Origin of the sequence: Pseudofrancisella aestuarii, from assembly GCF_003574475.2 — a bacterium.
GTDB classification, from domain to species: domain Bacteria; phylum Pseudomonadota; class Gammaproteobacteria; order Francisellales; family Francisellaceae; genus Francisella; species Francisella aestuarii.
Map to the genome: position 1 here is coordinate 576,715 of NZ_QLIS02000001.1, position 115,343 is coordinate 692,057.

The window sequence follows — 115,343 nt, forward strand, 5'->3', positions numbered from 1 at the left end:
TTCCTATATAGATCTCATCACCCGCAAAAGATGAACTTGATTGATATGGAGAATTACCAAACCCTAATGGAGTAAGAGGAAGAACCTGCCATATCTTAACTTTCATTTCTTTTAAGATATCTACAAACTCATAAGCCCTTTTTCCTAAATCACCTATTCCAAAGTCACTAGGTAAACTAGATATTGCTAGTAAAACTCCAGCTTTTCTCATAAATTTAATTAACCTTCCAAATATCTCTATTATATTCAGCTATAGTCCTATCAGAACTGAAAAATCCAGATTTAGCTATATTAACTAGACTCATCCTCAGCCAATGCTCACGATCTTCATAATCTGCAAACATTTTGTCTTTTACCTTAATATATTCAACTAGATCTATTAATGTCATAAACCAATCTTTGTTTAGGATTTCATTAAATAATCTTTCTAGCTTAGTTTTATTACCAATTGCCAATAATGTTGGAGAAACTATAAAATCTACTACACTCTTAATAATCGGATTATTATAGTAATCTCTAGATTTATATCCACTAGTTTTATATAAATTAATGATAGTGTCACTATCTTTACCAAAGGTGTAAATATTGGCGCTTCCTACTAATTCAGCAATCTCAACATTTGCCCCATCCATAGTACCTAGAGTAATTGCTCCATTAAGCATAAACTTCATATTACCTGTACCACTAGCCTCTTTAGATGCTAAAGATATCTGCTCTGAGATGTCTGTAGCTGGGATCAGTTTCTCTGCAACACTAACATTATAGTTCTCAACGAATAATACTCTAATATATTGATTAACTTCTTTGTCATTATTGATTAATTCTTGTAAACATAGAATAAGATGAATTACATCTTTAGCAATAGTATATGCAGGAGCAGCTTTACCGCCAAAAATGAAATTTATTGGTCTTTTAGGTTTTGGATAAATACCAGACTTAATCTCTAAATACTTATGAATAATATATAATGCGTTCATTTGTTGGCGCTTATATTCATGGATACGTTTGATTTGAGTGTCAAAAATTCCATTCTCTAAAAGATCTATACCTGAGTAATAACTAGCGAATTCTATAAACTGCTCTTTTTTAGTCTTTTTAATCTCATCTAACTTTGCTAATACTGCTTTATCATTATGATAAGCTAACAACTTATCTAATTTTGTTGAATCTTTTATAAAATCTTTTCCAATTAGACTTTCTAGATATGTTCTTAATTCTGGATTTGATTGTAATAACCAGCGTCTAAATGTAATTCCATTTGTCTTATTATTAAACTTACTTGGATAAATATCATTAAAGTTTTTTAACTCTGTATTTTTAAGAATATTTGTATGAAGAGCTGCTACTCCATTAACACTAAAACTATAGTGAATACAAATATGAGCCATATGAACACAGTTATTATCATCAATAATTGCTAACTCTGGAGCAGCATATTTGGCTTTAACTTTTTCATCCAGATATTTAATAATATCTATCAATTTTGGAGAAAGAACTTTCTCTAGATAATGTAATGGCCATTTCTCTAAAGCCTCTGCAAGTATAGTATGGTTAGTATAAGCTGTTGTTTTACTAACCAAATCAATTGCTTTATCTATATTTATACCTTTCTCTACTAGCTGACGAACCAATTCTGGGATTACTAGTGTTGGGTGAGTATCATTAATTTGTATAACAGCATGCTCTGGTAAATTCTCTAGTTTATACCCTTTTTTAGTTATATCTGAAAAAATCAATTTAACAGCATTGCTAACCATAAAATACTGTTGGAAAATTCTTAACAAATGTCCAGCTTCATCACTATCATCAGGATATAAGAAAAGTGTCAAGTTTTTAGCAATTTGAGTCTTATCAAAAGTAATTCCATTATGAACTATACGTGGATCAACAGTCTCAATATCAAATAAACATAATTTATTTACAAAACCATTATCAAACCCCACTATATCAATTTCACATAACTGAGATTGAACACTGAAGTTATTGAAATTAATTTTATAGCCAGTTTCTTTTTTATTTAACCAACCTAATTTTTCTATCCAAGGATTTGGTTCTTCATTTTGGCAATGATCTTTAAACTTCTGTCTAAATAAACCATTATGATAATTTAAGCTGATGCCAGTTGCAGGAATAGATAAAGAAGCTATAGAGTCTAAAAAGCATGCTGCTAACCTACCCAGCCCACCATTACCAAGAGATGGCTCTGGCTCAAACTCTTCTACTTGTACTATATTTTTACCATTATTTTGTAATATTTGGCAAACCTCATTGTAAACACCTAAATTAATTAGATTACTTATAAGCATTTTACCAATTAAAAACTCACTAGAAATATAATAAACCTTCTTTTTAAAGTCTTGCTCTGGTAGTTTATTTGTCTGATTTTTAACATAAGAAAGTAATGCATAATATAAGTCTTGATCATTAGCTTTACTAACTTCACAATTTAGTATTTTTTCGATAGATAATTTAATCTGATTTATTTTGTCCATAATAATTAAAACCTTTTATAAGAAATTTATTTTTAATAAGACTATTAAATTTATTTTTTAGAATATAATGTCACTAAAATATTTTCCATACAAGAAATATAGATTTTTATTTTTCTTTGCTAATTAATTGTTCATAGATATCAAAGATTTTTTCAGCTGCAGAATCCCAACCAACTTGTTGTTGCATTGCGATCTTTCTGACTTTTTTCCACTCTGCTTTTCTATCGTATAATGCAAAAGATCTACGTACTGCAAGTATAAAGTCTTCTATACTAAATTTGTCAAATACAAATCCAGTTGCTTCATCAGCTGCTAAATTTTCTAATGACGAGTCAGCTACTGTATCAGCTAATCCACCAACTTTATGAACTAATGGTAATGTACCATATATCAATCCATATAGTTGTGTAAGTCCACAAGGCTCAAATCTTGAAGGTACCAATATCACATCAGAACCTGCTATAATACGGTGTGCTTGTTCTTCATCATAGCCAATTTGAACTGCAACTGATTCAGGATACATTTTTGCAGCAGATTTAAATGCTTCTTCTAATGCAGTATCGCCACTTCCAAGTAGGACTATCTGCCCACCTCTATTTAATATTTCAGCTAAGCCTGTAATTACAAGATTCAACCCTTTCTGTTCTGTCAAACGACTTACTACACCAAATAAAGGTGCATCATTCTGAACTTTTAAGCCTGTCATCTGTTGAAGAGCAGTCTTACATTTTAGTTTTCCTGCTGCAATTGTAGTGCTAGAGTAATTCGCATCTATATAAGGATCTTTTATTGGATTCCATACTTTTGGATCTACTCCATTTAATATCCCATATAAATCATATTTACGATTTGATAATAAACCATCTAAACCACAACCCTGCTCTTGTCCTTGTATTTCTTTAGCATACGTTGGACTAACAGTAGTAATCTTATCAGAGAAATATAGCCCTGCCTTTAAAAAGGAAACTTGACCGTAAAACTCTATTCCATCCATACCTAAGAAATAATTTGGTAAATCTAAATCTGAAAAAACACTTAATGGGAAAACCCCCTGATATGCCAAATTATGTATAGTAAAAACAGACTTTACAGCTTTTATACCTGTAGCAATTTCAGTAGCTTTTAAATAAGCTGGGACTAAACCTGCATGCCAATCATGCCCGTGAATTATTTCAGGTTTCCATTGAGAGTCTAAGCCATCTGCAAGCCTCGCTGCTACCCAACCCAATAATGCAAACCTTAGATAATTATCAGTATATGGCTGATTTTTTGAATCTGTATAAGGATTACCTGGACGATCATATAATCTAGGAGCGTCAATTATGTATATATCAATTTTAGTATCAGGGATCTTAGCTAAATATATAGAAATTCTATCTGCTCCAAATTTTGGTGGAAGTTCTATTAATAAGCTTTTTTTCTTTACATTATTCATGAATGCTGGAAAGCCAGGAACTAAGACTCTACTATCAACTCCTAATTCAGATAAAGCTGGAGGTAATGCTGCAGCAACATCTGCCAAACCTCCAGTTTTTAATAGTGGATATAGCTCACTACAAACATGTAATACACGCATAATAACCTCTTATTTCTCAAGAGCTGTTAGCATCTGCTTAGTTACTAACACAACCCCAGTCTCTGTTCTAAAAAATCTTTTTGCGTCTTCCTTAGGATCTTCCCCAATAATAGTTCCTGCAGGAATTTCACATCCTCTATCAATAACAACTTTACTTAAGCGACAGTCCTCACCAATCTCAGTTTCTGGCATGATCACAGCTTGATCAATTACGCAGTGTGAAGCAATCCTAACATTTGAAAACATTACTGTCTCAGAAATACTTGAGCCTAAAACAATACATCCGCCGGAAGCTAATGTATTTGAGATAATCCCATCAACACCATCACTATCTGGAACAAATTTTGCTGGTGGAAGTTGCTCTTCTGCTGTCCAAATTGGCCAGTCTTTATCATAAAGGTTTAATTCTGGCATATTTGCAGCTAAATCAAGGTTTGCTGCCCAAAAAGAATCGATAGTACCAACATCTCTCCAGTATGATTTTAAACCTTCTCCACGTGGTACACATGACATACCAAATGGATGAGCTAAAGCTTCTTTCTTACTTACCGCTTTAGGAATAATATCTTTACCAAAATCATGACTTGATGAGCTATCTGCCAGATCCTCTTCGAGCATGTCATATAGATAGTCTGAGTTAAATATATATATGCCCATACTAGCTAAACAAGTACTTGAATCGCCTGGTATAGTTGGGGCATTACTTTTTGGCTTTTCTATAAAGTTTGTAATTCTACGATTTTCATCTACACCCATAATTCCAAAAGCAAATGCCTCTTCTTTAGGAATTTCTACACATCCAACTGTACACTTATAACCACTTTGTACGTGATCTCTTAACATTACAGAATAATCCATTTTATAAATATGATCCCCTGCTAAGACAATCACATATTCTGGACTATATGAACGTAAAATATCTATATTCTGATACACAGCATCTGCTGTACCACGATACCAATGCTCTTCATCCACACGTTGTTGAGCAGGTAGAAGATCTATAAACTCATTTAGCTCACCTCTTAAAAATCCCCAACCACGTTGTATATGGCGCAATAATGAGTGAGATTTATATTGAGTAACTACTCCTATTCTACGAATACCTGAGTTTAGACAGTTTGAAAGAGCAAAATCAATAATTCTGAATTTACCACCAAAATAAACTGCTGGTTTTGCTCTAGTATCTGTTAAATTATAAAGACGTGAACCACGTCCTCCTGCTAAAACTAAAGCCATCGCTTTCTTATAGAGCTGATGTGTTGAGTTATTAGGATTGTTCATTTTATTAACTCCTTAAAGGTTAGCTACAATCAAGTTACCACTGTTGGCTCACTCATTCCAGTAAGTGATTTAATTTTTGTTAAATCTTCAGCTATTTCAATTAAATCAGCTAAAGCTTTTTGTGTAGAAATATTAGCTTTTTCATGGCTAGCTTCATATTTTTCTAAATATATTCGTAAGGTTGCACCTTGAGTCCCAGTACCAGAAAGCCTAAACACAATACGTGAGCCATCTTCAAAAATAATTCTTATACCTTGATGATTTGAAATAGAGTTATCAATAAGATCTTTATAACTAAAATCATCTGCTATTTTTATCAAATTATTTTTATATCTACATCCATTAAGTTCTGGCAACTTTTCTCTTAGCTTTGTCATAATTTGATTAGCTATTACACTATCAATAGCCTCATAATCATGTCTTGAATAGAAATTACGACCAAATTTTTTCCAATGCTCTGTTACAAGTTCATCAATGTTCTTATTTGTTGCAGCAACCAAATTAAGCCAGAATAAAACAGCCCAAAGACCATCTTTTTCTCTAATATGATCAGATCCTGTTCCATAGCTTTCTTCACCGCATAAAGTAATTTTTCCAGCATCTAATAAATTTCCAAAAAACTTCCAACCTGTTGGCGTCTCAAAACATGGAATATTTAAATACTCTGCTACTCTGTCTACTGCGGTTGAGGTTGGCATGGATCTCGCCACTCCTTTAATACCTTTGTTATATCCTGGAATTAACTGAGCATTAGCTGCCATTATCGCTAAACTATCTGATGGAGCAACATCAATTTTCTTGCCAACAATCATATTTCTATCAGCATCACCATCTGACGCTGCACCAAAATCACTAGCCTCACCACTTCTCATATGTTTAACTAAATCAGCAGCATTTACAGGATTTGGATCTGGATGATGTCCACCAAAATCTTCTAATGGCTCGCCATTTACAACAGTTCCGGCTGGAGCATTTAGCATCTTCTCAAAAATGTATTTAGCATAAGGTCCTGCAACTGCACTCATCGCATCAAATCTAACAGTAAAACCATTAGCAAAAAGTTGACGAATTTTATTAAAATCAAATAACTTTTGCATTAACTCAGAATAGTCTAATACAGAGTCTATTACTTCAATTACTGTATTTTCTATTTTATAAGTTCCTAATTTATTTAGATCAACTGATTCTTTAGGAGCATCACTTATATAATACTTTTCAATCTTTTGTGTCTCTAAAAAAATCCTTTCAGTTATTTTCTCTGGAGCTGGACCACCATTTCCAGTATTGTATTTTATTCCAAAGTCTCCATCTGGACCACCTGGATTATGACTTGCTGACAATATAATCCCGCCAAAAGCATTATATTTACGGATTACACAACTTGCAGCTGGAGTTGAGAAAATCCCATTATGACCAACTATTATTTTAGAAAATTTATTAGCTGATGCCATACGAATAATAGTCTGTATCGCAACCTTATTATAATACCTACCATCACCACCTACCACTAAAGTCTGTCCTGATATATTTTCTAAAGAATTAAATATTGATTGAACAAAATTCTCTAAATATCCAGGCTGCTTAAAAGCAGTAACTTTATTTCTTAGTCCAGATGTTCCAGGTTTTTGATTAGGAAAAGGTTTAGTTGATATTGTCTGAATTGTCATACTTTAGATTTATCCTAATAATTTTAATTAAAAAATTAACAACTTAATAATCATATTATCACCATCTATTTAGATTTAGAATTATTTACTAACTTCTTATACATAAAAATAAAACTAATCAAACCTATTATCTTAACTTTAAAGCATAGGAATATAGTGGTTAGATATTAGTTAGTATACAATGTACTTAATATGTATTTATAAAACCCCTCATTATCTATATAAAAGATAAGATTTAATATTAGGAGCTTTAATGAATAATAATGATTTATCATCAAACTGTAGTTCAAATATAAGTGATTTAGACAAATATTATTTTCATGAGGGTAAACACATATACGCATATAACTTTATGGGTGCTCATAAAGCTCAAGAAAATGGGCAAAACGGTATTAAGTTTACAACTTGGGCACCAAATGCAAAAAGTATCTGTGTAATCGGTGACTTTTGTCACTGGGAAGAAAGAAATGAAAACCACATGCAACAAATTAGTCCCGCTGGACTATGGAGTGTTTTCATTCCAAACATTGGCAACGGTCAAAAATATAAATTTGTAGTAAAAAATAAATATACAAATAACTATGTATACAAAAGCGACCCTTACGCAATTTCTTCTGAATTGAGACCTAATACAGCTTCAATTATTAACACTGAAACGCAATATCAATGGCAAGATAGTCAATGGCTAGAAAAACGCACTAATACTAATTACTACGATAACCCTATGAATATTTATGAGCTACATCTAGCTTCTTGGAAAACCAAAGATGGTAATTTCTTAACTTATGATGAACTAAGTGAGATCTTACCTGAGTATGTCAAAAGAATGGAATATACTCACGTTGAGTTTATGCCCTTACATGAACATCCTCTCGATGCTTCATGGGGATATCAGCCAACTGGTTTTTACTCGATAAATAGTCGCCATGGAGATTTAGTTGGTTTAAAGCGTTTAATTGATAAACTACACAATGCAGATATTGGAGTAATTTTAGATTGGGTTCCTGGACATTTTTGTAAAGATGAACATGGTTTAATAAAGTTTGATGGTAGCTCATGTTATGAATATCAAAACGATGGTAAAGCCTCAAATAAAGGCTGGGGAACAAATAACTTTGATTTGGGTCGCAATGAAGTAAAAGTTTTCCTAATATCAAACGCAATGTATTGGATAAATGAGTTTCATATCGACGGGCTACGTGTTGATGCAGTATCAAATATACTTTACCTAAATTATGATAGAGATCATGGTGAGTGGGAACCAAATATACATGGTGGCCATGAGAATTTAGAAGGAATAGCTTTTCTTAAAGAACTTAACGGTGTCCTTAAACATACTTGTAAAGGAGTTATAACAATAGCTGAAGAATCTTCAGCATGGCCCAATATCACTACACCTGCTGAACATGGTGGTTTGGGTTTTGATTTCAAATGGAATATGGGCTGGATGAATGATACTTTACGCTATATAGCTTTAGATCCTGTTCATCGCAAATATCACCATAATCTGATTAATTTCTCCATGGCTTATCATTATTCAGAAAAGTTTATCCTCTCAATTTCTCATGATGAAGTTGTGCATGGTAAAAAATCTCTCATTAATAAAATGTGGGGAGATTTATGGAATAAATATGCAGGATTACGTCTTTATATGACTTATATGATAGGTCATCCTGGCAAAAAATTAATATTTATGGGTAGTGAGTTTGGACAATTTATCGAATGGCGAGAATATGAACAACTTCAATGGCAAATAGTCGATGAATACCCTGCTCATAAAGAAACTCAATTATTCTTTAAAAAGCTAAATCATTTTTACAAATCTGAACCAGCTTTATGGGAAGCTGATTATGATCATAGTGGCTTTAAATGGATAGATGCTGATAACTCTTCTCAAAGCATTTTATCTTTTATAAGAAATAGTAAAGATGAAAAAGATAGTTTGATTTTTATCTGCAATTTCACCCCTATGGTTTATTATGATTATCACTTAGGTGTTCCTAAAGCTGGTGCTTATAAAGAAATTTTCAACTCAGATAGCCTTGAATTTGGTGGTTCTGGACAGCTTATAAGTGAAAAAATACTTACAACTCCAGAACCTTCTCATGGCCATGCTCAACGAATAACTATAAAAATTCCCCCGATGGCATCTTTAATTTTAAAGTTAGTTGATTAGATATAATAAAAGAGATTTAGTATTTTTATGCAAACAGCAAATCAAAATATATGGATTCAAGATAGTAAGTCTGGAAATTTTAGACCAATAAATATTGCTCACGACATTAGTCTAGACTTCGAAACAAGTAGTATAAGATTTAGAATCCAAGCAACCGGATTCTTAAACGCATATGTAGTTGGTAAATTTAATGACTGGCAAAAACAAGAAGATCTAAAACTTACTTGGACTACTGATAATGATGATGGTAGTTTATGGTTAACTAAAGATGTTTTTTCAATTGAGAATCTCATCCCAGGAACTAACCAATATACATTCATACTTGTTGATCTTGAAGGAAATGAATATAAGGTTTCAATTAATGATAGAACTTTTATCCCTCTAAGTTTTAACTGGCTTATTGCTAGTGAGAAACTAGAAATAAAAGCCTCTGAGGATTTTATTACTCCTGGATTTACCTTAGACTTAGCTGCTGTAACAGAATCAGTTACTAAACGTAAAAACATAATAGATGTTGAATGGGGTATTTCACCCAAAACTCAACATATACAAATTACTGACAATAAACTTTTCACAGACTTAAATATAAGTGATTTATCTGAAGTTACTCTAACATGCTTTAGTAAAGCTAATCCAAATATCACAGCTCAAAGAAATTTTAAAATAGTAAAAGAAAATAGAGATGGTAGCTTAATTCATTTCATTAAAAAAGATCAAGAATATAATGGCGATAATTTCAGTTGGGACTTGTGGGCATTTAATGAAGATAAGACTACTCAGACCATCCCTCTTTCAAATAAAAGTGATTTTGGTTTATACGCTCTTTGCCAAAAAGAAAATGTAATCGCCAGAAAAAAACTTTGGAGCTTGTATTGGCATAACGACTGGGCTGAACAAACAAATTCTTTTGATATCTCCGAGAAAAATGATAATTACTATATTGTCTATGGCGACTCTGTTATTTATACATCATTGATTGATGTTATAAATAGAACTAATCCTAGAATAAAATACGCAGTAATGGATGAAGCCGATAAAATTGTGGCTCACTTATCTGATACTCCTTTAATTGGAACTTTCTTTGAGCTTTGGATTAATTCTCAGAAAATTGATGATGTTGATTTGATTATAAAATATAACTCTCAACAACTAATATTTACAAACCTTCCAAAGAATATTAATGGCTCTGATTTGATAGAAATTCGAGCTAACAATACATTTTTACCAACCAAAGTCTTAATGAGAAATTATTTAGATAATTTTTTCTATCCTGAAAGTGATATGGGAATAATATTTAATGACTCTACAATATCTTTAAGGCTTTGGGCTCCAACAGCAAAAAAAGTTGAAGTTCTTCTATATAATGAAGACTTACCAACTAATAAAAAACAGCCAGATTTTTCCTTTGAACTAAAGCCAGAAAATGAATATGGAACTCATCACATAGAACTTAACATTGCTGATTATGAGAACAAATATTATTTATATCGCTTATATTTTGATGATCTAGACCCAAGAGGTAAGCAGTATACTAGAGTAACTTACGCCATAGACCCATATGCTGTTGGATTAGGGGTGAATGGTGAAAAAGGTTTTCTAATTAATTTAGATAGCCCCTCACTAATGCCAGATCAATGGCAAGAGCATAAGTATTCAAGACTTGAGAAAAAAGAAGATACTATTATATATGAAACTCATTTACGTGATTTTACTATAAGTCTAGAAAGTGGAATTCCTGAAAAACTAAGAGGTAAGTTTCTAGGAGCTTCTTACTCTGGATCATATTACACTAATGAGGAATCTGGAGAAAAAGTCTCAACCGGAGTCGATAGCTTAGTAGAATTAGGAGTTACTCATATACATTTATTGCCATTCTTTGATTTTTCTTCAGTAGATGAGTCAAAAACGAATGATAAAAATAATAGAAACTGGGGCTATGATCCTAAGAACTACAATGCACCAGATGGTTGCTATTCGATAGATCCCTATAATCCATTACAAAGAATTATAGGAACTAGAAGCATGATTTCAGGATTCCATCAAAAAAATATTGGTGTAATCATGGATGTAGTTTACAACCATATGACAGATACTACTAATTTAGACAAAATTATTCCTAAATATTATTTTAGGACTGATCAGTTTGGTAGATTTACCAATGGTTCTGGTTGTGGTAATGAACTAGCAACAGAGCGCCCTATGGTTAGCAAATTTATTCAAGACTCGGTAATGCACTGGGTTAAAAACTATAAAATAGATGGTATACGTTTTGATTTAATGGAACTCATAGATTTAGACACAATCAAAAGTATAGTTACTAAAATAAAAGAATTTGACCCTCGTATAATTATCTATGGTGAGCCATGGAAAGGAGGAGACTCTCCTTTAATAAATGGAACTCATAGAGGCACACAGAAAAACCAAAACTTCTCAATCTTTAATGACTTTTTTAGGGATGCAATACGAGGAAATAATAATCCAGGAAATGGCTTTATCAATGGTGATGCCCACAACTCTTTAAACATCGGAAGAGTTATTGATGGACTAAAAGGTTCAATTCACGGACTTACTGCAAATCCACTAGAATCTATAAACTATGTAGATGCTCATGATAACTATACATTATGGGACCATATTGAAAAAAGTCAGCAAAATAGCATAAAGGATGGTTCTTACCGAAAGGGTATTTTAGAGAATATTTTTGAGAGCTCTCTTGTCAGACAAAACGCTCTTGCTTTAGGTATTATTTTAACTGCCCAAGGAGTACCATTTATACATGGTGGTGCTGAATTTCTTAGAACAAAGCAGGGAGATCATAATAGCTATAGAAGTAGTGATGAAATCAACGCCTTTCACTGGTCTGATAAGTTAACATTTAAACCCTTTTTTGATTATGTAAAAGGCTTAATAAAACTACGTAAAGAGCATCCTGCACTAAGAATAAGCGATCCAAGAATAATAGATAAATACCTAAATATAACTACTGCTCACCATGATAATAGATCTGGTGTAATTATTTCTCACTTTAAAGATTATGCAAATAGTGATAGTTGGCAAGATATCGTGATTATATACAATGCTACAACAATTGATGGTTATGAAATAAATGATTTATTACCGAAACCAGAGAGCGGTTTCTGGCATATTGTTGCTGATCATGAAAAATCTGGTACAGAGACATTAAAGAAAGTCTGTGTCGGCAGTTTACCTCCACTAAGATCTTATTCTTTAATGATTATTCATAGCTAATTTATTTTCAATAATCTTAAGTACATGAGAAGATTTATAACTTCTATTACTTATAGCTCTAGTCCAAACATCTTTATTAGAAATAATATCTAAATTATCTTTTGCTCTAGTAATCCCCGTATATAGTAATTCTCGTGAAAGCGCCCTATTTGATTCATTCGGTAAAATAATACAAACTCTTTCAAATTCTGAACCTTGAGTCTTATGTATTGTCATAGCATAGACAGTTTCAAACTTTGGTAAGGTATTTATAGTAAAACTAACATCCTTATTTTCAAAATAAGTCCTATCATTCCAAATCACACCCACGTCGCCATTAAATAAATTCTGAGAATAACTATTCTCAACTATCATTATTGGTTTACCATGATAAATATCTTTATTATTTTTGCCTAAGATTTTTGCTATCTTGTCGTTAAGGTTTACTGTACCTACATTTAACTCTTTATTTGCGACTAGTATTCTAAATTTCTTCAGATATTCTAAGGCTTCTTGTGGTGTCTTTTTTTTGTAAAGCTCTTTATAGTAAGCTTTCACAAAACTATTTAGATATTCATCAAGCCTACTTAAATTATAAAAACTTATACTTTCATCTAATTCTTGAGAAGGATCTCCAACTAGAACTTTATTTGCTAAATTATTTATAGTTTTGTTAGAACGATAGTTTTTTTCTAGCTTTGTAACATAATCAAAGTTACTCCCAGATCCAACCTCTTCATTGCATGTTTGCTGTATTAATTTTGCAACCTTATTTGAAAATATATTGTTTGATACTCCTTCAGTTAGATTACTTAGTATACTTCCCACTTCAACTGATGGTAGCTGGTTGATATCACCTATAAGAATAAGTTTTGTATCATCTCGTAAGACTCTTATAAGCTTTATGAAAATATTAATATCCAACATAGATGCCTCATCAATTACAACTACATTAAAAGGCGCTCTAAAATCATCACTATACTTTAGTCGTTTTGAGTTAGGCACAATTCCTAAAAATCTATGTATCGTACTTGCCTCCTCTGGGATTAAATCATATAAGTCTTCCTCTAAACTCAAATTCTCTTTTAACTTTAATTTTGTATTTAGAATAGATTCTGTAAGTCTCTGAGCTGCTTTACCTGTTGGAGCTAATAATGCTATCTTTTGATCTGAGCCATTTAACATCTGAAAAGCCAGAAGTAACTTAGTGACTGTTGTAGTTTTACCAGTTCCTGGACCGCCTGATATTATACTAAACTCACGAACTAAGCTATTTATAACTGCTATTTCCTGCCAGTCTTGGTAATCCTTAGACTCATTTTCTATAGGAAATAGTTTATTCAAGGTTTTGGTAAACTTATCTATATCAACATAGTCTAAATTTGCTTTTATTTTTTCTTTTAGAAAAGCTGCTATTTCATTTTCAAATTGCCTTATTCTTTTAATATATAAACAACCAAAAGCATAGTGAATTGGACTATTTTTGAAATCTAATATTTTAAGTAGATTTTCTATTTCACTTTCACTTGGAAAGCTATATCCCTCGATTCTTTCTAAGTCATCATCTTGAATTTGTTGCCATAGGATTTTATTTGCTATGCTTTTAATATCTAAACAACTATGTCCCTCTCTATAAGATGACATCAATGCAACTAGTAAATGAAATAACAAACTCTTACTATTTTGATAAGTTAACTTAAAAAAATTGGATGTCTCTTTTGCAAAGAAAAAATCTATTGGCTCAATATCTGCTAAATTATTTTTACATTCTAATAAATTTCTATACATCATTAGCTCCTGTAAAAATACTATCCATTTTTTCTAAAGTACTTCTTTCTACCTTAGTCTTATAAACACCAAAGCCATCCTTAAGGCCTCTAAGATAAAAATAATAAACTCCTCCAAAATGCTTATCAAAACTGTAGCTTGGTAGATTACTTGAAAGGTATCTGTGCAGTGCTACACTATAGATAAGGTATTGCAAATCATAGAAGCTATCCTGATTTTTCTGCCTCATTTTTTCTTGGGAATAATCCTCTAAAGAATCTCCCAAATAATTAGACTTATAATCTGCAATATAATATTTACCGTTATGTTCAAATATTAAATCTATAAAACCATGCAGCATGCCAAAAACTTTCTGATTACTAAGTTCATCATAGCCTATTGCTTTCCTTCTATACTCTCCTAAAGCTTTTATAATATTGGTTTTATAAAGCTTCTTATTTGTAACTGGAAAGTAGAATTCTGCTTCTTTCAATGTTTTAGAATCAGGGATATCTTTTAAGCAAAAGCTAGACATCTGTAAAGCACTCTTATTATCATCAAAAAGTTCGCCTTGAAAATTACTTTCTTTTTGAACTAAGGAAGATTGTTGCTCTATTTCACTAATTGGTGCAGTTAGACACTCTTCCAACCAGTTTTTTAGATTATTAAAATCTTCTGCAGCAACCACCTTATATCTATCCATTTGCTCTTGTAAAAGAACATTATCTATTTGATTAGTACTAAAATCTGTATGTTCTAAAACATTATGCAAAATATTACCAATGTCTGCTCCTTTTGTAGCTGTAAATCTAAATTCTAGCTTTTGCTGTACCTCTTGAGCTTTATCATCCTCTGACTCATCATTTTCTTTTTCTAATATTATATTTTGAGGCTTTGACTTAGATATTTTAGAAAAAGATAACATTTCCCAATTATCATTTTCTAGCTTGTGTATTTGACTAGCTTTTAACTCTTGATTTGCGACATTATCACTAGCATGTTGTATTTCTATGCTTTGAAAATTATTTATCTCTAAAAGCAAACTTTGGTTAGCTGGATTATTTGTGATTTTTTGAACCTTCTCTAGCCACTCTTCATCTTTTTTATAATTCAAGAATTGTGCTAATGGTGACTTTTCACCTTTATTATATTTCGCCATTCCAATATAACATCTATGCTCTGCACGAGTAACCGCTACATAGAGAAGACGCATTAACTCTTCTATTGTCTCTTTATCAACAGCTTGCTTTACATTATCATCTTTACCTATCTTATAAACAGTCTGTTCTAACTGACTGTCATAATATTTATTAAAACTTTTAGCATCAAACTTCTTTGTACTTACATAGCTTGCAAATGGTATAAATACAATAGGATACTCAAGCCCTTTTGATCCATGAATTGTGATTATTTTTATCAGATTATCATCACTTTCTAGCCTTAACTCTCCTTCTGAATTAATATCGCTTTTTATCTGCTGGCGATACCATTTTATAAGTTGATTGGGATGTTTATATTTATTTTCTGCTACTTTTATAAGCTCTGCTAAATGTAAAACATTTGTAATTACTCTTTCTTTATTTTCTGTTCGCTGAATAAAACTCTCATGCAAAATCTGCATAATAAAAGACATAAAACCATATTTATGCCACTTATCTCTTAGACCTTTTGCATAGTCAATTTGCCTACCCCACTCCTCTATCTTTTCTTCATCAAGATAAGCTAAAAACTTTTCAGCATTTCCGCCTAACAGGCTTGTTGATAGAGCTTTCTTTAACAAACTCTTATTCTCAAGCTCATTTATCCCTTCCATTAAAAATAGTATTTCTTGAGCTTCTTGGCTTTTATAAACATTATCTCTTTGGCTTAAGTATACTGAGCTTAGATTTTTTTGTTGTAGTGCCTGTTGTATAACCTTTGCTTGTTTACCATTCTCAACAAGTATTGCAATATCACTCTCTATTACTTTTTTAGAATTTAGTAGTCTAACAATTTCATTAGCAGTCCAAGCAGATAGTTTAGTATCAATATCATTTTTATTATCATCTTCTGTCACATCATAATAAAAATAATTTATTGGCTTAAAATTATCATCAAAAACTTTACTTTTACTATCTGCATTTGGCGATGCCTTAACAGTTTGATAATCAATACCCTCACTAAAAATATCCTTACCAACAGCACTATCAATCTCATAATCTTCTTTGTAAAAAAGCCTATTATAAGCTTTTATCATTTGGCTAGTTGAGCGCCAGTTAGTATCCATACTCCAGTGATTTTCTGCTGGACAACTAGCCTTGGCTTTTAGGTATGTAAATATATCACCACCTCTGAAGCCATAGATAGCTTGCTTAGGATCACCTATCATTAGCAACATTAGCTCTTCTTTAGATGTTGGATAAATTGTATCTAGTATTTGATATTGCTCAGCATCCGTATCCTGAAACTCATCTATAAGAGCCACAGGATATTGAGTTTGCAGGGTTTTCACTAAGTCAGATGAAGTCTGTACACTTTGACAAAGTTTTGTAATCAAATCATTAAAATCTAAAACTCCTTTCTGCTCTTTTGCTTTGATAAAGTTTTTACGAATTTGTAAACAAGCTTTTTCGATAAACTCATAACTTTTAAATTTATTTTTTAATATCTCAATCTGCTCATCTTTGTCTATAAGATCTTTATAAAAAGCATCAGTAGAATTTGGATAATTATTATTCTTTCTTCCAACAAATAGCTTATGCCATTCTTCAAAAATAAGATTAAGCTGTTCATCATCTTTAATTCTAGTTCTACCTGCAAAGCTCTTAGCTTCAGTCGAGATAGTGGTTATATCTCTTTCATTCAACCAAGCTTTTAAATGATTAAACTCTTCTTTTCTTTTTAAGATTTCTGTTTCTCTAGTTTTACCCTTCTTACTACCGGTATTTAATATAATTAAGTTTTCAATATCTTCTGAATATTTTTCTATTTTGTTTAAAACAGTTTGCTTCTGTTTATAAAAATCATTTTCATTTACAAAATCAATCTTGTAATTAGACTTAACAATATTCCCTAAACCATTCCTATCTAAAAACCTCTCTGGCGTGTGTAGTTTATTTAATTTCAGATACTCATAATTTTCTTGATTATTATTTATATTATTCCTAAAAAAATCCTCTACCACTTTTTGCAAAATATCAGATGTATCAACTTCCATTGAAACATCCATTTCTATACCACTAGTAAAAGCTTGCTCACTCAAAACCTTCTTACAGAAACCATGAATAGTAAAAATAGCAGCCTCATCAATCTCTAACAAAGCTCTTTTAAGATGTTTATAATTTTCTTCTGATAAAACTTCTTTGCCCGATTTGTGATTCTTGATTACATCTCTTAACTTGGACTCAACCCTACCAATAATCTCTTGTGTTGCATCTTTAGTAAATGTCATTACCAGTATCTGGCTCGGTAATAATCTTTCATTTAAGCTATTTCTTTTTTCTAATAAAAGTCTGACATATAATTCTGTAATATTATAAGTCTTACCAGTACCAGCACTTGCTTCAATTATGTGTCGACCTGCTAATGGTATTTCTTTTATATCAAGATTTTTCATTTAGGTTTTATCTACCTAGAATATTTATAACTCTAATTATAAACATTTCTTTTATAAATTATTATTCACATGCATAAAATCTCCCTTAATTAAATTCTACTTATGCTCATTTAAAAATCTGATATCTGGATAGGCCATCAAGTAACTTTCAATATTAAAATGTTATAATTATAAAAATTTTGAAACTTAAAAATAAAATGGCAACGGGGATAGTAGCATTACTAGATGATATAGCTTTATTAGCTGATGATACAGCTACAGCAACAAGACATGTTGCAACAGCAACGGCACCCATTCTGGGTGATGACGTAGCAGTAAATGCTGGAGCTGCAACAGGATTCTCAGCAAAGAGAGAGCTGATTGTCATTTGGGCAATAACCAAAGGAGCTTTAAGAAATAAACTGATTATACTACCCTTTGCTTTTATTCTAAGCTTTTACATTCCAATAGTTATCACCTTAACCCTTATAGCTGGTGGTATATTCCTACTTTATGAAGGCGGTGAAAAGGTTGAAGAATATTTACATATAAAACTTGGTTACAGTGAACATCATAAAGAAAATCTAAAAGCCTCTACTCCAGAAAATGTAATAGATGTCGAAAGAAAAAAAATAAAAAGTGCTATATTAACTGACTTCATCCTTTCTATTGAGATTGTTGTTATTTCTATGAACGCTGTACAAAACAAAGAACTAGTAGTACAGATTGCTTCTGTAACAATTATATCTTTTGCAGCAGTGTTTTTTGTTTATGGCTTAGTTGCTCTTATTGTTAGAATGGATGATTTAGGTCTAGCTATACAAAAGAAAGGCTATACTAAAATAGGCGAAGTATTCATTATATCTATGCCAAAGGTCATCAAGGGTTTATCTATACTTGGTACAATAGCAATGTTTTTAGTTGGTGGTGGAATCTTAACTCACAATATTCCCATAATCCATGAGTATAGCCATATCACTAATATAAACATTATCAATGATGCTATTGTTGGATTGGTTGGTTCTGCAATAGTCGTTAGTTTTGTTGAAATTTATCTGAAAATATTTAATTTTTTAACAAAACATAAGGGATAGCTTTATCTACTACAAAATTTCATGTACTACTCTTATTTAAATATGAATCTCATCATTCATTTAAAATATCTTTTCTGCTTAATTCACTAATCATCAGTTCTCACCTTAAATATTCTACTAATGAATATAAAGAACAATGCTATTGCCGTCCCACTAAAAGTCTCAATCAAGCGTAAACCTGTATTTAAAAAAGGTGAATAATTTGGTTGATACAATCCTAAAGCAACTATCACGCCAGCATTTGCACTACTCATCTTTATAGCATTCTCAAGACCTAAACTAGCTGTGATAAATACACTTATTGCTACTGCCAGAATCATAACATAATAGTAATACCCCAAAACTGATGTAAAAATAAATGCTGTCACACCACCTATAATCGAACCTATAAATATTTGATATGCTGCTGAATATGAATCTTTAATACTTGATTGTAATATTGTTGAAACCGTAATCAAACACCAAAATCCACCTATGATAGATTGCCCCTTATGTATCCATCCTGATACATAAAATCCAAGTAAAAAGCATAAACAAGCAGCTATAGCTATTTCAAAGCTTATATAAATATTTTTGTATAGTCGTACTGTACTATTTCTCATAGGCATTTAGAACCTCAAAAAAACCTTTATAAATTTCTTCACCATCAAAATCATTCATGCTAGGAAACTCACTATAAAGAAGCTTAAAATATTTATCTTGATCTAGAGCTTTATAGTTATTCTCATCTGAAATAGCATTATCCCAAGCAACCTGTTTTTGTTTATCAGATTTTTTATATTTATTACCTCTATTCTCACCATCAGCAAGTAAAGCTTCTGCTAAACTCAAATGAGCCAACATCGGTCGACTAGCTACTTCTTCAGCATATTTTAGATAATACTCTAATTTCTCTTTTGCATGTTTATTACTAACCCCTAGAAGAAATTCCTTTTGCTCATATATATCTTTCTTCTTTTCTAAGTAATAATAAACTGTTGAAACATCTCTCTTCTCAGTAGATGCAACTAATAATGCTGTTAAATAAGCCTCAAACCTATGTTTTACACCAAAATTATTAGAAGTTGTAATGAACATTATCTGATTCTCTTTAACATAACAATTTGTGCTTAGTTCACAACCTTCTAGTTTTGCTTCAAAGTACCTTTTTTCATAATCTGAGATATTAGCTGACTCAACAAGTATTTGCATATTCTGGACTTGTGTATTTAGCTCATCATCCGTCAATACAGACTCTGGTAACTTCCCGCTTAACTTCAGTTTTTGGATAATACTAGTATCTTGACCTTGGCTAATACTCTCGAAGAGTTGCTGTTTTAAACTATGCTCTTCTAAACCATCAATATCAAATGGCTCACTATCTTCTAATTCTTCAAAGTTATTCTCTAACCTTAGACCTAGCCCATAATTAGCGTAAGCTTTCAAAGGATTATCAAAAATATTCACCAATTTACTAATTGTTAAATGCTCTGGTAAATTCACATTAACTTTACCAGCATCTTCATAAAATGCTTGTGGCTGTTTTTCTATCAACCTAAGCCAAGCTTCATCATAACTTCTATACTTGTCTGAGTAACATTCTCGACTAAAAGCATGTAGTGGATATTCTTTTATATCATTTCTATCCCAACCATAGTTTTCATCTAAATAGCTAATAAACTCTTTAAGAATCAAGCTCGCTTCTTGATCGACATTTGTTTTCACACTCTTGCCAATATAACTTAGATACAAATTTTGCCTTGCTGACAATATCGACTCCAAAAATAAATATCTATCATCATCTCTCTTAGTTCTATCACCTACTCTTCTACCTAGCTTAGCCATAAGATCAAAACTAATAGCTGTATCTCTTCTTGGAAAACTGCCATTGTTTAAACCAAGCATCGCTACTACTTTAAAAGGCACATTACGCATAGGTGTCATAGAGCAAAAAGTCACCTTGCCATTTAAAAAGTGGTTATTAATTATTGGTTCAGATAACTGTGATATTAGGCAGTATCTAATTGTATATAAATCAATCTTCTCATCACTTATTATAGCTTTAGCAGTCTCTACAGTTTTAGCGATCAGATCTTTTATTTTTTTAGCAATATACTCTTCATCATTAGTAATCTCAAAAACACTAGTGAACATCTCTAATAAATAACTATGCCATTCATCAAAAGTTCGTGGCTCTTGCAACTGTTCAGAATATTCAGCTAATAGCTCTAAAAGCTCGTACAAACCACCAAGCTTGCTAATTTCACCCCCTTCTATTATTGGTACTGTTAGTAAACTATCATTTATAATTTCACCACTATCTGAAAAGCTAAAACCTAGTATCAATCTTCTCAACCCCCATGACCAAGAAAATGTTTTTCCATCATTACTATGATGTATACAAGCCTCTTTTAACCAGTAGCGGATAGTTTCTAAATCTTCATTAGATATCTTAAATTTTTGCTGAATTGCTGGTACTTCTAAATAGTCTAAAATCTTATTTACTTCAAAATTACTTTCTGGAAGCTGGAGTAAATCTATAAAGCTAGCTGCTAAGGCTTCTGAATCTAAAAGTGTTCTATCAGCAATTGAGCAAGGTAATTTCTTATCATCACCATATCTAGAAAAAACACTATCTATATATGGAGCATAATCCTCAATATTTGGACACATTACCAATATATCTCTAGGCTTTATAGACTTATCGGCTTTTATAATATCTAAAAGTCTATCATGCAAAACTTGTACTTCCCTAAGTGGACTATGGCAAGAATTTACTGAAATAGTATTATCTTTACCTTCTGAATAGTTTTCACAATTAAGCTCTAGTAAATTTCTCTGAACACTTACCAATTGACTTTGACCATGATGCTCTAGCTTTGCAAAATCCAACTGTGAATTATCAAATACACTAAATTCTTGCTTCTTTTCATTATTTAAAAGCTCATTGAAAAACTCTTTACCCTGCTGACCTAAGTTTGCTAAAAGTGGTTGAAGTTCGTAATCATCCTGATTTAACCATGTAGATATTTTTGTCTTTTTCAAATCATACCAGTACTCACTACATGGATTTATATACAAAATATGTATATCTATAAAATTAGCTAGCTGATATAAAAAGCTTAAGTTTTTTGGTGAGATTGTATTTACCCCAAAAAGATAAATATTTGAAGGTATATCATGCTTTTTTAGAGCCTTAGCGCTAAGTTTTTCAATAGCTTCTTTCTGCACATTAGATGGAGTATCTGGAATCTCTTTGACTAGGCTTTGCCATAGTTGCATCTGCCAATCTTCATCATCTTGTAAATCAGAAGTTATGGTCTGTCCTTTCTGCCATAATTCTAGCCAATCTGTACGATAAGAAATATATTTTGAGAAAACTTCAGCAATTTTAGCTGATAATTGATATTTTTTTAGATTACTTCCTAAACAATATTTTTCTAGCTTTTCAGAATCAATCTCATCTATAAGCTTATATATTCTCCAAGTCAAAATATCTTTACTATAAGATTTTTTATGCTCTTGTTTGCCTGTTAACTTATAGCAAATATCTAATATATATCCATTGACCATATCATAATTTAAGTTCATAGCTATACTTCGGCATTCTGCTAACTGCATACTTAACCAATGCTGCATACCTCGACTACCAACTATTAATTGTGTCTGGGCAAAAATATCTTTCTTTTCATAATCAAAAAGTTTTGATAAAACCTGAACTAGATACTCTAACTTATTTGATGGATAGGTATATAACGCCATATTTGAAACTTAAAATATCATCTAACTTACTATTTTAGCAAATTACACTTTTAGATTACTATCTATATCAAAACAGAAGTTGACAAATATATTTTAGAAAAGATGAATTATACTAATGAGCTTGTTATATCAGACTTAGGATATGGTAAATCTTTAATATTTTTAGTAAATTCTTTAGTATGTTTCTTATCTAAAGAATTTAAATCTATAGATACAGAATTAAGTGGATTATCATACACATTCACATAAAGAGTATTATTTGTTAAATCTTTTATTGCTGTAAATACAGTATGATCATAGTATATTTTGCCATCAAGTTCTTCTGCAGCAACCCCTTTAGGAATATCTACATTATGTAAAACATGGACAACCCTATTTAAAGTACTTTCACCCTCAATATTTTCATTATCAGAGTAGTAACCTAATACTGCAGTTCTAATAAATCTAGATGGTGGAGAATAATCACCTGGTAAACCTAACAATCCATTACCCTGTCCAAGAGCATCTATAGTTTCAAATTTAGTCCCTGGAGAAAACACGCCATTTTCATCATATAACTTCATATTCATTACTGTTTTATTTGATAAGTTAAGATAGTTTCTTACATTTATTAAGTGCCAATCATAAGTTGGTGAGTTTGTCATAATTTTTACATCTAACTCTGGATTATAGAAATGTACTTCTCCTTTTACATATTCCACAACTATTGCATTACCACTCTTATCAGATATTAAGAAATGAACTTCTGGCACCACCCCTTTTACATCTGTTGAGCTATCATTCCAAACTTTATATTTCTCCAAGCCCTTTTTAACATCATCAATATTATTATATTGACTTAAGATATATGTTGTTATCTCAAGTATTGAGGCATAATTTTTATCAGTTTTCTCAACTTTCTGATATTGAGTAAATCCACCAGGCAAGTAGTTAGCGCTAAGACTAAGACCTTCACTATTTTGACCATCTGCAATAAAAAAATTATCCTTTGACATAGATATGCCTGTACCCAATACAGAATATTTAGAAGAATAATTCTCTTTTGGTAAATCTAAATCTTTTGGCGCCGTTAAAGTATGAATTGTGCCCGCTGGTATATAGGTCAAACTCCAATCCCAATCAAGACCCCATTCTACTGTTCTTCCAGCAACTACGTCACCATCATTACCTTTCATAGTTATAGCTGTACATGCGATCGCTGAACTTACTAGCACGCTTGAAAGCAACAACCCTGCTTTTAATACTTTCTTCACTTATAAATCCTTTATAAAAATTAATAATTTATAAGATCATTTAAGCATACAATTTACTTATATAAAATTCATTTTGATAGTTTAAGAATTTATTCTGAAAATAGCGCATATAAAAACTTACAATTAATAATCCATTTTCATTTCTTATTTAGTAAATTTTTGATAGATAGTTTTTGATTAAAAAATTTTTAGAATTTAGGGGGAAGATATTTATTATAAAACTTCTATATTTATAGCTTGAGCACCTTTGTCTCCAGCTTGAGTTTTATAAGCTACATTTTGACCTTCGCTTAGCGTTCCACCAGCACTCCATAAAGCTGATACGTGTACAAATACATCTTTGCTACCATTTTCTGGAGTAATAAATCCGAAGCCTTTTGAATCATTGAAAAATTTTACTTTTCCTTTAAGTTTTTCACTCATGTTTTTCTCTCTTGTTTATTGTTATTTAGTTAATGACTAAGTAAGTAAAAGTATTATAAAAAATTAAAGATAACTAAAATAATAAGAGACAAAACTAAAACTATTCTTGATAAATTTATAATTTACGCAAAAACTCACTTGCGACTGGATTATTGTAACACAATAAATCACTATGTATACATATATTTGAATATATTTTAAAAATTAGATTTTACTAAGATTTAAGTTTTAAATATTTCACATATGAATTTATAAAAATGAAACAACACAGTATATAGGCCAATAAATTAGAAACCCCTGTTAAAGTGCTAAGATTTTTTATTGAAAGTTCTAATAAGTCTGCCTCGTTAAAATAGAATATCGCAAAAGTTGAGCAAATAGTATAAACACCTAAAACTAATAACCCTAAGAAATAACCTCTAGCAACTATAACTAGTCCTGAATATAAAGCAATCATCCAAAATAATTGATATATATCAAAATCCCAATTAACCTCATATACTGGAACAAAGTGAAGGAATAACGAATATAAGATATATAATGTAGCAAACACTACTAATGTTAATATTAACCATACGCCATCATTGCTAAATAAAACTAGTTTCTTAGGATAATCATCCAAATGCTTTTTAAACATGATATATCCAAAACATGCCATAAATATATCAGGTAAAGAGTTTAGCAGCATTAAAGTAACATAGTCATACGGCATATTTTTTAATGAGGATGCTATCAATATATATAAAATATCTATCAAAGGGTTTAATAAATATATATACCAAGCTGACAACTTAAACTTAGAAAGTTTATAAACAAAATATATTCTTATAAACAATTGAATAAAAATCAAAACATAAGATACAAAAATCATAAATAGCTCTCTCCACCTCATCAAGTCGATCGTTAAAGTATAACTAGCTGAATATTTTTTACAATTAATGCTATACACCAAAAACTAAATAACTAATTTGATATATCATCTATTTAAAGAGATAATAGCTCTAATTTTTAAAATAATGCAAATATTCCTATAATGAAAAAGTGTATAAGTTTCACATTAATAATCTTAGTATATTTATCATTTAATCCTCTTTATGCAATAAACCTAGATCTAATGAAATCAAACATCCAAAACGCTAATGCTCAGCAAGATGATGCTAATAACATAAAAGAAAATTCAACAAATAAAGAAAATATAAGTGCTGAAGGTTTATTTAATCAATATAAAAAACAAAGTTAATTTTAATATAGTAAAACTATTTCGAGAAAAGATTTAATAAAGCTGAATTACCAAACCCTTTTTCTGGTGCTACACTAGGTCTTCGAAAAGCATAAGGCATAAGATCAAAACCTGACGTATATTGTTCAGTATCTTGCTTATACTCTTCAGAATCACTAACATCCAGGTCTGTTTCTATCTGATTATTAAGAGGTAGTAGTTCATTAAGCATTGTTGGTATTACATTATCCATATCATTATTATAGTACTTTAAAGTAATACTATCTGGCATTTTCCATCTTACCAACCCTAGATGCTCATCATTAGCAGTCTTATATAATACAAACTCAGTATAGTCTATATTTGTCGTAAGCCCCCAAGACTCAGATGCTGAATATTTAAGAGATGCTTGGCATTTATTCTTTTTATCAAAAGAAGGAACAGCATATGCTTTTATATCTCGTTTTTGTAACTGATCTAAGATTGTTTCTTGAAAATTAGGAATAGTAACTTCTTTATTATTGACAACACAAATAGAATCTATCTTCTCTGGTGATTTCACTATATTTACTTTAGTAGAAGCACAACCACTAATAAAAAGTATACAAAACCCTAAGAATATAATTTTTTTCATAAAAACATAAAAATACGAATATACTTATATGATACTTAATTTTTGTAACAAAGTTAATTATCTAGCAATTACTTATTAAATATTCTATAACTATTTTTTATAGCATATTTAACTTAAAATAAACTAATAAGAATATGAAACAAATATAGAAAATGAAAAGAATTATATTTTTTATAATTTGGCTATTATTTTTTTTCAAACTAACTTATGCAATTCCTCTAGAACTTTTAAGATGTAACATTGAAAAAGCTCAAAAACAAGATGCTTTAAAAGTTCATATTGTTGATACAAAACGAAAATTAGATGCTCATGAATTATTTAACTACTATAAAAGTAAATAATTTATTTTAGGAGATCTTTGAGAAACTTATCGATGGTGCCGAAGGTGGGACTATAACTAATCTTTCCTAGCCTTTATATATCAACACTTCTATTTTTTACAAATTAGTCAGTAGTACAAAAAGTCGTACAAATCAAAACTATATTTTATCAAAATAGTTAATATTGTATTTATAATAGCATAGTTGATTAATTATAAGATTTTTATCAAGCACTCTCTTTAGGTAACCATAGATCAGCTAATTCAGATGAACTTAGTTTTGTAGTAGTTTGAACTGTTCCATCTACACTTCCTCCATCCATATCTATGTCATCTGCTCCAGAGGCTGCTAATAGCTCTGCTATCTTATTTGAGTTAGCTGATAAATCTAATGCAAATCCATCATTAGCATCTATCTCTAAACCTTGATTAGTATATTGACTAGAAAAATAATCATCTACTATTACTGAACCTAATGGATCACTATCAAAATTAATAAGCAAATCTTCTCCATCTCTACTTAAATTAACAGAATCATGGTCTATATCTGTTAGCTCTAATGTATCCATAGTTCCATCATTAGATGATACATTTAGGGTATCGTTACCATCTCCTTGAGAATATCTATGCTTCTGTTATATTTCCAACATATGAATCTGAAACCTCTTCTCTAGATGATGGCACTAAAGTTGCATCAAAAGTTCCAGATATTCCTAAAGTAATATCTAAAGGGTAACTGGATGTTGGACCATAGCTAAATATATGGGTTTCTATCCCATTTGATATTTTAATCCAAGCATGATAACCATTTGTTCAACTTGTAAGAGGATCTGTATATAAACTAAATTTATAATTGCTCATTATTTCACCCTTTTAGATATTTTTTGTTTATATTTTTTTATTATTAAATAAATCACATAATCTAATACTTCTACTAAGAAAATACTAAATATAAAACCTGATAAAGTGATAAATATAATACTATTGGTAAAAGTATAACTTTCTACATAAGATGTTTTTGTGGCTCCCAACGTATTAAGAAAAAAAATAATAAAAGAAAAAACATATACTATGAACCTACATAATACATCTTTAATTGAATTTGGTAATTTAAAAAAAACTAATAATGTTATGACATAAATAGCAAAAATTATTTTAAATATATTAAAAAAGTCTATTAATATTAAATTTCTGTTTAAGAATATTATAGAAATAGTAATAAGCCCTAATATTAAGATATATATTATTCTCATATGATTATTTTTCATTTATGTTCCTCCTGTACCACTTTTACTAATCCACCCATCTAATCACCCTTCCCATATTCAACATCATAAAATACCTTTATTAATATTACCTTTCTCTAAGACTGTTATCGATACCTCTTGTAAGTGGCTCTGTGAAGAAATCTATCACTCTTCTGGTTCCTGTCTTAACCTTTGCTACTACTGCCATTCCAGGCACTATCTTATAGTCCTCGCCATCTTTGTGTAAGGTATTATCATTTAAGGAAACTATTAGCTTATACACTAATCCCAATCTCTCATCTTCTATAGCATCTCCAGAGATCTTCTCTACAGTCCCATGTAGTACTCCATACTCAGCAAATGGGAATGTATTGACCTTAACCTCAGCCTCTTGTCCACTCTTTAGATAACCTATATCTTCATTCTTAACATACACCTCAGCTTGTAGCAACTACTAATTATTATGATATTAAACATACATGGGTTGGCTTTGATAAAAACCCTTCTGGATTTCCAGAATCTCCACAACTGTTCAAAGGAGCTACATTAGCAAACTGTAAAGATGGTACTTGTGATTTGATTTGTGTCTACTACTCAAATGTAGAAGATCATACTATTGAGGCTAGTTCAAATCATAAACCCAACCAAACTAACTTTATAATCAATGAAAATATAAATGCTTATCTAAAGAACTTCCAATGCCAATTCACTGAACATGTCGATTGTACGTTTATTGTTGAGACTGCTTAATTTTGCACGAGTGAGAATCAAACTAACAATCATCTAACATTACAAACAAACACTTCCAATAACCTGAAAATCAGCAGTAGTATTAAAAGTAGTACAAATCAAAACTATATTTTATCAAAATAGTTAATATTATATTTATAATAACATAGTTAATTAATTATAAGATTTTTATCAAGCGCTCTCTTTAAGCAACCATAGATCGGCTAATTCAGATGAACTTAGTTACATAATCTACATTAGAATATTAATTTTTATATTTTTTTGCTTATTGAATATTTTATTCTAATTAAACCCCAATAGTTATGTACAGCTATAGAGAATGATAAAGGATATTTACGAACTGTTATATTATAACACTTTATGTTTTTTATGATATTATAACCACATATCAATACTTATCATTATTTTATTGGAATACTAGCATGAAAAAATTACCAGTTACCGTACTGTCAGGCTTTCTTGGCTCAGGCAAAACCACACTACTAAGTCATATCTTAAATAATAGTAATGGTCTCAAAATAGCTATGATTGTAAATGACATGAGTGAAATCAATATTGATGCTGAACTAATAAAAAGTCACGACTCTCATGTCTCAAGAACAGAAGCAAAAATGGTTGAAATGACTAATGGGTGCATATGCTGTACTTTGCGTGAAGATTTACTAACTGAAGTTGAGAAATTAGCAAAATCAGAAAAGTATGACTACTTAATTATTGAGAGTACTGGTATTTCTGAACCACTTCCAGTAGCTACAACCTTTGAGTTTAGAGATGAAGATGGCAAAAGCCTTGCTGATGTTGCATATATTGACACGATGGTCACAGTAGTTGATACAGCTAATTTTATGAACCATTATAGCTCATCTGAATATCTGAAAGATACAAGCGAAAGTCTTGGAGAAGAAGATGACAGAGCTATTGTTGACCTGATGGTTGAACAGATAGAATTTGCAAATGTCATCATTTTAAACAAGGTAGATGAATGCTCAAAAACTGATAAAGAAACAGTTAAGTCTATTGTAAAAGGCTTAAACGTTGATGCTGAGATTATAGAAACTAACTTCTCTAAAGTTGATATCAATAAGGTTGTTAATACTAGAAAATTTAACTTAGAAGAAGCTGAAAATCATCCTTTGTGGAGTAAAGAATTATATAGTTTTAAAGAACATATCCCTGAAACAGAGGAATATGGTATTAAGTCATTTGTTTATCATTCCATAAACCCTTTTAACCCTGAAAAACTAATGAACTTTTTTAATAATGTTGAGTGGCCAGGAATTGTTAGAGCAAAAGGTTTTTTTTGGATATCAACAAGACCAGACTATGTTGGAGAAATGTCTCAAGCAGGAGCTTTAGTTAGACATCAAGGCATGGGAATGTGGTGGGCAAGTATCGATGAAGATCAATGGCCTGACACTCCAGAATTTCAACAAATGGTAAAAGACAGATGGAATGAAATAAGTGGAGACAGAAGACAAGAAATTGTTTTCATAGGCTTAAAAGATGAAATGGATGAAAAGCAGATTAGATCAGCTCTTGATGAATGTTTAATAAATGATTACTGGAATAATCCTGATAAATACTCAAACATATCAGACCCATTCCCTAATTGGTTTGTTGAAAACAATGAGGAATAAAAATGAATAATTTTGACGTAGTAGTTTTATTAATAATTTTATTTGTTACAGCTATATCTGGTATATACCCTTTTATTAAAAAAGCAGCAAATCCTATAGGCTTTAATTTTCCAATAGGAGATGCCCTAGCAAATGGTGTATTTCTAGGTGCTGGCCTAATTCATATGTTAAGCGACTCTGCAAGTGACTTTGAGGATTTAAAAGTAAGTTATCCATTCCCATTTCTAATAGCTGGGGTAACTATTCTACTTTTCTTATTATTAGAACATGTTGGAGGAACACTATCTAAAAGTAATAAAGGTAACTTATCATTTATGGCAATCATGGCAACAATTATGCTATCAATCCATAGCTTTTTTGAAGGTGCTGCCTTAGGCATATCTGAGCTAAGTGTGGCTTTTGTACTATTTATTGCAATTATTGCACATAAGTGGGCAGCTAGCTTTGCATTAGCAATAAATATTAATAAGACAAATTTGAAATTCATAGTAAGACTCATGCTTTTCTCAACATTTGTGATAATGACTCCTCTAGGAATAATATTTGGCCAAGCAGCTCATAACTATGTTTCAAATCCTTTTGTTGAACCTACATTTACAGCTATAGCAGCCGGTACATTTATTTATATGGGTACACTACATGGTTTAGACAAATCTGTATTAATCAAAGATTGTTGTAATACTAAGCAATATACATTTGTAATTATTGGCTTTGCTATCATGGCTATAGTTGCTATTTGGACTTAGGTTTTTTATATCTTCCTTACTCTAAGCTCAGAACATGTTTCAGTAGAATGAGTGATTAAACTAACAATCATCCAACTTTACAAACAAACACTTCCAATAATCTAAAAATCAGCAGTAGTATTAAAAGTCGTACAAATCAATGTGAGTTTCAGTAGAACTTTATGAGACTACATAAACTGTAACTTAACGAAAACTTTGATATATAAAGGTTTGAAGAATCGTTATGAGACCTTATGAAACCATTGTTTGGTGCCGAAGGTGGGAATCGAACCCACACTCTGTTGCCAGAACCGGATTTTGAATCCGGCGCGTCTACCAATTCCACCACTTCGGCATATTTTGAACTTTATAATAATTGATAATTAAATTTCAGTCAATTATTAAAGCTTTTATTATAGATTTTCAGGCCAATTATCTATAGATGTACCTAAAGATAATCCAAGCTCTGTTAATTTATCTTTTATCTCATTTAATGATTTTTTACCAAAATTAGGAGCTTTTAAAAGTTCTGTTTCAGTTTTTTGAACTAACTCACCAATAAATCTTATATTAACAGCTTTTAAACAGTTAGAAGATCTAGCTGTCAAGCTAAGCTCTTCAACATGCTTCAATAACATAGGATCTAAATCTTTTGTTGGATCTTCAACAAAAATACTTTGATTAATATTCTCAACGTCAACAACACCAGAAAGTTGGTTTTGTATTTTTGTAGCAGCCTGTCTAACAGCTTCTTCAGGAGAAACAACACCATTTGTTTTCACATCTAAATGCAGTCTATCTAAATCTGTTCTTCTTCCAACACGAGCATCTGTTACATCAAAGTCACAAAAGACTACAGGAGAAAAAGTTCCATCTAGAAGAAATTCTCCATCTTTAAAATTTTCTTCAGTTGCTTTATAACCTGTACCTTTTTCAACTTTAGCTACTATACTAAGCTTTTTGCTTCCAAGATAATTACAGACAAATACTTCTTTATTTAAAAGCTCAACTCCTTCAGAAGTTTCAGCTTCTCCAGAAAGAACTTCTCTCTCATCACCACTTATTGAAAAGCTAATTGTGCCACTGTCTACATCGTTTAAAGTAACAGCTAAAGCTTTCAAGTTTAATATAATATCAGCAACACACTCTTCACAAGGAATTGTATCTTCGTAAGAAGTAACTTTACCATCATTTATTTTTATAGCAGTTATGCAAGCACCTTCTGAAGCGTATAACATAGTTTGCTTAAGAGCATATCCTAATGTATAACCAAACCCCCTCTCCAAAGCTTCAAATGAAAACTTTGTTGAATTCTCTTGATAACTATCTATAACGATATTTGTAGGGTGTAATAAATTCTCTAGAACCATCATTTAACCTAATTTTATATTTTTATATTGACAAAAATAACACTATGCCGTGAATTATAGCATAATAAAACTTTTTTTTAACATAGTTAATTTGAATCAGAACTTTTTATCTTCTTAATACTATCTAACTTACTCTTTATTTTAAGCTCAAAACCGTTCACTGAAGGCTGATAAAACTCTCCATTAATATTATCCGGAAAATATTCTTGCTTAACAAAAGAGTTAGGGTAATCATGCGGATAAAGATAATTACTATCTTTATAGTTTTTTAAATGTTTTGGTACTTCTATATTACGTGATGACTTAACCATGCTTAAAGCATCACTATAAGCCTTATAGCTAGCGTTACTCTTAGGAGCCACTGCTAGATATATTGCTGCTTGAGCTAATACCAGCCTACCTTCTGGCAAGCCTAATTTTTCATATGCATTCCAAGCATCAATTGCTATTCTTATAGCTTGTGGATCAGCATTTCCAATATCTTCAGATGCAATACAAAGCATTCTCCTTGCCACTACCAAAGGATCAACCCCATTATCTAGCATCAAAGCCAACCAAAATATAGCCGCATCCGGATCTGTACCTCTTATTGACTTATGAAACGCTGAAAGTTGTTCATAGAATTCTTTTCCCTCTCTATGAAAATCACGTACTACATCGCCAATAGCTATATCAAATAACTTTTTATCAAAAACAATCTCATTTTTTTTATCGGAAAGTAAATACATTCTCTCAATAAGATTAATAATCTTGCGACAGTCACCATCACTAAAATTATAAAAAGAATTATATAAATCTTCTTGTATGCTTACTTTTTTAGAAGACAACTCATCATCTTTCTTTAAAACTTGATCTATTAACTCTCTAACCTCATCTTTCTTTAGCGGATAAAGCCTTACTATCAAAAGTCGAGAAACTAAAGCATCATTTAAATAATAAGTTGGATTTTCTGTAGTAGCTCCAATAAGGATTATTTTACCACTTTCTATGTATGGTAAAAGCAGATCTTGTTGAGACTTATTAAACCTATGAATCTCATCCAAGAATAAAACAAAACTATCTAACTTTTCATTTTCTGAAATCAGCTTTCTTACTTCTTTTACTCCAGAATCAACTGCTGACAACTCAAAAAAAGCTAGCTGTTTACTTTTTGCGATTATTCTTGCTAATGTAGTCTTACCTGTACCGGGCTTCCCACATAAAACTAAAGAAAAAATGCCATCACTATTAAGCATTTTTGTAAGAATCCCATTAGGAGATAAAAGATGTTTCTGCCCTACTATTTCATTTATTGAAGTCGGTCTAATCCGCGCTGATAAAGGTATATAGTTTTTCATGAAACCTTTTTAAATTTTTTCTTAACAATCTCATAAAGAACTCCTTCCCTAACAGCTCCTTTTGATCTTTCCATAGAAACTATTCCTAATGAATCAAAAACAGCATACAAAATTGCAACACCACCAGCTATTACATTCACCCTATCTTCTCTCAAGCCATCAAAACTAATATTTTGAACTACCTCTTTTGCTATCATCTTAGTTATAAGGTCATTTAGAAACAGCTGGTTTACAGTATCTTGTTTATTCAATGTCGAATTTATTTTTATAACAGATTGTATAGTTCCAGAAGAACCAAGAGCAACGTCCCAGCCTATAGATTTATATTTTTTAACGATCGGCTCTATAAGCTTCTTTGTTTCTTCAACTGCTTTAAAGAAATTATCGAATGTTAATTTCCCTTCACTAAAAAAGTCATTCTGCACGCCTACACAACCAACATCAAGACTTCTTGACGCCAGTATTGAATCTCCTCTACCAATCACTATCTCAGTAGATCCACCACCTATATCAACTATAAGTGTTTTATTTGTGGTTATAACATTATCTAAAGCTTGTCTAGCTCCCACATACACAAGCCTAGCTTCTTCTTTTCCAGATATTATTCTTATCTTAGTTCCTAAAGCCTTACTCAGTTTTTTCTTAAAAACTCGAATATTCCTTCTAGCTTTTCGTAAAGTATATGTACCTACAGCCTCTACATACTCAACTTGATAGTTTCTAATCTCTCTAGAAAAAGACTCTAGGCATGCTATAGCTCTAGCTTGAGTTTCATCATCTATAGTTAAGTCTTTACTTAGCCCTGCTCTTAACTGTATTTTTTCTTTTTGTTTATAAATAGTGTTTACTTCACCACTATCAGAAATTTCACAAATAAGCATATGAAAACTGTTAGAGCCAAGATCAACTGTAGCTATTCGCTTAGACATTTTTTAATTTTTAAATCACGAATATAATTTAAGTAACAATGATATTACAAAAAAGTAGCTTAAAATAGCTAAAAAATTTTATTTTAAAACATTTTTATTGTAATATGACCTTAAAGTTAGATGCTAAAAGTGTTCAGTCGACTTGCATTTGATAATGAACTGAACAATCAAACTTATATATAAAAAACTTTATTTCTAAAATTTTAAAAATATATACCAAAGAATTATAAAATAAGGAAAATTAAAATATGTCAAAATGTGTAGATATTTCTGATGATCAATTCATAAGTGAAGTTATTGAAAGCAAAACTCCTGTGTTATTAGACTTTTGGGCTCCTTGGTGTGGACCATGCAAAATGATTGCTCCAATATTAGATCAAGTTGCTGCTCATTATGGTGATAAAGTAAAAATCTGCAAACTTAACATAGATGAGAATGAAGAAACTGCTATGAAGTTTGGCGTTCGTGGAGTGCCAACTTTAATGCTTTTTAAAAATGGGGAAAATGCTGAAACAAAAGTAGGCGTTGTTCAAAAAACTCAATTAATCGCTATGATCGATAAGTATCTATAGTCTTTCATCAAATATTTTCTACTACTAGAGAACAAGCAATGAATCTTAATGAATTAAAGTACAAGTCTGTTAACGAACTTATGGAAATTGCTCAAGGTCTTGATCTTGAATCACTTAGAGCAAGAAAACAAGAATTAATATTTTCTATACTTAAGCACTATGCTGATAATGGTGAAGATATCTACGGTGAAGGTATATTAGAAGTCTTACAAGATGGCTATGGATTTCTTAGATCATCTGATAGTTCATACTTTGCTAGCCCCGATGATATTTATGTCTCACCTGCTTTTATCAGAAAATTAAACTTAAGAACTGGTGACAGCATTGTTGGTAAAATTCGCCCTCCAAGAGATAGTGAAAAATATTTCGCAGTTAAACACATTGATAGCGTTAACTTTGATTCTCCAGAACAAGCTAGAAAGAAAATTTTATTTGAAAACCTAACTCCTGAATATGCTAAAGAAAGATTAAAGATGGAAATAGGTAATGGCTCTAGTGAAGACATCACTGCACGAGTTATAGACTTAGCAGCACCTTTTGGTAAAGGTCAACGTGGACTTATTGTTGCTCCACCAAAGACTGGTAAAACTATTATGATGCAAAATATTGCAACATCAATTGCTAAAAACCATCCTGAATGTAACTTAATCATGCTACTTATCGATGAGCGTCCAGAGGAAGTTACAGAGATGCAACGTTCAGTACGTGGTGAAGTTGTAGCATCAACATTTGATGAACCCGCAGCTAGACACGTTCAGTTGGCAGAGATCGTAATTGAAAAAGCAAAAAGACTAGTTGAGCATAAACAAGATGTTGTTATTCTGCTAGACTCAATCACAAGATTAGCTCGTGCATACAATACTGTATCACCTGCTTCTGGTAGAGTACTTTCTGGTGGTGTGGAAGCAAATGCTTTACAAAAACCAAAAAGATTCTTTGGTGCGGCAAGAAATACTGCTGAAGGTGGTAGTTTAACAATCATTGCTACAGCCCTTGTTGAAACTGGCTCTAAAATGGATGAGGTTATCTTTGAGGAGTTCAAAGGTACTGGTAACATGGAACTTCATCTTGATCGTAAAATTGCTGAACGTCGTGTTTATCCTGCTATTAGCTTTGATAGATCTGGTACTCGTAGAGAAGAGTTACTTACAACTCAAGATGAATTACAAAAACTTTGGATTCTACGTAAGATTCTTGGTGGCATGGAAGATGTGCAAGCTATGGAATTCTTAACAGAAAAAATGAAATCTTCTTTAACTAATGAAGAATTTTTTGAAATCATGAAAAGAGGCGCTATCTAAAATAAAATGAAATCTTTTAAAGATCTAAGAGAATTTATTACATATCTTGAAGAGAATAATCATCTAAAGAAAATATCTCAAAAAATATCTCCCTTCTTAGAAATGACTGAAATCTCAGATCGTGTCCTAAGAAGCAAAGGTCCCGCCTTACTATTTACAAATCCTGATCATCGCTCAAACATTCCTGTATTGACAAACCTTTTTGGAACTCCTGAAAGAATTGCTATTGCTTTAGGCTTGGATAGTGTTGATGAATTAAAGGAGCTTGGGGAGCTTTTAGCATATCTAAAAGAACCTGAACCACCTAAAGGCTTTAAAGATGCTATAGATAAATTCCCTATCTTCAAACAAGTTCTCAACATGTCTCCGAAAGTAGTAAAGAATCCAGTTTGCCAAGAGGTTGTGATTGATAAAGATAATATAAATCTTCATAGTCTCCCAATTCAAGTTTGCTGGCCTAAGGATGTTGCTCCGCTAATAACATGGGGACTAGTTATAACTAACAGCTTAAGAAAGGAAAGACTAAACCTAGGTATATACAGACTTCAACTTTTAGGTAAAAATAAACTTATCATGAGATGGTTACATCATCGTGGCGGAGCCCTAGATTATCAAGCATGGTGTAAAAATCATGGAGATAAGCCCTTTCCTGTAGCTGTAGCTATTGGTGCTGACCCAGCAACTACTTTAGCTGCGGTAACACCTATTCCAGATACTTTATCTGAATATGCTTTTGCGGGACTATTAAAAAAACAAAAGGCAGAAGTTGCAAATGCTCTTACTAGCGACCTACTAGTACCTGCTAATACAGAAATAGTGCTAGAAGGATTCATATATCCTAATGAAACCGCACCTGAAGGTCCTTATGGTGATCATACAGGATACTATAACGAAGTTGAGGAATTTCCTGTTTTTACAGTTGAAAAAATAACTCACCGTAAAAATCCTATTTATCATAGCACATACACAGGTAGACCTCCTGATGAACCTGCTATATTAGGCGTATCATTTAATGAAATTTTTACTCCAATTATTCGTAAACAATTCTCTGAGATTATAGATTTCTATCTACCTCCGGAAGGTTGCTCTTACCGTATGGCTATTGTTAGTATTAAAAAACAATATCCTGGACATGCAAAACGAGTCATGATGGGAGTTTGGTCATATTTGCGTCAATTTATGTACACTAAATTTGTTATCATCGTAGATGATGATATAAATGTACGTAGCTGGGAAGATGTTATATGGGCTATAACCACACGCATGGATCCAACCCGTGACACTACTCTAATCGATAACACTCCTATAGATTATTTAGATTTTGCTTCTCCAATATCTGGCTTAGGCTCAAAAATGGGACTAGATGCAACAAATAAAATGCCAGGAGAAACTTCTAGAGAGTGGGGAGAAAAAATCGAAATGTCTGAAGAAGTTAAAAAGAAAATCGATGAAATCTGGGAAAGCCTAAAACTCAACTAAAGTATAATAGAGATTTAATAATGAAAACAAATTCAAATAAGCACTTTATCTCTATATTTTTATTGCTTCTTCTTGGTACTATTTGGGGATCTGGCTACACTATTGCTAGATTTTGTATGACTCACGGAGTTCATCCACTTGGATATAGCTTTTGGCAATCATTAGGACCAATGATTGCTTTATTAGTTATAGTAATTGTGGCAAAAATTCCTTTTTCTATTAAGCCTAAATACATTCACTACTATTTAGCCTGTGGAATACTAGGAATTGTCATTCCAAATACTATTATGTATTTTTGTGCTCAACATATTCCTTCTGGCTTATTAACTGTATTAATTAATACTGTGCCAATTATAATTTTCCCACTAAGCATTTTATTTTATTTAGAAAAATTTGATTTAAAGAGATTTATCCTTGTGCTAATTGGTTTTATCGGAATTTTATTTACTATACTAAGTAATTTAAATCTTCCAGAGATAAATAACATCCCTTGGACAATTATTGCTTTAGTAGCACCTTTCTCATTTGCTTTATGTGCTGTATGGATTGCTGCATTTAGACCATTACCTAGTAATTTTCTAAGCCTCTCTTTAGGAATGCTTACAACATCAACTATTATACTTATACCTATTACATTAAGTTTAGGCCACTTTCACCCTATTAGTTTTCCATTAAATATAAACGACTGGTTAATCTTATTAGAAATAATATTATCAAGTATTGGCTATGTGATTCTTTTTATATTAATCAAAATTGCAGGACCTATCTACTATTCGCTAGTAGGTGGAGTTGCTTCTGCAATAGGATTGATGTGGGGAAGAATATTCTATGATGAAAACTTAAACACAAACTCATGGATAGGTGTTAGTTTAATATTAATCACCATAATATCTTTAACGATACTATTAAAAAGAAAATATAAAGTTGAATAAAACTTAAAAAGAATTTGAAAGATTATTTTATTTGAGGATCTAGCTCACCAGTCTCATATCTTTGAAACATTTTTTCTAAAGAAATTGGTTTAATTTTAGATGCTTGACCTGCTGAACCAAATGCAATATATCTAGCTTCGCATATTTCACTCATCGCTTTTTTAGATACTGCAAGATATTTTCTTGGATCAAACTCTGCTGGGTTTTCTGCTAAAAACCTTCTTATAGCACCTGTTGCCGCCATTCTTAAATCAGTGTCTATATTAACTTTTCTTACACCATACTTAATTGCTTCAACAATCTCTTCAACTGGTACACCATAAGTTTCACCCATATTCCCACCATAAGTGTTAATAACTTCTAACCAATCTTGAGGAACAGATGAAGAACCATGCATTACTAAATGAGTGTTTGGAATTCTTGCATGAATTTCTTTTACTCTTTTAATTGATAAAACATCTCCAGTAGGTGGCTTAGTAAACTTATAAGCGCCATGACTTGTTCCTATAGCAATAGCTAAAGCATCTACTTTAGTTTTTCTTACAAAGTCAGCTGCTTCTTCAGGGTCAGTTAAAAGTTGTTCTTTAGATAAAGTTCCTTCAGCGCCAATTCCATCTTCCTCACCCGCTTGTCCAGTTTCTAAAGAACCTAAACAACCAAGTTCCCCTTCAACTGACACTCCACAAGCATGGGCCATTTCTGCTGCTCTTTTTGTTACTTCAACATTATATTCATAGCTAGCCGGAGTTTTTCCATCACTCATTAGAGATCCGTCCATCATCACAGATGAAAATCCTAATTGAATAGATCTTTGACAAACATCAGGAGATGTACCGTGATCTTGGTGCATACATACCGGAATATGTGGATACTCTTCCACTGCTGCCTCAATCAAATGCTTAATAAAAGGTGCACCAGCATATTTTCTCGCACCAGCTGAACCTTGTAAAATCACTGGTGAATTAACTTTATCAGCTGCTTCCATAACTGCTCTAACCTGCTCAAGGTTATTCACATTAAACGCAGGTATTCCGTAATTGTTCTCTGCAGCATGATCTAGCAACTGCCTTAATGAAACTAAAGCCATCTTACTCTCCTTTAATATTTTATTTAACGTGTCCAGCTATTATTACTTTAATTTTGTTAGTGCTTCCATGCACTCCCATACTATCACCACTTGTTAATACTACAGGATCTCCATCTGCTATCAAATTTCTTTTTTCAAGTTCCATGCAAGCACATCTGTTAACGTATAGTTTAGACATTCTTGTGGAATCAAAAAATATTGGAATAACTCCTCTATACAAAGTCATTGCTCCAAGAGTCGGTGCATTTCTTGAAAGTGCATAAATTGGTAAGTCAGAGTTCAACCTAGACATCCATCTTGAAGTATTTCCACCTTCAGTTAAAACTAACAAAGCTTTAGCTGAAATATCATTTGCAATATGTACAGCCGATACAGAAACTGCATGATCAATACGATTATATTCTGCCACCCTATTCTTCTTAACAATATGTGTCCACTGACTATGTTCAGCAGCATCACAAATCCTTGCCATAGATTCTACAGTTTCAACAGGGTATTGACCTGCCGCTGTCTCTGCAGAAAGCATTACTGCATCAGTTCCATCAAAAACAGCATTTGCAACGTCAGAAGCTTCGGCTCTTGTTGGTGATGAGTTCTCTATCATAGACTCCATCATTTGAGTTGCTGTAATAGATGCTTTTTCATTCTGCCTTGCTTTACTAATAATCATTTTTTGTATAGCAGGTACATTTTCATCACCTATTTCCACAGCAAGATCGCCTCTAGCAACCATTACTAAATCTGTAGCTTGAATAATACCTTTAAGGTTCTCTTTTTCTACAGCTTCAGCTCTTTCAATTTTTGCTACTAATGCAGGTTTCCATCCAGCATCATTAATAAGCTGTCTAGCATATCTAATATCATCACCATCTCTAACAAATGAAACAGCTAGAAAATCTACTTGAAGCATAGCTGCAAGTTTAATATCTTCCTTATCTTTATCAGTCAAAGCGGGTGCTGTTAATCCACCACCCTTTTTATTGATACCTTTATTATTTGAAACTTTTCCACCGATAACTACTTTACAATGAACTTTTTTATTCTCAACTGTAGTTACTTCTAAAACAATTTTTCCATCATCAACAAGCAATATATCTTTTGGTTGAACGTCATCAACTAATTCTTTATAGTCTATTGAAACGGCTTTTTCATCACCCTCATTAACTCCTAAATTAGCATCTAAAGTAAAAGTCTGTCCTTTTTTTATAATCACAGAACCATCTTTAAACTTAGACAATCTAATTTTAGGCCCTTGCAAATCTCCTAAAATACCAACGTAAGTATCTAGTTCTTTTGCTAATTCTCTAACTAGTTCAACTCGTTTTCTATGCTCCTCTGGTGTACCATGAGAAAAGTTACATCTCACTGCATTAACACCAGCCTCTATCATAGCCTTGAGAACTTCTCTTGACTCACTCGCCGGACCCAAAGTCGCTAATATTTTAGTTCGTCTCATACTAGAAAACCTCTTTTGTTATAAAACTACTTAAACCTTTCTTTAAGTATTTCTACTGCTGGTAATTTCTTACCTTCTAAAAATTCTAAGAAAGCTCCTCCTGCTGTAGATATATAAGAGATTTTATCTTTTATATCAAACTTCTCTATAGCAGCTATAGTATCTCCCCCACCTGCAACAGAAAAAGCATCAGATTCAGCTATAGCTAAAGATAAAGCTTTTGTTCCTTCTTCAAAGTTAGGGAACTCGAAAACCCCCAAAGGTCCATTCCACAAAATAGTTTTAGATGAGTTTACTATCTTTGTTATTATTGCTTCAGACTTAGGTCCAATATCCAAAATCATTTCATCTTCTTTTACTTCAGAAACATCTTTTATTGTTGCTTTTGCTGACTCACTAAACTCTTTTGCCACTCTAACATCTACTGGAACAGGAATCTTAACACCTAGCTTTTTAGCTTCTTCTAAAATACCCCTAGCTTCTTCAACAAGTTCTTCTTCATACAAAGACTTACCTACACTATAACCTTCTGCCTTTATAAAAGTATTAGCAATACCTCCACCTACAATTAAAGTCTCAACTTTATTTAATAGGTTATGTAACACTGATAGTTTAGTTGAAACTTTTGAGCCACCAACTATAGCAGTCATAGGCTTTTTAGGAGATTTTAATGCCAGCTCTAAAGCTTTGATCTCAGCATCTAAAAGAAGTCCCGCACAAGCAACCTTAACATATTTTGCAATACCATAAGTAGAAGCTTCAGCCCTATGTGCTGTAGCAAATGCATCCATAACAAACACATCACCTAATGCTGCCATTTTTTTAGAAAGAGTTTCATCACATTTCTTTTCACCTTTATTAAAGCGAACATTATCACAAAGAACTATTTCACCTTCATTTATAGAAATCCCATCTAACCAATTCTTTTCGAACCTTACTGGCTTTTTGATAATTTCTTCTAATGCTTTAGCAACTGGCTCTAAAGAAAATTCTGGATTATATTCACTTTCAGCTGGTCTTCCTAAATGTGATAAAAGAATAACTGAACCACCTTTCTTTAGAATATACTCAACTGTTGGAATAGCAGCTTCAATTCTGACTTTACTAGTTACTTTGCCATCTTTAACTGGGACATTAAAATCAACTCTTACAACAACTTTCTTATTTTTTAAATCAACATCTTTCACACTTAAAAAGTCCATTTCAGACCTCCTTTTTTTATAGAGATGCTAGTCTTTCAGCTACTTTCACCATTTGTTCAGTATAAGACATTTCGTTGTCATACCATGCCACAACTTTAACTAATGACTTATCTCCTAATGGAGTAACCTTAGTCTGAGTCGCATCAAATAAAGAACCATACGTAATACCAATAACATCTGAAGAAACTATCTCATCTTCAGTATAACCAAAAGAATCACTAGAAGAAGCTTTCATTGCAGCATTAATCTCTTCAGCAGAAACTTTTTTAGAAACAACAGCCACTAGCTCTGTTAGTGAACCAGTTGCCACTGGAACACGTTGAGCAGCACCATCTAATTTCCCAGCAAGATCAGGAATTACAAGGCCAATAGCTTTAGCTGCTCCAGTAGAGTTTGGTACGATATTTACTGCTGCAGCACGAGCGCGACGTAAATCATTTTTACGATGTGGTCCATCTAAAGTATTTTGATCGCCAGTATATGCATGAATAGTCGTCATGAAGCCTTTTTCTATAGTAGCAAACTCATGTAGTACTTTAGCCATCGGTGCCAAACAGTTTGTAGTGCATGAAGCAGCTGAAACTATAGTATCTTCAGCTTTTAAAATATTATCATTTACGCCATATACTACTGTTGGAAGATCATTGCCTGCTGGAGCAGAAATCACAACCTTTCTAGCACCTGCATCAACATGAACCTGAGACTTAGCTTTTGAAACATACGCTCCAGTACATTCTAATACAACATCTATACCTAACTCTTTCCATGGTAAACTAGTTGCATCACGATCACCAAAAATTTTTATTCTTTTATTATTAACTATAAGAGTATTTTCTTCTATAGAAACCATATCAGCCTTAGAATATCTTCCTTGTGTAGAATCATACTTCAACAAATGAGCCATCATTTCGACTGGTGCTATACCATTTATAGCAACAATTTCCACTCCTTCTTTATCAAACATCTGACGAAAAGCTAAACGCCCTATTCTACCAAATCCATTTATCGCTATTCTCATTCGATTATTCTCCTTTATATATATTTAGCAATGATTTTTACTAAATTATCTACTGTAAAGCCAAAATACTTCATTAACTCTTCTGCTGGAGCAGACTCTCCAAAAGAAGCCATCCCTTTCACCTCTCCTCCAGCCTTAGGCATATACTTATACCAAAGATCTGCTTGTGCCAACTCAACAAAAACTGCTGGAATATCATCTCTTATCACAGATTTTTTATACTCGTCTGACTGCTCTTCAAAAACTTCTAAACATGGTATTGAAGCAACATTAATAGATACTCCTTTCTTTTCATATCCTTTTGCCACATTAATCGCTAGTTCAACCTCAGATCCTGTAGCCACTATAGTCAGTTTAGCATCACTAGCTTCTTTTGCTAAATATCCTCCAAGATAGGCTTTCTTTGCCTTAGCTTCATTATCAACAACGTTAGTAAGATTTTGTCTAGATAAAACCATTACACTTGGAACAGCTTTAGTTTTTAAAGCGCTATGCCAAGCAATCATAGTTTCAACAACATCTGCTGGTCTCCATACATTTAAATTAGGAATCAATCTTAGACTAGGAATATGTTCAACTGGCTGATGTGTAGGACCATCTTCTCCTAAACCAATAGAATCATGTGACATGACATAAACAACTGGTTGTTTCATTAAAGCACTCATTCTCATCGCATTTCTGGCATAATCACTAAAAACCAAGAAAGTTCCACCATATGGTCTGATACCACCATAAAGACTTAATCCATTCATTATAGCTGCCATACCAAACTCTCTAACACCATAAGATAAATAGTTAGCACCCTTATCTGTATTATTTAACCATACAGAACCACTCCAGTTAGTATTGTTTGATCCTGTCAAATCAGCTGAGCCACCAAACATTTCTGGTAATTCCTGACAAAGAACTTCTAAAGACATTTGCGATGCTTTTCTAGTAGCAACTTTTTTATCAAAATTTATATGCGCATTAATATATTCTTCAACTTTCTGAGTTAAATCACTCGTCAAATCTCTTGATAAAACCCTATTTAATTCATTAAACTTTTTAATATTATTATCTTTATATGCTTTAAACTTAACATTCCAATCAGATTCTAACTTATTTCCTTTTTCACAAGAATTCCAATAATTATATACTTCCGTAGGAATCTCAAAAGCTGGATACTCCCAGCCAAGTTTTTCTGCCACAACATCTCTTTCTTCTTTATTTAATGGAGAGCCATGAACTGATGCAGTTCCTGCTTTAGTTGGAGATCCATAACCTATAGTAGTTTTACAGCAAATAAGAGTTGGTTTAGATTTTTCTGCTTGAGCCTTAATTATAGCTTTTTCTATATCTTCCCTATTGTGGCCATCTACAGAATCTATAACTTGCCAACCATATGCTTTAAATCTTTCTGGCGTATTATCTGTAAACCATTTCTCTGTATTGCCATCAATAGATATTGAGTTATCATCCCAAAAAGCTATAAGCTTGCCTAAGCCTAATGTCCCAGCTAAAGAACAAGCCTCATGAGAAACTCCTTCCATCAAACACCCATCACCAAGAAATACATAAGTATAATGATCTATAATACTATCATCTTTGGCATTAAATTTATCTGCTAACAACTTCTCTCCCAAAGCCATTCCCACAGCATTAGCAACACCTTGTCCTAATGGGCCAGTTGTTGTTTCAACACCAGGAGTGTAACCATACTCTGGATGTCCTGGAGTTTTTGAATGAAGCTGTCTAAAGTTTTTCAAGTCATCTATCGATAAATCATACCCTGATAAATGTAATAAAGAATATAAAAGCATAGATCCATGGCCATTAGATAAAATAAATCTATCTCTATTAATCCAATTAGGATTTGCTGGATTATGGTTTAAAAACTTCTTCCATAGCACTGTAGCTATATCAGCCATCCCCATAGGCATACCTGGATGACCTGAATTTGCTTTTGAAACCGAATCTATTGATAAAAACCTTATTGCGTCTACTGATTTTTGCTCTAAAGAAACTGACATGTTTGACTACCTATAAATAATAAATGAATAAAAACAAAAAACTTAATGTGCAAAATAATACAGCACTAACTTTAATAAAACAAGAAACTAAGCTAGAATTACAGCACTCTAAAAAGCTTATAAAAACGGCTAAAATGGATAAAAAATATAAGATTAACTATCATATTTTTGCAAAGCAAAAAAGAGAGCTAGAATTACAAATAACCTTAAATGATCTTACAAAATTAAATGAATGTATTAATTCAGGAAGCTACACCTTTAATTGCAACTTTTTTTTCTTTGAAGAAAATTCTACCCCTACTATTAAGTATAACTTTACGGGAATTATTAATCTTATTTGCCAAATAACATTAGAAATATTCCCCTTTGAAATATCTGCTCAAAACACATTAGCTATTACTAATGATGATAGATTTTTAAAAAATGACCTATATGAGCCTTTTATTTGTGAAACAGACATTCTTGACTTAAGAGATATAATTAAAGAAGAAGTTATTTTAGCTATACCTCTAGTTCCTAAAAAAGACTCTAGCACTTGTAAAATGTCAAAAAAACCTTCATACTATAGCGAACAAGAAGATCTTTCAGAAAAAAGGGAAAATCCTTTTGATATTCTAAAAGAATTAAAGAAGCGATAAGATCTCTATCTATTTAAAAAATATTTATATTAAAAATCGGAGGATTTTAAAATGGCTGTACAACAGGTTAAAAAAAGCAGATCAAGAAGGGATATGAGAAGGTCTCATGATTCACTAAAATCTAGTACTTTATCTACTGATAAAGCTACTGGAGAATTACACTTAAGACATCATGTTTCTCCTAATGGCTTTTACAAAGGTAAAAAAGTTGTAAATACCAAGTCAGAAGACTAATATTAATTAAAACCTTAATTTTATTTAGTAGATAACTAGGAAGAGATATAACTTATGGGCTACAAAATATCAATTGATGCCATGGGCGGCGACAACGGACTTAATACGACAATACCTGCTGTATTAGAAGCAGTAAAAAAAGATCAAAATCTTAGCGTCGTCTTGGTTGGAGATCATCATAAGGTTAAACGAGCTCTAGATAGATACTCTAAAGCTAAAAGAATTAAACTCCCTATCTTACAAAGAATAGCTATCCACCATGCTAGCGAAACTGTTGGAATGGATGAATCGCCTTCTTTAGCTGTTAGAAAAAAGAAAGACTCTTCAATGAGGGTCGCTGTCAATCTAGTTAAAGACAGATCCGTTGATGCTTGCGTAAGTGCTGGAAATACTGGTGCTTTAATGGCTATATCTAAATTTGTTTTAAAAACAATAAATGGAGTAGATCGTCCAGCCATAGTATATGCTTTGCCAGCTTACAATAAAAAAACAAAAAAAATTAGTCGTACATACATGCTTGATCTAGGTGCTAACGTAGTTTGCTCTTCTGAACAGCTATTCCAGTTTGCGATAATGGGCTCAATATTAGCTGCTAGTTCAAAAGCAATTGCTGATCCTCGAGTATCTCTTTTAAACATAGGTGAAGAAGAGATGAAAGGCCTAGATAACATAAAAAATGCATCAAAATTATTACAAGCCTGTGATTTCATAAACTACAACGGTTATATTGAGGGTAATCATTTATTTGATGATGAAACAGATGTAATTGTATGTGATGGTTTTGTAGGCAATGTTTCATTAAAAACAATGGAAGGCTCTCTAAAACTTGTAGAATCCTTAATAAGAAAAGTTGTTAATGATAGCTCTATATTTGTAAAACTATCAATGCTTACTTCTATGCCTATATTTAGAAAAATAAAGAAAGGCCTTAACTTAGATAGCTTCAATGGAGCTTCCCTACTTGGCTTAACAGGAATAGTTGTAAAAAGCCACGGCGGAGCCACTGCCAATGCTTTTGAGACAGCTATTTATGAAGCTGTAAAAGAAATAAAATTCAACATTCCTAAAACAATTCAAGATTCTCTAGAAAAAGTTCTTTAATATTAAAATTAGTGTATAATTATTTTCTAAGGTTTCATTCAACCTTTTTTAAGCTAAAAATAGGATACTTAAAATGTTTGCACAAATACTTGGCACAGGAAGCTATTTACCTAAAAAAATACTCTCGAACGAAGATATTAGTAAATTTGTTGATACATCTGATGAATGGATTAAACAAAGAGTTGGAATTGAAAATCGCCATTGTGCAGATGAAAAAGAAACAACTACTTTCATGGCAACTGAAGCAGCAAAAGAAGCTTTAAAGGCCTCCAATATTTCTGCGCAAGACATAGATGCTATTATAGTTGCCACAAGTACGGCAGATCATATTATGCCATCAACTGCCTCTATGGTTCAAACTCAATTAGAGATTAATAATTTCAAAATAAGATGTTTTGATGTAAGCGCAGCTTGTAGTGGTTTCGTATATGCTTTAGATATTGCAAAACAATATATCGAAAATAATATTGCCAAAAATATTTTAGTTATTGGATCAGAAAGAATGACTAGAGTCTTAGATTGGTCTGATAGATCAACTTGTGTTCTTTTTGGTGATGGGGCTGGCGCCGTTGTTGTGTCAGCAAGTAGTGAAAAAAAGATACTTTCATCTTTACTTTTTACAGATGGCTCTTGTGTAGAAATGCTAAAAGTAGGAAGCAACCTACCTAAAGAACGAGGAGCTCCTTTTACTGCAGATGCACATCTATTTATGGAAGGAAATAAGGTTTTTAAATCAGCTGTTTCAAGACTTTCTTCACTAGCTGATGAATTAATTAATGATGCCGGCATAGAAGCAAAAGATATTGATTGGTTAGTACCTCACCAAGCAAACTATAGGATATTGAATGCTACGGCAAATAAAATCAACATGCCGATGTCTAAGGTAATAACCACATTAAAAGACCATGGTAACACTTCCGCCGCATCTATACCTTTAGCGCTAGATTTTGCAATTAAAAACAACTTCATTAAACCAGGCGACACAATAATCTCTGAGGCATTTGGTGCCGGATTCGTTTGGGGTGGCTTCATTGCTAAAATATAATTATCTTGATATAAATTTCTTTAAACAATATTTATAAAAGGAGTAAAACTATGTCTCAAAAAATTGCTATTGTATTTCCTGGACAAGGTTCGCAAAAAATAGGAATGTTACAAGATTATTACAATCATTTTCCTACTTTTAAATCTATTTTAGATGAAGCAAAAGAATACTTAGGTTATGATCTTTGGAACATAATTCAAAATGATGAGCAAAAATTAGGACAAACAGAGTACACTCAACCAGCCCTATTAGCTACAAGCTATGCCATTTTTAAAGTTTTAAAAGAAGAAAAGCCAGATTTAAATATCGAATACTTTGCTGGGCATAGCCTTGGCGAATACACAGCACTATTAGCTGCAGAGTGTATTTCATATAAAGATGCTTTACAGCTTGTTTCAAAACGTGGGCAGTTTATGCAAAATGCTGTTACAGATAAAGACTGTTCTATGAGTGCTATTTTAGGCTTATCAAATGAAGATGTTATAGCGTGCTGCAAAGAAGCATCAAGCATAGGAACTGTTGAAGCAGCAAATTTTAACTCAACAGGTCAAGTAGTTATCTCAGGAGAAACTATTGCTGTTGAAAAAGCTAATAGCTTAGCTAAAGAGAAAGGGGCAAAAAGAGCACAAATATTAGCCGTTAGCGTACCCTCTCACTGCTCTCTTATGAAAGATGCTGCCAACAAGTTTGAACAAGAGTTAAATAAAGTTAACTTTAAAAATCCTTCAGCAGCAATAATACAAAACGTTGATGCCAGCTCTCATTCAGATGTAAAAGAGATTAAAGCCTCTATTATTAAACAACTTTATAAGCCAGTATTATGGACTCAATCAATAGAAAAGTTAGTTGAGCTAGGAGTTAATGAAATAATAGAATGTGGTCCAAATAAGGTTTTATGTGGGCTAATTAAAAGAATTGATAAAAACTTAATAACCAAAGATACAAATACCGTAGATAGTTTATCTGAAATATAAATAATAAGGAGATAACAATGTCATTAAAAGAAAAAGTTGCTTTAGTAACAGGTGCTAGCAGAGGAATCGGTTTCGAAGTAGCAAAAACACTAGCTGAAAAAGGCGCTCTAGTAATAGGTACAGCCACATCTGAATCCTCTGCAAAAAAATTTGAACAAGCTCTTGCAGAAAAAGGTTTTAAAGCTAAAGGCATGGTTTTAAATATTTCAGATCTAGAAAGTATTAAAGTTTTTTTTGCACAACTAAAAGAAGAAAACATCTCTCCTGAAATATTAGTCAACAATGCTGGTATCACTCGTGATAACTTAATGATGAGAATGTCTGATGATGAATGGAATGCGGTAATAACAACAAATTTAAACTCTATCTTCCATATGTCAAAAGAATGTATTAGAGGAATGATGAAGAAAAGATGGGGAAGAATCATCTCTATTGGTTCCGTTGTTGCATCAGCTGGTAACCCTGGACAGACTAATTATTGTGCAGCTAAAGCAGGAGTTATAGGTTTTTCTAAATCTTTAGCTTATGAAGCTGCTCCAAGAAACATTACTGTTAATGTTGTGGCACCAGGATTTATTGCTACTGATATGACGGATAAATTAACTGATGAGCAAAAAGCGTTTATCTTAGAAAAAATCCCTTCTAAGGCTATGGGTAAACCAGAAGATATCGCTACCACAGTTGCTTTTTTAGCTTCTGAACAAGCTAGATATATAACAGGTCAAACCATCCATGTAAATGGTGGAATGTATATGGCTTAATATTTTTTCAAAATTATTGAAAATGTGTTAAAAAAGTAATATTATTACAAAGATTATTTGGTGTTTTAGTTAAATAAAAAGAAGGAAAATAAAATGAGCACAAATGAAGTATACGCTAAAGTTAATTCAATTATAGTTGAACAGTTAGGTGTTAAAGAAGAAGATCTTAGACCAGAAGCTTCTTTCATCGATGACTTAGGTGCTGACTCTTTAGATACAGTTGAATTAGTAATGGCTCTAGAAGAAGAGTTCGATACTGAGATCCCTGATGAAGATGCAGAAAAAATCAGAACAGTTAAAGACGTTTACGACTATATCGATTCAAAAGTAAACTAGTCTATTAAAAAATTCGACTATAAGTGCAGAAAATTTATTTTCTGCTTTTTTTCAATTATTAATTAGTTGGTTTGTTTTATGAAATCTAATCGTAGAGTTGTTGTTACTGGTCTTGGAATGGTAACTCCTTTAGGGAATGACGTTCCTACCACTTGGGCAAATATTCTTGCTGGTAAAAGTGGTGTTGAGACTATCACGGGATTTGATACTCCAGCCCCTGATATTAGTGAATTTAAAGTTAGATTTGCAGCTAGAATCAAAAATTTTGATGTTGATACTTTAGTTGGTAAAAAAGATGCAAAACGTGTGGATCCTTTTTGTTACTATGGTATAGCTGCTGCTAATGAAGCTCTTAAAGACGCAGGGATAGATAAAGTTTCAGAAGAAGAAGCTTTTAGATTTGGTGTTGCTGTTAGTTCAGGGATTGGAGGAATAGAAACTCTAGAAGCTACTAAAGCTACTATAGATGCTAAAGGTCCTTCAAAAATATCACCTTTCTGTATTCCATCATCAATCATCAACATACTTTCTGGTGTGATTTCTATAAATCATAACCTAAGAGGTCCTAATGTACCTATAGTAACTGCTTGTACGACTGGTACTCATAACATAGGAATGGCAGCTAGATTAATTGCTTATGGTGATGCTGATGCTATGCTTGCTGGTGGTTCAGAAAAAGCTAGTAATGCTATAGGCATTGGTGGTTTTGCTGCTGCAAGAGCTCTTTCAACAAGAAATGATGATCCTCAAGGCGCTTCTCGCCCATGGGACAGAGACAGAGATGGTTTTGTTTTAGGTGATGGTGCTGGTGTTGTTGTTCTTGAAGAATATGAAAGAGCAAAAGCACGTGGCGCTAAAATTTACGCTGAAGTGGTAGGTTTTGGTATGTCTGCTGATGGTTATCATATGACTATGCCTTATGCTCCAGGTCAAGAAAGATGCATTGAAAATGCTCTTGCTGATGCAGGCTTAAAGGATTCTCCTGATGCTATTGACTATGTTAATGCTCATGGAACATCAACTCCTCTTGGAGATGTACAAGAGAGCCAAGTTGTCGAAAAAACTCTAGGTAAATATAGAAAAGGTCTTGTAATGAGTTCAACTAAATCAATGACTGGGCATTTATTAGGTGCTGCTGGTGCAATTGAATCTATATTTAGTGTATTAGCTATTAGAGATCAAATAGCTCCACCAACTATTAACCTAGAAAATCTAGATGATGGCTGTAATTTAGACTATGCTGCTAATGCTGCTAAAAAAATGAAGATCGATTATGTTCTTAATAATTCATTTGGGTTCGGTGGAACTAATGGATCTGTAATATTTAAAAAAATCTAATCTAACTTTCTTTTTCACAAATATTTAATCTTTTAAACTTTTAATTTGTTAATAATTAAAATTGTTTTTAATTATCCATTATGTCACTATATGTTTTACAATATAGTTTTATATACTATAACTAAAGTTTTTAAACATAATAATTATTTGATCTAAGAGGCTATATATGACGCTAAACTGTGTATGGAAAAATGGAAAAATAATAAATCCAGATGATGCTAAAATTGGTATAACAACTCACTCTCTACATTATGGCTCAGGAGTATTTGAAGGTATAAGAGCATATAACACAAGTTCCGGTACTGCTATATTAATGCTTGAGGCTCATATGAAAAGATTTTTATATTCTATGAATGCTATAGGAATGAAATCAAAATTCACTTTAGAAGAGCTCTGCCAAGCTGTGAAAGATATCGTAAAAGCTAGTGGCTTAGATTCTTGTTACATAAGACCTTTTGCATATTTCGCAGAGGGTGGAGTAAGTGTATTACCAAGTGATGACCATCCAGTTGATATTGTAATATATTGTTTACCTATGGGAAGATATCTAGCTGCTGAATTTATAGATATAAAAGTAAGTAAATATATAAGAATACATCCTCAATCAACAGTGGCTGACGCTAAGATAAGTGGTCATTATGTTAATAGCATACTTGCTTCTCGCGAATGTGTTGGAACGCATTATCATGAATCTCTTTTACTAGACTATAATGGCAATGTGGCTGAAGGTGCTGCAATGAATATTTTCATAATAAAAAATGGGGAAATTATTACTACTCCTTTAGGCACTATCCTCGATGGAATAACACGAAAGCTAATTATTATGTTAGCAAAAGATTGTGGGTATAACGTAAGAGAAGAATATTTTAAAGTTGAAGATATTATTGATGCTGATGAAGCTTTTTTCTGTGGAACTGCAGCTGAAATAACTCCTGTAAGAAGTATTGACGATCATAAGCTTAAAAATCATCAAAGCATAGGACCTATAACTAAAAGTTTAAAAGATAAATTTGAAGAAATTAAGCAAGGAAAAGCTTATAAAAACACCCTTACATATATAAATTAAGGAGGATAGATATGGAAAATAACAAAGTTCAAAAAAGAATATATATTTTTGATACGACTCTCCGTGATGGTCAACAGTCACCTGGTGCAGGTATGACCTTTGAAGATAATATTGCTTATGCAGATCTTGCAGACAAACTTAATATTGATGTTCTTGAAGCAGGTTTCCCATCGGCTAGTAATACGGATTTTGAAATAGTTAATACAATTTCAAAAAGAATGACAGAAAGAAAGTCTAACATGACTATTGCTGGTCTTTGCCAACTTAGACAAAATCAGATTGAAATCACAATGGATGCTTTACGCCCTTCTTTATCATTAGGAAAAGCTAGAGTACATACTTATCTTCCCGTAGATCCTAATCTAGCTCAAGCAAGTTTAGGTAGCAAAAATGACCAAGAGCAAAACATAAAGAATGTGTATGAATTTATAAAAATAGCAACTGATCAAGGATTTGAAGTTGAATTTAGTGCTGAAGGTTATTCTAGACTAGGAGATACTTTTGATTATGTGACAGATATTATTAGAGCAGCTGTATCTGGTGGCGCTACTATTATAAACTGCCCAGACACTATTGGTGGCGCTTGTGAGCGTGAAGGAGATAGTTATTTCGTAAAAAACATGATTAAACATGCTGAGATAATTAAAAAAGAATTTCCAAATAAAAATATTATTTGGTCAGCTCATTGCCATAATGACTTTGGATTAGCTCTAGAAAACTCTATGAATGCTGTTTTTGATGGTCCAGCAACTCAGGTTGAAGGTTGTATCAATGGTGTAGGAGAAAGAGCTGGAAATGCTGCTCTTGAACAATGTGTAATGTTTTTAAAATCTTTTGGTAATCAAAAAGATGTACATTACTATACAGATGTTAATATTGCAGAGCTAAAAAACATTTCAAACTTTATTGGAAGTAAAATGCTTCCTAGACAGCCTCACTCACCTATTACTGGTCTTAACTCTGCTAGACATACATCTGGTGGTCATACAAATGCTATCTTAAATAATCCTTTAGCTTACCAACCTTTTGATCCATATGCTGTCGGAAGCGAAATATCATTTGTATTTGGTCCTCTTTCTGGAGGTAATCATGCCAAGAAAATTATCGAAGAAAATGGTTATATTTGTGAAGATAAAGAAAAAGCACGCATTGCTCAAAGAATTAAAGATATATATCATGATCGTCGTAAAGGTGTTACTGATGAAGAGTTGTTAGAAGCTTATAAGCAAATACGCTCACCTATAAATCTTACAAGTATTGACTATGGTAAAGCATCTGGTGAAAGCTATGTTGTTTTAGATGGTAATTTCTTTGGCAAGCAAACGGTTACAATAACAGACAAGAGCGAGAACTCAGCTTTATCAACTTTATTAAATGGAATAAAAGAATATATCCCTAGCATAAAAATAGAAGATTATTATTCAAGATCTCTTAAAGATGCCGGAATAAATTCAAAATCTGAAACTACTATAGTAGTTGGTTGCGATGATAGTAGTGACACTTTTAGAGGTGTAGCTGTAGATAAAGATATTGAACTATCTGCCTTAAAAGCATTAATCAGAGCTACTAATGAAATGTTCTTAGAAACTAATTATAGAATTTAGAGGTATAAATGAGTAAAAATATTATAGATAAAATATGGGACGCTCACATTGTAAAACACACTCCTAATTTCCCTGATGTTTTATATATAGATAGAATGCTAATGCATGAAGTAACATCTGCTCAGGCTTTTGATAAGCTAAGAGAATTAAACCTCGCTGTAAACAATAAAAAATCTATTTTAGCGACTGTAGATCATAGCATATCAACATCCCCTATTAATCGCTATGACATGAAAGATAAAGTTGCTCAAGCTCAAGTTGAAACTTTGCGCAGAAACGTAAAGGAGTATGATATAGATTTCTATGATTTCGATAGCCAACATCAAGGAATAGTACATGTTGTTGGTCCAGAGCTAGGCTTCACACTTCCTGGAACAACTTTAGTATGTGGCGACTCTCATACATCTACTCACGGAGCTTTTGGCGCGTTAGCATTTGGTGTTGGAACCTCTGAAGTTGGTCATGTCTTAGCAACAAACTGTATTCTTCAATATAGACCAAAAACAATGAAAGTAGAATTTGTTGGTACTCCTAGCAAATATGCTACAGCTAAAGATATCGTAATGAGACTGATAGCTGATATTGGTATTGGCGGAGCTGGTGGCCATGTAATTGAGTATACTGGTGAGTCTATTATTAATATGTCTATAGAAGAAAGAATGACTCTTTGTAATATGTCTATAGAGTGTGGTGCAAGAGCTGGCTTAGTATCTCCTGATGAAAAAACTTTTACATATTTAAAAGGTAGACAATATGCTCCTCAAGGTGCTGATTTTGATAAAGCGGTAGAAAATTGGAAGTCTATAGTTTCTGACAAAAATGCTCACTATGATAAAGTTATAACTGTAAATGTTGAAAATTTACAACCTATGGTTACTTGGGGAATTAACCCTCAACATGCTATATCTATTACAGATAAAGTACCCAGCCTAAAAGATATTCCGGCACATCAACAAAAGTTAGCTCAACAAGCATATGAATATACAAGTTTTGCTGAAAATGAAAATATTATGGGCAAAGAAATTCAATGGGCATTTGTAGGAAGTTGTACTAATGGACGCATCGAAGATATGAGAGCTGCAGCTGAAGTTCTAAAAGGAAAGAAAGTTGCTAAGAATGTAACTATGTATATAGTTCCTGGTTCTGAACAAGTTAGAAGTATTGCAATATCTGAAGGTTTAGACAAAATATTTACTGATGCTGGAGCACAGTTTAGAATGCCTGGTTGTTCTATGTGCTTAGCTATGAATGACGATAAAGTCCCTGCAGGAGAAAGATGTATTAGTACATCAAACCGCAACTTTATTGGTAGACAAGGTAAAGGCAGTATAACTCATCTTGCTTCACCGCAAACTGTAGCAGCTAGTGCAATTATGGGTAAAATTTGTAGTGTTGAACAATTAAGCAAGGAGGCAAAATAAATGCAAGCTTTTAAAAAGTTAACAAGTAATGCTTTACCTCTTTGGCTAAGTGATATTGATACAGATATGATAATACCTGCGGAGTTTCTTACTCAAACATCTAAAGATGGATATGGAGAAAGTTTATTCTGTAGACTAAAAGAAAAAGATAAAGACTTTGTATTTAATAAACCTAAATATAGAAATGCAGAAATTTTGATAGCTGGAAATAACTTTGGCTGTGGTTCATCTAGAGAACATGCTGTTTGGGCTCTTACACAAGCTGGAATAAAAGCTATAATAGCTCCTTCATTTTCAGATATCTTCTTTAATAACTCTGCAAAAAATGGATTACTACTAATAAGTCTTGATGAAAGTATAGTCAAAAAGCTTTGTGATAAAGCTGAAGATGCTAGTTTTCAACTAACAATAGACTTAGAAAAACAAACCATTTCTACTTCTAAAGAAGAGTATTCTTTTGAATATGACCCTTTTAGAAAAGAATGTCTTTTAAAAGGTCTTGATGATATGACTTATTTATTATCATTAAAAAATGAAATTCATCAATTTGAACAAAATAGAGCCTAACCACTATGAATAAAAATATTGCTGTATTAGCTGGCGATGGAATTGGTCCAGAAGTTATGGAATGTGCAATAGAAGTTCTTGATGCTATAGCACAAAAATATAATCACACATTTAACTACACATATGCTTTAGTCGGTGGTGCTGCTTATGATAAACACAAAGATCACTGCCCTGCTGAAACTATAGAAATATGTAAGAATTCTGATGCTATTTTATTTGGTTCTGTGGGAGGTCCTGTAGAAGCTCAAAATAAAGAAAAATGGCAAGGGTGTGAAGCAAAAAGTATTTTAGCTCTTAGAAAGACTTTTAATTTTAATGTTAATATCCGCCCTGCTAAAGTTTTTGAATCATTAAAAGATAGTTGCCCATTAAAAGATGAGCGAATCAAAAATGGTGCTGATATCGAAATATTTAGAGAGTTATCTCGAGATATATATTTTGGTGAGCATAAAAGATTTATAGATAGTAATGGAGTCAGACAAGCTACAGACTTAGCTGAATATGATGAAGAAACTATCCACAATATAGCTGTCAAAGCCTTTAAAAGAGCTCAAGAACGCTCAAAAGTACTTACATCTGTAGATAAGGCTAATGTCCTTGATACATCAAGATTATGGCGCGATGTAGTAAATGAGGTTGCGAAAGATTTCACTGATGTAAAAGTTAATCATATGTATGTTGATAACTGTGCTATGCAATTAGTATTAAATCCAGGACAATTTGATGTTTTGGTTACAGGTAATATATTTGGAGATATATTATCAGATCTAGCATCTGTTCTACCAGGTTCTATTGGATTAGTTCCATCTATTAGTCTAAATGCTGATGGATTTGGTTTATATGAGCCTTCTGGTGGATCTGCTTATGATATTAAAGGGTTAGGAAAAGCTAACCCTATTGCTCAAATATTATCAGCCGCATTAATGCTAGCTTACTCTTTTGATTTAGTTGAAGAATCTCAAACTATTGAAAAAGCTGTAGAAAAAACTTTAGAACAAGGCTATAGAACTGCTGATATATATAGTAAAGATATGAAACTAACAACTACTAAAGAATTTACATCTAAAATAATTAGTTTTATTTAATTCTCTATTTATTCCAATATTATTTTGCAAAAGGATAATCTATATAGCCATTTGCTCCACCATGATAATATAATTCAGGGTTTGGTGGATTTAACTCAATATCTTCCTTATATCTTCTAACTAAATCAGGATTAGCTATAAATCTTTGACCCCATGCAGCTGCATCAGCCTTACCGTCTAATATCATCTGCTCAGCAGTTTCTTTATCTAGTTGCTGATTAATTATATAGTTCCCTTTAAATGCTGACTTAAGCTTTCCTGCCAAATCATCATCCCCAAGACTCGCTCTTGCAAAAACAAAAGCTAATTTACGTTTACTTAATTCTGATAATAAATATGAAAAAGTTTTAACTGGATCGGAATCTGACATATCATGCGAGTCACATCTAGGTGCTATATGCATACCCACATAATTATGCCCCCAAACATCTACTACAGCATCAGTAACTTCTAACATAAGTCTTGCTCTATTTTCTAATGAGCCACCATATTTATCATTACGCTTATTTGTGCCATCTTGTAAAAACTGATCTAACAAATAACCATTTGCCCCATGAATCTCTACTCCATCAAATCCTGCTTTTTTAGCATTTATGGCAGCTTGTTTATATTCTAAAATAATATTCTCCACTTCCTCTAAACTAAGCTCTCTAGGAGTAACAAACTCTTTCTTTGGTCTTAACAAGCTGACATGCCCTGCTGGCTTTACTGCGCTAGCTGACACTGGTATTTTTCCATCTAAATATATAGGGTCTGAAATGCGGCCAACATGCCAAAGCTGTAACAAAATAACTCCTCCTTCTTTATGGACCGCATCAACTACTTTTTTCCAGCCTTGTATTTGTGCTTCTATCCAGATACCGGGTGTATTTGGATAACCCACACCCATTGGTGATATTGAAGTAGCTTCAGTAAGTATCATCCCAGCAGTAGCCCTTTGAGAATAGTACGTAACCATATCATCAGTTGGAACTCTATTCTGATCAGCACGACATCTTGTCAATGGTGCCATTATTATTCTATTTTTTAACTCTAATGATCCTAGTTTAATTGGATTAAATAATATAGACATTACAGATATATCCTTAATTGAATTAATAAAGACATTAAACAATTTACCTTTATCTTTAGCAACATTTTTCATACGCTTAAATCATTAAATATAAGCATTTCAATTTATTACCAATTAGAGTTCTAGTAGAATTTTAAACTAAAAATATTTTGATAAACAAAATCACTGAAAGGAGAAAGTAAAATGAAGATTCATATTGTAGAACTAAAATATATTAAAAGTGAAGATGAAATAACAAGAGTTAGACCAGCTCATAGAGAATTTTTAGATATTGGTTATAAAAATAAACTTTTCTTAGCTTCTGGTCCAAAAGAAGATAAAACTGGTGGTATTATTTTAGCTGTAGGTGACATAAATGAAGTAAAAGAGCTTCTTAAAAATGATCCTTTTCACAAAGAAGAAGTTGCAGAATATTCATTTAAGTCTTTTGATGCTGTTAAATCAGCAAGTGAGATTGCTAGCTTACTATAAAAAGCTAACTAGCCTTATTAATAGATGAATCTAAATAACGACGTATTTCTGTAATTTCATTATTTTTATCAACAAAAACTAAATGAGGATTATGTGATAATTCTTCAGAAGTCTCATACTCTGCATAAGATGCTATTATCACCACATCATCTGCAGCAACATGTCTAGCTGCTGCTCCATTTAAGCAAATTTCTCCTGAATCTCCTAAAATAACATATGTTGCAAAACGGCTCCCGTTATTACAATTATAAATTTCTACCTTTTCAAAAGGTATAAGGTTTGCTGCCTCACATAACTTTCTATCTATACTAATTGAACCATAATAGTTTAAATTGGCCTCTGTAACTGTAGCCATATGTATTTTTGATTTAAGTAATGTTCTTTTCATAATTAAGCCTCAACCTCCTCTAGTGAAAAATTATCAATAAGCCTAACTTCTTCAATAAATGCTGCTGCAAAGCGCCTTTCAAAATGTTCCTCTAAATAATCGACTTTAATATAATTTTGCTCTAATTGTTTTTCAATCTGTTTAAGCGGTTTATTTAGTTTTATTAATTCCGCAAAGATTTTAGCTTTTTCTCTACCTTTTTTAGACAAGCGTAAATTACGGGAACTAAATGCCAAACCATCTGATTCACGTATAATTGGACAACCTATAATTTCTGTTGGCACAAAAAATGCTTTAGCCATCTCTTTAATCAAATATAGTTGCTGAAAATCTTTTTCTCCAAAATAAGCTTTATCTGCTTGTGTCAGTTGCAAAAGTTTCATAACAATCGTTAAGACTCCATCAAAATGTCCAGGACGGGACTTACCACAAAGGATTTTGCTTAATGATTTCTCACTAAGTTGATAATTATAGTTATCTGGATAAATATCTTCTTTAAGTGGTGCTAATAGAAAATCAACCTCAGCATTTTCTAATAAATTGATATCCTCTTCCCATGTTTTAGGATAATTTATAAAATCACTTTGGTTATTAAATTGTGTAGGATTTAGAAATATAGTGACTATAGTTATATCATTTTCTTTCTTACTTTTTTCAACTAGGCTTAAGTGTCCCTTATGTAATGTCCCCATTGTCATTACCACACCTATAGATTTATCTTTAGGTAAAGATTTACGTAGTTTTATCCATTGACTAATATCTGTAACTATTTTCATATCTTTATCCTCTCTAAGCTATTTGTATATCATAACTTTCACTTTGAGCAGGATATGATATGTTATTTACTTCATCATGATATTTATCAAATGCAGTTTTTATATCTGTAAACCCACTAAAAAAATGACGAACAAATTTAGGTTTAAGATTTAATGTCATCCCTAGCATATCTTGTAATACTAAAACTTGTCCATCAACATCTTTTCCAGCGCCAATGCCAATAACTGGAATATCTAGTAATTCAGTAATTTCTTTAGCTAAAACACTTGGAACACACTCTAAAACCACAGCAAAACAGCCTAACCTTTGTAATAACAAAGCTTGTTGTTTTATTAATTCTGCTGAATCTATAGTTTTACCTTGTACTTTATAACCTAAGCTATTTACTGACTGTGGTGTAAGACCCAAATGTCCCATAACAGGGATTCCTGAATTTACTATGTGTTCTATAACATCAGCATGCCCTTCTACACCTTCTATTTTTATAGAATTTGCTCCCGCTTTTATTAGTTTTTCAGCACACTCAACAGCATACTTGATCCCCTTCCTATTAGATAAAAAAGGCATATCTCCAACAATAAATTTATTTGGAGCACCTGAGTGCACTGCCTTAGTCATAGACTCCATCATCTCTATGGTTGCATGAGTAGTATCTGGGTATCCAAATATAGTCATAACTCCACTATCGCCAACTAGTAAAATATCAATTTCACTCTCATTAGCTATGCATGCAAAAGAATAATCATAGCAAGTTAGCATTGATATTTTTTTCTTATTTCTTTTATAGTTTAGTAATTGTGAAGGTAGTAGCTTATTTTTAACTTTTGTCATTTCTTTCTCCTCTATTCTCATTTGAAATAACTTTATAAGTTTCCACAAAACTCTGATAAATTTCTTTAAAAGGATCTTTATCTAAAGCTTTAAGGTTCTTTGATATTGTTTCTTCATCATTTCTGACTAAAGGACCTGTTAAAGCTTTTTCTGGATCTTTCATAATATTTATCATTGTTTGCTTTATAAAAGGTTCTAAAGCCTTATCAGAGGCTAAAAACCTACTTTTCATCTCATAAAAAAACTTTTGCCATAATATCGTTGTGAAATTATTCGCTAAAACACATAAGGAATGATAATAAGCTTTATCTTTCTCATCTATAGATATATATTGATTAGGTAACTCAGGAAAAAGCTCTTTAAATGATGGTGCTTTTTTATCTTGAACAAACAGAATACTTTTATAGTCATCTACAGAATAAACTTCATTATTAAAAGTCATTAATGGATGAAATCCAAAAGCTAACTTTGAAATTAATGCTCCTGAAAAATGAATACATACTTTCTTCTGTAATTGTGGATTTTCTATTAAAAACAAATCTATTGTCTTATCAGGAATAGCTAACAAAACAATTTCTACATTTTCAAAAACAACCTTGAGATCTCGAGTACTTTTATAATCCCAAACTACAAAATCTAAATTAAGAGATGAAAAATATTTAACTAAATGTTTACCCAATCTACCCTGTCCCACAATACCATAGATAGGCTTAAGTGGGTTAGCAAATAGCAAAGACATAATAAAACAAAGTTTAAATATTAGACTTAACCGTTCATCGTAACACTACTAGGTTTAATAGCAAGAAAAGAAATAGCATCTTTATAAATAATTATTTATAAAAACTATACATCATTTCTCTTTTTTCACCTCAAAACCATCTAAAAACGAAGCATCTGCTTTCTGAAAAAATAATTCTTTAGATTACAAACATCATCAAATACCTTTGACTTTGGAACTCCTTTATCCCAAATAATTTCGGCAAATTCCATATTTTTAAGCTTCTTTAGTAATTATTATTTTATTAAAATCATATAAAGTATATTTTAAAGATTCCTGCTAAAATTAGTATAATTTATGCAAAACTAGAATTTTTTCTAAGCTTTTACAGGACTAAATAGATGAATACTGAAATGTCATTAAAAAATAAAGTAATACTTACTTTAACTTGTTATCTTTGCTATTTCTACACAGCTAATGTGATCTTAGTTACAGGCGCAGTAATGAAACCTTTATCAGAATATTTTGATAATAGTAATATTGGCTTTGCTTTCACTTTTATTAATGTTGCTATGTGGTTTGCAATATTTATAATTGGTTTTTTAATGATACGATTCTCTATTAAACTACTTTTAATAATAGCTGTTATTATTGGAGTTTTATCTTCATTAATAACATACATATCACCATCTATGTTTACCTTAAAAATATTACTAACTTGTGTAGGGCTTACAGGCGGTTTGTTCATGGCTATTGCAAGCTACATGATTGTTCATATATATAATGATCATAAAGTTAGAGCAATGAATGTAATCTTCACCGATTTCTTTTTTAGTTTTGGTGGTGCAATAATTCCAATATTTGCAGCTTATCTTATCACCCAAAATTATGAATGGTACACTATATATGCTATTTTACAAATCACAGCTATTGCTATTTTAGTATTAGTTATATTCTCAGATTTCACAATACTCAATCGACACAGTTGTGAATCTAAGAAACAAGCAAGTCTAAATTTTTCATCATGGAATTTCAGCTTATACTGCATCGCTTTTGCAGCATTTTTATTTTTACTAGCTCAATTAACTATGACTAGTTATGCTCAAACTTATTTCCAAGATATTTTAGGCTGGGGAACTATAGATGCAAATAAACCTCTATCATACTTTTGGACAGCACAATGTATAGGACTATTCCTTAGCCCACTAATTACTAGAAAAATTCCTTTAAAATTCATCCTTCCTTCATTTATGGTAGTTTCAACAATATGTTTATGTTGCATAATCTATATACCTAATATAGATATAGTCCTAAAAGCTGCCATAATTTTTGGTTTATTTAATTGTTATATATATGCTGGATTATTAGCTTATGGAACTTTCCAAATGGAAAACTCACCTCCAACTTTAATTACAACAATATTATTATTTGGAACAACTGGTACTGCATTATCAACAACAACCGGCGCTTTTATTAATAAATATTTTGGTCTAGTAACTGTAATGCACTCTGTGATATTTTTCTATTTAATATCTTTTATATTAATAGTGTTAGCTGTTATATACTCAAAAGAAAGTAAAACTGAAAATTTACTAGGTCATTAATAATTTTTATTTTCTCTAAAATTATCAATTTTCTTAATAAATCATATAAATTCTTTTTAATATGAAGTTTAATATTTATAGGTTATATTTACACAAAATCTAATTCTAATTAAAAATAATATGAAAAAATATATAAATCAAAGCATGATATTCGGTGTATTGTTAGTAGCTATCCTTGCTGGAGTAGCTTACTACATTGCAAAAATCCCTGCCATTAAAGATCTAGGGATAAGTCCATTAATTATTGGAATACTATTAGGTATGGCTCTTACACATACTCCTGCTAGCAAAATAATCCATCATTGGAAAGCAGGAGTTGTATTTAGTGCTAAGAAAATATTAAGGTTCGCCATCATATTTTATGGATTCAATTTAACCTTCCAGTTGATTGCTTCTGTTGGTCTTGCTGGTCTTTCTGTTTCTATAATTATGCTGGTATCTACACTTATATTTGGAATACTACTTGGTACAAAAGTATTTGGCTTAGATAGAGACAGTGCAATTTTAGTTTCATCTGGAAGTGCTGTATGTGGTGCTGCTGCTGTTTTAGCAACGGAAGGCACATTAAAGTCGGAACCTTACAAGGCTGCTATGGCTGTTGGGACAGTTGTGCTTTTTGGGACTATCGCAATGTTTATGTACCCTATCCTAATGAAAGCTGGTTTACTTGGGGCTATAACTGAGCAACAATATGGTATATTTGCTGGAGGCTCTATTCATGAAGTTGCTCAAGTGGTTGCCGCTGGCAATGCTATTAGTAGTCATGCTGAAGAAGTTGCGGTAACTGTTAAGATGATTAGAGTAATGATGTTAGCTCCTATGCTTATAGTTATAGGAATATGGTTAACAAGAGTTGCTATTAAAAATAATCAAGCATCTCAAGATGTTTCTTCCCCATCTTTAATGAGTGTAATCCCATGGTTTGCTATCGGTTTTATACTAGTTGCTGGTTTTAACTCTTTAAATTTATTACCACAAACAACTGTTCACTCTATAGTTCAAGTTGACCAATTTTTATTAGCTATGGCAATGACTGCTCTAGGCTTAGAAACTCATATTTCAAAATTCATACAAGCTGGTATAAAGCCTTTATTATTGGCATTAATTCTATTTATCTGGCTAATATTAGGTGGACTAGGAATAACATACTTAATTACCTCAATAATGTAAGCTTTTACTTATAAAATCTAAGATATTTTCTAATAAATAATGTATTATTATTAACCAATATAAGACTTATTTATTTAAACTATGAAACCAATAGTTAATATTGTAACTACCGCTGCTAGAAAAGCAGGAAAAATCATAGTTCAAGCTCAAGCTAATATAGGCTCTGTCAAAGTCTCTCGTAAAGAAGATAATACTTTAGTCTCAAATATTGATGTTGCTGTTGAGCAACTCATTATAGATAGTATTAAAAAAGCTGGATTTGATGATTTTTTTATAACTGAAGAAGCCGGTGAGTTTGGTAATAAAGATAGCAGATTCACATGGATAATTGACCCTATTGATGGTACGAATAACTTTGTACATGGACTACCTCAATGTTGTATATCTATAGCTCTAAAAAAAGATAATGAGATAATTCTTGGTGTAATATACAACCCTTTCCTAGACCTTATGTTTACCGCTTATAAAGGAATGGGCGCTCAGTTAAATGGCCAACGAATTAGAGTATCTGACAGACCTGATATGACAGGTGCCCTACTATCTGTATCATTAAAATACTCAAGAAAGACTTTTGATGATTCATACCTCATAGAACTAGTAAAATTACACAAAGTTATTTCAGGATATAGATATTCTGGAAGTATAGCTATGGATTTAGCGTATGTTGCAGCTGGTTACTTAGATGGACTATGGACAGCTACTAAAATTAAAATATGGGATATTGCAGCGGGATATATTATAGCAAAAGAAGCGGGAGCTATTGTTACCGATATTACTGGAAAAAGCGATATAGAAAATGCTGATTTCATAATTGCTGCTAATAAAAAAATTCAACCCAAAATTGCAAAAACATTAGCAAAGCATATTAAAAAATAATGAATACACGAGCAATCGCTTGTGAATATATATTAGATATTCTAGCGAAGAAAAATACCTTACTTACTTTAGATAAAAAACTAAAGAAATTAAATTTAAATGCTCAAGATAATTCTTTTATAAAAGCTCTATGTTATGACTTCTTTAGAAATTACTTTTCTTTAGAGAAAGTTGTTGATAAATATACATCTAAGAAAACTAAACCTATTATAAAAGTTTTAATAATGCTTGGGGTATTACAGCTTTTAGAAATGTCTCAACCTAACTATGCAACAATAAATGAAACAGTAAATGCCTGCAAAAAGCTTAAAATAACTTGGGCAACCAAATTAGTAAATGCTGTTTTAAGACAAGTTTTAAGAGATATTGAGGAAATAAAGAAAGCTTTTATAGATTATAAGAAATCTGATCTGCCTGAATGGCTTTGTAATAAAATAAAGCATCAATATCCAGATAATTATCAAGAAATACTTACTCAAAGCAATAAGAAAGCTCCTATGTTTATAAGGATTAATAACCAAAAAGATAAACAAGAAGTTATAAATTTCTTAAATCATGAAGGTATATCTTTTCAAAACACTTGTTTAGCTAATTGCATAAAACTTGAAACTCCTTTAAACATTGAAAATAATGATCTTTTTAATAAGGGCTACTTTACTATTCAAGATATGTCAGCCCAATACGCTGGACATATCATTAATCCTGAAAATGAAGAAAGAATACTTGATGCATGTGCAGCTCCAGGAGGAAAAGCAACTCATCTATTAGAAATAGATCCAAGTATCCATTTAACCGCTATAGATATTATTGATACTCGATTGCAGCTACTAAAAGATAATATTTCTCGAATATCTGATACAAAAATTGAAATAAAAAAACATGATTTAACTCAAAAATTAGTGGGAAGTTTTGATAAAATCATATTAGATGCTCCTTGTAGTGCTATAGGTGTAATAAGGCGTAACCCTGATATTAAAATTTCTAGATCTCTAGAAGATGTGAAAAACATTTTAGATATCCAAATTAAAATACTTCAAAACTTATGGAATAATTTAAATTCTAATGGATATTTACTTTATATAACTTGTTCAATTCTTGAAGAGGAAAATGAAAAGCAAATAGAAAAATTTTTACAGTTAACTCCAGATGCTCAAATAGAAAATATAAATACTTTATCTGAATATAAAAAGAAATTTGGTTACCAAATATTACCTTCAGAAAAACAAGGAGATGGATTTTATTATTGTTTAATCCATAGAGTCTAATTTATTCAAGATATCGTCTATTTTACCAGAAATTCTTAAATGACATATAGGGTATAGACGCCCAAATATATCTTTATCAGACTTTTCAACCACTTCAAATCCATAATTAGAATAAAATGATAAAGCATGCATATTTTGTTGATGTACATCTACACATACAGCACCATGATTTTTTAAAGCATGGATTAACATTTTTTTACCATGCCCATGCCCAAAAGTTGCAGGATCAACAAATAGAAATTCAATTTTATCTCCAATAATTCCTGAAAAACAAACGATTTCGTCTTTATTATCTCTTAATACATAATAAGCAATTTCTGGATTAGTGAAATATTTTTCTCTAATAATTTTTTTAAGGCTAGCTATCTCTTTCATAGTTAAAAAGTCGTATGTACTAGCAACAGAATCTTCCCATAAATCAGCCATACGATCGTAATCTTTTTGTGTAGCTTTTTTGATAACCATACTAGCCTCCTCTCATCAAATGTCTAGAAAATAGAATTTTATAATTTTATGTTGTTATTATACACTAAGGCTAATCTTTAACAAGAAAAACCCAAATGTTAAGCTATTCTAGCCTAGAAAAAACTTTTTTTTAAACTTTTTATCTAGCGATAAATTATTAGGATGAGAGCCTTCTTTGCCTTGGGGTACATCTAAACCATATTTAGAGTATAGATCTAACCAATATTTTGAAATTTCTTGTTGTCCTTCTTCTATGTAATTTAACTGATGCTTATCAAAAAATGATTTTCCGTAGTTCGCTCGCTTAAAAACTTCATGTATTAATTGTGAACAATAATATTTACCTTCAGCATCTGGTAGAAAAAGAGAGTTATACTCAGCACCAATGAATTTCTTAGCATTAATAATAACATTATCTAAAATCTCTGCTAACAATGATGTTCTTGCTATTAGATTTCTTTTATCATTATATTTACTTATATGAGTTAGTATAACTCCTCTTTCTGCAACAGCCTCTATTATCTGATTATCTCCTATATATAAACTACAATGATAATAACTATATCCACCATACCCCTTAGATAAGGAACTAATATTTTCCTCGGCAGGATCTATTGTAAAAATCACATCCCCTTTTCTAAGCATTACCTAATTCCATATGTAAAGTTGGAAAGGGATTATTTACAAATGAGCTATTTTTTACTTTAATGCTATATTTATAATTGAAGTATTTTTCTTGGTCTCTCTGTAACTTCACTTAAGTAGTTCCTCAAGTTTATCTTCGAGCACAATCTCAACACCAAAACTTTGTGCTTTTTCTAGCTTACTTCCCGCATTATCACCACAAATTAGCATATCTGTCTTTTTTGAAACACTACTAGTTACTTTTGCTCCCATTGATTTTAAGAGCTGTGTTAAGTTATCCCTATTATATTTTTCAAATGTGCCAGTTATCACTATAGTTTTATCTGTAAATACACTATTCTCAACCTGCTTAATAATCGCTTGCTCTTGTATTTGCACCCCAGCATTCAATAGGCTTTCAACTATATTTATATTTAAAGTATCTTGCCAAAAATTAACTATGTTATTAGTTATAATTTCACCAATATCATTTATTTGAATAAGATCATCATAACGTGCCTGCCTAAAAGCATCTAATATTCCAAAATGTTGCGCTAAAGATTCTGAAGAAACCTCTCCAACGTCTCTTATACCAAGTGAATAAATAAATTTTGCTAATGTTGGATTCTTACTTTTCTCGATGGAATCTAAAACATTTTGTGATGATTTAGAGCCCATTCTTTCTAAAGAGCAAAGTTGCTGATACGTTAACTTATAAATATCTGCTGGATACTTAATTAAATCAACCTCAACTAATTGTTCAATTATCTTAGCCCCAAGCTTATCAATATCCATAGATTTTCTAGAAACAAAGTGCTTAAGCCTTTCTGAAGTTTGAGCCTTACAATGCCAACCCCCTGTACATCTATATACTACTTGATCATTTACATTCTCAACAGCTGAGCCACAAACTGGACACTCTTTTACCATTTGAATAAGAGTGGCTTTAGGATTTCTATATTCAGGTAAATATCTAACAACTTCGGGGATAACATCTCCAGCTCTACGGACAATAACCCTATCTGTTACACGAATATCTTTTCGTCTAATCTCACTTATATTGTGTAATGTCGCGTTTGATACTATAACTCCACCTACAGCTACTGGCTTTAATCTAGCTACAGGAGTTATAGCTCCTGTTCTACCCACCTGAAACTCTATATTTAAAACCTCAGACTCAACCTCTTCTGCTGGAAATTTATAAGCCACTGCCCATTTAGGAGCTCTTGCTACATATCCAATAGCATCTTGTAATGAGATATCATTAACTTTAAAAACCAGACCATCAATATCATATGCTAAATCTGCTCTCTTATGACTCATCGCTTTATGATATTTTTCAATCTCAGAAAAATTCTTTGCTAAGAAAATATCTTCACTAATAGTGAACCCTATATCTTTAAGATAATTCATTAAGTGAAATTGAGTTTTTGGATGATTAAAATCATCAGTGAAATAACCTACTCCATAGCAATATAATTTTAGAGGCCTCTTAGCTACAACTTTTGAGTCAAGCATTCTAATACTACCTGCAGCAGCATTTCTCGGATTAGCAAAAGGTTTATGACCACTTTCAACAACTTGATTATTTAGTGCTAAAAAACTCTTTTTATCAAGAATAATTTCCCCTCTAACTTCTAACTCTTCTGGAGGATTTTCAAGATTTAAAACTAAAGGAATATTTCTAATAGTTTTGACATTCTCAGAAACGTTCTCCCCTTGAACACCATCGCCCCTAGTAACTGCATAATCAAACTGCCCATGCTTATAGAAAATACTAATAGCTAAGCCATCCATTTTTGGCTCACACTCAAATTCTATATTTTCATATTCAATCTTATTACAGAAGCTTTCTAACTCATCCAAACTAAAAACATTAGATAAAGAAAGCATTTTCTTTTTATGCTTTATAGTTTCAAAACCAGAAAGAATTTCTCCACCAACTCTATCTAATACAGAGTTTTTTGGTCTTAATTCAGGATTTTCATCTACCAAATCATTTAATAAAGCAAATAATCTATCATAGTCGCCATCGGAGATTTCAGGCTTATCTAAAGTATGATATAAATAGCTATGATGCATTAAGTAATCAGCAAGCTTAGTAATTTCTGCCTGTAGATTACTTTTATCCATTTTTGAATAATCTTTTTGTAAAAATTCTGAATTCATATAAAAATTATTTTTTAACTTCTTCGTTATAAAGTCTTTTTATTTCTGTAATATAGGATTTGATACCATCTTCTAAAGAATAGTTTGGCTGATAGCCTAAATTCTTTTGAGTTTCTGAAATATCTGCTTGAGTATAAAACTGATAGCTACCTACAAATGGATTAGGTATATATTCTTTACCTTTATCAATTTCTAATTCTTTCTGTAATATATTAACTATATCTTCAAAACTCCTAGCTTTACCAGTACCAACATTATAAACCCCACTTTGCTTCGGTTCTGTAGCTCGGATATTTGCTTGAACAATATCTTCAATATAAATAAAGTCTCTAAGAATCTTATCACTTCCCTCAAATAGTTTTGGCTTATCTCCTTTTAATATTTGATGTCCAAACTGAACAACTGTGGAGGCTGTTTTATTCTTATAATACTCACGTGGCCCATATACATTAAAATATCTCAAACCAACTATAGATATATCCAATTCTTTCTTTATATAGTTATATGAAATATTGTCCATCATCACTTTTGAAAACCCATAAGCATTATTTGGTAATTCATACCCTATTTCAAACTTATCACTTCCACCATAAGTTGCCGCACTTGAAGCATAAATCATATTAGCTCCATGCTTAATAGCCATTTGCAATAATCTTTCATATGCATTTACATTCGTTTGAACCATCAAATCTTGCTCATTAACTGTAGTATCAGAGATTGCAGCCTGATGAAATATATAATCAAATTTATAATTATCTTCTAATTGTTTAATGATTTTTTCATCATTAATATCACCGCTTATTACAACTCCTTTAAAACCAATAAGATTTTTAAAATGTCCAAAGCTTTTTAGGTTACCATTTGAAAAAGTTTCACCATTTCTAAACTTATCTAAAACAATAACTTCTGCTTCTGGGTAATTTTTTTGAAAATAAAAAGCTAAGTTACTACCTATAAAACCTGCTCCACCAGTTATTAAAATACTAGAATCATTAAAATTAATATTTGTATACTTCATATTTTTCCTTTCTTTTAATCATCTCAATAATTTTAAAACATGTTATTAAATTTCTTTCTTTCCCAAGAGTAATATAAATACTGAACTTTTGAATACAAAGGCTTATCATTTATTAAAGTACTCTCTTTATTATCCTTATATATGTTTAAATATTTTGCTAAATCCATTGGAGATGACATTTTATAACTATCGATATCTTTAGTGCTAACTTTTAAAGTTGCTTTTAATACATCTTGTTTCTTGAAATCATAAGTATCTTTATCTGATGATGAGTATTCTTGCGCAGTTACTCCATCTGGTAAAGTATAAACCTTAACATTAAGATCAATGTACTTAAAATTATAACTATTTACATATTTACCAAACTGATAAATATATATTAATAAATTAACAACATTTTGTGGTGTTATTTTCATATTAATACTAATTTCAGCACCAAATGATAAAGCATTCTTTTTATTACTTGATAAGGCATTCTCATAATCTTTTAAAGTATCATAATTTATAGGGTCTGGATCTCCTCCTGATATGTCTCCATACCCAAACCAATCATTAGATATTTTATCTATATATGGCTCTACCATCCATTTTGTAACTTTATCATTACTAATACTTTCATTATATGTATCAAAAGTTACATTATTTGTATTTCTATCTACTTTCGTATAAAAGCTTATATCAGGGTTATCAGTTTCATAAAACTCAATCTTATATGCATTATCAAGTGGCATATACTTAACATCTTTTACTGTAAATTTTTGATGATATACATCTTCAAGTTGTTGCTTAACTCGTTGAGCAACTTCATCCATCTTGCTCTTAGAAACTGTAGAGCATGAGACTAACATACTTAAGATAAAAACTAATGAAAAAAATTTAGTTCCAAAGAGCCTCATTCAAACTCCTCTTTGTTTTCTTATTCTAAATACTATTATAAGTGAATTTAAAAATAAGTTCTTTTATTTATGCCTTTTGTTTTCTCTTAATTATATATTTGTAAGTAGTTCTAATGCTTCCATCAAACCATGCAACTAAAGATGTAAAAGGAATTAAACAAGCAAATAAAAAAAACAAGAATCCACTCAAGTTACCTTGAATCATCGTAAAGTAGAGCATTTTTGCTGTATTATCTCCTAGAATAGGCGAAGTTATTAGAAAAAATCCTGAAAAAATTGAAAGAAGTATAAATACCCCTTTAACCTTATTTATAACTAGAATAAGAAAAACTACCAACCCTATTTGATAAATTGGTGAATACATTATAAAAGCTTCTAATAATCCAAAAGAACTAGAAAGAGAAACTATTATCATCCAGTTTATTAATATAAACGTACACAACATAAATACTAATAAATAATAATAAAATTTTTTATTCATATTCACCTTTAACTAGGCTCTAAATTATAGAAACTCTTATTTACCTCTAACATTTATTATAACACTGAGTTTTTTACATAAATAACTAATATAAACAAAAAACCAATTCTTTAAATGAGTTTTTTATATTACCCTTACTTGTAGCACTAATGAATTAATCTAGAATTATGTCTAGCAAAATACTTAAAAAAACTCTCAAAATTTCCATACTATTACTTAGCTTATCGCTCGCAAGCTGTGGTAAAAAAGTTGAGAAAGCAAAAGTTGAAGATGTTTCTCTTAAAATTGTTTATGATAAAAATATACATATACCAACAGATTCAAATATTAAACATACAACTGATAAATATATATTCATCTCAGGTAATAATAACTCATATATTATTGATAAAAAATCTCTCAGTATCTCTAAAATTGCTGAAAATGGGAGTGTACAGTATGTTGAAGAAAATAAAGAAAGCGGTGATATCCTAGTTATTTTCTATAATAACTCAAACTACTCTACTAAAAGTGGAATTTTAATTAAAAAAGATGGTTCGATAAATAAACTACAATTTAGTGGTGATGTTCTCTTAGACAGAGATAAAAAATACTCTGTTATTAAATCCAAAAATATCGATTTCATAGTTCCTCATAACAATGATTCTAAGATAGATATTATATATACAGATGGGAAAATTTCCTCGTTAAACCCAGACAATTCAAAGGCCAAACTAAATCAAGTTTGCTCTCTATCTGAAAAAGTAGTCTTATCTTTTTACAACTCTAGCTCTATTTTAATATTATCCTCAGATGGCAGCTCTGCAGTAAAACCGATGAAAAATAGCTCTGCGATCAACCTTATTTGTAATGACGAAAGAGTTCTTGCTTATGATAAATATAATCAAGGCAACATTCTAATAGATAACAAAGGTAATATAACTAGTTTCCCGATGGGGATAAAAAAATTATCTTCTACAACATATTTTAATCCTTCTTCAGGAAATGTAATTATTCAATATGATGATAACAAAAAACTTAGTGCAATAAATAAAGATGGAAGATATAGAAATATACCGGAGAAAGAAATAGCAACTAATAGTCAATATATTAAAGCTTATAATAATTCTTCTTCTGGAAATATAATACTTGAAGATGAAAACCAAAATATTATTTTATTTGACCAAAACTTAAACTATTCACTTATACCATCTCTAGCTACTAGCAGAAATAGAAATGTGACAATCTATGATAATTTATTATCAGGAAATATTCTTATATACTATAGAAATTCCTCTCGCCTTCAACTCATAAAACCAGCTGGAGAGATACAAGAAATAAGATCACCAGAAGGACAAAAAATTGATCATATTTACTATAATGATAATGCAAATCTCGTTATCGTAAAATATGAAAATACTGATAAAGCCACACTTATATATAAAGATGGTAAAACTTATACAGCTTCAATTAATGATTATATTTATGCAGATAGTGATTATCATCCATATAATGGCATCTATGAAAATAAAGAATCAAAAATAACTTTTGTTAAAACCTCTTCAAAAACATATTTTTTTGATAATGATGGTAAAGAGCAGACTATTCCAGATAGCTTTGACTCAATATCTTTTGCAGCAGGAAGAACAATCCTAAAATCCAATAATGTCATATACATTATCAACCCAAAAGGTGAAATAAAAAAAATAGAGAATCCTCAGCCAAAAAAATTATTATTTGACAAGATTTATTATAATTCTGGATCTAATATAATAATAACTTTCCAAAGTTACTATATTACTAATAAAGATAAAATCAGTATAATTTTAGTAGTTGATGAAAAAGAAAATATTAAAACAATAAATAATGAGGATTTCGCACATATAGATAAAGTCTTCCAATCAAAGAAAAGCAAAAATACATTGCTTATAGCAGGAAAAGAAGATTTTGACGCTTATACAGATTTAATTAGAAAAGTTTATAGCATAAATGAAAATGCAGAATTAGTTAACCTACCGCTAGCATCAGGCAAGGTTATTGATGACTCTTTTTATAGTACTGGGCTAGACAAACTCTTCCTTTCATTTAAATTCGCACCTAATCTAGAAATCATTGACCTTCCAAATCTAACAGCTGAAGCTATTAGTGAAGTTCTTGATAACAATAGCTCTACAAACCTAACTAATGAAGGTCTTGCTAGCAATCATTATGCTGTTAAATATGGAGATAACTCTTTATATGTTTTTGATTCACAACATATATATAAACCAGCACTAAAAAAAGACACCGGGCCTTCAGATATTCAATATTTACCAAATAATGATATATCAGTATCGATCGATAATCATGATCTACTATTAGTAACTAAAAACAATGATTTTATTTATATTCCAACAGAGTAAATAACATTTAGTTAAGAGGTAACGCTTATAATGAAATATATCACATTAATAATAACTACTTTTCTTCTTACAATAGGATACTCTCAAGCAGAATATCTCTATGGAAATTGTAAAGGAAACATTTCAGCAGGTAATTTCTCAAAGATCTTAAAGTACTGTAAAGAGGAGGCTGACAATGATATGACATCTAGATTAGCTTATGGCACAGCACTTGCTACCGAAGGAAGATATTCAGAAGCTATGCCATACTTACTAACATCTAAAGCTAAAGCTGACCAAATAAGTATCATAGATTATTATATAGGAATAATCTATTACTTTGGCTTAGCTACTCCCTCGTATCCAAAGAGCGAAAGTTTAGGGCTAAAATATTTACAAGCCTCTAAATTTCTAAATGACTCAAGTTCAGAGGACTCATATTCAAATTCTGATTCTGAACCTACTCCTAACTTAGCTAAGGAAATGCTGAAATTTATACCAGAGCTCCAAAATGGTACGTTAGCAATGTTACCTTATGACTATATGATTATGCAATATACAGACCCTGCTCATAAGTGTATAGAAGCAGGTAGTAACAAAGAATTTAAACAGGCTATTGAATTATGTAAACCAGTGGCAGATAAAAATTTATATGCTAAACGTATTTATGCGCTTTCTTTATTATTAAACCATAACTATTCGGATGCAGTGATATATTTACAAGAAATGATAGAACTATATAAAAATCCAAAGTATGAAGATAAAAAAGCTTTAGCTATTTTTTCTTATGGACTAGGAACAATATATTATTTTGGATCAGCTGCACCTAAATATCCTCAGAATAAATCTAAAGGGCTACTATATATTAACCAAGCTGTAAAAGATGGTGCTGGTATAGGGCAAGATTTTGCTAAGAGATTTATTGAAGCTAATAAAAAAATTGAGAATGGGAAAATAAATAGCATCCCAGAAGAACTAAAAATTTAAAGCTATAGAGATACGGATAGGAGAAGTTAATAATGAAAAAATATGTTATCGCAATAGTTTTTATTAGTGTCATACTAGGAAGCTTACTACTGATTACTCTAAACTTACAAAAAAACAATCAAAAACTTGAAATAGAAACTATTACTTGCGATCAATACAAGCCAGGAGACAAGTTTACTAAATATGGTAAAGAATTCCTTGTGGTTGAAGATGGCTATGGGAAATTTGGTATAAAAAATATAGATATATTAAATGAAATACAAAAAAGCACCAGCCCTTTATTAGTATGCACATCACATGTAACTGATATGTCTAGTTTATTTAAAAAAGCTAATCTATTTAATCGCTCATATTTAAATACTTGGGATGTTTCTAATGTAACTGATATGTCTCATATGTTTGATAATACTGCTTTTAATCAAGATATATCTAAATGGGATGTTTCTAAGGTTAAAAACATGGAAGCTATGTTTTCTGAGGATTCTCGCTTTAATCAAAACATTAATGAATGGAATGTAAGCAATGTTATAAATATGTCTCATATGTTTTATAATGCTAGAAGTTTTAATAGTCCATTAAATAACTGGAACACTTCTAAAGTAACAAATATGTCTCATATGTTTTATAATGCAAGATCATTTAATCAAGATATCAGTAAATGGGATGTTTCTAAAGTAGAGAATATGAAAGCTATGTTCTCATCAGCTTCCGAATTTAATCAAGATATCAGTAAATGGGATGTTTCTAAGGTTAAAAATATGAAAGCTATGTTCTCAGCAGCTTCCGAATTTAATCAAAATATAAATTCTTGGGATGTTTCTAAAGTAGAGAATATGTCAATAATGTTTGCTTATACAGCTAGCTTCAATCAATCTTTAGATAATTGGAATACTAGTAATGTCACAGATATTTCTAGCATTTTTAATAAAGCAAAAAAGTTCAATTCAGATATTAATTCATGGGACACATCACATGTAACTAATATGAAAGAAGCCTTTTCTGAGGCAGAGGCGTTTAACAAACCTCTAGATAATTGGAATGTTAGCAATGTTACTAACATGGAGGAAATGTTTTCAAATGCAACTAACTTTAATCAAAATATAAATTCTTGGAATGTTTCTAGAGTAGGAAATATGGAAGGTATGTTTGCCTCTGCAACTAATTTTAATCAACCTCTAAATAGCTGGGATGTTAGTAATGTTAAAGATATGAGCGTTATGTTTTCAGGAGCAGAATCATTTAACCAACCATTAAATCATTGGCAAATTAAGACTAGAGAGGTTTATTATATGTTTTCAGGGGCAAGATCATTTAATCAAGACTTATCTAGCTGGGATTTCAGTGATGGTTACAATCCTCTTACAAATTCATCTGATGTTAATACTATAGATTTTATGGCTATAAGTTGGGACATCAAAAATAAACCTAAAGGAGTAGGAAATGTCATACGTTAATCCAACTGTCTAATATATTTATCTCCTGTAATACATATTATCAACGAAATTATTCCATAAATGCCAAATGCTATGCCTGAAAATGCTACTACATTAGCAAAAAGCAAAATAAAAACACTGATAACAAATGCTAATGATATACCTAAATAAAAAGCAAAGCTTATCCTAAAAATAGATACAATAATCAATATATTTAATAACAAATCAGCAAAAATAGATATGTAATAAATTTCTATAGAAATTTCATAGTAAAAATTCAAATACATTTGAATGTAAGTTTTTATTACACCTAATAACATACATAATAAAAAAGCTTTTTTAATTCTGTAAAAAGAAAAAAACGAAATAAAAAATAGTGGCAAAACTAATATAATAATTGCTTTAGTATAGAAAGTAGAAGATAAAAGGTATTCCAGACCATATGTATCAGTATTAAAAGCAAAGTAATTACTGATTATATTCCCAATAACAAATGCTATAAAAAATACAAAAGAAAAGATCCTAGATATTTTTTTATAATCTTTATTTTCAATCTCTTTGGTTGTAAAACTTTTAGTTGATATAAAAATTAACATTGTTATTAATAGTATAGCCAATACTATAACTACCACTAAAAATAAAAATAAAAGTGATAATGTTATAATGCTCATACTACCTATATTATATAAATTAGGTTGTATTAAATAACAAAAATACCCTATTAATGTAGCATAGCATACAGCTACCACATAATATGCTTTTACTAATTTACTATCTGTATATTTCACCCAAAGTTTAGGTAATGAAAAAGATATAAAAAATAATATAGGTAACGTATATAAAGATGTATATATTATAGAAGTAGAGAGAAATCTATAAGCCTCATACAAAAGCTGTTGGTCATGACTACTATAAGAACAGCCATAAGAACTGCTACAAGATGAATATCCAAAACTATTTATATATACATAACAAATAGCAGATACTATAAAAATTATTGTTATAGGAAGTAAACTAAATAACAAATAGACATTATTCTTTTTAGCAATCTCTCTAGGTAGAAGTTTCGTATTAATATTAAAAATAAAAAAATAAAAAACCACTCCCAAAATAGCTGATACTAATAAATACATTCATTCTCCATTAAATTAAGGATTTATCGAGTTATTTTAATAATTCTACACAGATATAATTGAAATACATAATTTACCTTATAAAAGAAAATCTGAATATAATTGGTGCTAAAGCAAAAGCCCAACTAACCTCCCCTAGCTTTTATACATCAATACTTCTATTTTTTAGAAATTAGTTTGTAGTACAAAAAATCGCACAAATAAAACTTCTTTTTATGATTTTATTCTACCTCTTAGTTTATATACTCCTTTAAAACCTAACATTTTTACAATTTATTCAAAATCTAAATAATTATCAAATAATTTATTTGAAATGATAATCATTATCATCTACAATGTCACAAATCAAAATAATGATAATGATTATCATTTACAAAAATATGAAATAAATTCTATAAATAAAAAAGGAGAAGAGAAAATGTCTCGCACAAACACCCCTACCATCCATATTCTTAGCCGTTCAGATTTATCTGATATTGATCTTAAGCCAGCAGAGGTAATTCGCCTTGTAGAAGAAGCTTATTTAACCTATGCCAACAAAGAGTCTCTATGCCCAACAAAGCTAATGATGGATCTTCCTAACAAGCAAAGAGATGCCGTTTCTTATTCAATGCTTGGTTATGATGGCTCTCTAGAGAAGATTGGATTTAAGACATCTTATCGTCAAGGCAGTCAGAGTGCTGATAAATACTATACAACAATCAGCCTTTATGATGATACAACAGGACTCCCATTTGCATTTATGGACTGTCATCGTATTGGTGGCTACCGTACACCTGCAACAACAGCGATTATTGCTAAGCATTGTGCCAAAGAGAATGCTGAATCAGCATTAATGGTTGGTACTGGAGCCCAAGGTATTAATACACTCTCATATCTTTTAACAGCAGTCCCTACGCTTAAAACTCTTAGATTATTCGGCACGCATCCTGATGGGATTGCAGTTAGTCTTGCAACATTTGCTAAGCACTTCCCAGATCGTGAAATAGAACTTATTGAGGATGTTCCAGCAGCTGTTGCTGAATCTGATATTGTTGTAGCTGCTTCAGGACGAGCTGCTCATCCTAAGATTCAGACAAGCTGGTTAAAGCCTGGGGGCTTGCTAGTTTCAGTTGCTAGCAAAGGAGTAGCTAGTGGTGTCTTGCAAGACGTTGATTATGTTGTAGCAACAAATAAAATGCAAATGGGTGTTACAGGGAAGCGTCTGGCTGGCTCAGATAATGAAGCATCTATCGACTCTGAATTACCTGATATTGTGGCTGGTCGTAAATCAGGTAGAAATTCGCAACAAGATAAAGTATTTGCATTTTCAAGTGGAATGATAATCACAGACATTCCTGTTGCCAATGCCCTTGCAACTAGAGCAATTTCAGCAGGACGTGGTACACGAGTTAAACTATGGAGCTAACAATGAATTCAATGAATGCTCTACAACAGGACTGGGCTATTAATATTCAAAAGGATATTGGATTGCTAAATAATATCGCTAATGTCATAAATGGACCTTTTCATATTGTTAATCCTAAGAGTTTTGCGGATAACTTGTCAAGTTTTCAGAAGGTTCTTAAGAGTCATAATATTGCTGGGCAAGTTTATTTTGGTAAAAAAGCAAATAAAGCGGGAGCATGGTTAACAGAAGTAGCAAAGCTAAATGGTGCTGTAGATGTTGCTAGTATTCCAGAATTTGTTCATGCTTTAAGTAAAGGAATTCAAGGTAAAAATATAGGTGTTACTGGTGCAGCCAAGAGCGATGAGCTTTTATGGTTATCTGCTCGTCATGGAGCACTAGTTGCAATTGATGCTTTAGATGAGCTTGAGCGAGCAATTAAGATTGTTACTAATACAAATGATAAATTAAGAATCCTACTACGAGTACTTCCATCAAATAGTCCTAATAGTCGCTTTGGGCTTAATTCAAAGGATATTGTTACAGCATTAGAACGTTGTAAGGATGCAAAAAATCATATTATCATGGAAGGCTTTTCTTTTCATTTAGATGGTTATTTAGTAAAACCTCGCGTAGAAATGGCATTTGCTCTAATTGATTGGTGCATGAAAGCTAGAGAATATGGTTTTCCTAGTTCATCAATATCTATCGGAGGCGGTTTTGCTTGTAGTTATGTTGAAGAAGAAGACTGGCATAGCTTTAAGGCAACTCTAAATCCAGATCAATTTCATGCAGGAAAGACTTTTAGTCATTTTTACCCTTACTATCAGTCTCCTACAGGCGCAGATATGCTAAATGCAATTCTAGAATCATCTGTTGAAAATATTAGCTTAGCAAGCAAGCTAATTGATACACAAATTCAATTATATCTTGAACCAGGTAGAGCTCTTCTAAACGGTGCTGGAATGACTGTCTTTCCAGTACAAGGCTTCAAGAAAAATGACGAACATGGCATTGTGACTGTTGCAGGACTTAGCATGAGTTTGTCTGAGCAATGGAAAAATAGTGAATTTTTACCCTCTCCTATTTTGATACAACGTGGCCCTCCTCGCCCACAGAACCCTATTAGTGTAATGATTGGTGGATCTAGTTGTATGGAATATGATGTATTGACTTGGCGTAAAATCAATTTTCCTGCCGTTCCACGATACGGTGACTTAATCATCTACCCAAACACTGCTGGCTACCAAATGGATAAAAATGAGAGTGAGTTCCATCAACTTCCTCTACCACCTAAGATTGTTGTTACTCAACAAGACGGAAAAAATTTTTGGAGAATAGACAAATGATTTCTGAATATAAAACTGTTAAAAAAAGAATTATAACTGAATTTTCTGAACTTATAGGAGAAACTCCTCTATATGAACTAGCTCGCACTGGTTCAGGTAGCCGACTACTACTAAAACTAGAGCAATTTAACCCTACCGGTTCTTGTAAAGTCCGAATGGCTCGAGAGATGATTCTAGCAGCAGAACGTGATGGTAGACTTAAACCAGGAGGTCATATTGTTGAACCCACATCTGGAAACACAGGTACAGGGCTTGCATTTATTGCTATTGAACGTGGATACAAATATACAGCCATTGTTGATAATCATGCTTCACGCGACAAGCTTTTTGCAATGAAAGCTTTAGGTGCTAATTTAATTTTTGTTGAGGGTGGAACTAATAAACCAAGTACCGTTAAACGACGTCAAATGGCTGGAGAGATTGCCAAATCTACAGGTGCATTTTGGCCAGATCAACACTATAACCCCAATAATAATAAAGGTTATGCTGGTATTGCTAATGAGTTATTAAATGACTTAGATACAGATGTTGATTATTTAATAGGCGCGGTTGGTACAGGTGGTACTATGTGTGGAACTGTTAAAGAACTACGTAATCTAGGTTCTAAAGTTACTAGTATTGGAGTTGAGCCAGTTGGATCTATTATATTTGGAGGTAAGCCAGGCAAATATTGGCAAACTGGAGCTGGTGCACCAGAAGGGTTTACTGTCGGCACAAACGTTGATCACTCATTAATTGATGAGGGGTTAACTGTCAGTGACGTAAATGCTTTTAACACGGCTCGTGTTGTTGCACATCGTACAGGAATTCTAGTTGGTGGTACATCTGGTGCCGCAATTAATGTAGCACTTAAGCGGCTGATGCTTGTCGAACCAAATAGCACTATCGTGGTTTTAGTATGTGATGCTGGAGAAAAATATCTAGACACTATCTACAATGATGATTGGTTACGCGAAAGGTCTTTATTAAGTGAGTCAGTTCAGTCATCCCTTCATCAGCTTTTTGATGCTTATAAGGACTCTATACTCCTAGCATCTAGAAGGATAGCAGCCTAGCCATGAAACTTCGACAATATCAAGAAATAATCGCACTTGCGACACCTATTATAGCACTTCAACTAGCTCAGGTAGCACTTACTAGCACAGACCTTTTAATGCTAGGTCTAATTAGTGTACAAGCTATTGCAGCTGGTGGTCTTGCTTTAGTACTTTACAACCAGGTCAGAACCATGTGCGTAGGCATGGTGACAGGACTGGGAAATCTTGTTGCAGCCGCTGTTGGAAAAGGTGAGACCAGAACTGGTAACACTAATTTTGATGAAGCTGCTATAGATGAGGTACAAGGGCTAATACGAGCAGGCCTACTCTTAGCAACAATTACAGGCATTATTGCTATTGTATTTATCACTATACTAACCAATTTCCTTTCTTTCTTCGGACAGAGTGAAATCATCACCACTTTAGCTAAACCTATTATGATTGCATTAGCCCCAGGCCTTTTACCTATGCTATGGCTTAATGTCTTAAGACAATTTGCTGTTGGTATGCGTCGTGCTGGATCTTTGCTAATAGTCACCCTAGTTTCTGTTGCACTCAATGCTCTCTTGGATTTGGCTTTTATTTATGGTTGGCTTGGATTACCTCGTCTTGGACTTGTTGGTATAGGGCTAGCAACTACAATAGTTAATTTTTTTATATTTTTCGTTTATCTTCGAACTATAATGCTTGATCAAATTCTCAATAAACTCATTTCCTTGAATTTGTTTAAAGCGAAACGAGAAACAGTTTTACACCTTACTAAAATGGGAACACCAATCTCATTAACCTATGGTTCAGAAGCTGCAATTACTTCTATCGCTACTATTTTTATGGGTACATTTGGACCAATAGCATTAGCTGCATCAAACATTGTTAATCAGCTAGCTTATATTGTCTATCAGCTAAATATTGGACTCTCACATGGCTCCTCTATTTTAGTAAGTCGTGCTATAGGAAAAGGTGAAGAAAATAAAATTAGCGGTATTGCTTTACGTAGTTTTACTATCAGTTTTACTATCATGGCTATTATTGCTGCTTTTTACATCATCGTTCCAGATCTTATACTTTTACCATTTCTTGGTGGAGATAAAGCCGATACAGCTGTGCTTGCAGTAGCAACAAGTCTTCTATGGTTTGCTATAGCACATCAATATTTCAAAGGCTCACAAAATATACTTATTGGCTTATTACGTGGTCTTGGTAATACTAAAGCTGGCTTTACTACTACGATTATTGGTTATTGGATAGTTGGTATCCCAGCAATGGGTGTTTTCGGCTACTGGCTAACTTGGGAAAGCTATGGTATTTGGTTTGGTCTATGCATTGGTTTTGCTGTTACAAGCATGCTACTTGCTTGGTGTTTTACGGGATTACTGAAATCCAGATATCAGTAAATATCTGAGGTATTGTAAGTAATGAAATATGATTTTTGGGTTAGACAAGCTCACAAAACTTTAGGTTTTTTTATAATTATGCAGTTTTCTTTTGGAATGACTGCTTATTATATACCCTTACCAGGCTGGCTAGTAGATTTGCATAGATCTTTTGGGTACGTAGCATTGATCCTTGTCATATTTCTTATAGTAGTAAGATTTATTAAACCAAATGTTCCTTATAACCCACCATTATCTATTTTAAACTACGTTCTCGCAAAGATAGTTCATTTTGGATTGTATACAAGTGTACTTGGAATGTCTTTAACTGGTATTGTTGCCTCCATATTTTCTGCTCATGAAAGAAAGATTTTTTATTTAATACCACTCCCTCAGATTCCTAACCATGTTGAGCTATCAAAATACATTTTTAGTTTTCATAGCTTTTTTGCATATATGTTGGCTATATGTTTTACCTTGCATCTATTAGCTGTTGTATATCATAAGGTGATTTTGAGAAATAGCATTTTATCTAGAATCTGGTAGCGATAATACTTAAAAATAATATAGTTTTTACAAAGACCATTAATTTAGGAGATATGAAATATGTTAACTTTTAGTCTTAAAAAAATATCAGATCTTATTCCATCAGAAAAAATATCTGAAGAGGCTGCTAATAATTTATATCAAGAGATTTTAGATGATCCAATATGGAAGGTTCCTATACTAGTTGATATCAATACAAATATAATACTAGATGGCCACCATAGATTTTCAGTTGCTAAAAGACTAGGACTTAAATATATACCATGTATATTAGTTGATTTTAACTCTTCCCTAGTATCTGTAACCTCATGGAAAACAAGAGAAAAACTTTGTAAAAGTATGATCTTAGATAGAGCTTTCACAGGTGACTTATTTGACTATAAAACTACAAAAAATATTTTACATACCGATGTAGAACTTAGGAGTAATATTCCTCTCGATAAACTTTAAAGTAAATTTCAGCTTTATGCATCTTGATAATCTCAAAATGAAATAAAAGTTTGAAAATTCGTTATCAACTATATGAAAACCAATATGGTGCCCGGGGCCAACTACTAACCAATCTCTCCTAGCCTTTATATATCAACACTTCTATTTTTTATAAATTAGTCAGTCGTACAAAAAGTCGTACAAATCAAAACTATATTTTATCAAAATAGTCGATATTGTATTTATAATAACATAGTTAATTAACTATAAGATTTTTATTAAGCACTCTCTTTAGGCAACCATAGATCAGCTAATTCAGATGAACTTAGTTTGGTAGTAGTTTGAACTGTGCCATCTACACTTCCTCCATCCATATCTATATCATCTGCTCCTGAGGCTGCTAATAGCTCTGCTATCTTATTTGAGTTAGCTGATAAATCTAATGCAAATCCATCATTAGCATCTATCTCTAATCCTTGATTAGTATATTGACTAGAAAAATAATCATCTACTATTACTGAGCCTAATGGATCGCTATCAAAACTAATAAGTAAATCTTCTCCATCTCTACTTAAATTAACAGAATCATGATTTATATCTGTTAACTCTAATGTATCCATAGTTCCGTCATTAGATGATACATCTAAGGTATCGTTACCATCTCCTTGAGAATATCTATAGGTATCTGAGCCATCTCCTCCAGAGATTACATCATCTCCCTGACCACCAGTTATAACATCATCACCTTCATTCCCTGATATAACATTATCATTACTGTTACCTAATAATGTATCATCTGACGCTGAGCCTGCTAGAATATCTGACCTATTTATTACACTTCCATCGGCAAATTCAAAGCTATTAATTTTTGATTTATAACTTGAGTTAGCATGAAAAAAATTCTCTATCAACATACCTTGGGAAGCATCTCCATTAACATTAATAACTAAACTATTGCCAGATTTTATTAGTTTACCTTTACAACATGCATCGATTATAACCCTTATTTATCTCTACTAATTTTTCATTCAACATATGATCCTGGACTCCTTGGATCATATTAACTTGATCTCTTAACTCTAAAAAAATAAACCTTCAAGCTATAAAGCATAAGAGAAAATAATTGTGAGTGAAATAATAAATCACATTTCCTCAATGTATTAAGAGTCTTCACACGACTTAAAGCCTTATTAATTTTTTTACTATGATGCAAGGTACTCAAATTCAACAAATATCCTAACTTTATGATTATATAAGGATCTTTTATTCCTTCTTTTTTTAAAAAAACTCCTTTTCTAATATGTGCTGATAATCTACATTCAAAATTTTCTTCACTAAATATTTTAGTTAAACTATCAGATCTAGAAGTTATCATATATATACTATTTCCACTAACATAATATTTTTTCATTTTATTGCCAACCAAGGTTGAAAACATTACATCATTTGCTGCATTAATTTCCTCAAAAACTATATCATTTTTAACCAAAAATTCTCTAGAAATTAACTTATTCCATATAGAATTTATACCATACCTCAACTCGAGCTCACTTTTAATACTTGGGTTATTTTTGTAATTTAAGATAATTTTATTAACATATTTACCACGAAAAGTTTTCCTCTCTACATTATATGTATCACAACTATCAACCATAAAAAAAACTACCTCATAAGTTGAGTAAAAATATGGCTCTATAGATAAATAAAAATTAGGAAGAAAAAAATCATCTGAATCTACAAAAAACAACCATTTTCCTGATGCCAAAGATAATCCAACATTTCTACAATGTCCCGCATTACTATGATAGTCATTCAAGATAAGATTAAACTTTACATTTTCAAAAAAGCCTTCCAAGCTCTTTAGTCTAGAATCATTACTCAAATCATCAACAATAATCACTTCAATACTAGGCTTATCAGGTATTGTTTTTAAAAGCTTTATTAAAAGCTCATAAGTTTTATAATGTGGAATAATTATGGAAAGTAAAATTTCAGGCCTTATTTCTTTATTTAACAAGTTCAAAGCTCCCCTATATTTATTTTATCTACTTTAAATCAGCTCATTTGATTTAAAAAAATTAGTTAAATCATGTATGAAAATTGATTTCTCTTTATAAGAAGTATAAGCAATTTTACCATCGAATACATCTAAACCATGTGGAAAACCATGGCAAAAGACTTTATGTATAACCTTTATTTTTTTATCTATAAGATTGATAACATAAATTTGGCCTTTTTTATAATCTCCATTATGTAACGAAAGAAAAATATTACCTTCATATAAACAGGCCCCATCTATTTGAGCATTTCTAATTACTACACAATCAAGTAGAAGCATATCATCATGATTTTGCATATATAAAGCTATAAAGCTGTTTTTATTTGAATTTGAACTATCTAACCCTAGTATAAAAAAACCATCATACTCTATAATAGTTTTCATACGAATTTTCTCTTCATTAAATATTGCTAGATCAATTTTTAAGCTCTTTATTTCATATGACTTTTTATCTATATGTTGAATAATCCCACCTAAAACTGATCCAAGATAAATGCCACTTTCATTAGCATAACAAGCATGATATTTATAATCACCAACTTCTACTAGCTTATATAGTTTTAATCTATTATTTTGGTACTTATATATAGCTAGTCTATTAGTAAATTCAGATAAGTAAATATAATTATTACTAAAAATCATTAAATCTGGATGATAATATTTATCATACCCTGGAAGCAATTTAACATTCATTATAATTTCATCTATTATTTTATAAGTATTATTTATTATCTTAATTAAATAAAGTTTAGCAGCCTCTCTATGAGCCGCAACAATTAAACTAGGGCTTATAAATTGCACACCTGTAATAGTTGCAACACGACTTTCTCTACCAAAACAAAACTCTCCTTGTAACCAATAAACATTTAGTCGAGATCTTTTATTTCTAACTTTTTCATCAAAGTATATTTGTATTATACTTTTATCTAATACAATATCATTTTTCATTTTTATTAATCTTTTTATCCTATAAATTATTATAAAATAATACTTATATTATTTTTCATAAACTTTAATTATTTCTAAAGAAGTTTTCGTGATTCTTTGAAATATTTGACGCACAAGTATTAAACATACAATCAATGTTAAAAAACTACTGTAACTATCAGTTAATAACAGATAGAATATTTCGCATAAAAAACATATAATAGTACCTATATTTTTAACATTAGCTAATATGCTTCTAATCTGATCATTATCATTCATATATATATAATAAATTTTACAGTATACGAATAAAGTAATCAAAATATATAAAATTACTACAGATGCAAGAAGTTTAGATAATAATGCTAAACAAACAAAGCATATACAACTGAAGGCAAATTCAGAAACTGACATCATAATACTAATAATTAGTTTTTTTTTATTTTTTAAGCTCTTTTTTGACTGTTCTTTTATATTTAGGCGAAGAATAATTTTTTGAAGAAAAGCAGATATTATTTTTTGAAGAAAAAAATGTAAAATATAAAGTACAAGCATAAAAAGTATTAAATAAGCAACAAATACTTTGTAATTATATATTTTAAAATATATAGTAACTATCTCTGGTACGCTGTGTTTATCTATTAACAGTAAAATTTTAAACGGCAAAAATATTGAAATAAGTAAGAAAAAATCTGATAAAATCATAAACATAATAATTAGAATTGAGGTCAGAAAAGCTTTTGTGAAAAGCTCTCTTAATAAACTCACATATAAAGTATTTTTAACTTTCATAATCATTTTGAAAGAGCCTCATTTTTTTACCTCATATTTCGCGTCATTCTTAAATGCTATGATTTTTTTTACTAAATATTTTACATCACAATATTCTATAAAAGTCATTTTTCTAAAAACTGGAATATTGTTTTTCCTAAAAATGATATATACCTTAATACCAAAACATATAGAACATCTCAATGACTTCATAAAAATATGCAATCCACTTATATTAATTTGCTTCATTTTATGAATAGTCACCTTATTTTTTAAGAAATTATATTGATTAATCAGGGCATACATCCTAATTAATAATGATTCTCTACTTAAGGTAACTGTAAGTGAGCCATATCTCCTCGTAACACAATAAATTTTTTCCGGAGCAAATGCAAACTTTTTCATATGTAACCCAACCCTAGTTGAAAACATTACATCATTAGCAAAAGCAATTTCATCAAATTTAATCTCATTATCTAAAATAAGTTGTCTTTTTATTAATTTAGCCCATACTGCATGCGTTTTAAATCTTAAGCTTAATAAATTAATTTCATTCGGATTTTTCACATAAGAATTGAATATTTTTTCATATATTAAATGTCTAGCGCCTTGTTCTCCATGCTCATTTTTACTTGCTGGGTAATAATATACTACATCATTATCACTGTTAAAGTAACATGATATATTATCATATAAATTATCTAAGAAAAAATCATCTGAATCTGCAAAAAACAACCATTTTCCTGATGCCAAAGATAATCCAACATTTCTACAATGTCCCGCATTACTATGATAGTCATTCAAGATAAGATTAAACTTTACATTTTCAAAAAAGCCTTCCAAGCTCTTTAGTCTAGAATCATTACTCAAATCATCAACAATAATCACTTCAATACTAGGCTTATCAGGTATTGTTTTTAAAAGCTTTATTAAAAGCTCATAAGTTTTATAATGTGGAATAATTATGGAAAGTAAAATTTCAGGCCTTATTTCTTTATTTAACAAGCTCAAAACTCCCTTATATTTATTTGGAAACGTAATAGTACAGCTGAATATTTATTTAGCTATGATATTATATCATTATTTAGTTTTATTATAATCCATTCGTACAGCAACTTAACGAAAACATTGATATATAAAGGTTTGAAGAAACAGTATGAGACTGTATGAAACGCCAATATGGTGCCCGGGGCCGGACTCGAACCGGCACGGAGGTTAAGCTCCGAGGGATTTTAAGTCCCTTGTGTCTACCAATTTCACCACCCGGGCATTAAGTGGAGGCTGAGGCCGGAATCGAACCGGCGTCCAAGGCTTTGCAGGCCTCTGCATAACCATTTTGCTACTCAGCCACACATGCAAGAGTATGGAGCGGGAAACGAGGCTCGAACTCGCGACCCCAACCTTGGCAAGGTTGTGCTCTACCACTGAGCTATTCCCGCTTTATGAGAAGATATCTTACCTTATTTTTACTTATTGTCAATATAATTTAGTAGAAAAATCCCAATTAAACGTTAGTCTTTGAACCATTTACAAGAAAATTAATATCAAAAATTTTATCAACATTTCCAAAAAACTTTAAAGATGGCTGTTTCTCATTAACTTGCACACCTTTATCTGAAATATTATTTGCTTCTTGAAGCTTATTTGCATCTTCAAGCATCATTTTAATAGCCACATTTTGGTTAACTGGTTTTTTAGCAGTTGCTTCTACACTAATACTTTGAGGATTCTGCAAAAATATTGCTACGGAAGATAGCACCTTTCTTACAAACTGATCTTTCTGTTGAACTGCTAATAACTGGGCTAAAGCTCCATACGATGCTAAAGCTTGACTAGCTGGAGTATTAGGATCTGGATTTAAAAGCTTAGCAACTTCTTGTAAAAGGCCTTTATTCTCAAATTTAATTTTAAATGATTTAATACAAAGTCTGTTTTTACAGTTATATAAACTATTCTTCTCTGTCTCTGGTATTAATCCTAAATATGGAAGTAACTCTAGATTTCCATCAACAACACCCACAGAATTTCCACTCAAACTAGCTAAGCCTTGTCCACTAAAACTTGCATTTGAATTAAATTTAGAAGAGCTATATTCTTGATCACTATGAAGCTCAAATTGAATATTATCTTTTTTAACAAAATCAAATACTGATTGAACCTTAGAATCTTTTGGAAAATCTTTTCTAGAGAATTCAAAGTTAACATCCACTAATGAGCTAGATTTATCAATATATGCTACCTTTAAAACATCTACATAATCATCAGGTATCTCTTTTACACTAATATCAGGAAGATTTACGTCTTTTGCAAGAAAATCATATTTTAAGAAATCTTTTCCAGCTAATTTGCCATTTGCATAAATTTTAAGATCTCTTGAGTCTTTGTCAAAACTAGCATTAAAAACAAATGTTGGATAGTTTTTATATTTTCCTAACAATTGTTCTGTAGATCTTTTTATAACATCAGAAAAATCGGCTGTTATTTTAAAATTCCCAAGATTTGATTCGCTTATTGCTTTTGGTAATTCATTTCCAAGATCTTTAACCTTGGCACCATACAAATCAACATTATCAAAATCAATTTTTGCAGAAATAAATTTATGCTTATTATTAGTAGAATTAATATCTAATGATAAATGTTTCTTATCATAATCATACTTAATAGAGATATTATAAATTCCCTCTCCAAGTATATTTAAAAGAGTCCCATTTAAATCATCATTATTTGCAGCTCCAGCGATTGCTTCATCTTTATCATCTGCAGGCACTATCCCACTTTCTGCAACTGCTGTTGGTAAATTTGTAATACTCAACCCTTCTATATCGGCCTTAAAATCTCCATCTACTGTGCCATTTGCATCTAACCCTTGGATCTCAAGTTGATTTATGGACATATTTAACTTTTGCTTATCTTTAGAGATTATCAATAAATTTGAAGCACTAATATTTCCAGAATCATCTACTTTAACGTTCCCTACTGTAACTTGGTTTTGATATGACAAAAGTGAACTTATATCACCAGCAATCAAATCTTTAACATCACCTGCTGCAATATTCTTTTCTACTGCCTGCTTTTGGATGTCATTTTCTTTAATATCATCTGCATAAGCTGTAAATGTTAATACTGATGATGCCATTAAAAGAGCCAAAACTTTTCTTTTGAAATTCATTTTAAAATAATCCTTCACTACTCGTTCTAATTTAAGTTACTACAATTCCTTTTCTTCAAAAAAGTCATTCTTATACCATTTTTGCCAATATATCTTAATTATGAGACTGTTTTAGTATAACATTAATAAATTACTGTGTATCTTCATACAATTTAAATTATAACACTAAAATGAGAGATCTTTCAAAACTAGATATTCCTAAGAAAAAACAGGAAGAAGAAGTACAACAGAAACAAGAAGTTAAAAATACTAAGAAAAAAAAATTAGTAATAATTATTGTCGTTTTGTTATTAGCCGTAGCTGTTGGATCAAAAATAATAAACAAACATCTAAAAAACAAAAAGACTGAAGAGATTAAAGCAATAGCTGAATCTACAGATAGTAACCAAACTTCGAAAGAAGCATCTCAGAAAATAGACGAACAAAATACTGAAAATAGTGATGATAAAGCTAATTTCAACAAAGATCTTGATATTAAAAATGATGATAAAATGACATTTACTTTTTACAACAAACTAAAAAATGAGACTGTTGAAGTAGATGCTGTTCCTTCTAGTGAAAGAGCCCAATATAAGTATACATATATTTTCCAAGTAGCTTCTTTCAGAAATATGAATGAAACAAAATATTATACTCAAAAAATGGAAAGTGTTGGCTTAAAACCAAAATTTGAAGAAGTTGGCAATTGGATAAGAATGTATATAGGACCATATGATAGTCAAAGAGCTATGGCTCCAGATATTATAAAATTACAAAAAATTGGCATTAACATGGGCTTCACTAGAGAAATAAACAAGGTCAAAATAGAGCCTGAAGATCAGAAAAAAAATGATGACTCAAAAGAGAATGCCAATAATAAAAAAGACAACAAAGATAAAGCTAACTAAAAATTATTCTTCAAATCTCTCAACTTAATAAACATTTCTTGACCCAACTTATAATTAGGTAAAGCATCACTTAGCTTATTATCACTTAAAGATCTAATAAATATATTAAATTTACTTTCCTCAGAAAGAGTTACTATGGGTTTCCGATCTGCCACAAGAGGAACTACTGTTTCTTTGTAATGCAAAAAAGCTTCATCATCAGGCAAAATACTTAATGCAAAAGCTAAGTTTCCTTCCCAATAATCATGTGCTGGATATAACCTTATATCTCCATCAAGCTTACTTAATTTGGATATAGAGTGATAAAGATCTTTAACATTTGCTGTCGTCGCTTGAACTCCGCCAACTCCAGCATTGAATAATGTGTCTCCACAAAATAAAGCTTTCTCATCCTCGAACAAATAACAAACATGATCTGCTATATGTCCAGGTGTATAGAAAACTTTAATTTTACAAAATACTAAATCAAGATTATCACCTTCTTTCACATAAACATCTGGCTTAAACCTATCATTATCCTCAAAAGCATAAACTTTAGCTGAAGAAAATTCTTCTAGAAGTTTATTTACTCCAGCTATATGGTCACCATGTTTATGAGTTACTAAAATAGCTTTTAATTGTAATTTTTTGCTATTTAAAAAATCACTATATATATCAGCTCTTAATGGGTCTACAACAATAGCATTTACATCATCATAAATAACATACTGATAATTTCTTAAGCTATTATCTAAGAACCACCTTTTAATTTGCATCATTCTCTTCCTGATCGCTATAAACTAGTTTTGAAACAGATAAATCTATACCCGATGCTCCACCATTCTTTATAAAAAACTTACATAAGATATGATTATATTTTTCTCTTTGCTGAACGCTCATTTTTTCAACAACGTTTTTTTCTATATACTCGTTTGTATCTTTAAAAATATCTTTCTCAGACTTAATCATTGCCAACTCTAACAATACTAACATACTATCTATATTAGTATTTTCATCATTACAAACCTTACTAAATACTCTAGATAAGTTAGTACTAAACGCTGTTACATAAATATACAAAGCTGATGGATTCACATTTTCAGATCGTATAAGTTTTTTCAAAACCTTTTCTGCGCTTTTAAGTTCATCAAACTTTAATAGCTTACTAGCATATGCTATTTCAACATCATCACTTAACTGATCAAAATCATTATATGTTTTTTTAAGATCACTTAAATTTGTAGCCCCAGTTAATGTAAGAATAGCTAAGTCTTTTCTCACTTCATCTTCGATGATATCTGAATATCTATCTAATAGTTTAAAAGCAAATTCCGAATCTTGTTTAGCTATAGCAATTTTCACAGCAAGTGAAACAATCTCTTTTTTAAACTCTTTTCTTTTCTCATTTAAAAGAAGACCATTTATACCCAGCGTTGCTTCGTGATACTGATGTCTTAAAGCTTGCGTATAAATTAAAAAATACCTATATATAAAACTTTTAGGATCTAATTTAATTACCTCTTTTTCTAAGTCCTCTGCCTTCTCAGCTTCTGCTATTAACTTTAATTTAGCAAAAGTTATATACTCTTGTAGATCTTTAGGAACAGTCTTCTTTAATTTTGAAAGATTTATATTTAAGATCTTATCTTTGTTACCTAAAGATACTCCAGAAATTATATCGGCAAACTTTTGCTCCTTATTTGCTGAAAAAAGACCTAAAAACCACTTCCCTAAAGCTATAGGAATATTTACTAAAACACATACAAGCCTATATGCAAAGAAAAGTAAAAATATTAATACTAGTATTGATAAGCTAAAAAACACAAGATTCAATTTAATTACTTTTCCAGCAACCACTATCATCACATAGCCGTCGTATTTTGAAACTAATAAGCCCAAAACAGTCGCTAAAGCTATTATTACTATAAATTTAAAAATCTTTAGCATCTTATTTTCCCTTAACACTATTAGAGTTTTGCCTAGCTTCTGATATTAACTGATTTTGTTCTTTTGTTAATTTATCAATCAACTTATCAATTTCATCACTTAAACTTCCAGACTGTTGAGTATGTAATTTCTCAATCTCGGATATTACCTGCTTTGCTTTATCATCTTGAACAAAATAAATTTTTAGAATATTTAATAAATTATCTTTTGCCTGTTTAATAAATGTTTCATCATTTATGTATAATGCATTCTGTAAATTTATAAGAGTCATGTATAAAGTATCTGATATATATTGCTGAGATTCTTTCGTTGCTATTAATTTCTGATCCTTTGATATATCTTGAATTTCAACCATTGAGCCTAAATAGCCAAGCAATTTACTCTTATCATCACTACTATTCTGAGTTTTAGGTTCAGTTGCATTTTCAGGAGTAACTAAGGTTAAACCCGCAATTTGTCCTTCAATAGCTATAAAACTTCTAATCACATCTGTCGATGTAGTATGATTTTTTAAAGCATTTCTCACACTTATTTGCTCTGATGCACTTATTTCTACTGTTGGTACAGATTGAAGCTTTTGAAAAGCTACATTAATTAAACTATTAGCCCTAACTGTATCATTTGAAAATAAAGCGACATCTTTTGCTAAAGTTAAATAATCTATAGCAGATTGTATATTTATTATAGATAAATCTGTATAAACACCCCTAGTCGGTGAAGTAACTTGAGCATTTATATATTCTATTTGCTTTTGTAATGCTGCAATGCTTTGCGATTGAGCTTGATTTTGATCATTTAAACTAGCTATAACCTGACTTCTAGAGGACTCCATCACTTCCAATCCCTTCTGAAGTCCTTCAATTTTAGAATTATTATTAATTTGTTGTTCTAATTCTTGATTTTGAGTAAGTTTAGTATTTTTAAAATTTAAGTATGTAAATCCACTACCAGCTAAAGCCGCTAATGAAATAATTAATGATAAGCTAGTAATAGCCTTACTTTTTTTCTGTTTTATATCTTTATTTGGATTATTAATTTCATTACCCGACATATATTAATTCCTTTCAAAAAACTTCTTAATAACATCACATATGCTTTGATTATCGACTTTTTCTAAAAATAAAGTCTTTTTAAAGCCCTCTGCTGTTACACATTCTAGCATTTTTGTGCTTGTTATTGTAACTATAGAATTTATAGGTTTTGAATTTATAGGAAAAATTGTATTTAAAGCATTAAACACATCTAGACTTGTCGTAACTATTATTTTAGGAGGTCTATCATGAAAATAATGATTATATTTTTCTAATAATTGCTCTGGATTCTCAAAGTCTCGCTTATATGTTTTAATTTTTTTGCACTCGACATCTTTTGAGAGAGCTTTCTCTAAAAAGTCATTTCCACCTTCTCCACTAACTAAAGCTATCTTTTTGCCATCAAATCCATTTATTGATAAAAGATCATATAGCGCTTCAGAATTATATTTTTCTGGATAGTTAACTAAGAGATTCTTTCCTAAAAGAATCTTTGCTGTACTCTCTCCTATCGCCCATATTTTAATATTATTAAGAACATCTTCATCATATATTTTAAAAAATCCTTGTACCGCATACTTACTAGTAAAAATAATATCTGTAAAGTCTCCTTTATCAAAAGAAAAATCTAAATAATCAATTGAAACTGTGGGTAATATTACAGAGCTAATATTATGCTCAATTAAAATATTTCTTAAAACTTTTGCATCTTTTTCTGGACGACAAATCAGTATATCTGCCACTTTGACCATTTTAATTATATTTATTAGCTGTCACATATATAAAGTCTAACATTGATTTAAGCCCATTGGCTCTTGTAGCACTTAAATTATTACTAAAACCTATTTCTGATATAAAGCTGATATTAGACTCTACTATATCTTTAGGCCTAGCATCATTATAGACCCTTAATAAAAGTCCAATAAGCCCCGATACAATCAAAGCATCACTTGTTGCTATAAAATGAAGCCTTCCTTCATTATATTCATAGTCAAACCAAACTTGTGATTGGCAGCCTTTTACTATATTTTCAGGAATTTTTTTATCTTCTGGAAAAATAGGCAGCTGTTTACCTAAAGAAATAACATAATCATACTTATCTTCCCAGTCTTCAAAAAAAGACAATTCCTCAACAACTTCTTGCTGTCTTATCTCAACGTCATTAGCCATTTTGAAGCACCTAACTTTAGAATTTAATTAATTTAAAATGATAACATAATTAGTTAGAAGTGGAAAATGCTAAAAAATATATTGACTTCATATTTTTGCATAGTTATCATAGCAAATAGAAGTTCCCCGATAGCTCAGTCGGTAGAGCAGTTGACTGTTAATCAATTGGTCGGCGGTTCAAGTCCGTCTCGGGGAGCCAGATAGAAATTTGATATGCATTTATTGATTTCATAAGGGTTTATAACCCTTACAAGTTACACTTAGGACTGCCTTGCAGTTTCACATTTTCTCCTCATTTCTTATCTCATATTGTGGATTGCCAGGTAGCCCTAAGTGTATCTATAGCATTTATAAATTTTTCTTATAAGCCTTATTATTTATTTAAATGTTCTTTTAATATTTCTTGCTGTAAAATTTTTCTATAAAAAATTCTGGGAGTTAACTTATGATTTTCTTAATATTTCTCTTTTCACTTATATGCTTGATTTCTGCTACAACTAAAAAGTATAAATTAGCATTAACATTTTTCATTATTTCACTAACTCTTCTACTTATAGTCTTTATTCCTCACACTATAAGATATATAAACATACAGCTATAAGGAATGAACTCATGAAAGTCAGTAGAAAAATTTTAAATACTTTAGATTCTATAGCAATAATAGGATTAACTATCGTTCTTTGCATGGCCTTTTATTATCAATTTTTTTTAAATGAGTTACCATGTGCTTTATGTGTGTTTCAAAGAATTGCTCTTTGTTTATTAACATTCGGGCTTATTCTAAATCTTACCCACGGAAATCAATCAAAGCATTATTTTTTTGTAATACTTGTTGCTGTATTAAATGCGAGCATGGCCATCACTCAAATACTACTTCATATTGTTCCAGGCACTGGGAATTATGGAGATGCTTTTCTATCTCTACATATGTATACATGGAATTTCATAATAAGCGCAGTATTTATAATATATTCAGCAGTTGCGGGATTGTTTAGCCCAAATGAGAAAATAGATATTAAAGTTCCTCTTATATGTAAAATAGTAGTTACTTTAATAATCATATTAACTTTAGCTAACACAATTAGTGTTTTTATTGAGTGTGGACCTCATCTTTGTCCCTCTGATCCTGAAAATTATTGGCTTTTAACAAAAAAATTATAAAAATAACAATATTTATCTCATAAGGTGTTGACTCAATGTCATAATTTGCTACAATACCCGTCACCAGTTCCCCGATAGCTCAGTCGGTAGAGCAGTTGACTGTTAATCAATTGGTCGGCGGTTCAAGTCCGTCTCGGGGAGCCAAAAATTTCATTCTCATATTTCATACTTCTAAAAGAATATGATTTCAGGCAGTTTTTATACTGAATAACTCCTTAGTTTTTCATAATCTCCTCAACTTCACTGTCTGGAATCATTTTTGTTATTTGATAATCTTTTTTTTTGCTATAATTTAGCAACATTAAGAACTATTAGAAATAATTTCATGAAAGCCTCTCAAGCACTTATAGCTACAACAAAAGAACTTCCTAAAGAAGCAGTTCTTATTAGCCATCAATATATGCTAAAAGCTGGTTTAATAAAAAAACTAGCTTCAGGAGTCTATACTTGGCTACCTATGGGTTTAAAAGTACTACAAAAAGTACAGAATATCGTTCGTGAAGAAATGAATAAGTCAGGGGCAAGCGAGCTTCTTTTACCAAGCATACTTCCATCAGAGCTATTACAAGAAACGCATAGATGGGATAAGTTTGGCCCAGAGCTTTTAAAACTAAAAGATAGGCATGATAGAGATTTCTGCTACGGACCGACTCATGAAGAGCCTATTGTTGATATGGCTAGAAGTGTTATAAAAAGCTATAAGCAACTTCCATTAAACCTTTATCAAATACAAACTAAGTTTAGAGATGAGATCCGCCCAAGATTTGGAGTTATGAGAGCAAGAGAATTTATTATGAAAGACTCATACTCTTTCCATGAGAATTCTGAGTGTTTGCACAATACATATCAAATAATGTATGAAACTTATTCAAATATCCTTAATAAAATAGGCTTAAAATACCGTCCGGTTAAAGCAGATACTGGTGCTATCGGTGGAGATAATAGTCATGAGTTTCAGGTATTGGCAAATGCTGGTGAAGACATCATATGCTATAGCAATGGAAGTGATTATGCAGCAAATATTGAGCTTGCTACTTATGCTAGACCAGATTTAAACTCAAGAGCCAATTCTAATAATATTATTGAGAAAATTTACACTCCAAATATGAAGACTATCGAAAAGCTTTGTAACGAAATGAAGCTTGATGTCAAAAAATCAATAAAAACGATGGTCATAAAAGATAAAGATAGTAATTTCTTTGCTTTAATTATTCGTGGAGATCATGAACTAAATGAAACAAAGATAAATAAGCTTCCTCAAATATCAGCACCATATACAATGGCAACTCGTGAAGAGATTTTTTCTCTTTTTAATGCCAATCCAGGTTCACTAGGAATTATTAACTGCCCTATCCCAATCATAGCTGATTATAGCGCTATGATGATTACTGATATTTGCTGTGGTGCTAATGAAGATGACTATCACTATATGAATGTAAATTGGGATAGAGATGTTAAGGATTATGAAATTTCTGATATTAGAAATATAGTTGAAGGCGATGTTTCTCCTGATAATAAAGGCTCCTTACAATTAACTAATGGAATAGAGGTTGGACACATCTTTGAACTTGAAGACGTATATTCAAAACCTATGAAAGCTGAAATTATAGGGCCTGATGGAAAAAGCAAACCAATACTAATGGGGTGCTATGGTTTTGGTGTAAGCCGTGTAGTTGCTGCTGCTATTGAGCAATCTCATGACGAGAATGGGATAATCTGGCCAGAAGCTATAGCACCATATCAAGTTGCTATATTACCTATAAACTATACAAAATCTGATGAAGTAAAAAAAGTAGCTGATGAACTGTATGCTGACTTAGTATCACAAGGTATAGAAGTACTATTAGATGATAGAGGTGCCAGACCAGGAGTGATGTTTGCAGATGCAGATTTAATAGGCATATCTCATCACGTGATAATTGGTGACAGATTATTAGAGCAAGGTTTAATTGAATATAAGAACCGCAAGACTCAAGAAAAACAAGAAATCACGATTCAAGAGCTAATCAAAACTATAACTTCCTAGAGTATTTCCTAAAACTTTTAATAATTTCATATAATAGTGCTGTACTTATAACAAAGTGTATAACTTTTAACCATGCAGGTTTATAAACAATTGGTTCACCAGAGATGATGCTTGGAATAAAGGAATTTAAAATTACCTCCAAACAATTTCCGATTCCTTTCCATGTATATAAATTCTCATGAAGTGCAAAATTAGTACTTATAGCTATATATCCAACATATAACATAAAATTAAATATAAAAAAGAGCGCTAGGGCTTTGAAAGGATTCGTTCCATAGCTACTAATTGTTTTTTCAAAAAACAAAATAAGTTTATTTAAAAAGTCTTTACCACACCAACTCAAACTCTGATAATGATATTCACACTCTTTCTTATAAATATTTATAGCATTAATAGCATCATTTTTCTTTTGGTATTCATTTTTAATAATTCGATATGTTTCTTGTAGCTCATGTTTTTTATCTTTCAGATAATCTCTAGAGCTATCCTTAACTTTGCTGTCAAAGTCCTTATAGAAAAAGTTCAAATTTCCTTTATCACGTAAATTTATAGTGGATAGGTTTATGCCTTTTAGAAATTCTGCTTCTCTAAAAACCACCATGTCATGGAATGTTGTATATGTAAAATCTGGCTCATTCTCAAATTTTGTTTCATCAAAAATACAAGTATCTAAAAATTTTGTTTCTTTAAATGAAACCTCTACAAAGGTTGATTCAGTAAAATCAACCACCTCAGAAAACTCTGAATAATTAAAGAGAACTTTATTATATTCTTTATTAGCAAAATTGACTTTTTGATTAAATTTACAATTAGATAAATCTAGGAAATCCATATATTTATTATTAATTAATGTTTCATAACCATCAAATTCACCAATAACCCTTGTATGTTGAAAGAATTCATTCTGCGACATACAAAATCTCTCAGTTATTTTCTCAAAATAAGAGACTGATATTCCATAAAATTGTGAATGTTCAATAGTTACATAATTAACTTTAGGTATATTAAGATGCAAATTCGTAAGAAAAATAGACTCTTCAATATAAAAACTTTCTATTAATCTATTTTCATTCAGACTTATTAAATTTAAAATACAGCTCCTAAAACAGCATTTTTTAATATAAACCCTCTTTCTATCAGCATGGTATTCTTTTTTTTCATTTACACTAAGATGAAGTCCATTTATAAATATTGTACCTAAAAACTCAATACCTATAATATCCAAACCTAATAAGCCTAATTCCTTTTTTAATATACAGTTACTTATTGATATATTTCGCGGCAGATTATTGTCTGTTAAATAAATATCAGATAAAACTATACAGTTGTAAAAATTGATATTATCTTTAAAAGAATGCTCATCAATTAATTTCATTTTTTTTCGTGGAAAGAGACCTAATGTTTTAAGATTGTTTTTTAACTTGTCACAAGTTAACAATACCTCTTCATTAAAAACATCAGAAAATAGTGTTTCTCCATTACTAAATTCAAATACTATTTTATTGCGACTATTATTATCTTCATATCTTACATCGATCAAATGTAAAGGGATTTCTTTATTTTTTATATCAACTTAAACTTATATTTACTAAATATAATTATGCCAAAAACTACAGCTAGCACCCAACCAAAGTTTATAGTCTATATTTTAATACATATGATTTATACAATCCAAATAGTCAATTTTCTTACATAATAAATCTCTGTTTATATTGTCATTAAAAGCAACTGTAATATATAATCAAAATTACCTAATTTTTGAATTATTTTAAAATGATAAAAGCAAAACCATATTTAGATACTACTCCATTTGTATATGGAAAAATGGCTACAATGGCCGCTCAACACAATGCTGTTAGCTTTACCCAAGGTGCTCCTGATTTTGATACCCCTGAATGGTTTATTGATAAAACAACTTATTATATGAAAAAAGGGTTTAACCAATATGCACCTATCCCAGGAGCTCCTAAGTTACGCCAAGCCATAAAAGAAAAAGTTAAAATTTGTTATGATACAGATGTCGATGTTGATAACATCATAATAACTTCAGGTGCTGGAGAAGCCATATATGCTGTTTTAACTTCATATATTGAAAAAGGAGATGAAGTTATATTCTTTGATCCAACTTATGATCCATATAATAGTGTCACTCTTATGAACCAAGGTATTCCTGTAAGATTAAAACTTCAAGAAAATGGTAAAATAGATGTAAAAGCTATTGCCAATGCTATTACAGATAGAACTAAGGTAATTATTCTAAACTCTCCTCATAATCCTATGGGTACTGTTATTTCTAAAGAAGAGTATCAAGAGATCGCTAAAATTATAAAAGGCAAAGATATCCTATTATTTGCTGATGAGGTATATGAACATATATATGCTGGTGATAAATTCACTAGTGCTTTAGAAATTCCTGAATTACGTGATCAACTTGTAGTATTTCAATCTCTTGGTAAAACATTTAATTTGACAGGATGGCGCATTGGAATCTGTATTGCTCCTAAAGCTGTTATTGAATATGTTATAGTAGTAAAGCAAGTCAGCTCATTTTCCCCATCACATCCAATGCAGCTAGCTTTAGCAGATGGTATTGTAGAACATCCAGAATACTATTTAAATTTAAATAAAATTTATAAAAAGCAAAATGCTTTACTTAGAGAAAAATTAAAAAACTCTCGATTCAAATTATTAGCATGGGAAGGCTCTCCTTTCCAAATGCTTGATTATAGAAACATCTCAAATGAGAATGATATGGAGTTTTGTACTCGCTTAATTAAAGAGTATGGCGTTGGACTAATTCCTTGCTCTTCTTTCTATGAAAAACCTGAACATGGCTTATTAAGATTATGCTTTGCTAAAAAGGATGACGCTATCATTAAAGGGGCTGAGATACTATGCAAAATTTAAAAGTAGCCGTAATTCAAAGTGATATCGTTTGGGAGAATAAACAGCAGAACTATGAGAATTTTGCTGAAAAGATTAACTCTTTAGAAAATGATGTTGATTTAATAGTGTTACCAGAAATGTTCAGTACTGGATTCATTATGAATCCAACAACATCTCCAAGTAATCAAGAAGATGTAATAGAGTGGATGTACTCTCAAGTTAAAGGTAAAAATACTGCTATCGTTGGTAGTGCTGCTACATTTACTGATTCTTCTAAAATAGCAAATAGACTATATTTTGTAACTTCAAATAAACAAGTATTCACTTACGATAAAAACCATTTATTTGTCCATGCTGGAGAAGATAAAAAATATATCGGAGGAAATAAGCGAGAAATCATAGAATATAAAGGCTTTAAAATACTTTTAACTGTATGTTTTGATTTAAGATTTCCTGTATTCAACTGCAATAAAAGTGAATATGACATATTAATAAATGTTGCTTGTTGGCCAGAATCCCGTCGTAAGCATTGGAAAGCTCTTTTAGCAGCTAGGGCAATAGAAAACCAAGCATTTGTTATCGCTTGTAATAGAGTTGGTGAGGATCCAAATCTTAAGTATTCTGGAGATAGTATGATTATTGACTTTAACGGAGATATCTTACGTCACGAAGAGTATAAAGAATCTATATTAAAAGCTACTCTGAATAAAGATACTCAAAAAGAACATAGACAAAAATTCAACTTTTTAGCATCTCAAGATAACTTTACTCTTCACCTCTGATAACTTGGGAAAGCTTCTGTAAAACAGCATTAACAAATAAATACCCTTTCTCAGTTCCCATATTATATGCTAGCTGAACATATTCCTTTATAATAATCTGATATGGATTCTCTAAGCACTCCATGAGTTCTGCAACTCCGACTTTTAAAACAGCTAAATCGACATAATTTATTGAATCAGTGCCTTCATTTGCACTTTCCTCAATATACTTATCTATATCAGCTTCATGATTATTTACTGTATCAATCAATCTATAAAAAAAGTCCCAGTCAGTCTCATGTCTATCTGCATTATCTGAATAAAACTGTACTTTTAACTCATCATATGATGTTTCTGCTATTTTTCTTTGATAAAGTGCTTGAACTGCATATAGTCTTGCATTATTTCTAGCTCTTGCTGTAGTTTTCATTTTGCACCTTTTAGATTTTCTACTAAAGTGGCTTTTCCCACTTATTTATTATACTATTAAAATGTTTAGGCTAACATTATACATATAAAAGCTAATTATGCACAGATGGTGGAAAGAAATTGATCTAAAAGACATGAATAATACCCAATGGGAATCCATATGTGATCGTTGTGGATTATGCTGTCTGAATAAGTTACAAGATGAAGATACTGATGAAGTTCATTACACACGTGTTAGCTGCAAATTACTAGATATTTCTAACTGTCAATGTGCTATGTATAGCGAAAGAAAGAAGCTAGTAAAAGATTGTATACAACTAACCTATAAGCAGTTAAAAAATCACGCTCATAAATGGCTTCCCGAAACCTGTGGGTACAAAAGGCTTTTTGAAGAAAAGGAGTTACCTGAGTGGCACCATTTAATAACTGGCTCTACTGATAAAATGCATAAATTAAAGAAATCAGCTAAGCATATTGCCATTTCTGAATATGAAGTTGGGGAAGATGAATATTTAGATGATTTTATTATAAGACTTTAAAATCTATTTTCTTTGATAAGTCTTATATTTATTTTTAAACCTAATTGAAAGGTATTGCCAAAAACTTATCCTTGATGGGTAATATTTATTTACTTGTTTAATTCTTTTTAACGCTTTAAAAATAAATAACGGATCAAGTGTTGCGATTAATGCTCTAGCTAGTGGTAAAGACGTTCTTTTTATAGTTTTGCGTTTAAATCCTATAGTGTTACTGCCATGCTGCCTATAAAGCATTGTTTGCTCAGGTAAAAATAATATTTTAGCTGAAGGAATCTTTGAAACAGAGAGTACAGCCCAGTAATCATGCATCATTTTCTTTGTATGACTTGGATATTCTTTTGATAAAATAATTTTCCTGGCGCTATTATTGAACATCATTGTACAACCAGTAGCATTATTACCTAATACTACATAATTATAATAGTTATTCTCATAAGGATCTATATTACTAGAAGCTATAAAAGATTGATTAATCTTACTTAAAGAATCATCAACTATAACTAAATCTGTATGACATAAAATTGGGTATTGCTCTGTATTAGAATTTTCCAATAAGATTTTATTTAGAGTATTTGATATTTTATCTTCTAACCAAATATCATCTTGATCACAAAACATATAAAAATCATGATTATTTGATCTTTTCAAAATTTCTAAAAAATTAATCCCTGCATCTCTATATGAAATATCATCATCAAAAAAAACAAATTTAGATGGAAATTTAGAAACATACTCTTTTACAATATTTACAGTATTATCTGAGGAATTATCATCATGAACATAAATTATGAAATTTTGATGGCTTTGATTAAGAAGAGAATCTAGCTGTTCAGCTAAATATTTTTCACCATTATATGTTGCCAAACAGATACCTATTGAAAGTTTCATTTAAAAAATCGTTCCTTTAATGCTAAAATTACTTCCACAAGTATTTTACCCTATAAATTTAAAAATGTTAGGTCTGAAAAAAATATACTGCAATATCATTAAATTATCTGAACATACTTGCATAGCAATATTGGCTGTAAATATTTTTTTGCTTTTTATGTCCTACTCACTTTTTGACTTTACAATAAGACTCTTTTTCTTTCAATTTATATTTTCGCTAAACTTTAAAGAAAAAATTAAGATCTTAAAGGAGAATTTCTTTCTCCAAATAATAGTTATGTTATTTTTAATATTTTGTATCAGTAACACTTACAGTATGTATTACATTGGTTTTCACAAAAGTTTTTTTGTAGCTTTTGCGTATATAATCACAATATGGAACACTTTTTATTTGTTATATAAAAACCCTATTTATATAAAACATCTTATAACAGCATTTATCTTTTCATCTGTTATATTAGCAACATTTACTATGATAATGTATTTCGTTTTAGGATACGATGGATCATATACATATATGACATCTCATATTGTATATACCATTAAATATATAGTTGCTATAACTTGCTCTATATCATCTATAATTCTTATCAATCTTTTCATAAAAAGTAAAAATAAGTTTTTTATATTTTTGGCAATATATTTAATAGCTATTGAACTTTGTTTCAACCAAAGTAGAACTGGCTATGTACTTGAATTCATTCTGATTTCTTATTATGCATTTGCTTTAATAAGAAGACATAATAGTTTTAAGACTGTAATTCTTATTGTAATTACATTTATTACAATTTTCAGCTCTATTTATACACTATCTCCACCTTTTAAAAATGGAATAGATTATGCGATATCAGATAGCATCAAGTTTTTTAAAAATACAAGTGATCAAGCCTCTGGATCATCAGGGATAAGGTTGAGTGTCTATTATGTCACAATAAAAATAATTGAAAATGATCCTTCTTTTCTTATTATGGGGTGTGGATTAAAACCTGTCCAAAAATGTGTAGAAGAGCAAACCAGTAAGATAAAAGATATGGATGAAAGTAAAACTTATATGTTTACTACTACTGAAAACCAATATATACAAGGTCTTTATCAATACGGACTACTTGGAATGATTATAGTTTTTACACTGCTTCTTTCCGCTTTCATGCAGAAAAAAGAACTTCCAAAGACAATGTCTAAATCACTTGCTCTTATTATTATTGGATACAGTATAGTATTTATCTTTAATAATTGGTTTGAGGTTCCAACATTAAAAGAAATTTTCTTTTTCATGATTACCATTATAATTTCTTCGAAATATATCAAAAAAGTTGATAAAAGCAATAATCTAAGTTAACTCCCTAATAATATCATTTATATTATCTTGATTAAGCTTTTTATAAAGTAGCTCAATATTCTCCAACAACTTTTCTTCTTTAATTTCATTTATAGAAATTTCATTTAATTTTGATATTATTTCTTCAGAGAATCTTTTCTTAACAATAGTTGCTGGATTACCAACAACTATTGAATACGGAGGAATATCTTTTGCAACAACTGATCCAGCACCAATAACACTACCTTTACCAATAGTAACTCCAGATAGAATCACAACATCTAAGCCTATCCATACATCATCTTCAATAACTATTTGACCTTTTGTCCACGCTTCAGTCTTCTTTTTCTCTAGCATTACTTTAAAAGGATAGGTTGATAAGGTATCAAGGAAATGATTACCTCCTAAAACAAACTTCACACCATCTGCTATTGAACAAAAAGACCCTATACTTAAAGACTCATCTTGATGTCCCCAGTGATATACAATTATACTACCATAGGAATAGTTTCCTATTTTCACTTTAGAAAGTATATTAAGATCATATTTTGGTATAGTTTCTATAGAAATAAAGTTATATCTGTTTTTATTCTTCCATTTTAACTTAAATTCTTTCTTCTTCTGCTTATCTTTCCATTTATTTACAATTTTTCTTATCATAAATAAAACTCTATAGTTTCTTTAAACATTTTCTCAAAATCTTGAGATGGTTTCCAGCCTAGTTCATTCTGGATTTTACTATTATCTATAGCATATCTCCAATCATGACCTTTCCTATCCTCAACAAATGTAATTAGTTTAGAATGTGGGGCATTCTCTGGTTTATATTCATCCATTAATCTACAAATAGTTTTTACCAAGGTTAAGTTGTCAACCTCATTAATACCACCTATATTATAAACCTCTCCTACTACTCCTTTCTCAACAACTGTTTGAATGGCATCACAATGGTCTTCAACATATAACCAATCTCTAATATTTGAACCATCTCCATAGACTGGTATTGATCTTTGATTAATACAACTATTAATAACTACTGGAATCAATTTTTCAGGATGCTGGTATGGACCATAATTATTTGAACAGTTCGATATCGTCACAGGCAACTTATATGTATGTACATAAGCTCTAGCTATATGATCAGAACCTGCCTTTGAGGCTGAATATGGAGAATTTGGCTCATATGCTTTTGTTTCTGTAAAAGCTGGATCATTTTTAGATAAAGTACCATAAACCTCATCTGTAGATACATGATGAAAGCGGCAGCTATTTCCATCTAGCTTTTTTTCATCTAACCAATATTTTTTTGCTTGATTTAAAAGATTAAAAGTCCCTATAACATTTGTTTCCAAGAATACTTTTGGATTAGCAATAGAATTATCTACATGAGACTCTGCTGCAAAATGTATTATTGTATCAATATCATATTTCTTTAATGTTTCATATACCAAGGTTTCATCACAGATATCCCCTTTCACAAAAATATGATTATATTCATTACTTAAGTTTTTAAGATTTTCAAGATTCCCTGCATAAGTTAATTTATCATAAGAAATTATTTTCACATCACTATATCTAGACAGCATCATACGAACATAGTTGCTTCCAATAAATCCAGCAGCACCTGTTACTAATATATTTTTTGCTTTATAACTCATAATATTATCCTTCTAAAATATCAAAAACTCGATTAACCTCATCAGACCATAATTGCTGTTTAATACCAAAATTCAGCTTTATCTTATTTACATCTAAAGCTGAATTTTGTGGTCTTTGAGCTTTTGTTTTAAATTCTTTTGCTAATATTGGCTGTATTTCTTTTGTTTTTGCTTGTTTATTTTTACTAATAATAAAGCTCGCAAATTGATGCCATGTTGTCATTGGGAAATCTGTATAGTTATATATACCCCAAGCATCAAAGTTTGGATTTTTCTCTATAAAATGACAAATATCTAACATGACTTGAGCAATAGAGTTTGCCGAAGTTGGTGCACCATATTGATCAGATATCACAGTCAACTTTTCATGAGAATTTGATAATTTAAGCATTGTCTTAACAAAGTTATTGCCATGCTCACTAAACACCCAACTAACTCGTAAGATTATATTCTTATACCAGTTTTCTTGAAGTTGCTTTTCACCATCTAACTTAGATGCTCCATAAACATTTATCGGATTTGTAATATCATCTTCTGCATACATACCTGCTTTTGAGCCATCAAATACATAGTCTGTAGATATATGGATAAAAGGTATATTTTTAGCTTTACACTCCGTGGCTAACCAACCGACAGCTTCACTATTTACTATATTAGCAAGTTCTACTTCATCTTCAGCTAATTCAACATTTGTATATGCCGTTGCATTTAATACAAAGTCAACTTCTAAGTTTGAGAAATAGCTTTTTATATTTTGTTTATTTGAAATATCAAGGTCTTGTCTTGATGTTGCTATATATTTAATATTATTTTGCTGACACAAAGCAACTAGGCTTTTACCAACTTGGCCATTAGCTCCAATTATTAGAACTTTCATTTAAAAGTCACCATATTTTGGCAATAAGTCAAAAGCCTTTTTAAACGTTTTAGCTAAATTTATATCTTTGTCAGAAATTGTTAGATTTTCCTTAATAGGCCAAGCTATATCTAAATCAACATCATCCCATTTTATGCAAAGCTCTGCTTTTGGATTATAATAATCTGTACATTTATAAATAAAATCAACACTTTCACTCAACACTAAAAAACCATGGGCAAATCCTGGTGGCACCCACAATTGTCTTCTATTTTCTGCTGACAATAATACGCCAACACTTTTACCAAATGTAGGTGAACCTACGCGAATATCTACAGCAACGTCGAAAACTTCACCATCTAATACAGATACAAGCTTGCCTTGTGTATTTTCTGTTTGATGATGAAGACCCCTTAATACATTCTTTCTTGATCGAGAAAAATTATCTTGGACAAATCTTAATTTAGTACCAATAGCTTCTTGAAATTTTTTTTCAGAGAAACTCTCATAGAAAAAGCCTCTAGAATCACCAAATATTTGTGGCTCAATAATTTTTACATCATCTATCTCTGTATTAATTACCTTCATTTTTAATCAAATCCTTCAAATATTTTCCATATTCTGTTTTTGATAATTTTTCAGCCTGTTCTAAAACCTGCTTATCACTTATAAAACCTTTGCGCCACGCGACCTCTTCAAGACAAGCAATCTTTAATCCTTGTCTTTTCTCTATAGTTGCCACATATTCTGATGCTTCCATTAATGAGTCATGAGTCCCTGCATCTAACCATGCAAAACCACGCCCTAAAAGCTCAACATTTAAACCATTTTCTTTTAAATACATTTCGTTAAGTGTCGTTATCTCAAGCTCACCTCTAGCGGAAGGTTTTACTTGCTTTGCTTTTTTAACAACCGTTTTATCATAAAAATATAAACCTGTAATTGCATAATGCGATTTTGGATTTTGTGGTTTCTCTTCAACTGATATCACTTGCTTATTCTCATCAAACTCAACAATACCATAACGATGTGGATCATTAACATAATAACCAAACACGCACGCCCCACCATTATTATCACATTGCTCCCTCGCCCTTGTTAACATATTTGTCATACCTTGACCATAATAAATATTATCACCCAAAATAAGACATGCAGAATCACCATCTAAGAAATCCTCTCCTAGAAGAAATGCTTGAGCCAGCCCATCTGGTGAGGGCTGAACCTTATAGCTCAATTCTATACCAAACTGAGAACCATCACCTAAAAGCTGCTTAATAAGCGGAATGTCTCTATCTGTAGAAATAACTAATATTTCTCTAATACCTGCTAACATAAGTATAGATAATGGATAATATAATAACGGTTTATCATAAACAGGAAGAAGCTGTTTACTGACACCTAAGGTTAATGGATATAAACGAGTGCCACTACCACCTGCCAATATTATTCCTTTCATAAGTAATTACAAACCTTTCAAAGTTGCTCTTTAATAAGAATATCAAAAAAGCATAAAATACTCTAAAATTATAAATAATTATGTTATTAATTTTTTTCTACCTATGATACAAAAAATTTCTGTGCCTGTAATATGTTACAACTCTTCTGACACAATCTTAGATACTTTAAATAGTATTTTAACTCAAGATTATGATCCCCAAAATATAGAACTTATTATTTCTGATGACTGTTCTACTGATGATACTACTAATATTATAAATGAGTGGTTAACCCAAAATAATGAAGCTTTTGATAGTGTTAATTTTATTAAAAGAGAAAAAAATTTAGGTATTGTCAAAAATATGGATGATGCTTATAGAAACTGTAAATATGATTGGATAAAATTTATCGCTGGGGATGATATTCTCTTAGAAAATTGTATATCAACTTACGTTTCACACATATCTGATAATGTTGATATAATCGCAAGCCAAGCACTTATTGTAGATAAGGATGGAATCTTCTTAAATGAAACTCTTCCTTCTATAGAAAATATAGAAAAATTTAATGAAATGTCTTCAAAAGAACAAATCATCCAAATCTTAAAAAAATACTTTATCATTTCTCCAACCTTTTTTATTTCAAAAAGAACACTAGAAGAAATAAACTTTTTTTCTTTTAATAAACGTCGTTATCTTGAAGATGTTCCATTTTTAATAGAAGCTCTGCTAAAAAATAAAAAATTAAAAATTATTGAAACACCATTAATAAAGCATAGAAGAGGAGGTTTAAGCTCAGCAAAAAAACCAAAATCATTCTATAAAACAAGACGATTTGATTATGAAAAAGAAATACGTTCAGTTTTTTCAGAATATATATTTAGAAAAAACATACCATTTAAAGCTCGAGTTATTTGTTTTAAAAAATATCTAAATATATCTAAAAGATTATTTTTCCAGTTCATAAAATATTATTTACCATAGTTTTTACTATATAATCCTATCACTATAACATCACATATATTTTTGATGTATCAAAAGATCAATACTTCTTTAAATCCTTTTTATGAAAGAATCATCTCTGAATACTTAAATAATGGGTATTCGATTGTTGAAAACTGGCTAGAAAATGATGAAACAGATTTGTTAAGAAAAGAACTAGCCACCTTAAATAAAGAAGATAAATTCAGAAAATCTGCAGTAGGTAATAGACTCTCTGAAACTATAGAGAAGAGCATCAGAGGAGACTTTATCTTTTGGTTAGATGAAACTAAATATGCCAATGCTTTTTTTCTTAAAACAAATGATTTTGTTAATTATTTAAACAAAACATGCTTTGCTGGAATTATTTCAAAAGAGTTTCATTACGCTATCTATCCTACAGGAACTTTTTATAAAAAACATATAGATACTTTCCAAAATGATGATCGAAGAGTTATATCTATTGTTTGTTATTTAAATAAAAACTGGACAATAAATAATGGTGGCGAACTTAAACTTTATTTAAAGGATGGAACTAAAGAAATTTCTCCTACCAATGGAAAAATAATTATATTTGATAGTAAAACAATAGAACATGAAGTTCTTCCCGTATTATCCGGTAAGCGCTTAAGCATTACAGGATGGTTAAAAACAAGTTAAAATACTTTACTAAATTCTTCTGCGTATTTAACTGTTTTATTTTCTAATACCTCTAGCTTATTTGTTATATCAAATACCATAAATACTTCTGCAGGAACATCATATTCACTTAGTATTTTATACTCCTCTGTAGAGTGAAAGCCAAATTTTGGATAATAGTTATGATGACCTAATACAAAAATAGCATCTATTTTATATTCCATAGCCAATTGAATAGCCGATTTGACTAATCTTGTTCCTATTCCTTTATGTTGATACTCTGGCAAAACTGCCATAGGTCCAAGTCCAAATATTTTTATATTATCAACATCATCACATGACATTTCTGAAAGAATTATATGACCAACCACTCTTCCTTCTAACTCTGCCACTAATGAGATAACTCCATGATGCCTAGAATGTAGTAGCCTAACTAACTTTACTTCATCATCACTATCAAAAGCTTGACCAATCACGCCATATATTTCTTCCTGATCTTTAAGCTGTTCTTTTCTTATCATAATATTCATAGCTCAATCACTCTTTAATAACCAAGTCTCTAGTTGAACGTACTTCAATATTTACATGTTCTCCACTAACTTTTATTTTACCAAATACTGCAAATTTGGCTCTAATACCACCATTATATTTTAAATATTTTGCTTTTTGTGGTGCTAAAAAAATAGAGAATCTCGAGTCTTTATTTATTTTAAAAACTATTTTCTTACTATCTTCAATATCAGATATAGAAATACCCGCCGTACCGTATACAACAACATATTTATTTTTTATCTCTTCTAAATATGATCCTAACTCTTCTGCGTTGATAGATTGAATATTCTGTTTTTTATATTCTCTTATCCTTTTCTCTGCCAAAAACTGTCTTTTCTTAGGCATCAAATCTAAGATATTTTCATAATTCAGATCACCATCATTCTCTAGTTTTGATAGTAGATTTATAGACCTTTCTAAATTAGAATTCACAAGAAAATTTAGTTTACTCATATCTTTTTTTGATTCACTATCAAGGAGGCTCTTTATAACATCTTCTTTTATGGCTTGCTCAAAATAAGGGCACAGCTCATCATGCTCCCCCTCTCCATCTACAAACATAAAATATGGATTAGAATTAGCTTTTCGAACTAATTTAACCTTAGCTTTTCCACAGTCCGGACAATAAACATTATTAAAATGTAATTTACTATCATAATCAGATATACTTATAAAACCTTTTTTATATCTTGCGATCTTCAAAATATTTCCTTAAATTCTTTTAAATAAAATATCCGATATAGGATGTTCTAAGTTTTGACCTCTTTTCTCAAACTTTGTCAAAGGACGCCACTCAGGTCTTGGTGCAAATCCTTCATACATATTTTCAAAGCTTTCATCTGCTTCTAAAAGTTTTAATACCTCTTTTGCATATGGTAGCCAGTCACTTGCGAAATGTAAGACTCCCCCTACTTTTATTTTAGACGCAAATAATTCTAGATTCACTTTATTCACAAGCCTTCTTTTATTATGTTTAGTCTTATGCCATGGGTCAGGGAAATATATCTGTATTCCTGATAAACTGCCATCTTTTAAATTGTTTTTAAATACCTCTATAGCATCATGATTCATAATCAACAGATTCGAAATTTTATTCTCTTCAATTTCATGAATAATATTACCTACACCAGCCTTATGAACCTCTATCCCAAAATAATTTTTGCTAGGGCTTTCTAAAGCCATTTGTACAAGGCTGAATCCCATACCAAAACCAATCTCTAGAATAACATCATTATCATTATTGAAGATTTTTTTAAAATTAATTTTATTATTTGCATCATAAAGAAGCATATACTTCTCAGAAAAGTTATCTAGGGCGCTTTGCTGCTTTTTAGTAACTCTTCCAGTTCTTCTAACAAAGCTTTTAACCTGCCTCAAATTCTCTTGCTTTTGCTCAGACATTTATATACATTGAGTACCTAATCTTAATGCTAATATTTTATAGTAATTTCGAACGAGGCTACAGTATAAATATAAAAAATCTGGAGGGACAAATATAATGCTAATTTTTCTATCAATCATAGTTTTGCATATAAGCTGTCTAATACTACCTGGGCCGGATTTTTTTGTAACTATTAGCAACTCAATTAAATATGGATATCGCCATGGCACCATTACTGCTTTAGGCATTGGTCTAGGAATTTTATTAAACAGCTTTATCACTTATTGGCTTGGTTCATTTTTACAACACCAACAACCATGGTTATTTAAAATAATAATCTTAATTGGTGTAAGTTACTTAATATATATTGCGATAAATCTTTTCAAAAATGTATTTTCAAAAGATGATTCTAGCTCAAATTCTAAAACCCATGTAAATAATCTTCAAAACCTTAACAACATTACTAAGAAAAAAGTATTTTTAATGGGAGCATTTACAAATCTTGCGAACGTCAAAGCTATTATATTTTTTAGCTCAATGCTAAGCTTAGTTGAAGAGCTTTCAAACACTGGAATTTTAGCAATCTGGCTAATGATAGCTTTAATAACTGTACTATGGTTTATGATAGTAGCTATATTTTTTGGAAATGATAAGTTAAGAGGTACCTTCTTTAAGCAGCTTAAAAAAATTGAATTTGTTTCTGGATGTTTTATTTCTATTTTTTCGATAATTATTTTAATTGAATTATTTATATCTTAACCAATTAAAATAAAACTTTGCTCCAACCTAACTTATTTCTCAAAGTATCATAATAGTTATATCTTTTAGTATGTAGCACTTTTACTTTCTTCTGAGATTTAGTAATTGTAACTTTTTGTCTAGGTTTTAGTATTATTTCATTTCGCCCATCTATGCTTAATACAGGAGAAGGATCATTATATCTAGTAACAATTATGTCTACCCTACTCTCAGAAGATATAACTAAAGGTCTGCTATTTAATGAATGTGAACAGATAGGAACTATAACGATGCTATTTTGATTTGGATTCAATATAGGTCCACCAGCAGACATAGCATGAGCAGTAGAGCCTGTTGGAGTAGCTATAATTAAACCATCTCCTCTTTGGTCAAATGCAAACCATCCATCTATAAAAACTTTTAAGCCAAACATCCTACCACTGCCAGCAGTAATAGCTATTTCATTTAAGGCTACAGATTTTTCAGGAGATACATTATGTCTATTATCTACAACACTCTTAAGCATAAACATATTAGCACTACTATTTTCACCATTCAAAATAGGTATCAACTCTTTATCTATGCTTTCTTCATCAGAGTTTATTGTAGTTAGAAAACCAAGCT

The 115,343-nt window shown here is 31.1% G+C and carries 107 protein-coding genes and 6 tRNA genes (2 of these 113 only partly in view); 51 read left to right on the forward strand and 62 right to left on the reverse strand.

Annotated features, from left to right (window positions below; translation table 11 throughout):
* The 5 genes from malQ to DNK87_RS02975 all read right to left on the reverse strand — a co-directional run.
* Positions 1 to 211, reverse strand: the 5' portion of a protein-coding gene (gene malQ / locus DNK87_RS02955) for a 4-alpha-glucanotransferase (RefSeq protein ID WP_119330277.1). It extends 1,262 nt beyond the left edge of the window; 211 of the gene's 1,473 nt are visible here — the first part of the coding sequence; the start codon lies at positions 209 to 211; its stop codon lies beyond the left edge, outside the window.
* A gap of 4 nt (positions 212 to 215) precedes the next feature.
* Positions 216 to 2,492 carry a glycogen/starch/alpha-glucan family phosphorylase gene (gene glgP / locus DNK87_RS02960; RefSeq protein ID WP_119330276.1) on the reverse strand — a complete coding sequence of 759 codons (2,277 nt, stop codon included), beginning with the start codon at positions 2,490 to 2,492 and terminating at the stop codon, positions 216 to 218.
* Positions 2,493 to 2,598: 106 nt separating this feature from the next.
* The gene (gene glgA / locus DNK87_RS02965) at positions 2,599 to 4,068 is read right to left on the reverse strand and encodes a glycogen synthase GlgA (protein WP_119330275.1); all 1,470 of its coding nucleotides are present in this window, start codon (positions 4,066 to 4,068) and stop codon (positions 2,599 to 2,601) included.
* Positions 4,069 to 4,077: 9 nt separating this feature from the next.
* A complete protein-coding gene (gene glgC, locus DNK87_RS02970) occupies positions 4,078 to 5,349 on the reverse strand; it encodes a glucose-1-phosphate adenylyltransferase (RefSeq protein ID WP_119330274.1) in 1,272 nt (423 codons plus the stop codon).
* Positions 5,350 to 5,378: 29 nt separating this feature from the next.
* Positions 5,379 to 7,016: an alpha-D-glucose phosphate-specific phosphoglucomutase gene (locus tag DNK87_RS02975; RefSeq protein ID WP_119330273.1), complete on the reverse strand. Its 1,638-nt coding sequence runs from the start codon at positions 7,014 to 7,016 to the stop codon at positions 5,379 to 5,381.
* A gap of 253 nt (positions 7,017 to 7,269) precedes the next feature.
* Between DNK87_RS02975 and glgB the strand changes: the two genes are divergently transcribed.
* A complete protein-coding gene (glgB, locus tag DNK87_RS02980) occupies positions 7,270 to 9,192 on the forward strand; it encodes a 1,4-alpha-glucan branching protein GlgB (protein ID WP_119330272.1) in 1,923 nt (640 codons plus the stop codon).
* A gap of 27 nt (positions 9,193 to 9,219) precedes the next feature.
* On the forward strand, positions 9,220 to 12,441 hold the full coding sequence (gene pulA / locus DNK87_RS02985) for a type I pullulanase (protein ID WP_119330271.1): 3,222 nt from the start codon (positions 9,220 to 9,222) through the stop codon (positions 12,439 to 12,441).
* On the opposite strand, the gene recD is transcribed toward pulA, so the two are convergent.
* Both recD and recB read right to left on the reverse strand, forming a co-directional pair.
* On the reverse strand, positions 12,421 to 14,208 hold the full coding sequence (gene recD, locus DNK87_RS02990; protein WP_119330270.1) for an exodeoxyribonuclease V subunit alpha: 1,788 nt from the start codon (positions 14,206 to 14,208) through the stop codon (positions 12,421 to 12,423). The genes pulA and recD overlap by 21 nt on opposite strands.
* Complete coding sequence (gene recB / locus DNK87_RS02995) at positions 14,201 to 17,782, reverse strand: exodeoxyribonuclease V subunit beta (RefSeq protein ID WP_119330269.1); 3,582 nt, start codon at positions 17,780 to 17,782, stop codon at positions 14,201 to 14,203. Before recB ends, recD begins: the two co-directional genes overlap by 8 nt.
* A 197-nt stretch (positions 17,783 to 17,979) precedes the next feature.
* Between recB and DNK87_RS03000 the strand changes: the two genes are divergently transcribed.
* Positions 17,980 to 18,855 (forward strand): DUF808 family protein, encoded by an 876-nt coding sequence (locus DNK87_RS03000; RefSeq protein WP_119330268.1) that lies wholly within the window; start codon positions 17,980 to 17,982, stop codon positions 18,853 to 18,855.
* Positions 18,856 to 18,941: 86 nt separating this feature from the next.
* Here DNK87_RS03000 and DNK87_RS03005 read toward each other — a convergent pair whose 3' ends face one another.
* The 5 genes from DNK87_RS03005 to DNK87_RS03025 form a co-directional block, all read right to left on the reverse strand.
* Complete coding sequence (locus tag DNK87_RS03005; protein ID WP_119330267.1) at positions 18,942 to 19,463, reverse strand: FUSC family protein; 522 nt, start codon at positions 19,461 to 19,463, stop codon at positions 18,942 to 18,944.
* Positions 19,447 to 22,596, reverse strand: coding sequence for an exodeoxyribonuclease V subunit gamma (recC, locus tag DNK87_RS03010; protein ID WP_119330266.1), 3,150 nt, complete (start codon positions 22,594 to 22,596; stop codon positions 19,447 to 19,449). The genes DNK87_RS03005 and recC overlap by 17 nt, the downstream gene beginning before the upstream one ends.
* Positions 22,597 to 22,703: 107 nt before the next feature.
* Entirely contained in the window at positions 22,704 to 23,849 is a 1,146-nt protein-coding gene (locus DNK87_RS03015; protein WP_119330265.1) for a linear amide C-N hydrolase, read from the reverse strand.
* A 213-nt stretch (positions 23,850 to 24,062) separates the two neighbouring features.
* On the reverse strand, positions 24,063 to 24,272 hold the full coding sequence (locus tag DNK87_RS03020; protein WP_119330264.1) for a cold-shock protein: 210 nt from the start codon (positions 24,270 to 24,272) through the stop codon (positions 24,063 to 24,065).
* Between the two features lie 214 nt (positions 24,273 to 24,486).
* Positions 24,487 to 25,143: a hypothetical protein gene (locus tag DNK87_RS03025; RefSeq protein WP_119330263.1), complete on the reverse strand. Its 657-nt coding sequence runs from the start codon at positions 25,141 to 25,143 to the stop codon at positions 24,487 to 24,489.
* 162 nt (positions 25,144 to 25,305) lie between these two features.
* Here DNK87_RS03025 and DNK87_RS03030 point away from each other — a divergent pair, with 162 nt between their 5' ends.
* Positions 25,306 to 25,512, forward strand: a complete 207-nt coding sequence (locus DNK87_RS03030) for a hypothetical protein (protein ID WP_119330262.1) — start codon at positions 25,306 to 25,308, stop codon at positions 25,510 to 25,512.
* 16 nt (positions 25,513 to 25,528) lie between these two features.
* On the opposite strand, the gene DNK87_RS03035 is transcribed toward DNK87_RS03030, so the two are convergent.
* Positions 25,529 to 26,125 carry a hypothetical protein gene (locus tag DNK87_RS03035; protein WP_119330261.1) on the reverse strand — a complete coding sequence of 199 codons (597 nt, stop codon included), beginning with the start codon at positions 26,123 to 26,125 and terminating at the stop codon, positions 25,529 to 25,531.
* A gap of 152 nt (positions 26,126 to 26,277) precedes the next feature.
* Between DNK87_RS03035 and DNK87_RS03040 the strand changes: the two genes are divergently transcribed.
* On the forward strand, positions 26,278 to 26,466 hold the full coding sequence (locus tag DNK87_RS03040; protein ID WP_119330260.1) for a hypothetical protein: 189 nt from the start codon (positions 26,278 to 26,280) through the stop codon (positions 26,464 to 26,466).
* A gap of 205 nt (positions 26,467 to 26,671) precedes the next feature.
* Here DNK87_RS03040 and DNK87_RS03045 read toward each other — a convergent pair whose 3' ends face one another.
* On the reverse strand, positions 26,672 to 27,013 hold the full coding sequence (locus DNK87_RS03045; RefSeq protein ID WP_119330259.1) for a hypothetical protein: 342 nt from the start codon (positions 27,011 to 27,013) through the stop codon (positions 26,672 to 26,674).
* 14 nt (positions 27,014 to 27,027) lie between these two features.
* On the opposite strand from DNK87_RS03045, the gene DNK87_RS03050 reads away from it, so the two are divergent.
* Positions 27,028 to 27,180: a hypothetical protein gene (locus tag DNK87_RS03050; RefSeq protein WP_154401837.1), complete on the forward strand. Its 153-nt coding sequence runs from the start codon at positions 27,028 to 27,030 to the stop codon at positions 27,178 to 27,180.
* Between the two features lie 617 nt (positions 27,181 to 27,797).
* On the opposite strand, the gene DNK87_RS03055 is transcribed toward DNK87_RS03050, so the two are convergent.
* The gene (locus DNK87_RS03055) at positions 27,798 to 28,142 is read right to left on the reverse strand and encodes a beta-barrel domain-containing protein (RefSeq protein WP_119330257.1); all 345 of its coding nucleotides are present in this window, start codon (positions 28,140 to 28,142) and stop codon (positions 27,798 to 27,800) included.
* Positions 28,143 to 28,863: 721 nt separating this feature from the next.
* Between DNK87_RS03055 and DNK87_RS03060 the strand changes: the two genes are divergently transcribed.
* Together DNK87_RS03060 and DNK87_RS03065 are read left to right on the forward strand one after the other, a co-directional pair.
* Positions 28,864 to 30,078, forward strand: a complete 1,215-nt coding sequence (locus DNK87_RS03060; RefSeq protein WP_119330256.1) for a GTP-binding protein — start codon at positions 28,864 to 28,866, stop codon at positions 30,076 to 30,078.
* Positions 30,079 to 30,080: 2 nt separating this feature from the next.
* Positions 30,081 to 30,824: a ZIP family metal transporter gene (locus tag DNK87_RS03065; RefSeq protein WP_119330255.1), complete on the forward strand. Its 744-nt coding sequence runs from the start codon at positions 30,081 to 30,083 to the stop codon at positions 30,822 to 30,824.
* 247 nt (positions 30,825 to 31,071) lie between these two features.
* Here the strand turns inward: DNK87_RS03065 and DNK87_RS03070 are convergent.
* From DNK87_RS03070 to DNK87_RS03085, 4 genes are all read right to left on the reverse strand, one after another.
* Positions 31,072 to 31,158 (reverse strand) — tRNA-Leu (locus tag DNK87_RS03070).
* Between the two features lie 58 nt (positions 31,159 to 31,216).
* Positions 31,217 to 32,173, reverse strand: a complete 957-nt coding sequence (locus tag DNK87_RS03075) for a DNA-directed RNA polymerase subunit alpha (RefSeq protein WP_119330254.1) — start codon at positions 32,171 to 32,173, stop codon at positions 31,217 to 31,219.
* An 86-nt stretch (positions 32,174 to 32,259) separates the two neighbouring features.
* Entirely contained in the window at positions 32,260 to 33,510 is a 1,251-nt protein-coding gene (locus DNK87_RS03080) for a replication-associated recombination protein A (RefSeq protein WP_119330253.1), read from the reverse strand.
* Positions 33,507 to 34,439 (reverse strand): Ppx/GppA phosphatase family protein, encoded by a 933-nt coding sequence (locus tag DNK87_RS03085; RefSeq protein WP_119330252.1) that lies wholly within the window; start codon positions 34,437 to 34,439, stop codon positions 33,507 to 33,509. Before DNK87_RS03085 ends, DNK87_RS03080 begins: the two co-directional genes overlap by 4 nt.
* A gap of 248 nt (positions 34,440 to 34,687) precedes the next feature.
* Between DNK87_RS03085 and trxA the strand changes: the two genes are divergently transcribed.
* The 4 genes from trxA to DNK87_RS03105 are packed head-to-tail and all read left to right on the forward strand — an operon-like array spanning position 34,688 to position 38,723.
* Positions 34,688 to 35,011 (forward strand): thioredoxin, encoded by a 324-nt coding sequence (gene trxA / locus DNK87_RS03090; protein ID WP_071663904.1) that lies wholly within the window; start codon positions 34,688 to 34,690, stop codon positions 35,009 to 35,011.
* Between the two features lie 38 nt (positions 35,012 to 35,049).
* Positions 35,050 to 36,312 (forward strand): transcription termination factor Rho, encoded by a 1,263-nt coding sequence (gene rho, locus DNK87_RS03095; protein WP_071663903.1) that lies wholly within the window; start codon positions 35,050 to 35,052, stop codon positions 36,310 to 36,312.
* Between the two features lie 6 nt (positions 36,313 to 36,318).
* Positions 36,319 to 37,791 (forward strand): 4-hydroxy-3-polyprenylbenzoate decarboxylase, encoded by a 1,473-nt coding sequence (gene ubiD, locus DNK87_RS03100; protein WP_119330251.1) that lies wholly within the window; start codon positions 36,319 to 36,321, stop codon positions 37,789 to 37,791.
* Positions 37,792 to 37,811: 20 nt separating this feature from the next.
* Positions 37,812 to 38,723 carry a DMT family transporter gene (locus tag DNK87_RS03105; protein ID WP_119330250.1) on the forward strand — a complete coding sequence of 304 codons (912 nt, stop codon included), beginning with the start codon at positions 37,812 to 37,814 and terminating at the stop codon, positions 38,721 to 38,723.
* 22 nt (positions 38,724 to 38,745) lie between these two features.
* Here the strand turns inward: DNK87_RS03105 and fba are convergent, their stop codons facing one another.
* Genes fba through tkt form a run of 5 tightly spaced genes read right to left on the reverse strand, consistent with a single transcriptional unit; the run spans position 38,746 to position 45,498 of the window.
* On the reverse strand, positions 38,746 to 39,810 hold the full coding sequence (gene fba / locus DNK87_RS03110; protein ID WP_119330249.1) for a class II fructose-bisphosphate aldolase: 1,065 nt from the start codon (positions 39,808 to 39,810) through the stop codon (positions 38,746 to 38,748).
* A 19-nt stretch (positions 39,811 to 39,829) separates the two neighbouring features.
* A complete protein-coding gene (gene pyk, locus DNK87_RS03115; RefSeq protein WP_119330248.1) occupies positions 39,830 to 41,266 on the reverse strand; it encodes a pyruvate kinase in 1,437 nt (478 codons plus the stop codon).
* A 26-nt stretch (positions 41,267 to 41,292) separates the two neighbouring features.
* A complete protein-coding gene (locus DNK87_RS03120) occupies positions 41,293 to 42,468 on the reverse strand; it encodes a phosphoglycerate kinase (RefSeq protein ID WP_119330247.1) in 1,176 nt (391 codons plus the stop codon).
* A gap of 16 nt (positions 42,469 to 42,484) precedes the next feature.
* Positions 42,485 to 43,486, reverse strand: coding sequence for a type I glyceraldehyde-3-phosphate dehydrogenase (gene gap, locus DNK87_RS03125; protein WP_119330246.1), 1,002 nt, complete (start codon positions 43,484 to 43,486; stop codon positions 42,485 to 42,487).
* Positions 43,487 to 43,500: 14 nt separating this feature from the next.
* Positions 43,501 to 45,498, reverse strand: coding sequence for a transketolase (gene tkt / locus DNK87_RS03130; RefSeq protein ID WP_119330245.1), 1,998 nt, complete (start codon positions 45,496 to 45,498; stop codon positions 43,501 to 43,503).
* A 134-nt stretch (positions 45,499 to 45,632) separates the two neighbouring features.
* Between tkt and DNK87_RS03135 the strand changes: the two genes are divergently transcribed.
* From DNK87_RS03135 to leuB, 13 genes are all read left to right on the forward strand, one after another.
* Positions 45,633 to 46,136, forward strand: coding sequence for a YceD family protein (locus DNK87_RS03135; RefSeq protein ID WP_119330828.1), 504 nt, complete (start codon positions 45,633 to 45,635; stop codon positions 46,134 to 46,136).
* Between the two features lie 51 nt (positions 46,137 to 46,187).
* On the forward strand, positions 46,188 to 46,370 hold the full coding sequence (gene rpmF, locus DNK87_RS03140) for a 50S ribosomal protein L32 (protein WP_119330244.1): 183 nt from the start codon (positions 46,188 to 46,190) through the stop codon (positions 46,368 to 46,370).
* A 54-nt stretch (positions 46,371 to 46,424) separates the two neighbouring features.
* Positions 46,425 to 47,471 carry a phosphate acyltransferase PlsX gene (gene plsX, locus DNK87_RS03145; RefSeq protein ID WP_119330243.1) on the forward strand — a complete coding sequence of 349 codons (1,047 nt, stop codon included), beginning with the start codon at positions 46,425 to 46,427 and terminating at the stop codon, positions 47,469 to 47,471.
* A 73-nt stretch (positions 47,472 to 47,544) separates the two neighbouring features.
* Entirely contained in the window at positions 47,545 to 48,516 is a 972-nt protein-coding gene (locus tag DNK87_RS03150; protein WP_119330242.1) for a beta-ketoacyl-ACP synthase III, read from the forward strand.
* A 50-nt stretch (positions 48,517 to 48,566) separates the two neighbouring features.
* Positions 48,567 to 49,490 (forward strand): ACP S-malonyltransferase, encoded by a 924-nt coding sequence (gene fabD / locus DNK87_RS03155; protein ID WP_119330241.1) that lies wholly within the window; start codon positions 48,567 to 48,569, stop codon positions 49,488 to 49,490.
* 17 nt (positions 49,491 to 49,507) lie between these two features.
* Positions 49,508 to 50,251 carry a 3-oxoacyl-ACP reductase FabG gene (gene fabG / locus DNK87_RS03160; RefSeq protein ID WP_119330240.1) on the forward strand — a complete coding sequence of 248 codons (744 nt, stop codon included), beginning with the start codon at positions 49,508 to 49,510 and terminating at the stop codon, positions 50,249 to 50,251.
* Between the two features lie 93 nt (positions 50,252 to 50,344).
* A complete protein-coding gene (gene acpP, locus DNK87_RS03165; protein ID WP_071663890.1) occupies positions 50,345 to 50,587 on the forward strand; it encodes an acyl carrier protein in 243 nt (80 codons plus the stop codon).
* A gap of 78 nt (positions 50,588 to 50,665) precedes the next feature.
* Positions 50,666 to 51,925: a beta-ketoacyl-ACP synthase II gene (gene fabF / locus DNK87_RS03170; RefSeq protein ID WP_119330239.1), complete on the forward strand. Its 1,260-nt coding sequence runs from the start codon at positions 50,666 to 50,668 to the stop codon at positions 51,923 to 51,925.
* 166 nt (positions 51,926 to 52,091) lie between these two features.
* On the forward strand, positions 52,092 to 52,991 hold the full coding sequence (locus DNK87_RS03175; protein ID WP_119330238.1) for a branched-chain amino acid transaminase: 900 nt from the start codon (positions 52,092 to 52,094) through the stop codon (positions 52,989 to 52,991).
* An 11-nt stretch (positions 52,992 to 53,002) separates the two neighbouring features.
* Entirely contained in the window at positions 53,003 to 54,595 is a 1,593-nt protein-coding gene (locus DNK87_RS03180) for a LeuA family protein (protein WP_119330237.1), read from the forward strand.
* Positions 54,596 to 54,603: 8 nt separating this feature from the next.
* Positions 54,604 to 56,016, forward strand: a complete 1,413-nt coding sequence (leuC, locus tag DNK87_RS03185; protein WP_119330236.1) for a 3-isopropylmalate dehydratase large subunit — start codon at positions 54,604 to 54,606, stop codon at positions 56,014 to 56,016.
* Entirely contained in the window at positions 56,017 to 56,583 is a 567-nt protein-coding gene (gene leuD, locus DNK87_RS03190) for a 3-isopropylmalate dehydratase small subunit (RefSeq protein WP_119330235.1), read from the forward strand.
* A gap of 5 nt (positions 56,584 to 56,588) precedes the next feature.
* Positions 56,589 to 57,668, forward strand: a complete 1,080-nt coding sequence (leuB, locus tag DNK87_RS03195; protein WP_119330234.1) for a 3-isopropylmalate dehydrogenase — start codon at positions 56,589 to 56,591, stop codon at positions 57,666 to 57,668.
* 19 nt (positions 57,669 to 57,687) lie between these two features.
* Here the strand turns inward: leuB and DNK87_RS03200 are convergent, their stop codons facing one another.
* The gene (locus DNK87_RS03200) at positions 57,688 to 58,812 is read right to left on the reverse strand and encodes an alkene reductase (protein ID WP_342212428.1); all 1,125 of its coding nucleotides are present in this window, start codon (positions 58,810 to 58,812) and stop codon (positions 57,688 to 57,690) included.
* A gap of 111 nt (positions 58,813 to 58,923) precedes the next feature.
* Here DNK87_RS03200 and DNK87_RS03205 point away from each other — a divergent pair, with 111 nt between their 5' ends.
* Entirely contained in the window at positions 58,924 to 59,211 is a 288-nt protein-coding gene (locus tag DNK87_RS03205) for a YciI family protein (RefSeq protein ID WP_119330233.1), read from the forward strand.
* 4 nt (positions 59,212 to 59,215) lie between these two features.
* Here DNK87_RS03205 and panD read toward each other — a convergent pair whose 3' ends face one another.
* From panD to DNK87_RS03225, 4 genes are read right to left on the reverse strand one after another with little or no spacing between them, the layout of a single operon-like run.
* Positions 59,216 to 59,599: an aspartate 1-decarboxylase gene (gene panD / locus DNK87_RS03210; protein WP_071663882.1), complete on the reverse strand. Its 384-nt coding sequence runs from the start codon at positions 59,597 to 59,599 to the stop codon at positions 59,216 to 59,218.
* A 2-nt stretch (positions 59,600 to 59,601) separates the two neighbouring features.
* A complete protein-coding gene (panC, locus tag DNK87_RS03215) occupies positions 59,602 to 60,375 on the reverse strand; it encodes a pantoate--beta-alanine ligase (protein ID WP_119330232.1) in 774 nt (257 codons plus the stop codon).
* A gap of 13 nt (positions 60,376 to 60,388) precedes the next feature.
* Positions 60,389 to 61,207, reverse strand: coding sequence for a 3-methyl-2-oxobutanoate hydroxymethyltransferase (panB, locus tag DNK87_RS03220; protein WP_119330231.1), 819 nt, complete (start codon positions 61,205 to 61,207; stop codon positions 60,389 to 60,391).
* On the reverse strand, positions 61,194 to 61,946 hold the full coding sequence (locus tag DNK87_RS03225; RefSeq protein WP_119330230.1) for a Rossmann-like and DUF2520 domain-containing protein: 753 nt from the start codon (positions 61,944 to 61,946) through the stop codon (positions 61,194 to 61,196). Before DNK87_RS03225 ends, panB begins: the two co-directional genes overlap by 14 nt.
* A gap of 380 nt (positions 61,947 to 62,326) precedes the next feature.
* On the opposite strand from DNK87_RS03225, the gene tsgA reads away from it, so the two are divergent.
* The 4 genes from tsgA (at position 62,327) to rsmB (ending at position 66,840) form a co-directional block, all read left to right on the forward strand.
* Positions 62,327 to 63,529 (forward strand): MFS transporter TsgA, encoded by a 1,203-nt coding sequence (gene tsgA, locus DNK87_RS03230; protein ID WP_211360939.1) that lies wholly within the window; start codon positions 62,327 to 62,329, stop codon positions 63,527 to 63,529.
* A gap of 120 nt (positions 63,530 to 63,649) precedes the next feature.
* Entirely contained in the window at positions 63,650 to 64,699 is a 1,050-nt protein-coding gene (locus DNK87_RS03235; RefSeq protein WP_119330229.1) for a YeiH family protein, read from the forward strand.
* Between the two features lie 81 nt (positions 64,700 to 64,780).
* Entirely contained in the window at positions 64,781 to 65,575 is a 795-nt protein-coding gene (locus DNK87_RS03240) for an inositol monophosphatase family protein (RefSeq protein ID WP_119330228.1), read from the forward strand.
* Positions 65,575 to 66,840, forward strand: a complete 1,266-nt coding sequence (gene rsmB / locus DNK87_RS03245; protein WP_119330227.1) for a 16S rRNA (cytosine(967)-C(5))-methyltransferase RsmB — start codon at positions 65,575 to 65,577, stop codon at positions 66,838 to 66,840. The genes DNK87_RS03240 and rsmB overlap by 1 nt, the downstream gene beginning before the upstream one ends.
* Here the strand turns inward: rsmB and DNK87_RS03250 are convergent.
* From DNK87_RS03250 to DNK87_RS03275, 6 genes are all read right to left on the reverse strand, one after another.
* The gene (locus DNK87_RS03250; RefSeq protein WP_119330226.1) at positions 66,823 to 67,305 is read right to left on the reverse strand and encodes a GNAT family N-acetyltransferase; all 483 of its coding nucleotides are present in this window, start codon (positions 67,303 to 67,305) and stop codon (positions 66,823 to 66,825) included. The genes rsmB and DNK87_RS03250 overlap by 18 nt on opposite strands.
* A 108-nt stretch (positions 67,306 to 67,413) precedes the next feature.
* Positions 67,414 to 67,950, reverse strand: a complete 537-nt coding sequence (locus DNK87_RS03255; protein WP_119330225.1) for a YiiX/YebB-like N1pC/P60 family cysteine hydrolase — start codon at positions 67,948 to 67,950, stop codon at positions 67,414 to 67,416.
* 108 nt (positions 67,951 to 68,058) lie between these two features.
* Entirely contained in the window at positions 68,059 to 70,098 is a 2,040-nt protein-coding gene (ligA, locus tag DNK87_RS03260) for an NAD-dependent DNA ligase LigA (protein WP_119330224.1), read from the reverse strand.
* Positions 70,099 to 70,105: 7 nt separating this feature from the next.
* The gene (gene rfaD / locus DNK87_RS03265; RefSeq protein ID WP_119330223.1) at positions 70,106 to 71,116 is read right to left on the reverse strand and encodes an ADP-glyceromanno-heptose 6-epimerase; all 1,011 of its coding nucleotides are present in this window, start codon (positions 71,114 to 71,116) and stop codon (positions 70,106 to 70,108) included.
* Between the two features lie 32 nt (positions 71,117 to 71,148).
* Positions 71,149 to 72,012, reverse strand: coding sequence for a hypothetical protein (locus DNK87_RS03270; protein ID WP_119330222.1), 864 nt, complete (start codon positions 72,010 to 72,012; stop codon positions 71,149 to 71,151).
* Between the two features lie 67 nt (positions 72,013 to 72,079).
* Positions 72,080 to 72,493, reverse strand: coding sequence for a hypothetical protein (locus tag DNK87_RS03275; RefSeq protein ID WP_119330221.1), 414 nt, complete (start codon positions 72,491 to 72,493; stop codon positions 72,080 to 72,082).
* Between the two features lie 167 nt (positions 72,494 to 72,660).
* On the opposite strand from DNK87_RS03275, the gene DNK87_RS03280 reads away from it, so the two are divergent.
* From DNK87_RS03280 to DNK87_RS03290, 3 genes are read left to right on the forward strand one after another with little or no spacing between them, the layout of a single operon-like run.
* On the forward strand, positions 72,661 to 74,874 hold the full coding sequence (locus DNK87_RS03280) for a hypothetical protein (protein WP_119330220.1): 2,214 nt from the start codon (positions 72,661 to 72,663) through the stop codon (positions 74,872 to 74,874).
* Positions 74,875 to 74,904: 30 nt separating this feature from the next.
* A complete protein-coding gene (locus DNK87_RS03285) occupies positions 74,905 to 75,840 on the forward strand; it encodes a hypothetical protein (protein ID WP_119330219.1) in 936 nt (311 codons plus the stop codon).
* Between the two features lie 32 nt (positions 75,841 to 75,872).
* Positions 75,873 to 77,294, forward strand: a complete 1,422-nt coding sequence (locus DNK87_RS03290; protein WP_119330218.1) for a BspA family leucine-rich repeat surface protein — start codon at positions 75,873 to 75,875, stop codon at positions 77,292 to 77,294.
* Here DNK87_RS03290 and DNK87_RS03295 read toward each other — a convergent pair.
* Positions 77,291 to 78,406 carry a hypothetical protein gene (locus tag DNK87_RS03295; protein WP_119330217.1) on the reverse strand — a complete coding sequence of 372 codons (1,116 nt, stop codon included), beginning with the start codon at positions 78,404 to 78,406 and terminating at the stop codon, positions 77,291 to 77,293. The two genes, DNK87_RS03290 and DNK87_RS03295, sit on opposite strands and share 4 nt — an antisense overlap.
* 313 nt (positions 78,407 to 78,719) lie before the next feature.
* On the opposite strand from DNK87_RS03295, the gene DNK87_RS03300 reads away from it, so the two are divergent.
* Genes DNK87_RS03300 through DNK87_RS03325 form a run of 6 tightly spaced genes read left to right on the forward strand, consistent with a single transcriptional unit; the run spans position 78,720 to position 84,548 of the window.
* Positions 78,720 to 79,814: an ornithine cyclodeaminase gene (locus DNK87_RS03300; RefSeq protein ID WP_244614597.1), complete on the forward strand. Its 1,095-nt coding sequence runs from the start codon at positions 78,720 to 78,722 to the stop codon at positions 79,812 to 79,814.
* A gap of 2 nt (positions 79,815 to 79,816) precedes the next feature.
* Entirely contained in the window at positions 79,817 to 81,142 is a 1,326-nt protein-coding gene (locus tag DNK87_RS03305; RefSeq protein WP_119330215.1) for an alanine racemase, read from the forward strand.
* Positions 81,139 to 82,197 carry a PLP-dependent cysteine synthase family protein gene (locus DNK87_RS03310; RefSeq protein ID WP_119330214.1) on the forward strand — a complete coding sequence of 353 codons (1,059 nt, stop codon included), beginning with the start codon at positions 81,139 to 81,141 and terminating at the stop codon, positions 82,195 to 82,197. The genes DNK87_RS03305 and DNK87_RS03310 overlap by 4 nt, the downstream gene beginning before the upstream one ends.
* Before the next feature lie 2 nt (positions 82,198 to 82,199).
* Positions 82,200 to 83,573 (forward strand): MATE family efflux transporter, encoded by a 1,374-nt coding sequence (locus DNK87_RS03315; protein WP_119330213.1) that lies wholly within the window; start codon positions 82,200 to 82,202, stop codon positions 83,571 to 83,573.
* Between the two features lie 21 nt (positions 83,574 to 83,594).
* Positions 83,595 to 84,098: a cytochrome b/b6 domain-containing protein gene (locus tag DNK87_RS03320; protein ID WP_119330212.1), complete on the forward strand. Its 504-nt coding sequence runs from the start codon at positions 83,595 to 83,597 to the stop codon at positions 84,096 to 84,098.
* Between the two features lie 60 nt (positions 84,099 to 84,158).
* Positions 84,159 to 84,548, forward strand: coding sequence for a ParB N-terminal domain-containing protein (locus DNK87_RS03325; protein WP_119330211.1), 390 nt, complete (start codon positions 84,159 to 84,161; stop codon positions 84,546 to 84,548).
* A gap of 257 nt (positions 84,549 to 84,805) precedes the next feature.
* Here the strand turns inward: DNK87_RS03325 and DNK87_RS03330 are convergent, their stop codons facing one another.
* The 9 genes from DNK87_RS03330 to DNK87_RS03370 form a co-directional block, all read right to left on the reverse strand.
* Positions 84,806 to 85,534: a calcium-binding protein gene (locus DNK87_RS03330; RefSeq protein WP_342212429.1), complete on the reverse strand. Its 729-nt coding sequence runs from the start codon at positions 85,532 to 85,534 to the stop codon at positions 84,806 to 84,808.
* Positions 85,535 to 85,587: 53 nt separating this feature from the next.
* The gene (locus DNK87_RS03335; RefSeq protein ID WP_159240196.1) at positions 85,588 to 86,544 is read right to left on the reverse strand and encodes a glycosyltransferase family 2 protein; all 957 of its coding nucleotides are present in this window, start codon (positions 86,542 to 86,544) and stop codon (positions 85,588 to 85,590) included.
* A 33-nt stretch (positions 86,545 to 86,577) separates the two neighbouring features.
* Positions 86,578 to 87,534, reverse strand: a complete 957-nt coding sequence (locus DNK87_RS03340; protein ID WP_119330208.1) for a hypothetical protein — start codon at positions 87,532 to 87,534, stop codon at positions 86,578 to 86,580.
* A 48-nt stretch (positions 87,535 to 87,582) separates the two neighbouring features.
* Positions 87,583 to 88,311, reverse strand: a complete 729-nt coding sequence (locus DNK87_RS03345) for a hypothetical protein (RefSeq protein WP_119330207.1) — start codon at positions 88,309 to 88,311, stop codon at positions 87,583 to 87,585.
* A gap of 12 nt (positions 88,312 to 88,323) precedes the next feature.
* A complete protein-coding gene (locus DNK87_RS03350) occupies positions 88,324 to 89,289 on the reverse strand; it encodes a glycosyltransferase family 2 protein (RefSeq protein WP_159240198.1) in 966 nt (321 codons plus the stop codon).
* Between the two features lie 175 nt (positions 89,290 to 89,464).
* A tRNA-Leu gene (locus DNK87_RS03355) sits at positions 89,465 to 89,553 on the reverse strand.
* A 6-nt stretch (positions 89,554 to 89,559) separates the two neighbouring features.
* Positions 89,560 to 89,633 (reverse strand) — tRNA-Cys (locus DNK87_RS03360).
* Positions 89,634 to 89,648: 15 nt separating this feature from the next.
* Positions 89,649 to 89,723 (reverse strand) — tRNA-Gly (locus DNK87_RS03365).
* Positions 89,724 to 89,788: 65 nt separating this feature from the next.
* Entirely contained in the window at positions 89,789 to 91,453 is a 1,665-nt protein-coding gene (locus DNK87_RS03370; protein WP_119330205.1) for a hypothetical protein, read from the reverse strand.
* Positions 91,454 to 91,623: 170 nt separating this feature from the next.
* On the opposite strand from DNK87_RS03370, the gene DNK87_RS03375 reads away from it, so the two are divergent.
* A complete protein-coding gene (locus DNK87_RS03375; protein ID WP_119330204.1) occupies positions 91,624 to 92,340 on the forward strand; it encodes an SPOR domain-containing protein in 717 nt (238 codons plus the stop codon).
* Here the strand turns inward: DNK87_RS03375 and DNK87_RS03380 are convergent.
* Genes DNK87_RS03380 through DNK87_RS03400 form a run of 5 tightly spaced genes read right to left on the reverse strand, consistent with a single transcriptional unit; the run spans position 92,337 to position 96,467 of the window.
* Complete coding sequence (locus tag DNK87_RS03380; RefSeq protein ID WP_119330203.1) at positions 92,337 to 93,095, reverse strand: MBL fold metallo-hydrolase; 759 nt, start codon at positions 93,093 to 93,095, stop codon at positions 92,337 to 92,339. The genes DNK87_RS03375 and DNK87_RS03380 overlap by 4 nt on opposite strands.
* Positions 93,085 to 94,266, reverse strand: a complete 1,182-nt coding sequence (locus DNK87_RS03385) for a heme biosynthesis protein HemY (RefSeq protein ID WP_119330202.1) — start codon at positions 94,264 to 94,266, stop codon at positions 93,085 to 93,087. Before DNK87_RS03385 ends, DNK87_RS03380 begins: the two co-directional genes overlap by 11 nt.
* 1 nt (position 94,267) lies before the next feature.
* Positions 94,268 to 95,317 carry a hypothetical protein gene (locus tag DNK87_RS03390; RefSeq protein ID WP_119330201.1) on the reverse strand — a complete coding sequence of 350 codons (1,050 nt, stop codon included), beginning with the start codon at positions 95,315 to 95,317 and terminating at the stop codon, positions 94,268 to 94,270.
* Between the two features lie 3 nt (positions 95,318 to 95,320).
* On the reverse strand, positions 95,321 to 96,049 hold the full coding sequence (locus tag DNK87_RS03395; protein WP_119330200.1) for a uroporphyrinogen-III synthase: 729 nt from the start codon (positions 96,047 to 96,049) through the stop codon (positions 95,321 to 95,323).
* Between the two features lies 1 nt (position 96,050).
* Positions 96,051 to 96,467, reverse strand: a complete 417-nt coding sequence (locus DNK87_RS03400; RefSeq protein ID WP_119330199.1) for a SufE family protein — start codon at positions 96,465 to 96,467, stop codon at positions 96,051 to 96,053.
* Between the two features lie 123 nt (positions 96,468 to 96,590).
* Here DNK87_RS03400 and DNK87_RS03405 point away from each other — a divergent pair.
* The 4 genes from DNK87_RS03405 to DNK87_RS03420 all read left to right on the forward strand — a co-directional run bounded on the left by DNK87_RS03405 (position 96,591) and on the right by DNK87_RS03420 (position 99,654).
* Positions 96,591 to 96,666, forward strand: a tRNA-Asn gene (locus DNK87_RS03405).
* 413 nt (positions 96,667 to 97,079) lie between these two features.
* On the forward strand, positions 97,080 to 97,628 hold the full coding sequence (locus DNK87_RS03410) for a disulfide bond formation protein B (RefSeq protein ID WP_119330198.1): 549 nt from the start codon (positions 97,080 to 97,082) through the stop codon (positions 97,626 to 97,628).
* Between the two features lie 68 nt (positions 97,629 to 97,696).
* A tRNA-Asn gene (locus DNK87_RS03415) sits at positions 97,697 to 97,772 on the forward strand.
* Positions 97,773 to 97,953: 181 nt separating this feature from the next.
* The gene (locus tag DNK87_RS03420) at positions 97,954 to 99,654 is read left to right on the forward strand and encodes a proline--tRNA ligase (RefSeq protein WP_119330197.1); all 1,701 of its coding nucleotides are present in this window, start codon (positions 97,954 to 97,956) and stop codon (positions 99,652 to 99,654) included.
* Here DNK87_RS03420 and DNK87_RS03425 read toward each other — a convergent pair.
* Positions 99,641 to 101,194, reverse strand: coding sequence for a pentapeptide repeat-containing protein (locus DNK87_RS03425; RefSeq protein ID WP_119330196.1), 1,554 nt, complete (start codon positions 101,192 to 101,194; stop codon positions 99,641 to 99,643). The two genes, DNK87_RS03420 and DNK87_RS03425, sit on opposite strands and share 14 nt — an antisense overlap.
* Before the next feature lie 233 nt (positions 101,195 to 101,427).
* Between DNK87_RS03425 and DNK87_RS03430 the strand changes: the two genes are divergently transcribed.
* Entirely contained in the window at positions 101,428 to 102,561 is a 1,134-nt protein-coding gene (locus tag DNK87_RS03430) for an aminotransferase class I/II-fold pyridoxal phosphate-dependent enzyme (RefSeq protein WP_119330195.1), read from the forward strand.
* The gene (locus DNK87_RS03435; protein ID WP_119330194.1) at positions 102,549 to 103,322 is read left to right on the forward strand and encodes an amidohydrolase; all 774 of its coding nucleotides are present in this window, start codon (positions 102,549 to 102,551) and stop codon (positions 103,320 to 103,322) included. Before DNK87_RS03430 ends, DNK87_RS03435 begins: the two co-directional genes overlap by 13 nt.
* Here the strand turns inward: DNK87_RS03435 and nusB are convergent.
* Entirely contained in the window at positions 103,306 to 103,731 is a 426-nt protein-coding gene (nusB, locus tag DNK87_RS03440; protein ID WP_119330193.1) for a transcription antitermination factor NusB, read from the reverse strand. The genes DNK87_RS03435 and nusB overlap by 17 nt on opposite strands.
* Before the next feature lie 97 nt (positions 103,732 to 103,828).
* On the opposite strand from nusB, the gene DNK87_RS03445 reads away from it, so the two are divergent.
* Positions 103,829 to 104,269, forward strand: coding sequence for a YcgN family cysteine cluster protein (locus tag DNK87_RS03445; protein ID WP_119330192.1), 441 nt, complete (start codon positions 103,829 to 103,831; stop codon positions 104,267 to 104,269).
* Positions 104,270 to 104,272: 3 nt separating this feature from the next.
* On the opposite strand, the gene DNK87_RS03450 is transcribed toward DNK87_RS03445, so the two are convergent.
* Entirely contained in the window at positions 104,273 to 105,157 is an 885-nt protein-coding gene (locus tag DNK87_RS03450) for a glycosyltransferase family 2 protein (RefSeq protein WP_119330191.1), read from the reverse strand.
* A 391-nt stretch (positions 105,158 to 105,548) separates the two neighbouring features.
* On the opposite strand from DNK87_RS03450, the gene DNK87_RS03455 reads away from it, so the two are divergent.
* Positions 105,549 to 106,496 carry an O-antigen ligase family protein gene (locus DNK87_RS03455; RefSeq protein WP_159240200.1) on the forward strand — a complete coding sequence of 316 codons (948 nt, stop codon included), beginning with the start codon at positions 105,549 to 105,551 and terminating at the stop codon, positions 106,494 to 106,496.
* Here DNK87_RS03455 and DNK87_RS03460 read toward each other — a convergent pair.
* The 5 genes from DNK87_RS03460 to rfbA are packed head-to-tail and all read right to left on the reverse strand — an operon-like array spanning position 106,488 to position 110,448.
* The gene (locus DNK87_RS03460; RefSeq protein ID WP_119330189.1) at positions 106,488 to 107,135 is read right to left on the reverse strand and encodes a CatB-related O-acetyltransferase; all 648 of its coding nucleotides are present in this window, start codon (positions 107,133 to 107,135) and stop codon (positions 106,488 to 106,490) included. The two genes, DNK87_RS03455 and DNK87_RS03460, sit on opposite strands and share 9 nt — an antisense overlap.
* Positions 107,132 to 108,133 (reverse strand): dTDP-glucose 4,6-dehydratase, encoded by a 1,002-nt coding sequence (gene rfbB, locus DNK87_RS03465; RefSeq protein ID WP_119330188.1) that lies wholly within the window; start codon positions 108,131 to 108,133, stop codon positions 107,132 to 107,134. Before rfbB ends, DNK87_RS03460 begins: the two co-directional genes overlap by 4 nt.
* Before the next feature lie 4 nt (positions 108,134 to 108,137).
* The gene (gene rfbD, locus DNK87_RS03470) at positions 108,138 to 109,010 is read right to left on the reverse strand and encodes a dTDP-4-dehydrorhamnose reductase (RefSeq protein WP_119330187.1); all 873 of its coding nucleotides are present in this window, start codon (positions 109,008 to 109,010) and stop codon (positions 108,138 to 108,140) included.
* A complete protein-coding gene (gene rfbC, locus DNK87_RS03475; protein ID WP_119330186.1) occupies positions 109,011 to 109,577 on the reverse strand; it encodes a dTDP-4-dehydrorhamnose 3,5-epimerase in 567 nt (188 codons plus the stop codon).
* A complete protein-coding gene (rfbA, locus tag DNK87_RS03480) occupies positions 109,564 to 110,448 on the reverse strand; it encodes a glucose-1-phosphate thymidylyltransferase RfbA (RefSeq protein ID WP_119330185.1) in 885 nt (294 codons plus the stop codon). The genes rfbC and rfbA overlap by 14 nt, the downstream gene beginning before the upstream one ends.
* A 103-nt stretch (positions 110,449 to 110,551) precedes the next feature.
* Here rfbA and DNK87_RS03485 point away from each other — a divergent pair, with 103 nt between their 5' ends.
* On the forward strand, positions 110,552 to 111,412 hold the full coding sequence (locus tag DNK87_RS03485) for a glycosyltransferase family 2 protein (protein WP_119330184.1): 861 nt from the start codon (positions 110,552 to 110,554) through the stop codon (positions 111,410 to 111,412).
* A gap of 45 nt (positions 111,413 to 111,457) precedes the next feature.
* Positions 111,458 to 112,069, forward strand: a complete 612-nt coding sequence (locus DNK87_RS03490) for a 2OG-Fe(II) oxygenase (RefSeq protein ID WP_119330183.1) — start codon at positions 111,458 to 111,460, stop codon at positions 112,067 to 112,069.
* On the opposite strand, the gene DNK87_RS03495 is transcribed toward DNK87_RS03490, so the two are convergent.
* From DNK87_RS03495 to trmB, 3 genes are read right to left on the reverse strand one after another with little or no spacing between them, the layout of a single operon-like run.
* A complete protein-coding gene (locus DNK87_RS03495; protein WP_119330182.1) occupies positions 112,066 to 112,578 on the reverse strand; it encodes a GNAT family N-acetyltransferase in 513 nt (170 codons plus the stop codon). The genes DNK87_RS03490 and DNK87_RS03495 overlap by 4 nt on opposite strands.
* A 7-nt stretch (positions 112,579 to 112,585) precedes the next feature.
* Complete coding sequence (locus tag DNK87_RS03500) at positions 112,586 to 113,302, reverse strand: hypothetical protein (RefSeq protein ID WP_119330181.1); 717 nt, start codon at positions 113,300 to 113,302, stop codon at positions 112,586 to 112,588.
* Positions 113,303 to 113,311: 9 nt separating this feature from the next.
* Positions 113,312 to 114,001 carry a tRNA (guanosine(46)-N7)-methyltransferase TrmB gene (gene trmB / locus DNK87_RS03505; protein ID WP_119330180.1) on the reverse strand — a complete coding sequence of 230 codons (690 nt, stop codon included), beginning with the start codon at positions 113,999 to 114,001 and terminating at the stop codon, positions 113,312 to 113,314.
* A 97-nt stretch (positions 114,002 to 114,098) separates the two neighbouring features.
* On the opposite strand from trmB, the gene DNK87_RS03510 reads away from it, so the two are divergent.
* Positions 114,099 to 114,740, forward strand: coding sequence for a LysE family translocator (locus DNK87_RS03510; protein ID WP_119330179.1), 642 nt, complete (start codon positions 114,099 to 114,101; stop codon positions 114,738 to 114,740).
* 4 nt (positions 114,741 to 114,744) lie between these two features.
* On the opposite strand, the gene DNK87_RS03515 is transcribed toward DNK87_RS03510, so the two are convergent.
* Positions 114,745 to 115,343: the 3' portion of an NAD(+)/NADH kinase gene (locus tag DNK87_RS03515; RefSeq protein WP_119330178.1), read on the reverse strand. Its footprint extends 298 nt past the window's final position; 599 of the gene's 897 nt are visible here — the last part of the coding sequence; its start codon lies off the right edge, out of view; its stop codon occupies positions 114,745 to 114,747.

Bases quoted from the DNA above. Each gene is read 5' to 3' on its own strand.
- glgP (WP_119330276.1), bottom strand. From the start codon at position 2,492: ATGGACAAAATAAATCAGATTAAATTATCTATCGAAAAAATACTAAAT.
- glgA (WP_119330275.1), bottom strand. From the start codon at position 4,068: ATGCGTGTATTACATGTTTGTAGTGAGCTATATCCACTATTAAAAACT.
- glgC (WP_119330274.1), bottom strand. From the start codon at position 5,349: ATGAACAATCCTAATAACTCAACACATCAGCTCTATAAGAAAGCGATG.
- DNK87_RS02975 (WP_119330273.1), bottom strand. From the start codon at position 7,016: ATGACAATTCAGACAATATCAACTAAACCTTTTCCTAATCAAAAACCT.
- glgB (WP_119330272.1), top strand. From the start codon at position 7,270: ATGAATAATAATGATTTATCATCAAACTGTAGTTCAAATATAAGTGAT.
- pulA (WP_119330271.1), top strand. From the start codon at position 9,220: ATGCAAACAGCAAATCAAAATATATGGATTCAAGATAGTAAGTCTGGA.
- recD (WP_119330270.1), bottom strand. From the start codon at position 14,208: ATGTATAGAAATTTATTAGAATGTAAAAATAATTTAGCAGATATTGAG.
- recB (WP_119330269.1), bottom strand. From the start codon at position 17,782: ATGAAAAATCTTGATATAAAAGAAATACCATTAGCAGGTCGACACATA.
- DNK87_RS03000 (WP_119330268.1), top strand. From the start codon at position 17,980: ATGGCAACGGGGATAGTAGCATTACTAGATGATATAGCTTTATTAGCT.
- DNK87_RS03005 (WP_119330267.1), bottom strand. From the start codon at position 19,463: ATGCCTATGAGAAATAGTACAGTACGACTATACAAAAATATTTATATA.
- recC (WP_119330266.1), bottom strand. From the start codon at position 22,596: ATGGCGTTATATACCTATCCATCAAATAAGTTAGAGTATCTAGTTCAG.
- DNK87_RS03020 (WP_119330264.1), bottom strand. From the start codon at position 24,272: ATGAGTGAAAAACTTAAAGGAAAAGTAAAATTTTTCAATGATTCAAAA.
- DNK87_RS03025 (WP_119330263.1), bottom strand. From the start codon at position 25,143: ATGATTTTTGTATCTTATGTTTTGATTTTTATTCAATTGTTTATAAGA.
- DNK87_RS03030 (WP_119330262.1), top strand. From the start codon at position 25,306: ATGAAAAAGTGTATAAGTTTCACATTAATAATCTTAGTATATTTATCA.
- DNK87_RS03035 (WP_119330261.1), bottom strand. From the start codon at position 26,125: ATGAAAAAAATTATATTCTTAGGGTTTTGTATACTTTTTATTAGTGGT.
- DNK87_RS03040 (WP_119330260.1), top strand. From the start codon at position 26,278: ATGAAAAGAATTATATTTTTTATAATTTGGCTATTATTTTTTTTCAAA.
- DNK87_RS03045 (WP_119330259.1), bottom strand. From the start codon at position 27,013: ATGGATACATTAGAGCTAACAGATATAGACCATGATTCTGTTAATTTA.
- DNK87_RS03050 (WP_154401837.1), top strand. From the start codon at position 27,028: ATGATACATTTAGGGTATCGTTACCATCTCCTTGAGAATATCTATGCT.
- DNK87_RS03060 (WP_119330256.1), top strand. From the start codon at position 28,864: ATGAAAAAATTACCAGTTACCGTACTGTCAGGCTTTCTTGGCTCAGGC.
- DNK87_RS03065 (WP_119330255.1), top strand. From the start codon at position 30,081: ATGAATAATTTTGACGTAGTAGTTTTATTAATAATTTTATTTGTTACA.
- DNK87_RS03075 (WP_119330254.1), bottom strand. From the start codon at position 32,173: ATGGTTCTAGAGAATTTATTACACCCTACAAATATCGTTATAGATAGT.
- DNK87_RS03080 (WP_119330253.1), bottom strand. From the start codon at position 33,510: ATGAAAAACTATATACCTTTATCAGCGCGGATTAGACCGACTTCAATA.
- DNK87_RS03085 (WP_119330252.1), bottom strand. From the start codon at position 34,439: ATGTCTAAGCGAATAGCTACAGTTGATCTTGGCTCTAACAGTTTTCAT.
- trxA (WP_071663904.1), top strand. From the start codon at position 34,688: ATGTCAAAATGTGTAGATATTTCTGATGATCAATTCATAAGTGAAGTT.
- rho (WP_071663903.1), top strand. From the start codon at position 35,050: ATGAATCTTAATGAATTAAAGTACAAGTCTGTTAACGAACTTATGGAA.
- ubiD (WP_119330251.1), top strand. From the start codon at position 36,319: ATGAAATCTTTTAAAGATCTAAGAGAATTTATTACATATCTTGAAGAG.
- DNK87_RS03105 (WP_119330250.1), top strand. From the start codon at position 37,812: ATGAAAACAAATTCAAATAAGCACTTTATCTCTATATTTTTATTGCTT.
- fba (WP_119330249.1), bottom strand. From the start codon at position 39,810: ATGGCTTTAGTTTCATTAAGGCAGTTGCTAGATCATGCTGCAGAGAAC.
- pyk (WP_119330248.1), bottom strand. From the start codon at position 41,266: ATGAGACGAACTAAAATATTAGCGACTTTGGGTCCGGCGAGTGAGTCA.
- DNK87_RS03120 (WP_119330247.1), bottom strand. From the start codon at position 42,468: ATGGACTTTTTAAGTGTGAAAGATGTTGATTTAAAAAATAAGAAAGTT.
- gap (WP_119330246.1), bottom strand. From the start codon at position 43,486: ATGAGAATAGCGATAAATGGATTTGGTAGAATAGGGCGTTTAGCTTTT.
- tkt (WP_119330245.1), bottom strand. From the start codon at position 45,498: ATGTCAGTTTCTTTAGAGCAAAAATCAGTAGACGCAATAAGGTTTTTA.
- DNK87_RS03135 (WP_119330828.1), top strand. From the start codon at position 45,633: ATGGATAAAAAATATAAGATTAACTATCATATTTTTGCAAAGCAAAAA.
- rpmF (WP_119330244.1), top strand. From the start codon at position 46,188: ATGGCTGTACAACAGGTTAAAAAAAGCAGATCAAGAAGGGATATGAGA.
- plsX (WP_119330243.1), top strand. From the start codon at position 46,425: ATGGGCTACAAAATATCAATTGATGCCATGGGCGGCGACAACGGACTT.
- DNK87_RS03150 (WP_119330242.1), top strand. From the start codon at position 47,545: ATGTTTGCACAAATACTTGGCACAGGAAGCTATTTACCTAAAAAAATA.
- fabD (WP_119330241.1), top strand. From the start codon at position 48,567: ATGTCTCAAAAAATTGCTATTGTATTTCCTGGACAAGGTTCGCAAAAA.
- fabG (WP_119330240.1), top strand. From the start codon at position 49,508: ATGTCATTAAAAGAAAAAGTTGCTTTAGTAACAGGTGCTAGCAGAGGA.
- acpP (WP_071663890.1), top strand. From the start codon at position 50,345: ATGAGCACAAATGAAGTATACGCTAAAGTTAATTCAATTATAGTTGAA.
- fabF (WP_119330239.1), top strand. From the start codon at position 50,666: ATGAAATCTAATCGTAGAGTTGTTGTTACTGGTCTTGGAATGGTAACT.
- DNK87_RS03175 (WP_119330238.1), top strand. From the start codon at position 52,092: ATGACGCTAAACTGTGTATGGAAAAATGGAAAAATAATAAATCCAGAT.
- DNK87_RS03180 (WP_119330237.1), top strand. From the start codon at position 53,003: ATGGAAAATAACAAAGTTCAAAAAAGAATATATATTTTTGATACGACT.
- leuC (WP_119330236.1), top strand. From the start codon at position 54,604: ATGAGTAAAAATATTATAGATAAAATATGGGACGCTCACATTGTAAAA.
- leuD (WP_119330235.1), top strand. From the start codon at position 56,017: ATGCAAGCTTTTAAAAAGTTAACAAGTAATGCTTTACCTCTTTGGCTA.
- leuB (WP_119330234.1), top strand. From the start codon at position 56,589: ATGAATAAAAATATTGCTGTATTAGCTGGCGATGGAATTGGTCCAGAA.
- DNK87_RS03200 (WP_342212428.1), bottom strand. From the start codon at position 58,812: ATGAAAAATGTTGCTAAAGATAAAGGTAAATTGTTTAATGTCTTTATT.
- DNK87_RS03205 (WP_119330233.1), top strand. From the start codon at position 58,924: ATGAAGATTCATATTGTAGAACTAAAATATATTAAAAGTGAAGATGAA.
- panD (WP_071663882.1), bottom strand. From the start codon at position 59,599: ATGAAAAGAACATTACTTAAATCAAAAATACATATGGCTACAGTTACA.
- panC (WP_119330232.1), bottom strand. From the start codon at position 60,375: ATGAAAATAGTTACAGATATTAGTCAATGGATAAAACTACGTAAATCT.
- panB (WP_119330231.1), bottom strand. From the start codon at position 61,207: ATGACAAAAGTTAAAAATAAGCTACTACCTTCACAATTACTAAACTAT.
- DNK87_RS03225 (WP_119330230.1), bottom strand. From the start codon at position 61,946: ATGTCTTTGCTATTTGCTAACCCACTTAAGCCTATCTATGGTATTGTG.
- tsgA (WP_211360939.1), top strand. From the start codon at position 62,327: ATGAATACTGAAATGTCATTAAAAAATAAAGTAATACTTACTTTAACT.
- DNK87_RS03235 (WP_119330229.1), top strand. From the start codon at position 63,650: ATGAAAAAATATATAAATCAAAGCATGATATTCGGTGTATTGTTAGTA.
- DNK87_RS03240 (WP_119330228.1), top strand. From the start codon at position 64,781: ATGAAACCAATAGTTAATATTGTAACTACCGCTGCTAGAAAAGCAGGA.
- rsmB (WP_119330227.1), top strand. From the start codon at position 65,575: ATGAATACACGAGCAATCGCTTGTGAATATATATTAGATATTCTAGCG.
- DNK87_RS03250 (WP_119330226.1), bottom strand. From the start codon at position 67,305: ATGGTTATCAAAAAAGCTACACAAAAAGATTACGATCGTATGGCTGAT.
- DNK87_RS03255 (WP_119330225.1), bottom strand. From the start codon at position 67,950: ATGCTTAGAAAAGGGGATGTGATTTTTACAATAGATCCTGCCGAGGAA.
- ligA (WP_119330224.1), bottom strand. From the start codon at position 70,098: ATGAATTCAGAATTTTTACAAAAAGATTATTCAAAAATGGATAAAAGT.
- rfaD (WP_119330223.1), bottom strand. From the start codon at position 71,116: ATGAAGTATACAAATATTAATTTTAATGATTCTAGTATTTTAATAACT.
- DNK87_RS03270 (WP_119330222.1), bottom strand. From the start codon at position 72,012: ATGAGGCTCTTTGGAACTAAATTTTTTTCATTAGTTTTTATCTTAAGT.
- DNK87_RS03275 (WP_119330221.1), bottom strand. From the start codon at position 72,493: ATGAATAAAAAATTTTATTATTATTTATTAGTATTTATGTTGTGTACG.
- DNK87_RS03280 (WP_119330220.1), top strand. From the start codon at position 72,661: ATGTCTAGCAAAATACTTAAAAAAACTCTCAAAATTTCCATACTATTA.
- DNK87_RS03285 (WP_119330219.1), top strand. From the start codon at position 74,905: ATGAAATATATCACATTAATAATAACTACTTTTCTTCTTACAATAGGA.
- DNK87_RS03290 (WP_119330218.1), top strand. From the start codon at position 75,873: ATGAAAAAATATGTTATCGCAATAGTTTTTATTAGTGTCATACTAGGA.
- DNK87_RS03295 (WP_119330217.1), bottom strand. From the start codon at position 78,406: ATGTATTTATTAGTATCAGCTATTTTGGGAGTGGTTTTTTATTTTTTT.
- DNK87_RS03300 (WP_244614597.1), top strand. From the start codon at position 78,720: ATGATAATCATTATCATCTACAATGTCACAAATCAAAATAATGATAAT.
- DNK87_RS03305 (WP_119330215.1), top strand. From the start codon at position 79,817: ATGAATTCAATGAATGCTCTACAACAGGACTGGGCTATTAATATTCAA.
- DNK87_RS03310 (WP_119330214.1), top strand. From the start codon at position 81,139: ATGATTTCTGAATATAAAACTGTTAAAAAAAGAATTATAACTGAATTT.
- DNK87_RS03315 (WP_119330213.1), top strand. From the start codon at position 82,200: ATGAAACTTCGACAATATCAAGAAATAATCGCACTTGCGACACCTATT.
- DNK87_RS03320 (WP_119330212.1), top strand. From the start codon at position 83,595: ATGAAATATGATTTTTGGGTTAGACAAGCTCACAAAACTTTAGGTTTT.
- DNK87_RS03325 (WP_119330211.1), top strand. From the start codon at position 84,159: ATGTTAACTTTTAGTCTTAAAAAAATATCAGATCTTATTCCATCAGAA.
- DNK87_RS03340 (WP_119330208.1), bottom strand. From the start codon at position 87,534: ATGAAAAATGATATTGTATTAGATAAAAGTATAATACAAATATACTTT.
- DNK87_RS03345 (WP_119330207.1), bottom strand. From the start codon at position 88,311: ATGATTATGAAAGTTAAAAATACTTTATATGTGAGTTTATTAAGAGAG.
- DNK87_RS03370 (WP_119330205.1), bottom strand. From the start codon at position 91,453: ATGAATTTCAAAAGAAAAGTTTTGGCTCTTTTAATGGCATCATCAGTA.
- DNK87_RS03375 (WP_119330204.1), top strand. From the start codon at position 91,624: ATGAGAGATCTTTCAAAACTAGATATTCCTAAGAAAAAACAGGAAGAA.
- DNK87_RS03380 (WP_119330203.1), bottom strand. From the start codon at position 93,095: ATGCAAATTAAAAGGTGGTTCTTAGATAATAGCTTAAGAAATTATCAG.
- DNK87_RS03385 (WP_119330202.1), bottom strand. From the start codon at position 94,266: ATGCTAAAGATTTTTAAATTTATAGTAATAATAGCTTTAGCGACTGTT.
- DNK87_RS03390 (WP_119330201.1), bottom strand. From the start codon at position 95,317: ATGTCGGGTAATGAAATTAATAATCCAAATAAAGATATAAAACAGAAA.
- DNK87_RS03395 (WP_119330200.1), bottom strand. From the start codon at position 96,049: ATGGTCAAAGTGGCAGATATACTGATTTGTCGTCCAGAAAAAGATGCA.
- DNK87_RS03400 (WP_119330199.1), bottom strand. From the start codon at position 96,467: ATGGCTAATGACGTTGAGATAAGACAGCAAGAAGTTGTTGAGGAATTG.
- DNK87_RS03410 (WP_119330198.1), top strand. From the start codon at position 97,080: ATGAAAGTCAGTAGAAAAATTTTAAATACTTTAGATTCTATAGCAATA.
- DNK87_RS03420 (WP_119330197.1), top strand. From the start codon at position 97,954: ATGAAAGCCTCTCAAGCACTTATAGCTACAACAAAAGAACTTCCTAAA.
- DNK87_RS03430 (WP_119330195.1), top strand. From the start codon at position 101,428: ATGATAAAAGCAAAACCATATTTAGATACTACTCCATTTGTATATGGA.
- DNK87_RS03435 (WP_119330194.1), top strand. From the start codon at position 102,549: ATGCAAAATTTAAAAGTAGCCGTAATTCAAAGTGATATCGTTTGGGAG.
- nusB (WP_119330193.1), bottom strand. From the start codon at position 103,731: ATGAAAACTACAGCAAGAGCTAGAAATAATGCAAGACTATATGCAGTT.
- DNK87_RS03445 (WP_119330192.1), top strand. From the start codon at position 103,829: ATGCACAGATGGTGGAAAGAAATTGATCTAAAAGACATGAATAATACC.
- DNK87_RS03450 (WP_119330191.1), bottom strand. From the start codon at position 105,157: ATGAAACTTTCAATAGGTATCTGTTTGGCAACATATAATGGTGAAAAA.
- DNK87_RS03460 (WP_119330189.1), bottom strand. From the start codon at position 107,135: ATGATAAGAAAAATTGTAAATAAATGGAAAGATAAGCAGAAGAAGAAA.
- rfbB (WP_119330188.1), bottom strand. From the start codon at position 108,133: ATGAGTTATAAAGCAAAAAATATATTAGTAACAGGTGCTGCTGGATTT.
- rfbD (WP_119330187.1), bottom strand. From the start codon at position 109,010: ATGAAAGTTCTAATAATTGGAGCTAATGGCCAAGTTGGTAAAAGCCTA.
- rfbC (WP_119330186.1), bottom strand. From the start codon at position 109,577: ATGAAGGTAATTAATACAGAGATAGATGATGTAAAAATTATTGAGCCA.
- rfbA (WP_119330185.1), bottom strand. From the start codon at position 110,448: ATGAAAGGAATAATATTGGCAGGTGGTAGTGGCACTCGTTTATATCCA.
- DNK87_RS03485 (WP_119330184.1), top strand. From the start codon at position 110,552: ATGATACAAAAAATTTCTGTGCCTGTAATATGTTACAACTCTTCTGAC.
- DNK87_RS03490 (WP_119330183.1), top strand. From the start codon at position 111,458: ATGTATCAAAAGATCAATACTTCTTTAAATCCTTTTTATGAAAGAATC.
- DNK87_RS03495 (WP_119330182.1), bottom strand. From the start codon at position 112,578: ATGAATATTATGATAAGAAAAGAACAGCTTAAAGATCAGGAAGAAATA.
- trmB (WP_119330180.1), bottom strand. From the start codon at position 114,001: ATGTCTGAGCAAAAGCAAGAGAATTTGAGGCAGGTTAAAAGCTTTGTT.
- DNK87_RS03510 (WP_119330179.1), top strand. From the start codon at position 114,099: ATGCTAATTTTTCTATCAATCATAGTTTTGCATATAAGCTGTCTAATA.